96 protein-coding genes (1 of these 96 running past the window's edge) are annotated in these 115,059 nt (G+C 64.8%); 50 read left to right on the top strand and 46 right to left on the bottom strand.

Annotation, left to right across the window (positions count from 1 at the left end):
* Positions 1–331: 331 nt before the first annotated feature.
* The 4 genes from AC3WTO_RS24925 (at position 332) to AC3WTO_RS24910 (ending at position 4,094) form a co-directional block, all read left to right on the top strand.
* Positions 332–766, top strand: a complete 435-nt coding sequence (locus tag AC3WTO_RS24925) for a VOC family protein (protein ID WP_492463567.1) — start codon at positions 332–334, stop codon at positions 764–766.
* 279 nt (positions 767–1,045) lie between these two features.
* Positions 1,046–2,032, top strand: coding sequence for a methyltransferase (locus tag AC3WTO_RS24920; RefSeq protein WP_492463568.1), 987 nt, complete (start codon positions 1,046–1,048; stop codon positions 2,030–2,032).
* Positions 2,033–2,445: 413 nt separating this feature from the next.
* Positions 2,446–3,087 carry a DUF47 family protein gene (locus tag AC3WTO_RS24915; RefSeq protein ID WP_492463569.1) on the top strand — a complete coding sequence of 214 codons (642 nt, stop codon included), beginning with the start codon at positions 2,446–2,448 and terminating at the stop codon, positions 3,085–3,087.
* A 5-nt stretch (positions 3,088–3,092) separates the two neighbouring features.
* Entirely contained in the window at positions 3,093–4,094 is a 1,002-nt protein-coding gene (locus AC3WTO_RS24910) for an inorganic phosphate transporter (RefSeq protein ID WP_492463570.1), read from the top strand.
* Positions 4,095–4,545: 451 nt separating this feature from the next.
* Here AC3WTO_RS24910 and AC3WTO_RS24905 read toward each other — a convergent pair whose 3' ends face one another.
* The 3 genes from AC3WTO_RS24905 to AC3WTO_RS24895 form a co-directional block, all read right to left on the bottom strand.
* On the bottom strand, positions 4,546–4,953 hold the full coding sequence (locus AC3WTO_RS24905; RefSeq protein ID WP_492463571.1) for a DUF930 domain-containing protein: 408 nt from the start codon (positions 4,951–4,953) through the stop codon (positions 4,546–4,548).
* Positions 4,954–5,121: 168 nt separating this feature from the next.
* Positions 5,122–5,934 carry a PA3715 family protein gene (locus AC3WTO_RS24900; RefSeq protein ID WP_492463572.1) on the bottom strand — a complete coding sequence of 271 codons (813 nt, stop codon included), beginning with the start codon at positions 5,932–5,934 and terminating at the stop codon, positions 5,122–5,124.
* Between the two features lie 162 nt (positions 5,935–6,096).
* The gene (locus AC3WTO_RS24895; protein WP_492463573.1) at positions 6,097–6,885 is read right to left on the bottom strand and encodes a hypothetical protein; all 789 of its coding nucleotides are present in this window, start codon (positions 6,883–6,885) and stop codon (positions 6,097–6,099) included.
* Positions 6,886–7,126: 241 nt separating this feature from the next.
* Here AC3WTO_RS24895 and AC3WTO_RS24890 point away from each other — a divergent pair, with 241 nt between their 5' ends.
* The 6 genes from AC3WTO_RS24890 to AC3WTO_RS24865 are packed head-to-tail and all read left to right on the top strand — an operon-like array spanning position 7,127 to position 13,102.
* On the top strand, positions 7,127–7,762 hold the full coding sequence (locus AC3WTO_RS24890; RefSeq protein ID WP_492463574.1) for a DUF4129 domain-containing protein: 636 nt from the start codon (positions 7,127–7,129) through the stop codon (positions 7,760–7,762).
* The gene (locus AC3WTO_RS24885) at positions 7,759–8,970 is read left to right on the top strand and encodes a DUF4350 domain-containing protein (protein WP_492463575.1); all 1,212 of its coding nucleotides are present in this window, start codon (positions 7,759–7,761) and stop codon (positions 8,968–8,970) included. The genes AC3WTO_RS24890 and AC3WTO_RS24885 overlap by 4 nt, the downstream gene beginning before the upstream one ends.
* Positions 8,957–9,910, top strand: coding sequence for an AAA family ATPase (locus AC3WTO_RS24880; protein ID WP_492463576.1), 954 nt, complete (start codon positions 8,957–8,959; stop codon positions 9,908–9,910). Before AC3WTO_RS24885 ends, AC3WTO_RS24880 begins: the two co-directional genes overlap by 14 nt.
* Positions 9,907–11,220, top strand: coding sequence for a DUF58 domain-containing protein (locus AC3WTO_RS24875; protein WP_492463577.1), 1,314 nt, complete (start codon positions 9,907–9,909; stop codon positions 11,218–11,220). The genes AC3WTO_RS24880 and AC3WTO_RS24875 overlap by 4 nt, the downstream gene beginning before the upstream one ends.
* Positions 11,217–12,233, top strand: a complete 1,017-nt coding sequence (locus tag AC3WTO_RS24870; protein ID WP_492463578.1) for a stage II sporulation protein M — start codon at positions 11,217–11,219, stop codon at positions 12,231–12,233. Before AC3WTO_RS24875 ends, AC3WTO_RS24870 begins: the two co-directional genes overlap by 4 nt.
* Positions 12,233–13,102: an RDD family protein gene (locus AC3WTO_RS24865; RefSeq protein ID WP_492463579.1), complete on the top strand. Its 870-nt coding sequence runs from the start codon at positions 12,233–12,235 to the stop codon at positions 13,100–13,102. Before AC3WTO_RS24870 ends, AC3WTO_RS24865 begins: the two co-directional genes overlap by 1 nt.
* Before the next feature lie 144 nt (positions 13,103–13,246).
* On the opposite strand, the gene AC3WTO_RS24860 is transcribed toward AC3WTO_RS24865, so the two are convergent.
* On the bottom strand, positions 13,247–15,244 hold the full coding sequence (locus AC3WTO_RS24860; protein ID WP_492463580.1) for a putative bifunctional diguanylate cyclase/phosphodiesterase: 1,998 nt from the start codon (positions 15,242–15,244) through the stop codon (positions 13,247–13,249).
* Between the two features lie 283 nt (positions 15,245–15,527).
* On the opposite strand from AC3WTO_RS24860, the gene AC3WTO_RS24855 reads away from it, so the two are divergent.
* The 5 genes from AC3WTO_RS24855 (at position 15,528) to AC3WTO_RS24835 (ending at position 22,017) form a co-directional block, all read left to right on the top strand.
* Complete coding sequence (locus AC3WTO_RS24855) at positions 15,528–16,571, top strand: class I SAM-dependent methyltransferase (RefSeq protein ID WP_492463582.1); 1,044 nt, start codon at positions 15,528–15,530, stop codon at positions 16,569–16,571.
* A 334-nt stretch (positions 16,572–16,905) separates the two neighbouring features.
* Positions 16,906–18,705, top strand: coding sequence for a DNA helicase RecQ (gene recQ, locus AC3WTO_RS24850; RefSeq protein ID WP_492463583.1), 1,800 nt, complete (start codon positions 16,906–16,908; stop codon positions 18,703–18,705).
* A gap of 303 nt (positions 18,706–19,008) precedes the next feature.
* Positions 19,009–19,494, top strand: a complete 486-nt coding sequence (locus AC3WTO_RS24845; protein ID WP_492463584.1) for a GNAT family N-acetyltransferase — start codon at positions 19,009–19,011, stop codon at positions 19,492–19,494.
* The gene (locus AC3WTO_RS24840; RefSeq protein WP_492463585.1) at positions 19,488–19,994 is read left to right on the top strand and encodes an endonuclease domain-containing protein; all 507 of its coding nucleotides are present in this window, start codon (positions 19,488–19,490) and stop codon (positions 19,992–19,994) included. The genes AC3WTO_RS24845 and AC3WTO_RS24840 overlap by 7 nt, the downstream gene beginning before the upstream one ends.
* A 190-nt stretch (positions 19,995–20,184) precedes the next feature.
* On the top strand, positions 20,185–22,017 hold the full coding sequence (locus AC3WTO_RS24835; RefSeq protein ID WP_492463586.1) for a DEAD/DEAH box helicase: 1,833 nt from the start codon (positions 20,185–20,187) through the stop codon (positions 22,015–22,017).
* 49 nt (positions 22,018–22,066) lie between these two features.
* Here AC3WTO_RS24835 and greA read toward each other — a convergent pair whose 3' ends face one another.
* A complete protein-coding gene (greA, locus tag AC3WTO_RS24830) occupies positions 22,067–22,549 on the bottom strand; it encodes a transcription elongation factor GreA (RefSeq protein WP_492463587.1) in 483 nt (160 codons plus the stop codon).
* A gap of 258 nt (positions 22,550–22,807) precedes the next feature.
* Here greA and AC3WTO_RS24825 point away from each other — a divergent pair, with 258 nt between their 5' ends.
* Entirely contained in the window at positions 22,808–23,491 is a 684-nt protein-coding gene (locus tag AC3WTO_RS24825) for a class I SAM-dependent methyltransferase (RefSeq protein ID WP_492463588.1), read from the top strand.
* Here AC3WTO_RS24825 and AC3WTO_RS24820 read toward each other — a convergent pair.
* From AC3WTO_RS24820 to hutC, 8 genes are all read right to left on the bottom strand, one after another.
* Entirely contained in the window at positions 23,475–24,269 is a 795-nt protein-coding gene (locus AC3WTO_RS24820) for an ABC transporter ATP-binding protein (protein ID WP_492463589.1), read from the bottom strand. The two genes, AC3WTO_RS24825 and AC3WTO_RS24820, sit on opposite strands and share 17 nt — an antisense overlap.
* A gap of 9 nt (positions 24,270–24,278) precedes the next feature.
* Entirely contained in the window at positions 24,279–25,313 is a 1,035-nt protein-coding gene (locus AC3WTO_RS24815; RefSeq protein WP_492463590.1) for a FecCD family ABC transporter permease, read from the bottom strand.
* Positions 25,310–26,314 carry a FecCD family ABC transporter permease gene (locus tag AC3WTO_RS24810; RefSeq protein WP_492463591.1) on the bottom strand — a complete coding sequence of 335 codons (1,005 nt, stop codon included), beginning with the start codon at positions 26,312–26,314 and terminating at the stop codon, positions 25,310–25,312. The genes AC3WTO_RS24815 and AC3WTO_RS24810 overlap by 4 nt, the downstream gene beginning before the upstream one ends.
* 18 nt (positions 26,315–26,332) lie before the next feature.
* Positions 26,333–27,298, bottom strand: coding sequence for an ABC transporter substrate-binding protein (locus AC3WTO_RS24805; protein WP_492463592.1), 966 nt, complete (start codon positions 27,296–27,298; stop codon positions 26,333–26,335).
* Positions 27,299–27,474: 176 nt separating this feature from the next.
* Positions 27,475–27,960 carry a TIGR02444 family protein gene (locus AC3WTO_RS24800; protein WP_492558441.1) on the bottom strand — a complete coding sequence of 162 codons (486 nt, stop codon included), beginning with the start codon at positions 27,958–27,960 and terminating at the stop codon, positions 27,475–27,477.
* Positions 27,961–28,060: 100 nt separating this feature from the next.
* Positions 28,061–28,660, bottom strand: a complete 600-nt coding sequence (locus AC3WTO_RS24795) for a UbiX family flavin prenyltransferase (protein ID WP_492463593.1) — start codon at positions 28,658–28,660, stop codon at positions 28,061–28,063.
* A gap of 2 nt (positions 28,661–28,662) precedes the next feature.
* Positions 28,663–29,988, bottom strand: coding sequence for a UbiD family decarboxylase (locus AC3WTO_RS24790; RefSeq protein WP_492463594.1), 1,326 nt, complete (start codon positions 29,986–29,988; stop codon positions 28,663–28,665).
* A 14-nt stretch (positions 29,989–30,002) separates the two neighbouring features.
* Entirely contained in the window at positions 30,003–30,761 is a 759-nt protein-coding gene (hutC, locus tag AC3WTO_RS24785) for a histidine utilization transcriptional repressor HutC (protein ID WP_492463595.1), read from the bottom strand.
* A 294-nt stretch (positions 30,762–31,055) separates the two neighbouring features.
* On the opposite strand from hutC, the gene AC3WTO_RS24780 reads away from it, so the two are divergent.
* The 5 genes from AC3WTO_RS24780 to AC3WTO_RS24760 all read left to right on the top strand — a co-directional run bounded on the left by AC3WTO_RS24780 (position 31,056) and on the right by AC3WTO_RS24760 (position 36,555).
* Positions 31,056–32,546: an aldehyde dehydrogenase gene (locus AC3WTO_RS24780; protein WP_492463597.1), complete on the top strand. Its 1,491-nt coding sequence runs from the start codon at positions 31,056–31,058 to the stop codon at positions 32,544–32,546.
* A 98-nt stretch (positions 32,547–32,644) separates the two neighbouring features.
* Entirely contained in the window at positions 32,645–33,532 is an 888-nt protein-coding gene (locus tag AC3WTO_RS24775; protein ID WP_492463598.1) for an ABC transporter substrate-binding protein, read from the top strand.
* A gap of 117 nt (positions 33,533–33,649) precedes the next feature.
* On the top strand, positions 33,650–34,477 hold the full coding sequence (locus AC3WTO_RS24770; protein WP_492463599.1) for an amino acid ABC transporter permease: 828 nt from the start codon (positions 33,650–33,652) through the stop codon (positions 34,475–34,477).
* Positions 34,478–34,506: 29 nt separating this feature from the next.
* Positions 34,507–35,271 (top strand): amino acid ABC transporter ATP-binding protein, encoded by a 765-nt coding sequence (locus AC3WTO_RS24765; protein WP_492463600.1) that lies wholly within the window; start codon positions 34,507–34,509, stop codon positions 35,269–35,271.
* Positions 35,272–35,277: 6 nt separating this feature from the next.
* Positions 35,278–36,555 carry an NAD(P)/FAD-dependent oxidoreductase gene (locus tag AC3WTO_RS24760; protein ID WP_492558440.1) on the top strand — a complete coding sequence of 426 codons (1,278 nt, stop codon included), beginning with the start codon at positions 35,278–35,280 and terminating at the stop codon, positions 36,553–36,555.
* A 32-nt stretch (positions 36,556–36,587) separates the two neighbouring features.
* On the opposite strand, the gene AC3WTO_RS24755 is transcribed toward AC3WTO_RS24760, so the two are convergent.
* Positions 36,588–37,613 (bottom strand): LacI family DNA-binding transcriptional regulator, encoded by a 1,026-nt coding sequence (locus tag AC3WTO_RS24755; RefSeq protein ID WP_492463602.1) that lies wholly within the window; start codon positions 37,611–37,613, stop codon positions 36,588–36,590.
* A gap of 359 nt (positions 37,614–37,972) precedes the next feature.
* Here AC3WTO_RS24755 and AC3WTO_RS24750 point away from each other — a divergent pair, with 359 nt between their 5' ends.
* The 11 genes from AC3WTO_RS24750 (at position 37,973) to AC3WTO_RS24700 (ending at position 50,834) form a co-directional block, all read left to right on the top strand.
* A complete protein-coding gene (locus tag AC3WTO_RS24750; protein ID WP_492463603.1) occupies positions 37,973–38,875 on the top strand; it encodes a substrate-binding domain-containing protein in 903 nt (300 codons plus the stop codon).
* Positions 38,876–38,980: 105 nt separating this feature from the next.
* Complete coding sequence (locus tag AC3WTO_RS24745; RefSeq protein WP_492463713.1) at positions 38,981–40,540, top strand: sugar ABC transporter ATP-binding protein; 1,560 nt, start codon at positions 38,981–38,983, stop codon at positions 40,538–40,540.
* Complete coding sequence (locus AC3WTO_RS24740) at positions 40,537–41,532, top strand: ABC transporter permease (RefSeq protein WP_492463604.1); 996 nt, start codon at positions 40,537–40,539, stop codon at positions 41,530–41,532. The genes AC3WTO_RS24745 and AC3WTO_RS24740 overlap by 4 nt, the downstream gene beginning before the upstream one ends.
* Positions 41,533–41,615: 83 nt before the next feature.
* Complete coding sequence (locus tag AC3WTO_RS24735) at positions 41,616–42,563, top strand: tagatose kinase (protein WP_492463605.1); 948 nt, start codon at positions 41,616–41,618, stop codon at positions 42,561–42,563.
* Positions 42,560–43,855 (top strand): D-tagatose-bisphosphate aldolase, class II, non-catalytic subunit, encoded by a 1,296-nt coding sequence (locus AC3WTO_RS24730; RefSeq protein WP_492463606.1) that lies wholly within the window; start codon positions 42,560–42,562, stop codon positions 43,853–43,855. Before AC3WTO_RS24735 ends, AC3WTO_RS24730 begins: the two co-directional genes overlap by 4 nt.
* 120 nt (positions 43,856–43,975) lie before the next feature.
* A complete protein-coding gene (locus AC3WTO_RS24725) occupies positions 43,976–44,893 on the top strand; it encodes a LysR family transcriptional regulator (protein ID WP_492463607.1) in 918 nt (305 codons plus the stop codon).
* Positions 44,893–45,681, top strand: a complete 789-nt coding sequence (locus AC3WTO_RS24720) for a metallophosphoesterase family protein (RefSeq protein ID WP_492463608.1) — start codon at positions 44,893–44,895, stop codon at positions 45,679–45,681. The genes AC3WTO_RS24725 and AC3WTO_RS24720 overlap by 1 nt, the downstream gene beginning before the upstream one ends.
* A 202-nt stretch (positions 45,682–45,883) precedes the next feature.
* On the top strand, positions 45,884–47,227 hold the full coding sequence (locus AC3WTO_RS24715; RefSeq protein WP_492463609.1) for an APC family permease: 1,344 nt from the start codon (positions 45,884–45,886) through the stop codon (positions 47,225–47,227).
* A 43-nt stretch (positions 47,228–47,270) separates the two neighbouring features.
* Positions 47,271–48,524, top strand: coding sequence for a Tm-1-like ATP-binding domain-containing protein (locus tag AC3WTO_RS24710; protein WP_492463610.1), 1,254 nt, complete (start codon positions 47,271–47,273; stop codon positions 48,522–48,524).
* Between the two features lie 10 nt (positions 48,525–48,534).
* Positions 48,535–49,863, top strand: a complete 1,329-nt coding sequence (locus AC3WTO_RS24705) for an aminotransferase family protein (RefSeq protein WP_492463611.1) — start codon at positions 48,535–48,537, stop codon at positions 49,861–49,863.
* Entirely contained in the window at positions 49,860–50,834 is a 975-nt protein-coding gene (locus tag AC3WTO_RS24700; RefSeq protein ID WP_492463612.1) for an aminotransferase class IV, read from the top strand. Before AC3WTO_RS24705 ends, AC3WTO_RS24700 begins: the two co-directional genes overlap by 4 nt.
* Positions 50,835–50,874: 40 nt before the next feature.
* Here the strand turns inward: AC3WTO_RS24700 and AC3WTO_RS24695 are convergent, their stop codons facing one another.
* On the bottom strand, positions 50,875–56,745 hold the full coding sequence (locus AC3WTO_RS24695; RefSeq protein ID WP_492463613.1) for an autotransporter domain-containing protein: 5,871 nt from the start codon (positions 56,743–56,745) through the stop codon (positions 50,875–50,877).
* A gap of 335 nt (positions 56,746–57,080) precedes the next feature.
* Here AC3WTO_RS24695 and AC3WTO_RS24690 point away from each other — a divergent pair, with 335 nt between their 5' ends.
* Positions 57,081–58,529 (top strand): sensor histidine kinase, encoded by a 1,449-nt coding sequence (locus AC3WTO_RS24690; protein ID WP_492463614.1) that lies wholly within the window; start codon positions 57,081–57,083, stop codon positions 58,527–58,529.
* A complete protein-coding gene (locus AC3WTO_RS24685; RefSeq protein WP_492463615.1) occupies positions 58,526–59,221 on the top strand; it encodes a response regulator transcription factor in 696 nt (231 codons plus the stop codon). The genes AC3WTO_RS24690 and AC3WTO_RS24685 overlap by 4 nt, the downstream gene beginning before the upstream one ends.
* Positions 59,222–59,236: 15 nt before the next feature.
* Here the strand turns inward: AC3WTO_RS24685 and AC3WTO_RS24680 are convergent, their stop codons facing one another.
* From AC3WTO_RS24680 to AC3WTO_RS24670, 3 genes are read right to left on the bottom strand one after another with little or no spacing between them, the layout of a single operon-like run.
* The gene (locus AC3WTO_RS24680; protein WP_492463616.1) at positions 59,237–59,911 is read right to left on the bottom strand and encodes an ABC transporter ATP-binding protein; all 675 of its coding nucleotides are present in this window, start codon (positions 59,909–59,911) and stop codon (positions 59,237–59,239) included.
* Positions 59,908–61,149, bottom strand: coding sequence for an ABC transporter permease (locus tag AC3WTO_RS24675; protein WP_492463617.1), 1,242 nt, complete (start codon positions 61,147–61,149; stop codon positions 59,908–59,910). The genes AC3WTO_RS24680 and AC3WTO_RS24675 overlap by 4 nt, the downstream gene beginning before the upstream one ends.
* Before the next feature lie 7 nt (positions 61,150–61,156).
* Entirely contained in the window at positions 61,157–62,164 is a 1,008-nt protein-coding gene (locus AC3WTO_RS24670) for an efflux RND transporter periplasmic adaptor subunit (protein ID WP_492463618.1), read from the bottom strand.
* A 282-nt stretch (positions 62,165–62,446) separates the two neighbouring features.
* Between AC3WTO_RS24670 and AC3WTO_RS24665 the strand changes: the two genes are divergently transcribed.
* Positions 62,447–63,154 (top strand): TetR/AcrR family transcriptional regulator, encoded by a 708-nt coding sequence (locus AC3WTO_RS24665; protein ID WP_492463619.1) that lies wholly within the window; start codon positions 62,447–62,449, stop codon positions 63,152–63,154.
* A 54-nt stretch (positions 63,155–63,208) separates the two neighbouring features.
* Here AC3WTO_RS24665 and AC3WTO_RS24660 read toward each other — a convergent pair whose 3' ends face one another.
* On the bottom strand, positions 63,209–70,948 hold the full coding sequence (locus tag AC3WTO_RS24660; protein WP_492558439.1) for an autotransporter domain-containing protein: 7,740 nt from the start codon (positions 70,946–70,948) through the stop codon (positions 63,209–63,211).
* A 651-nt stretch (positions 70,949–71,599) separates the two neighbouring features.
* Here AC3WTO_RS24660 and AC3WTO_RS24655 point away from each other — a divergent pair.
* Positions 71,600–72,253 (top strand): alpha/beta fold hydrolase, encoded by a 654-nt coding sequence (locus AC3WTO_RS24655; RefSeq protein ID WP_492463621.1) that lies wholly within the window; start codon positions 71,600–71,602, stop codon positions 72,251–72,253.
* A gap of 107 nt (positions 72,254–72,360) precedes the next feature.
* On the opposite strand, the gene AC3WTO_RS24650 is transcribed toward AC3WTO_RS24655, so the two are convergent.
* Positions 72,361–72,870, bottom strand: a complete 510-nt coding sequence (locus AC3WTO_RS24650) for a hypothetical protein (RefSeq protein ID WP_492463622.1) — start codon at positions 72,868–72,870, stop codon at positions 72,361–72,363.
* A gap of 153 nt (positions 72,871–73,023) precedes the next feature.
* Between AC3WTO_RS24650 and AC3WTO_RS24645 the strand changes: the two genes are divergently transcribed.
* Entirely contained in the window at positions 73,024–74,076 is a 1,053-nt protein-coding gene (locus tag AC3WTO_RS24645; protein WP_492463623.1) for a LacI family DNA-binding transcriptional regulator, read from the top strand.
* An 87-nt stretch (positions 74,077–74,163) separates the two neighbouring features.
* Positions 74,164–75,309, top strand: coding sequence for a helix-turn-helix transcriptional regulator (locus tag AC3WTO_RS24640; RefSeq protein WP_492463624.1), 1,146 nt, complete (start codon positions 74,164–74,166; stop codon positions 75,307–75,309).
* Positions 75,310–75,398: 89 nt separating this feature from the next.
* Here AC3WTO_RS24640 and AC3WTO_RS24635 read toward each other — a convergent pair whose 3' ends face one another.
* Positions 75,399–76,277 carry a LysR substrate-binding domain-containing protein gene (locus tag AC3WTO_RS24635; RefSeq protein WP_492463625.1) on the bottom strand — a complete coding sequence of 293 codons (879 nt, stop codon included), beginning with the start codon at positions 76,275–76,277 and terminating at the stop codon, positions 75,399–75,401.
* 96 nt (positions 76,278–76,373) lie between these two features.
* Here AC3WTO_RS24635 and AC3WTO_RS24630 point away from each other — a divergent pair, with 96 nt between their 5' ends.
* The 4 genes from AC3WTO_RS24630 to AC3WTO_RS24615 all read left to right on the top strand — a co-directional run bounded on the left by AC3WTO_RS24630 (position 76,374) and on the right by AC3WTO_RS24615 (position 79,628).
* Positions 76,374–77,078, top strand: coding sequence for an SDR family oxidoreductase (locus tag AC3WTO_RS24630; RefSeq protein ID WP_492463626.1), 705 nt, complete (start codon positions 76,374–76,376; stop codon positions 77,076–77,078).
* Between the two features lie 415 nt (positions 77,079–77,493).
* Positions 77,494–79,023: a VOC family protein gene (locus tag AC3WTO_RS24625; protein ID WP_492463627.1), complete on the top strand. Its 1,530-nt coding sequence runs from the start codon at positions 77,494–77,496 to the stop codon at positions 79,021–79,023.
* A complete protein-coding gene (locus AC3WTO_RS24620) occupies positions 79,016–79,153 on the top strand; it encodes a hypothetical protein (RefSeq protein WP_492463628.1) in 138 nt (45 codons plus the stop codon). The genes AC3WTO_RS24625 and AC3WTO_RS24620 overlap by 8 nt, the downstream gene beginning before the upstream one ends.
* Before the next feature lie 22 nt (positions 79,154–79,175).
* The gene (locus AC3WTO_RS24615; protein ID WP_492463629.1) at positions 79,176–79,628 is read left to right on the top strand and encodes a hypothetical protein; all 453 of its coding nucleotides are present in this window, start codon (positions 79,176–79,178) and stop codon (positions 79,626–79,628) included.
* A gap of 51 nt (positions 79,629–79,679) precedes the next feature.
* Here AC3WTO_RS24615 and AC3WTO_RS24610 read toward each other — a convergent pair whose 3' ends face one another.
* Both AC3WTO_RS24610 and AC3WTO_RS24605 read right to left on the bottom strand, forming a co-directional pair.
* Positions 79,680–80,231 (bottom strand): NADPH-dependent FMN reductase, encoded by a 552-nt coding sequence (locus AC3WTO_RS24610; protein ID WP_492463630.1) that lies wholly within the window; start codon positions 80,229–80,231, stop codon positions 79,680–79,682.
* A gap of 59 nt (positions 80,232–80,290) precedes the next feature.
* Entirely contained in the window at positions 80,291–81,238 is a 948-nt protein-coding gene (locus AC3WTO_RS24605; protein WP_492463714.1) for a ring-cleaving dioxygenase, read from the bottom strand.
* A gap of 272 nt (positions 81,239–81,510) precedes the next feature.
* Between AC3WTO_RS24605 and AC3WTO_RS24600 the strand changes: the two genes are divergently transcribed.
* Positions 81,511–82,419 (top strand): LysR family transcriptional regulator, encoded by a 909-nt coding sequence (locus AC3WTO_RS24600; protein WP_492463631.1) that lies wholly within the window; start codon positions 81,511–81,513, stop codon positions 82,417–82,419.
* 12 nt (positions 82,420–82,431) lie between these two features.
* Here AC3WTO_RS24600 and AC3WTO_RS24595 read toward each other — a convergent pair whose 3' ends face one another.
* The 8 genes from AC3WTO_RS24595 to AC3WTO_RS24560 form a co-directional block, all read right to left on the bottom strand.
* Positions 82,432–83,751: an NtaA/DmoA family FMN-dependent monooxygenase gene (locus AC3WTO_RS24595; protein ID WP_492463632.1), complete on the bottom strand. Its 1,320-nt coding sequence runs from the start codon at positions 83,749–83,751 to the stop codon at positions 82,432–82,434.
* A gap of 1 nt (position 83,752) precedes the next feature.
* Positions 83,753–84,829 carry an LLM class flavin-dependent oxidoreductase gene (locus tag AC3WTO_RS24590; protein ID WP_492463633.1) on the bottom strand — a complete coding sequence of 359 codons (1,077 nt, stop codon included), beginning with the start codon at positions 84,827–84,829 and terminating at the stop codon, positions 83,753–83,755.
* A gap of 88 nt (positions 84,830–84,917) precedes the next feature.
* Positions 84,918–85,682 (bottom strand): amino acid ABC transporter ATP-binding protein, encoded by a 765-nt coding sequence (locus tag AC3WTO_RS24585; protein WP_492463634.1) that lies wholly within the window; start codon positions 85,680–85,682, stop codon positions 84,918–84,920.
* A gap of 2 nt (positions 85,683–85,684) precedes the next feature.
* Positions 85,685–86,620 (bottom strand): amino acid ABC transporter permease, encoded by a 936-nt coding sequence (locus AC3WTO_RS24580; protein WP_492463635.1) that lies wholly within the window; start codon positions 86,618–86,620, stop codon positions 85,685–85,687.
* Between the two features lie 84 nt (positions 86,621–86,704).
* On the bottom strand, positions 86,705–88,060 hold the full coding sequence (locus AC3WTO_RS24575) for an LLM class flavin-dependent oxidoreductase (protein ID WP_492463636.1): 1,356 nt from the start codon (positions 88,058–88,060) through the stop codon (positions 86,705–86,707).
* Between the two features lie 48 nt (positions 88,061–88,108).
* Positions 88,109–88,603, bottom strand: a complete 495-nt coding sequence (locus AC3WTO_RS24570) for a flavin reductase family protein (protein ID WP_492463637.1) — start codon at positions 88,601–88,603, stop codon at positions 88,109–88,111.
* A gap of 259 nt (positions 88,604–88,862) precedes the next feature.
* The gene (locus AC3WTO_RS24565) at positions 88,863–89,426 is read right to left on the bottom strand and encodes an NAD(P)H-dependent oxidoreductase (RefSeq protein WP_492463638.1); all 564 of its coding nucleotides are present in this window, start codon (positions 89,424–89,426) and stop codon (positions 88,863–88,865) included.
* A gap of 485 nt (positions 89,427–89,911) precedes the next feature.
* Positions 89,912–90,832 carry a LysR family transcriptional regulator gene (locus AC3WTO_RS24560; RefSeq protein ID WP_492463639.1) on the bottom strand — a complete coding sequence of 307 codons (921 nt, stop codon included), beginning with the start codon at positions 90,830–90,832 and terminating at the stop codon, positions 89,912–89,914.
* A gap of 455 nt (positions 90,833–91,287) precedes the next feature.
* On the opposite strand from AC3WTO_RS24560, the gene AC3WTO_RS24555 reads away from it, so the two are divergent.
* Positions 91,288–92,154 carry a transporter substrate-binding domain-containing protein gene (locus AC3WTO_RS24555; protein WP_492463640.1) on the top strand — a complete coding sequence of 289 codons (867 nt, stop codon included), beginning with the start codon at positions 91,288–91,290 and terminating at the stop codon, positions 92,152–92,154.
* A gap of 135 nt (positions 92,155–92,289) precedes the next feature.
* On the opposite strand, the gene AC3WTO_RS24550 is transcribed toward AC3WTO_RS24555, so the two are convergent.
* Positions 92,290–93,189: a DMT family transporter gene (locus AC3WTO_RS24550; protein WP_492463641.1), complete on the bottom strand. Its 900-nt coding sequence runs from the start codon at positions 93,187–93,189 to the stop codon at positions 92,290–92,292.
* A 102-nt stretch (positions 93,190–93,291) separates the two neighbouring features.
* Here AC3WTO_RS24550 and AC3WTO_RS24545 point away from each other — a divergent pair, with 102 nt between their 5' ends.
* Positions 93,292–94,596: an aminotransferase-like domain-containing protein gene (locus AC3WTO_RS24545; RefSeq protein WP_492463642.1), complete on the top strand. Its 1,305-nt coding sequence runs from the start codon at positions 93,292–93,294 to the stop codon at positions 94,594–94,596.
* Between the two features lie 74 nt (positions 94,597–94,670).
* Here AC3WTO_RS24545 and AC3WTO_RS24540 read toward each other — a convergent pair whose 3' ends face one another.
* Genes AC3WTO_RS24540 through AC3WTO_RS24530 form a run of 3 tightly spaced genes read right to left on the bottom strand, consistent with a single transcriptional unit; the run spans position 94,671 to position 97,716 of the window.
* The gene (locus AC3WTO_RS24540) at positions 94,671–95,516 is read right to left on the bottom strand and encodes an ABC transporter ATP-binding protein (RefSeq protein ID WP_492463644.1); all 846 of its coding nucleotides are present in this window, start codon (positions 95,514–95,516) and stop codon (positions 94,671–94,673) included.
* The gene (locus AC3WTO_RS24535) at positions 95,513–96,298 is read right to left on the bottom strand and encodes an ABC transporter permease (RefSeq protein WP_492463645.1); all 786 of its coding nucleotides are present in this window, start codon (positions 96,296–96,298) and stop codon (positions 95,513–95,515) included. Before AC3WTO_RS24535 ends, AC3WTO_RS24540 begins: the two co-directional genes overlap by 4 nt.
* Positions 96,299–96,303: 5 nt before the next feature.
* Complete coding sequence (locus AC3WTO_RS24530) at positions 96,304–97,716, bottom strand: ABC transporter substrate-binding protein (RefSeq protein WP_492463646.1); 1,413 nt, start codon at positions 97,714–97,716, stop codon at positions 96,304–96,306.
* A gap of 280 nt (positions 97,717–97,996) precedes the next feature.
* Here AC3WTO_RS24530 and AC3WTO_RS24525 point away from each other — a divergent pair, with 280 nt between their 5' ends.
* The gene (locus tag AC3WTO_RS24525) at positions 97,997–98,800 is read left to right on the top strand and encodes a Crp/Fnr family transcriptional regulator (protein ID WP_492463647.1); all 804 of its coding nucleotides are present in this window, start codon (positions 97,997–97,999) and stop codon (positions 98,798–98,800) included.
* 68 nt (positions 98,801–98,868) lie between these two features.
* Here the strand turns inward: AC3WTO_RS24525 and AC3WTO_RS24520 are convergent, their stop codons facing one another.
* The 6 genes from AC3WTO_RS24520 to AC3WTO_RS24495 form a co-directional block, all read right to left on the bottom strand.
* On the bottom strand, positions 98,869–99,825 hold the full coding sequence (locus AC3WTO_RS24520) for a HEAT repeat domain-containing protein (protein WP_492463648.1): 957 nt from the start codon (positions 99,823–99,825) through the stop codon (positions 98,869–98,871).
* Position 99,826: 1 nt separating this feature from the next.
* Positions 99,827–100,060: a 4Fe-4S dicluster domain-containing protein gene (locus AC3WTO_RS24515; protein WP_129411426.1), complete on the bottom strand. Its 234-nt coding sequence runs from the start codon at positions 100,058–100,060 to the stop codon at positions 99,827–99,829.
* 12 nt (positions 100,061–100,072) lie between these two features.
* A complete protein-coding gene (locus tag AC3WTO_RS24510) occupies positions 100,073–101,809 on the bottom strand; it encodes a fumarate reductase/succinate dehydrogenase flavoprotein subunit (protein ID WP_492463649.1) in 1,737 nt (578 codons plus the stop codon).
* Positions 101,810–101,813: 4 nt separating this feature from the next.
* On the bottom strand, positions 101,814–102,140 hold the full coding sequence (locus tag AC3WTO_RS24505; RefSeq protein WP_492463650.1) for a gamma-butyrobetaine hydroxylase-like domain-containing protein: 327 nt from the start codon (positions 102,138–102,140) through the stop codon (positions 101,814–101,816).
* Positions 102,141–102,282: 142 nt separating this feature from the next.
* Positions 102,283–103,056, bottom strand: coding sequence for a TIGR02186 family protein (locus AC3WTO_RS24500; RefSeq protein ID WP_492463715.1), 774 nt, complete (start codon positions 103,054–103,056; stop codon positions 102,283–102,285).
* 41 nt (positions 103,057–103,097) lie between these two features.
* Entirely contained in the window at positions 103,098–104,021 is a 924-nt protein-coding gene (locus tag AC3WTO_RS24495) for a sulfite exporter TauE/SafE family protein (protein ID WP_492463651.1), read from the bottom strand.
* A gap of 324 nt (positions 104,022–104,345) precedes the next feature.
* On the opposite strand from AC3WTO_RS24495, the gene AC3WTO_RS24490 reads away from it, so the two are divergent.
* Positions 104,346–105,500 carry a serine hydrolase domain-containing protein gene (locus tag AC3WTO_RS24490; protein ID WP_492463652.1) on the top strand — a complete coding sequence of 385 codons (1,155 nt, stop codon included), beginning with the start codon at positions 104,346–104,348 and terminating at the stop codon, positions 105,498–105,500.
* A gap of 40 nt (positions 105,501–105,540) precedes the next feature.
* On the opposite strand, the gene AC3WTO_RS24485 is transcribed toward AC3WTO_RS24490, so the two are convergent.
* The 4 genes from AC3WTO_RS24485 to AC3WTO_RS24470 form a co-directional block, all read right to left on the bottom strand.
* The gene (locus AC3WTO_RS24485; protein WP_492463653.1) at positions 105,541–107,226 is read right to left on the bottom strand and encodes a dipeptide ABC transporter ATP-binding protein; all 1,686 of its coding nucleotides are present in this window, start codon (positions 107,224–107,226) and stop codon (positions 105,541–105,543) included.
* The gene (locus AC3WTO_RS24480) at positions 107,223–108,137 is read right to left on the bottom strand and encodes an ABC transporter permease (RefSeq protein WP_492463654.1); all 915 of its coding nucleotides are present in this window, start codon (positions 108,135–108,137) and stop codon (positions 107,223–107,225) included. The genes AC3WTO_RS24485 and AC3WTO_RS24480 overlap by 4 nt, the downstream gene beginning before the upstream one ends.
* A 16-nt stretch (positions 108,138–108,153) precedes the next feature.
* Positions 108,154–109,125, bottom strand: a complete 972-nt coding sequence (locus tag AC3WTO_RS24475) for an ABC transporter permease (protein ID WP_492463655.1) — start codon at positions 109,123–109,125, stop codon at positions 108,154–108,156.
* Positions 109,126–109,258: 133 nt separating this feature from the next.
* Positions 109,259–109,960 carry a creatininase family protein gene (locus tag AC3WTO_RS24470; RefSeq protein WP_492463656.1) on the bottom strand — a complete coding sequence of 234 codons (702 nt, stop codon included), beginning with the start codon at positions 109,958–109,960 and terminating at the stop codon, positions 109,259–109,261.
* A 191-nt stretch (positions 109,961–110,151) separates the two neighbouring features.
* On the opposite strand from AC3WTO_RS24470, the gene AC3WTO_RS24465 reads away from it, so the two are divergent.
* The 3 genes from AC3WTO_RS24465 (at position 110,152) to AC3WTO_RS24455 (ending at position 113,399) form a co-directional block, all read left to right on the top strand.
* On the top strand, positions 110,152–110,724 hold the full coding sequence (locus AC3WTO_RS24465; protein WP_492463657.1) for a MarR family winged helix-turn-helix transcriptional regulator: 573 nt from the start codon (positions 110,152–110,154) through the stop codon (positions 110,722–110,724).
* Between the two features lie 68 nt (positions 110,725–110,792).
* Positions 110,793–112,373 carry an ABC transporter substrate-binding protein gene (locus tag AC3WTO_RS24460; protein WP_492463658.1) on the top strand — a complete coding sequence of 527 codons (1,581 nt, stop codon included), beginning with the start codon at positions 110,793–110,795 and terminating at the stop codon, positions 112,371–112,373.
* Between the two features lie 72 nt (positions 112,374–112,445).
* A complete protein-coding gene (locus AC3WTO_RS24455; RefSeq protein ID WP_492463659.1) occupies positions 112,446–113,399 on the top strand; it encodes an isoaspartyl peptidase/L-asparaginase family protein in 954 nt (317 codons plus the stop codon).
* A 348-nt stretch (positions 113,400–113,747) separates the two neighbouring features.
* Here the strand turns inward: AC3WTO_RS24455 and AC3WTO_RS24450 are convergent, their stop codons facing one another.
* Positions 113,748–115,059, bottom strand: the end of a protein-coding gene (locus AC3WTO_RS24450) for a peptidoglycan-binding protein (protein ID WP_492463660.1). Its footprint extends 2,459 nt past the window's final position; 1,312 of the gene's 3,771 nt are visible here — the last part of the coding sequence; its start codon lies beyond the right edge, outside the window; the stop codon is at positions 113,748–113,750.

Genomic DNA, 115,059 nt, shown 5'->3' with positions numbered 1-115,059 from the left:
CGACGTCAGCGCTGCCGTTGGAGATTGGCGGAGGCACCTTTTACCTTCGTCATCCTCGACCTCGCGGCGACCGTAGGGAGCGGAGAGTGTCGGGGATCCATTCCGGAACGCGGACGAAGACGCTGCGGTCCAGACCTGGCTTCAGCTCGCATTTCGAGTTTGCTCGCTGGAACGGACCCAGCTCTGTTCTCATCAGCGTTCCGGAATCGACCCCCGACCAGTCGCTTCGCTCCCTCCGAGGTCGAGGATGACGAGTGCTAGAGCTCAACTTGACAGGAACCCCATTCCCCCCTTCGCGTTCGACAAGCAGCACCTATAGAGGAACTGCACGATGAACATCGCACCACAACTGGCCTTTGCCGGCGAGTGCCGGCAGGCGTTCGAATTCTATGCCCGGCTGATGGGCGGGGTCATCACGGTGATGAACACGTTCGGCGCCAACGAAGACAAGACACTGCCGCCAGGCTCGGCCGCCGCCGCTCCCGATCAGGTCCGCTTCGCCGAACTCAGCCTCGGTCATTCGGTGTTGCGCGGCAACGACGTGCCGGCTGACCAGCACAGGCCGATGCAAGGCTTCAACGTCTCGCTGCACATCGAAGGTGCCAGCGAGGCCCGCCGCATCTTCGAAGCGCTCAGCGAAGGCGGCACGGTAACCACGCCGCTCACCGAGGTCGACTGGGCCGACCAGGTCGACTTGGTCGACCAGTTCGGCATGGTGACGGACAAGTTCGGCGTGCCCTGGCTGGTGCTGGCGATGAAGGCATAGGGAGCCTCTCGAACAAACACCGCGGAATTACGCTTCATGCGCCGGCGCCTCCTCATGGCAGGGCATGTCAGTTGAAAGGCGCTTCGGTTCCGTGACAGAGTTCCGGCAACAGTTAGAGCGTTTCCGCGTTTTCGGAAACGCGGGGCGCTCTAACCCTTTGTTTTCACGCAAGTGCTGGCGGAAAAGCGGCTCTCCTGGAATTGCCCTTGTGGCGCCCCGCCGCTCGGTCGGATCCATCTTCCAGGCTGCTCGAAGTCTGACCACGGAAACGGATGTGGCATGGTGGATTATGACCGGATCGAAAAACTGATTGCGGCGGTGCCGCCTGCCTTGGCGCTGCGTGCCGGGCTGGACCTGGGCATCTTCACGCGGCTCGGCGACGGCGCGCAGACTGCCGACAGCCTTGCGGCAGCGCTCGACGTCGATCCCGATCGCCTGTCGCGGCTGCTCTACGCGTTGGCCAGCATCGGTCTTCTCGAAGTCGCGGATGGCCGGTTTGGCAACGGAGCCGAAGCATCGGCCTTCCTCGACGCATCCAGCCCGACCTATCGCGGTGGCGACCATGCCCTGCTGCGCGAACTCTGGGGTGCCGACCTCTTGACCGCGGATTCGCTGCGTCAGAACCGGCCGGCCGCGCTGCACGACTTTTCCGAAGCAGGGCCCGAGGAGGCGGCCGCGTTCAGCCGCATGCTCGCCCCGGGTGGGGTGATCTTCGGCCGGCATCTGGCTGAGGCGATGGACCTCTCTGCGATCGGTTCGGTGATCGACATCGGCGGTGGCGCCGGCACCATTCTTGTCGGGCTGCGCGAGCGGTGGCCGCGGCTTTCGGCGACGCTGATGGAACTGCCGACGGTCGCGGCGGCAGCGCCGGATATCCTGTCGGAATACGGTGCCGGCGACGTGGTCGTCGAAGAGGGGGACATAACGCTCGCGCCATCGATCGGCCGGCACGACCTGGCAATCCTGAAGGCTGTCGTCCAGGTGCTTCCACCGGACAAGGCGCGCAGCGCGATTCTGAACGCGGCGCGTTGCCTCAACCCCGGCGGCGAGATCGCGGTCGCGGGATGGGGGGTGGTCGACGACGACCGCCTCGGCCCGACCGAGGGCGTCTTTCTCAACCTCACCTTCCTCAACCTCTATCGCCACGGCGAGGCCTACACGGAAGGCCAGTACCGCGCCTGGATGACCGAGGCCGGGTTCCGCGACATCTCCCGGTCGTCGCTGGCGGATGGCTGCACCTTGTTTCGCGCGCGCCTCGCGGGCTGAAGAATAGGGCGGAATACGCTCAGGTTCCGCTCCCGATTATGGTTCGTTGGCTTCGGTTCGCGACAGTGACGGAATGTCTTGTGCCGTCGGCAGAATCTGCCGCGTTCCGGAATGGATCCCCGACCAGTCGCTTCGCTCCCTCCGAGGTCGAGGATGACGGGACCGGGGCGTGCTCGCCAATCTCCTGCGTTGACGATCACTGTTGGTAGACGGTGCTGGGGCCAACGCTGAAAATGAGCGTCGGCGCGCCAAAGCGAAGGTGAACGAGAACTCCCCCTGCGCAGCGGTGCCGGTACCAGCATCGGATTCCGCATGCGCAAACCCTGGACTGTTCAAAAGCCGGCTATCTGTTTGCGTTATCCGGCATAAAGGCGTTATGGCTTTGCCGACTTGCAGACGTTGCGGAGAAAAACATGCTGGGCTGGTTCAGGCGGCTTTTGCCGCGCGAGGATCGTTTCTTCGATCTGTTCGAACAGCATTCCCGCACCGTCGTCGGCGGCGCCGAGGCCCTGCAGCAGATGCTGGCCGGCAGGGATGTCGAGCACTGGTGCAAGGAGATCATCGAACTCGAGAACCAGGCCGATGCGATCACGGCGGAAGTTCTGCTGGCGGTGCGGCGTTCCTTCATCACGCCGTTCGATCGCGGCGACATCAAGGACCTGATCCAGTCGATGGATGACGCCATCGACATGATGCACAAGACCGTCAAGACGGTGAAGCTGTTCGAGAAGCGCGAGTTCGATCCGCTCATGCAGGAGATGGGCGTCGTCATCGTCGAGGCGGCCAGGCTGGTGGCGGAGGCGATCCCGCTGCTCAACAAGATCGGCACGCATGCGACACGGCTCAACGCCATCGCCGAGCAGGTGATGCGCGTCGAAGGGCGCGCCGACGACCTGCACGAGCAGGGCCTCAGGGACCTCTTCCGCCGCCACGGCAAGTCCGACCCGATGGCCTACATGATCGGCTCCGAGATCTATGGCCAGCTCGAGAAGGTCGTCGACCGTTTCGAGGACGTCGCCAACGAGATCAGCGGCATCGTCATCGAGAACGTCTGACCGACATGGACCCGACGATTGCCTTTCCGATCCTGGTCGCGCTGATCGGCGTCGCGCTGTTCTTCGATTTCCTGAACGGCCTGCACGATGCCGCCAACTCCATCGCCACGATCGTTTCGACCCGGGTGCTGCGGCCGCAATATGCCGTTCTGTGGGCGGCTTTCTTCAATTTCATCGCCTTCACCATCTTCGGCCTGCATGTCGCCGAGACCATCGGCAAGGGCATCGTCGATGCCGACATCGTCACGCCCGGCGTCATCTTCGCGGCGCTGACCGGGGCGATTATCTGGAACATCGTCACCTGGCTCGCCGGCATCCCGTCCAGCTCCTCGCATGCGCTGATCGGCGGGCTGGTCGGCGCCGGTCTCGCCAAGACCGGCTTCAGCGCCATCGTCTGGAGTGGCCTTCTGAAGACGGTGGCGGCCATCGTGCTGTCGCCGCTCACCGGCTTCGTGCTGGCGCTGCTGCTGGTGCTGATCGTGTCCTGGGTGTGCGTGCGCCAGACGCCATTCGCCGTCGACAGCTCGTTTCGCGTGCTGCAGTTCTTCTCTGCCTCGCTCTATTCGCTCGGCCATGGCGGCAACGATGCGCAGAAGACCATGGGCATCATCGCCGTGCTGCTCTATTCACAGGGCATGCTCGGCGACACCTTCTACGTGCCGTTCTGGGTGGTCATCACCTGCCAGAGCGCGCTCGCCATCGGCACGCTGTTCGGCGGCTGGCGCATCGTGCACACGATGGGTTCCAAGATCACCAGGCTCAATCCGATGCAGGGTTTCTGTGCCGAAACCGGCGGCGCCATCACCCTGTTCGCGGCGACCTGGCTCGGCATTCCGGTCTCCACCACCCACACCATCACCGGCGCCATCATCGGCGTCGGCGCCGCCCGCCGCGTCTCGGCCGTGCGCTGGGGTATCGCCGGCAACATCGTCATCGCCTGGGTGGTGACCTTGCCCGCCACCGCCGCGATCGCTGCCCTGACCTATCTGGCGCTGGGGCTGTTTTAGTGGACGGGTTGCCGAATCGGTCGATCCGGCTTTACCCCTCGCCGTTTCCAATCCGGTTCGGGTAAAGCGGCCTGCGTTGCCTGCATCGATTTGGTGCGTCCTTCGAGGCTCGCCCGGCTGACCTGTTGATATGGTTTCCAACGTTCTGCGGGCTCGCTCCTCAGGATGAGGACCGTTGTGCGGCCACAGCCTCGTTCGAACGTGAAATTCTGCGCGTCTCAGAAGCTGGCGCGGTTGCGCAATAGTCCTCATCCTGAGGTGCTCGCCCGCAGGCGGCTGCGAGGCAAGCGCAACGATGATCAGGCGAGCCTCGAAGGACGCACTGCCAGCGAAGCGGCGATGAGGCGCTCCGTCCGACCGAGACGAAAGGGGTGCAGCGGAGAGGGATGACGGCGTTTCTATTGCCGCTGGCAAGCCGCCGCGGTGGCTTCCGATGCGGCTCTATCCGCACTCACGGATAGAGGTAATATTTCGACCAGTCGGCCTTCGCGATCCTGTCGCCGATGCGGTACTTGAAATTCAGCACTTCCATGTGGTCGGGCGCCGTCTCGCATTTGAACTTCAGCCGGTACCACTCGCCATGGCTGCGGAAGGCCGCGCCCCTGCTCTTGATCGAATCGTCCGTCATTTCCGGCTGGCCGAAAGCGTAGGCGACGACGCGATCGGCCTTGTAATGCGGGTCGTCATGACTGATCCGGTCCAGCACCTCGGCGTCGCAGCGCTGTTCCAGCCGCGTCTGCGGATCGAGCTTCAGGAGCCCGGCCTTCAGGCGGCTGTCGAGGGCGTGGGCGGTGGAACTCGCGGCCAGCATGGCGAGCGCGGTGAGCAAAGCGGTTCTCATGGGCCGGGAAGCCACCATACTTTGCCCGGCTAATCAACCCGTCATGGGGTCGCCGGGGCATGATCCCGAAAAGTGGGAACCGGTTTTCGGACAAGATCATGCTTCAACAAAGAGATAGAGCGGGATGCCGACTCGACGTAATCTCATCCCGCTTTCAAGCTGCGCGCCGGGTTTCGCCGCCCGGCTTCACTCCGCGCCGATCTCGATGCTGGAGAACAGCCCGTCACTGCTGGTCTTGGCTGGCAGGCGGTAGCGGCCCTTGTCGTAGCTGAGCTCGAACTGTGTGCTCTTGCCCGGCTCCTCCTTGGTCACGCAGTCGTCGGTCGTCGGCGTCGAGGTCGAAACGGTCACAGTCTGCTCCACCTGGAGCGAACGATAGCCTGAGCCGGTCTTCGGGCCGAGTGTGATGGTGCGCTTTGCCTCCGTGTATTCACCCTGGCAGTTGCCGTTGTTCTCGCCAACGCCTTGCTCGACCAGAAACCCGTCCAGCACGCGTTCGATGCGCCCCTTGTCGAAGGTGTAGAGCCACAGCGCCTGCTCTCCGAACGGATTGACGCGCGAACTGCCGGACTGCGTGGTGCGCAGGCCGAAGGCCCGCTGGCCTTCGCGAATGTCGTAGCGGGCGGTGTCGAGGCTCATGTCGCCGAAGCGGATGGCGTCGGAGAAGGCCATGCCCGGCTCCAGTCGCCGCGCCAGCGGCTTGCCGGCGCGGTCGGTGACGAGGATTTCGACATCGCCCTTGTTGACGCCTTCCTCGGCCGGCTTGGCCTCGAGCAGCGGCACGGCGGCCAGCGTCAGTTCCGGCCGCCACGGCCATGCCTTGCAGACCACGTCTTCAGGCTGCACCACGCGCTGAAAGCTGCCGCCATCGACCATCAGGCCGTTATCGCCCTGCTGCGCCTTCGGATAGGCCTGGGCGAGCAGGGCATCGGTCATGGCGCATTCGGCCAGCGCCGGGGCAGGCAGCAGGAAGACGAGGGCGGCGAAGGCGAGTCGCATAGGATTGTGTTCCGGGCGGGACGGTTCGGGTGCCGTTGCTTGGAACCGGCTCTGCAGAACAAGCGCCAGCGTTCCGGAGCCACAAATCGCAGACCCTGACGCCGACTTCAAGCACCGGTGTCAGGGTCGCAATCGCGATCCCATAAGGCGACTTGCGTCGCCTTATGAGAAGATCTTCGCGAGTTCGCTCACATCGGCGCCTTCCTTGATGTAGCGCAGTTCGACATAAGAAACCGCCAGGGCAATCGAAATGAGTACCGAAAAGATCGCCGACACACTGGTGGCCAGCGCTGTTGCGAGAACCGTTCCCAGGGCAGGCATGATCGCCATCAGCAAAACCCCCAGCACCAACTGCAGGATTATCAACGCCACTCCCAACACGATCAGGAGGCCGAATATGCGCCAGCGGCTTCCATCCGTCAGCTCGGAGCTGCGCTTCAGGCTTGCAAGGATGCCGAGCCGCTCCTGCACGAGCACCGGGACCGCAGCTGACCATCGTATGAGCAGATAGAGACCTGGAATGACCAGCAGAATGCTGGCGAGACCGATTCCGAGCGACATCACGATGGACAGCCCGACGACCGGCAGCAGCAACGCTATGCCACGGCTGAGTGCGTCGGCGAAGGTCGGCTGCTGCCCGTTCAGATCCTGGATCGTCGCTCGCACCAGGGCCGCCTGCAGCACCGACGAAAGCGCCATATAGATGAGGAAAAAGATGAGGGCACCGAACAAAGCCGTAATGACGAATGAGGGTGGTGGCGCTCCATTCGTCTGGACTGAAGCTTCGACCTGCGATCCGATCAGAAGCTGATAGAGGAAATTCGGTATGCCAGCGAAAATCAGGCTAAGCCCGATGTATAATCCAAAATTGCGGCCAAACACGTTGAATGTGTCGCCGAACACTCTGCCGATGCGGAATATCGCCGGCCGGTCGTAACTTGCCACGCTCATATTGTCCCCTCTCGATGTGCGGCGTTTCCACCACGCCGCATCTCTCGCATAGTTGCCAATATCTTTGTGTTTCGTCCAGAGCGTATTTGTCTTTCATGGAAATGACAAAAAACATTCATCTCTTTGTTTCTAAGTAATTCCGAATGGAAAACTACTGCGAATTTCTGCTGGAATTGTTCCGGCATGCGCTTGCATTTTTCATACGCTGTTGTCAGTGATTGTCGCTGAACGCGGGGGATGCATGGCAGGCAGCGACGCAGCGCTGGATGAGGTCGCGAACGGGCTGGCGCAAGCGCACCGCCAGTTGCTGACCGATGATTCCATCCAGTTCGCACTGCCGGCCTACCAGCCGCCGAAGCCGCCGGAGTGGCTGGTCCCGCTGGCCGAGGTGCTGCAGAAGCTCGCGCCCTACATGGTCTACATCTTCTGGACCATCGTCATCGCCGGGGTGGTGGTCATACTGGTCCTTGTCGGCCTCCTATTTAAGGACATCGCCTGGCGTTTCCCATTGAGAAGAAAGACCGGCGCCGACGAGCCCAGCGAGAGCTGGCGTCCCGACGCGGCGGCGGCACAGATCCTGCTGTCGGAGGCTGACGCGCTCGCCGCACGAGGCGACTACGACGAGGCGGTGCACCTGCTGCTGCGCCGCAGCGTCGAGGACATCTCCGACCGCATGCCCTCCTTCCTGCGCCCGTCGCTGACGGCGCGCGACATTGCTGGCGCGACGCTGCTGCCGGAGATGGCCCGCGCCGCCTTTGCCGAGATGGCCCGCATCGTCGAGACGGCGCTGTTCGCCAGGACACCGGTCGGCGCCGAAGGCTGGCGCAGGGCGCGCGGGGCCTATGAGCGTTTCGCCTTCAAGGGGGCGTGGGCATGAGCGAACCGGTTTCGCTGGCCATGGCCGGGTCGCCCTTCAACCGGCGCACCGTGTTCGGGATCATCCTGGCCAGCCTGCTCGCCGCGGCGGGTTTCGTGCTGTTGTCGACATACGCACCGGATCTCCGCATCGGCCGGGAAGGCGGTGCGTCGGTGCTGTCGAAAAGCGGCACCGGCTTCTCCGGCCTGTACCAACTCATGACGCTGCTCGGCGACGAACCGGAAACCGCGCGCAGCCTCGACGAACTCCACTCGAACGCCCTGGCGGTGATAACCATCGGTCCGCGCAGCGATCCCGACACGTTGAAGGAAATCATCGATGTCCGTCGCGGGCGGACGACGCTGTTCGTCCTGCCCAAATGGCAGACCATTCCCGACCCTGCCCATGAAGGCTGGGAGATCCACTTCGGCCGGCTGCCTGCCGGCGAGGTCGAACAGTGGCTCGCCCGCTTCGCGGAAACCACCATCGGTCGCGACAAGGCCGAGGCGAGCCGACTTCGGGTCCGTGACGGCGTTTTCCCCGCACCTGCGCCGCCTGACCTGCAATGGGCCGTTTCGCAGGAAGCCGTGGTTTCGGCCGGCAGCGATCGCGCCGTGCTGATCGAGGCCAAGCACGAGCCGTTCTTCGTGCTTACCGATCCCGACATGCTCGACAATGCCGCGCTGAAGGACCCCGAGCGCGCGGCCGCCGCCATCGGCCTGATCAAGATGGTGCGGCCCAACAGCGACCCGGTGATATTCGATCTCACCCTGCATGGTGCCAGCCGCAAGCACGACCTGATGAAGCTTCTGCTGGAGCCGCCGTTTCTGGCGCTTACCCTGGCGGTCCTCGCCGCCGCCGCGCTGGCGCTGGCGCATGGGCTCGGGCGCTTCGGACCGGCGCAGGCCGAGACGCGCGCCATTCCTTTCGGCAAGAAGGCTCTGGTCGAAACCACCGCAAGGCTGATGCGCCGTGCGGGCCGGCTCGACCTGCTGGGGCCGCGCTATGCGGCGCTGATGCGACGGCGGGCCGCCGCGATCCTCGGCGCTCCGCAAGGCCTGCGCGACGATGCGCTGGACGATTGGATCGCCGGCCGCGACAAGGATGGCAAGGGTGGCTACGCATCGCTCTCGCATGCGGTGCGCAATGCCGGCAGCGAAGCCGAGCTGGCGTCGTCCGCGCGCCGGCTGCACGATTGGATTGCAAGGAGGTTCCGTGAACGTCGATGATGTGAAGGCGGCCGCCGGCCGTATCAGGGCCGAGGTCGGCAAGGCGATTACCGGGCAGGCCGACATGGTCGACCTGATGCTGACGGCGCTGTTCGCAGGCGGCCACATCCTGCTCGAAGGCCCGCCCGGCACCGCCAAGACGATGGTCGCTCGCTGCTTCGCCCAGGCGCTCGGCGTCACCTATGGCCGCATCCAGTTCACCCCGGACCTGATGCCCGGCGACATCGTCGGCTCCAACATCTACAATTTCCAGACCGGCCAGTTCACCCTGACGCGCGGACCGATCTTCTGCGACCTGCTGCTTGCCGACGAGATCAACCGCACGCCGCCGAAAACCCAGGCCGCCCTGCTCGAGGCGATGCAGGAAAATGCGGTGACCTTCGACGGCACCACCCACGTGCTTGGCCCCAATTTCATGGTTGTCGCCACCCAGAACCCGATCGAACACCAGGGCGTCTATCCGCTGCCCGAGGCGCAGCTCGACCGCTTCCTGTTCAAGCACAGGGTTTCTTATCCAAGCGCCGAGGAAGAGCGTGCCATCATCGTCAATCACGGCGGTTCCGGCGCGCGCAAGATCGAGGATTTCGACATCATGCCGCAGCTTGACGGCAAGACCCTCCAGGCGGCGCTTGCGACCGTGAGTTCGGTGACGCTGGTCGACGAAGTGGTCGACTACATCGCCCGGCTGGTTCGCGGCACACGCGAAAGCGCCGAGCTGGAAGTCGGCGCCAGCCCGCGCGCCGGCGTCATGCTGGCCCGCGCCGCCCGTGCCCGTGCCGCACTCGACGGTCGCGGCTACGTTGTCCCGGACGACGTCAAGGCACTCGCCTTGCCGACGTTGCGCCATCGCGTGGTGTTGTCGCCGGCAGCCCAGATCGATGGCCGCGAGGTCGAGCAGATCGTGGCCGGGCTCGTCGACCTCACGGAGGCGCCGCGGTGATCTACCCGACCGGCCGTTGCGTCTGGGCGGCCGTCCTTGGCGTCGTCCCGGCCTTCCTGGTGGCGCTGGCGGTGCCATCGGCCTGGTATCTCGGTCTGCTGTGGGTCTGTATCCTTCTGGCGTTCGTCGCGGTCGACGCCTCCGTCGGCCCCGGCCGCGCGTCGTTGACCGCAGGCCTGCGCTCCGTTCCGCAGGTCGGTATCGGCGGCCAGTTCCCGGTCTTCGTCAGTGCTTATTTCGCCAATGGCTGGCCGAACCGCATCGAGGCGCGGATTGCCCATGACGAGCGGCTCGTCCCGCTCGGCGAGGCCGGCGGCGCCCTTTCTCCGACGCCCGAGGGTGGCGGGCTGGAACTGCGCTTCCGTGCCGTGCGGCGCGGCATGGCGAGCCTCGACAGGCTGTGGCTGCGCTGGCCGGGCCCGTTCGGGCTGGCCTGGAAACAGGTCGTCCTGCCCATGGACAATAAGGTGGCGGTGCTGCCCAACATTGCCAGCGTGCGCGACGATGCGATCGCGCTGCTGCAGCGCGACGCTCTGGCAGAGGGCAAGGAGCAGCGCAGCTCCGGCCAGGGCCGCGAATTCGAGGCGCTGCGGGATTATCAGCCCGGCATGGGCCGCCGCATGATCGACTGGAAGCGCAGCGCCCGCCACGGCAAGCTGCTGGCGCGCGAGTTCCGCCGCGAGCAGAACAACAACATCGTGCTCGCCATCGATTCCGGACGGCTGATGTGCGAACCGATCGACGGCGTCGCCAAGCTCGACCGCGCCGTGACGGCCGCGCTGCTGACCGCTTTCGTCGCGCTGAAGAGCGGCGACATGGTCGGCCTGTTCAGCTTTGACGCCCGGCCGCGCGTCATCGGCAGGGTCGTGCGCGGCAGCGCCGGCTTCGCGACAGTGCAGAAGCGTGCCGCCGAGATCGACTATTCCAACGAGGAGACCAACTTCACCCTGGCTTTGACCACCCTGTCGGGCCAGCTCGACCGGCGCTCGCTGGTCGTCATCTTCACCGATTTCGTCGATTCGATCAGTGCCGAACTGATGCTGCGCACCGTTGGCCGCATCACCGAGCGCCATCTCGTCCTGTTCATGCTGATGAAGGACGAGGAGCTGGAGACCCTGTCCGATACCGGACCTGCCAGCGGCGAAGATGTCGCGCGATCGGTCATTGCCGGCGGCCTGCTGCGCGAGCGCGAACTGGTCATCGCGAAGCTGCGGCGGCTGGGCGCGCATGTGGTGGAGGCCGATCACCGCCGCCTCGGCCCGGAACTGGTGCGGCATTTTCTCGAGCTCAAGCGGGAGAACCTGCTGTGAATGTCCCGGCCGCCGACGCTGTTCGCCAGTCGCTCGCCGGCTTTCGCGCGGAGCGCGAGCGGGACTGGAAGGCGTTCGAGGACCTGATCGACCGCGCCGAAAAACATTCGCCGAAAGCCCTGACCGACGAAGAATTGCTGTCGTTGCCGGTGCTTTACCGCTCGACGCTTTCGGCGCTGTCGGTCGCTCGCGCCACCTCGCTGGACAGCGCGCTGATCGCCTATCTCGAATCCCTTAGCCTGCGCGGCTATTTCTATCTTTACGGCGCCCGGCGCGGCGTGGTCGAGCGGGTCACGGATTTCTTCATCCGCGACTGGCCCGGTGCCATCCGTGACCTCTGGCGCGAAACGCTGGCATCGGTCCTGCTGATGACGGTCGGCTTCGTTGCCGGCTTCCGGCTCGTGGCTTCCGACAAGACCTGGTACGACGCCATCATTCCGGCCAGTCTTGCCGGCGGGCGAGGGCCGGACGCCACCGTGGAATGGCTGCGCCAGGGCCTGTATGACGGTGGCAACGGTTATCTTTCCACCTTCGCAGCCTATCTTTTCACCCACAACGTGCAGGTGTCGATCCTCGCCTTCGCGCTGGGTTTCATGCTCGCCGCGCCGACGATCCTGCTGGTCCTGATGAACGGCTGCATCCTCGGCGCGATGTTCCAGGTCTATTGGTCGAAGGGGCTGGGCTATGAATTCGGCGGCTGGCTGTTCATCCATGGCAGCACCGAGCTGTTCGCCATCTGCATCGCCGGTGCGGCCGGCATGCGCATCGGCACCCGGATCGCCTTTCCCGGATCGCTGTCGCGCATCAAGGCGGCCGCGAAGGCCGGCCGTGTCGCCGCCAGCGCCATGGTCGGTGTCGTCATGATGCTGCTTGCCGCCGGCCTGCTCGAAGGGTTCGGTCGCCAGCTTATCGTCAGCGACAGCTTGCGCTATTGGATCGGCGGTGGCTTCCTGGCGGTGTGGCTCGGCTATTTCTATCTGGTCCAGGCCGAAATCAGGGATGGGAAGTCCTGATGGCGCGGCGCGAGCGACGCCCTGCCGCGACCCACAGGCGGTCGCTGATCACACCGGAAGGTGTCGATCTCGGCGTCACGCTGGCCGACGCGGGCACGCGCGCCAGCGCCTTCCTGCTCGACGCCGTCTTCATCGCGACCGCCGGCATCATCATCACTCTTGTCGCGGCTCTCGGCCTGGGCCAGCTCGGACTGGACAGCATAGAACCGATCGCTGTCGTCTGGATCGTGCTCGTCTTCTTCCTGCGCAACGCTTACTTCCTCGTCTTCGAGGCCGGTCGCGCCGGCCGCACGCCCGGCAAGCGCATCATGGGCCTGCGGGTCGCTTCCCGCGATGGCACGGGGCTCGCCATCGACCAGGTGATTGCCCGCAACCTGATGCGCGAGATCGAGGTATTCCTGCCGCTGTCCATGCTTATGGCGCGCGCCGGAACCAGCCTTGCCGATACGCTGACGACGGTGTTCGGCGTAGCCTGGGCGCTGATCTTCGCGCTGTTTCCGCTGTTCAACCGCGACTGCATGCGCATCGGCGACCTGCTCGCGGGCACCTGGGTTATCGAGGTGCCGAACCGGGCGCGGGCCGAGGACCTGGCTCGACCGCAAGTCTCAAGGGAGCGCGACTTTCAGTTCACGACCGCTCAGCTGGACGTTTACGGCATCGCCGAGCTCCACAAGCTGGAGGAGGTCTTGCGCGCGGACAACGAAGCCGCGCAGATCACCGTTGCGGCGGCGATCGCAGAAAAGATCGGGGTTCGGCACCAGGATTATTTCCCGAAACCGTTCCTCACCGCCTATTACGGGCAATTGCGGACACATCTCGAGCGCAAGCTGCTTCTGGGCAAGCGCCGGCGCGACAAGCACGATGTCTAGAGCGTTTCCGTTTCTTACGGAAACGCTCTAAGTTTTGGCTGCAAAATGCTTTGAAGCAATTCCAAATTGCGCAGCGGTTTTCCATCCGGAATTGCGCAACAAGACAGATCGTTAGAGCGTTTCCGGCACGATGGCCGCCTGCGGCTAAGCCGTCCGCTGCCGTTTCGGCGCGTCGAACTGGGCCCGGATATGGTCGGCCGGGGCCGGCCGGCCGATGTGGTAGCCCTGGGCCTGGTCGATGTCGAGCCTGCGCAGGAGCTCCAGCTGCTCTTCGCTCTCAACGCCTTCGACCAGGATCTTCGGGCCGCGGTTCCTGAGCAGCCCGACAATATCCTTGAACATGGCGCGGCCGCGCGGGGTGCCGCAGTCATGCAGGAAGGAGCGGTCGATCTTGACCGTGTCGAAGTCGATCAGCCGGAGCCAGGACAAGCCGGCGAAGCCGGTGCCGAAGTCGTCGAGCCAGACCTTGATGCCGAGCAGCTTCAGGTCGCTGATGCAGCGCAGCACGTCGGAGTGCATCTCCATCTCCAGCCCTTCGGTGATCTCGAGCGCCAGGCGGTCGCCGGTCACGCCGGCTTCACCCAGTGCCGCGGCCACCGAGGCGGCGAAACCCGGCGCCTTGAGCTGCACCGGGGAGACGTTGACGCTGATGGTGCGGATTTGTTCGCTGGACATCAGCTCGCGGCAGGCCGTGCGGACTGCCCAGCGGCCGAGTTCGAGGATCAGTCCAGTGCGTTCCGCCACCGGGATGAACAGGCTGGGTGGAACTGCCGTGCCGTCCGGCATGGTCAGCCGCATCAGCGCTTCCATCGCTTCCACCTTGCCGGAGCGCATGTTGACGATGGGCTGGAAGACCAGCGAGACCAGGTCGCGCTCGACCGCGATCTTCAGAAGTGCTGCGACATTCTCGCTTTCGTCGCTGGTCTGCGGGTCGTTGGGGTCGAACAGATGCACGCAGTTGCGGCCGTCGGCCTTGGCCAGATACAGCGCCCGATCCGCTTCCTGGATGATCTTCTCGAGTTTCGTGCCGGCCTCGTCGCGGGTGAAGGCCGCGCCGATCGAGACCGTCACCACCTGGGTGCCGTCGCGGCGCTCATTGTGGGTGATCGCCAGCGCTTCCACTTCGCTGCGGATGTCCTCGGCAAGCGCGAGGACATCCTCGTGGCTTTTCGCCTGCGCCAGCACGATGAATTCCTCGCCGCCATAGCGGCCGATCGAGGCGCCGCGCTGCTCCACCAGGTGCCGCAGGCTGTCGGCGACCTCCATCAGGCAGCGATCGCCTTTCTGGTGCCCATAATAGTCGTTGAAGCGCTTGAAGAAGTCGACGTCGATCAAAAGCACCGCGAAGGTCGCGCCATGGCGCTGCCAGTTGCTCCACAGGTCGCGCAGCCTTTCGTCGACGGCGCGGCGGTTTTCCAGCCCGGTCAGCGGATCGGTGCGCGACAGTTTCAGCAGCGCCTTGCCGCGTTCGGTGGCTTCGCGATGCTGGTTGCGCGCCTCCAGCGCATTGAGGAAGACGTTGTAACGCTCCCGGTTCAGCTTCCAGTTGATATAGGAGGTGAAGACGAAGCAGGAGATGTAGAAGGCGCCGAAAACCAGCTTGTAGACCAGCGTCGACGGCACGAAATAGTTCACCGCGTAGAGGATCAGCAGGATGATCGTCGAGGTGATGACGGAAAAGTTGAACTGGAACGTGAAGAACAGGTTGGCGCTCATCATGAAGATGGTGCCGAACACCATGTAGTATGAGACGCTTTCATGATTGGCGCTGGCCGCCGTCGGCAGCAGCCAGCCGATATAGCCGAGGATGATCGCCCCGGCGCAGGTGACGTCCAGCCATTTGGTCGGCGCGTTGAAGCGCAGCAGCGTTTCCAGCGTGACAAGCGCGGTCACGCCGACCGCGAAGCGCGCGGCGATGGTGTAGGCCGCGACATCCGGCACCAGCAGAAGGTCGGTGGCGGAAAACATCAGGTAGATGATGACGGCGATGTAGAGCCCCGGCCGGGCCGCCATGCGGCGCGCGGCCTGCGATTCTTCATGGAACTGCGCGCGCAGTCCGGTGGCGTCGGGCTGAGCCTGCGCCTGGATGGCCGGCTCGACCGGCGCAAGTTCGCCAGCGACCGACATTGCATAATTGCTCATCGCCGAGAGACCTCTCAGGAAGGGCTTATGTAAGCCGTTTGTTGCTTCCGGCCTCAACGCAGAACAACTCCAACGTGCGCGGGCGATCCTGGCGCCTCGCAGACAATGCAGTCCGAGGCCACAAGGTTGGGTTAATCGTGCACGTATTTTGAAACGAAATGCCCTGGCGCAATCGAATTAGGTAAATTGTGCGTTAACGATAACATTAGAATGCCATTGAGCGCGCTTTGCAGGGTGTCTGCTTCGCGCTATTAACATGCCAGTTGTTAACGAGTTGTTAACCATGGGGGTTTTGGTGGCCACTGTCCTCGACGGCAAAAGTCTGATTACGGAAGAATCGATCGCGGCCAACCTCGGCAGAGGGCTGGACGATCGAAGCGAGGCTTTTGAGACGGCGCGTGCTGAGCTCGCGCTCATCCTGTCCGTCACCCAGCAGCAGATCGCCCTCAACAAGGGCCCGGCCGAAATCATCAAGCCGCTGATGGCACGTCTCGAAGCGATGCGGCTGCGGCTGCATGACGACACCTGGAATGCGCTGGCGCCGATCATCCAGAACCATCCGGTTCTCGACTATTTCCTGCAGGACCCGCTGACACGCTGGTCGTTCGAGAAGCCGCGCGGCTATTCCGGCGACGCCGAACTGCTCGACTACATCTATTGCGATCCGCATGTCGCCGACGCTGTCGCCGACGCGTCCGACGTCGGCAAGGCGCTCTACGCCTACACGCAGAACGTCCCGTCCTGCGTCGCCGCGCGCGAGCGTCGCGATCTGCTCGCCCGCTATGTCGACGAAATCGCCGAAAAGCGCGGGCCCGAGACCGAAGTGCTGGCGGTCGCCGCGGGCCATCTGCGCGAAGCCAACCTGTCGAAGGCGCTGCGCGAGAAACGGCTGAAGCGCTGGGTCGCGCTCGACCAGGATCCGCTCAGCGTCGGCCTGATCGCCCGGGACTTCGCCGGCACCGCGGTGGAAACGATCGACGGCTCCGTGCGCACCTTGCTCACCCGCGGCCACAAGCTCGGCAAATATGATCTCATCTATGCTTCGGGCCTCTACGACTACCTGCAGGACAAGGTGGCGGTGAAGCTCACCAAGACCTGCATGGACATGCTGAAGCCGGGCGGCACCTTCCTGTTCGCCAACTATGCCGAGGGCAACCCCGACGCCGGCTACCGCGAAACCTTCATGAACTGGGTGCTCCTGCTGCGCTCTGAAGCCGACATGTGGAACGTCGTCAACGCCAGCGTCGACCGCAACAAGGTCAATGTCGAGGTGTTCTTCGGTGAAAACCGCAACGTGCTCTACGCGGTGATCGAAAAGCACGATTGAGTTCGGCGGCGGCCGAACCGGGTGCTCTCGGGTTGTGCCGGGGCATCCAACTGCCCTGCGCCTACGCCGCCCCTCATCGCCCTGCCTGGCACTTCTCCCCGTATAGTGACAGGGAGAAGAAGCTGGCTGCGGGAAAGGCACTCATTCTGCAACGCTGGTGATTGGCAAAAGCCGCGACGACAGCCTCCTTCTCCCCGTTCACGGGGAGAAGTGCCGGCAGGGCGATGAGGGGCGGCGCCGGCATCGGCCGAAGGATCCCCTTCGGAATACCCACCCCGGCCCGTCGAAGCTGCTAAGAAGGATCTCCCCTGATTCTTCGTATCGCCTTCGCCCCATGAACGCCGCCGCCCTCGAAATCCTCAAGACCGTCTATGGCTATGATGCCTTCCGGGGCCCGCAGGCCGATATCGTCGGGCATGTGATTGCCGGCAACAACGCTTTCGTGCTGATGCCGACCGGCGGCGGCAAGTCGCTCTGCTACCAGATCCCGGCCATCGTGCGCCCCGGCATGGGGCTGGTTGTGTCGCCGCTGCTGGCGCTGATGGCCGACCAGGTGACGGCGCTGCGCCAGGCCGGTGTGCGTGCGGCGGCGCTCAATTCCGATCTGGAACTGGACCAGCGCCGTGCGCTTTGGCGCGATATCCGCACCGGTGCGCTCGACCTGCTCTATGTCGCGCCCGAAACCTTGGCCCGACCGGACGTGCTGGAACTGCTGGAAAGCGTGCAGCTGTCACTGATCGCCATCGACGAGGCGCACTGCCTGTCGCAATGGGGGCACGATTTCCGCCCGTCCTACCGCCAGCTTGACGCGGTGGTGGCGCGCTTTTCCGGCGTTCCGCGCATGGCGCTGACGGCCACCGCCGACGAGCCGACGCGTGAAGAGATCCTGTCGCATCTCGACATCGACGAGACCGACGCTTTCATCGCCGGTTTCGACCGTCCCAACATCCGCTACGCCATCGAGGAAAAGGACAATCCGCGCGCCCAGCTGAAGGAATTCCTCAAGCGCTACGAGGGCGAGAGCGGCATCGTCTACTGTCTGTCGAAACGTCGCACCGAGGAGATCGCTGCCTGGCTGCAGGGCCTTGGCTATGATGCGCTCGCCTATCATGCCGGCATGGACAAGGCGGCGCGCGAGGCCAACCAGCAGCGCTTCCAGCATGGCGAGGCGGTGATCATGGTCGCCACCGTCGCCTTCGGCATGGGCATCGACAAGCCAGACGTGCGCTTCGTCGCCCATGTCGACCTGCCGGGCAGCATCGAGGCCTATTACCAGGAGACCGGCCGCGCCGGCCGCGACGGCCTGCCGTCCGACACGCTGATGCTCTACGGCCATGAAGACATCGCGCTGCGCAGCCGCTTCATCGAGGAATCGGAGGCGCCCGACCAGCGCAAGCGCATGGAACGGCAGAAGCTCGATGCGCTGCTGGGGCTGGCCGAGACGGCACGCTGCCGCCGCCAGGTGCTGTTGTCCTATTTCGGCGACCATTGCGAGCCGTGCGGCAATTGCGACACCTGCGCCGAGCCGCCCGGCCTGTTCGACGGGGCGATTGCCGCGCAGAAGGTGCTGTCGTGCATCTATCGCACCGGCGAACGGTTCGGGCAGGCTTACATCGTCGACGTGCTTCTGGGCGCCGACAATGAGCGCATCGCCCAGTTCGGTCATGACCAGATCTCCACCTTCGGCATTGGCAAGGAGCACGACAACCGCACATGGCGGGCGATCCTGCGCCAGCTGATCGCGCTGCGTTTCATCGATGTCGATCTCGCCGGGCATGGCGGCCTGGCGATCGCGCCGGCCGGCCGCGACTTCCTGCGCGAGAAACCGTCCTTGATGCTGCGCATTCCCGCACCGTCGCGTGCCCGGCGCGGCAAGGTGGCACGTAGCAACGCGCAGTCCGCCGTCCCGCAAGCCGACAACGACCTGTTCCAGGCGCTGCGCCGCAAGCGCAGCGAAATCGCGCGCCTGCAGAACGTGCCGCCTTATGTGATTTTCCACGACAAGACCCTGATCGAACTCGCCGCCGCCCGCCCCGCCTCGCGCCGCGAGATGGCCGGCGTGCCCGGCATCGGCGAAGCCAAGCTCGACCGCTACGGCCCGGCGTTCCTGTCGGTGATTGCCGAGTTCGCGTGAGGGCGTGACGCGGCGCCTGTATCTCCCCCTTGCGGGGGGTGAGAGCCTGGTTCGCCGTAGGCGAATTGAAAGGTCCAGTGGACCTTTCAAAAGGCTCGAACGCCCAGGCCATAGCCGAGGGCCGGTAGCGATTTCAGCATCTTAGCGAGCACGCCCGCAGGGCGGCACAGCTAAATGCTAGAAATCGCAAGAGAGGGGATTTTCAGCCGCAACGCTGACAATCGCGCGAAAACTGGGCTTTGAGCTGCGATGAAGCAGAAAGCCTTCATAAGACCAACGCGCAGGTCGTGATATCGCGCCCTCATGAACGTCGTTATCAGACCCATCAGGCCCGAAGACGCGCGTGGTGCGCTCGAAGTGCACCACGCGGCTGTCCGTGTAACCGCAGCGAGCGATTATCCCGCCGAGGTTGTGGAGCATTGGGCGCAAATGCCAATAGCAGATGAGGCAATATCGAGATTTAATGCCAACCCCGAGGACGAACTGCGATTTGTGGCGGAGCTACATGGGAAAATCGCGGGCTTCGCCGCGATCGTTGTTCAGAAGGACGAGCTGCGGGCATGTTATGTCGCCCCGAGCGTGGCGCGTCAGGGAGTCGGCAGAGCCCTGGTCGAACGGCTTGAACAGGCTGCACGCGAAAGAGGGCTCAAGGAACTGCACTTGGATTCATCCGTCACGGCGCATGGCTTTTACACAGCCATGGGCTATGCGACCGTGGCCTGCGGCGAACACATGCTTGGCTCCGGCCTTCGCATGTCCTGCGTTTTCATGCGCAAGACGCTTTGCTGACGGCGATAAAAGCAGCCGGAATGGCGCGGCGCTTCTATCTCCCCCCTTGCGGGGGAGAAAGCGATTTCAGCATCTTAGACGAGCACGCCCTTTTAGGGCGGCGCAGGCTAAGTGCTAGAAATCGCAAGAGAGGGGATCTGCCCGCAATGCGTCAGCCAGTTGCACCTTCACACCGTGGTTTCGCCCGTTCGATGCGTGCCGATGCAACGAAGGCTGAGAACGTCCTTTGGCATGCCTTGCGTAATCGTCAGCTCCATGGATTGAAATTCAAGCGGCAAGTGCCGCTCGACGGCTACATTCTCGACTTCGTCTGTTTCGAGGCGAGGTTGATCGTGGAAGTCGACGGCAGCCAGCATGCGGATTCACAGCAGGACATCATTCGGGACCGGCATTTCGAAGAGCAGGGCTTTCACATCCTTCGGTTCTGGAATGATGAGGTGGAGAAAAGCACCGACGCTGTGTGCGCTGCGATCCTGCAGGCTGCGCAGCGTCGCGGCTGAATATCCCCTCTCTTGCGATTTCTAGCATTTAGCTGTGCTGCCCTACGGGCATGCTCGCTAAGATGCTGAAATCGCTTTCTCCCCCGCGAGGGGGGAGATAACGCCGCCAGCGCTTTCGACACTGCCGCGATAATTCCGTACAACTTGCGCAATACCGTGCTATGCGCGGCTTTGAACCGAGACCGCTGCCATGACCGACGAGACCATTCACCCCGCCCTTGCCTCCGCCCTGGAAGCCAAGGGTTACCACCAGCTCACCCCTGTACAGGCCGAGATGGCGGGCGGTGGCCATGGTGAGGCCGACCTTCTGGTTTCGGCGCAGACCGGCTCGGGCAAGACGGTCGCCTTCGGCATTGCCATCGCCTCGACACTGCTCGGCCGCGCCGAGCGCTTCCCGGCGGCCGGCCTGCCGCTTGGCCTGGTGATTGCGCCGACGCGCGAACTCGCCATCCAGGTGCAGCGCGAGCTCGACTGGCTCTACGCCGCCGCCGGCGTCAGGATCGCCACCTGCGTTGGCGGCATGGATATGCGCCGTGAACGCCGCGCGCTGGAAGGTGGTGCCCATATCGTCGTCGGCACGCCGGGACGCCTGCGCGACCACATCTCCAAGGGTGCGCTCGATCTCGGCGCGCTGCGCGCCGTGGTGCTCGACGAGGCCGACGAGATGCTCGACCTTGGCTTCCGCGAGGACCTCGAATTCATCCTCGGCGCCGCGCCCGAGGACCGGCGCACCTTGCTGTTTTCCGCCACAGTGCCGCGTGGCATCGCCGAACTCGCCCGCAACTTCCAGAAGGATGCGGTGCGCATTGCCGCCACCACCGCCACCGAGCAGCATGCCGACATCGAATACCAGCTGATGCTGGTGCGGCGCGACGAGCGCGAACATGCCGTCATCAACACGCTGCTCGATTCCGACAGCGCCAGCGCGCTGGTGTTCTGCCACACCCGCGAGGCGGTGCGGCACCTGACCGCGCGGCTCGCCAATCGCGGCTTCTCCGTCGTCTCGCTCTCCGGTGAAATGGCGCAGTCGGAGCGGTCCAACGCGCTGCAATCGATGCGCGACGGCCGTGCCCATGTCTGCGTGGCGACCGACGTCGCGGCGCGCGGCATCGACCTGCCCAACCTCGATCTCGTCATCCATGCCGACGTGCCGAGCAATCCGGCCACGCTGCTGCACCGCTCCGGCCGCACCGGGCGCGCCGGCCGCAAGGGCGTCTGCGTGCTCATTGTGCCGGAAACCCGGCGTGGCGCCGCCCAGCGCGTGCTGGCGCTGGCCAAGCTGTCGGCAACCCTGCGCGCCGCGCCGAGCATCGCCGAGATCGAGACCCGCTACCGCGCCCAGATCCTCGAAACCGTGCTGTCGGCGGCCGAACCGGACGAGGTCGAAGCCGCTTTCGTGACCGAACTTCTGGCCAAGGCCAGCCCCGAGCGCATCGCCGCCGCCTTCCTGCGCCAGCAGCTGTCTGCACGGCCGGTGCCCGAGGACCTGTTTCCGCTGCCGGTCCACGATATGCAGGCGAAGAAGCCGAAGCGTGACAAAGTCGATCGTGAAAGAAGCGGTGACCGTGACCGAGGGGGCGACGACCGGCGCGACGCCGAACCGCGTCGTCCGGACATGGAAGGCGGCGTCTGGTTCACGCTGTCGCTTGGGCGCAAGCAGCGCGCCGATCCCAAATGGCTGCTGCCGATGATCTGCCGCGCTGGTGGCGTCTCCAAGCGCGATGTCGGCTCGATCCGCATCGACGACACCGAAACCCGCTTCGAGATCTCCGCCGACAAGGCGGCTGGCTTCATCGAGCAGCTCAAGCAGCCCGGCAGCACCGAGCGCGGCATCGTCATCGCGCCCGCCGGAGAAGCGAGCGCTGCCGTGTGGCGACCCAAGCCGAAATTCGGCAAGGGCAAGCCGGATTTCGCCAAGGGCGCAAAGTTCGGCAAGGCCGGCAAGCCGGCCAAGAAACCCCACCGCGGCCAGGGCGCGCCGGGGGAATACAAGGGCAAGGGCAAGCCGAAGCGGCCGGGTTGAGGACTTGGTGCCTTATCTCTCCCCTTGTGGGGGAGATAACCGGCGCCCCTCACGAAATAGCCAGCACTTCCAGCTCGCTCTGCCCGAACGGGACAAAGTCGCCCACCGCCTTGCCCATCAGCGCAATCGCCACCGGCGAGCCATGCGAGATGGAGGCCTCGGCCGGGTCGGCCTCGTCGTCGCCGACGATGCGGAAGGTCTGGACGCGGTCATCGTCGCGCCGGAAGGTCACGGAATGGCCGAAGGCGACGACGTCGTTGGAAGCGGGTGCCGGCACGAGTTGCGCCGTGCGGACGCGCTCGGCAAAATAGCGCGCGTCGCGCAGCGGTACGGCGGATTGCCGGCGCTTTTCATTGACGTCTTCCAGCTTGCTGGCCGCCTCCAACGCTTCCTGCGCCTGCGCCAGGTCCTGCTGCAGCATCTTCAGGCCCGCTTCGGTGACCAGGTTGATCCGGTCAGGAATAGGGCGCGGCGGCAGGATGGTTTCCGACGCGGCCTCGGCGCTTTCCTCCTTGGCGAATGCGACGCTCAATGGCTTGGGCTCCCGATAGAACACTGTTGGCAACCGGATACTCCAGAGCGGACCGAAGCTGCAACAAGCTGGAGCAAAGCATCCGATGTTGTGATCCCCGCGGGAGCGACCATCCATAGAGGCACGGTCTCGCGCGATCGGGAGGCCAGGCGGTACGCGGCAAGCCGCCCCCGCGTGTTTGCGAGAGCAATTTTGCCTATCCACATCGTTCCAGCCACCCTATGAGACTGGAAGGTGAATCGATCGGAGAGACTGCGGATGGGCGTCCAGAAAACCATAACCACCTGGTATATCGACCCGGACGCGGAAGACCGCATGGCGGATGGCCACGCACCGATCTGGCGCCATCTCATCGACGTGATGGTCGAACGCGATCTTTCGCAAAAGAGCGTTCTCGACTTTGGCTGCAACCAGGGTGGGCTGCTGCGCCATCTCCATGCCATCAGGCCGTTCCGCAAGGCACTTGGCATCGACATCGCCGAACAGTCGATCGCCAGGGCCGAGACCCTGAAGGGAAACCTTCCCGTCCAGCACGCTGTCGGTGCCTCCCTGAAGGGCTGGGTCGAGGAGTTCGACCTGGCGATAAGCCACGAGGTCATCTACCTCGTCGAGGACATCGATGCGCATGCCGCTGATATCTTCAAGGCTTTGAAGCCAGGTGGTGTCTATTACGCCGTCACCGGCTGCCACACCGACAATCCGCTCTGGCCGAAATGGCGCGAGCTGGTGGCGAAACGAACCAACACCACCGTGCAGGACCGTTCGATTTCCGACTACGGCCGGACCTTCGCCAGGGCTGGCTTCGAGGTCTCCGGCCGGAAGCTCGAATATGACGGGTTCATTCCCTTCGTCGAGGATGGCTGGACGCCTGATTTCGCCGATGCTCTCGACTACTACACCCAGACCAAGATCGTCTTTCGGCTCGTCAAGCGTCTGGGATAATCCGGGCAAGTTCGACGTCGAAATGCGGCGGCTTGTCTTGAGCGACCTCGACGAACCGGCCCTTCACCCGAAACGTCTTTTCGATCAGGCCGCTATTGGCGAGCGCTCTTGGCTTGCCATCGAAGCGCAGCTCTCCCTTTTCGAGCAGCGAGATGCGGTCGCTGACGGCGATCGCCTGGTTGATGTCGTGGATCGCCATGACGACTGTCACGCCCTTCTCCCTGCTGAGGCGGTGGACGAGATCCAGCACCTCGACCTGATAGCCGATATCGAGGAACGATGTCGGTTCGTCGAGCAGAAGGATGCCGGCCTCTTGCGCGAGCGCTGCCGAGATCCAGGCCCGCTGCCGTTCGCCTCCGGAGAGCTCCTGCAGCGTCCTGTCGGCGAGACTGGTCAGGCCAGTGCTTTCAAGCGCCCATTCGATCGCCGCTTCGTCGCGGCGCGTGTAGGAGCGGAACAGGCCGACATGGGGAAAGCGGCCCTGCCGCACGAGTTGCGCGATCGTCATCTCGTCTGGTGCTGCGGGTTGCTGTGGCAGGAAGGCGAGCTTCCTGGCAATGGTGCGCCGCGACATCGACGTCACCGGGGTTCCTTCGATCGCCGCGTGTCCGCTGGCGGGCGTGATCAGGCCGGCGAGCGCCTGCAGGGCGGTGCTCTTGCCGGAGCCGTTGGGGCCGATCAGCGCCCGGATCTCGCCCTTCTCAAGGGACAGTTCGAAGCCGTCGAGTGCCTGACGCTGGCCATAACGAACCGACAGTTGCGAGCAGGTCAGAGGCATGCGTTTTTTTCAAGGCGTTTTGCGGAGGAGGGCGAGCAGCACCGGCACGCCGGTCAATGCGGTGACCACGCCGATCGGCACTTCCTCGGCGCCGCCGGCAAGGCGCCCGACGAGGTCGGCAAGCGTCACGACAATGGCGCCCAATGCGACTGTCATGGGAAGGACCAGCGGGAAATGCCGTCCGGCAAGGAACCGCGCCAGATGCGGCACGACCAGTCCGACGAAGACGATGGGGCCGACCACGCCGACGGCACTTGCGGCGAGCGCGCAGGATACCACGAGCAGGATGGAGAACTGCCGGCGATACGCCAGCCCGAACGAGCGGGCGACGGGCGCATCGAACTGTAGCAGCACCAGCGGCCGATAGATCAGGGGCAGGATGGCCAGGCCCACGACCGTAAACGGCAGCAGGAAGAGCGCGTGATCCCAGGTGCGCGCATAGAGACTTCCCGAAATCCATTCCAGGATGATCTCGATGCGCGCCGAGCCCCAGCCTGCGATCAGTCCGATGGCAATGGCGTGAAGCACTGCGCCGATGGCGATGCCGCACAGCGTGATGCGGAGTGGGCTGAGCTCGAGCCGGAAGGCAAGCAGGTAGATGATGGCCCCTGCCACAAGGCCGCCCGCCATTCCGGCCACCGGCAGCCAGGCGATGGGAAGCTCGGCCACGGTGTTCGAGCCCGGATTGAAGATGTAGACGGTGAAGAGCAGGAACAGCGTCACCGTCAACGTCGCGCCTTGCGATACCCCGATCAGCGATGGGTCCGCGAGCGGGTTGCGCGTGATCGTCTGCAGGATCAGGCCGGCGACCGCCAGCTGGATCCCGGCAAGCATGCCCGTGAAGATGCGCGGCAGCCTGATCTCGAAGATGATGGAATGTGCCTCTGGCGAGCCGCTCCCCGTCAGCGCCGCGATGACGTCGGTGGCGGGGATGTCCACCACACCGAGGAACACTGCGGCCACCAGCGACAGCAGCACCAATGCTGCGGTGGCCGGCAGCAGCCAGCGACCTGGTCGGTGGGGCATCCCGGAGACGGCCGTCATGGTCGCTGCGCCTTGAAGTCGAGCCGGCCACGCTGGATCAGGTAGATGAAGATCGGCCCGCCCAGCAGCGCCGTTATGATACCGACGGGCAGTTCCTTCGGAATGGCGATGGTGCGGCCGGCGAGATCGGCGCAGGTGACGACCAGCGCCCCGATCGCTGCGGTGAGCGCGATTTCCAGGACCGTTCCCTTCGGCTTGAGCAGCCGGGCGATATGCGGCGCGGCAAGGCCGACAAAGGCGACCGGTCCGGCGACCGGGGCGACGCCGGCGACAGGGCAGATCGCGAGGGTGAGCAGAACGGGCTTCCAGACATTGAGCTGCAGGCCCATGCCGGCGGCGGCATGGTCGCTCAGCGCAAACATGGCGATCACCCTGTGCGATGCCAGCGCGCCCGCCACGCCAAGCACGACCCATGGCGTCATATGGGCAAGCTGCGCCCAGGTCCGCCCCTGGAAACCGCCAGACAGCCAGAACAGCAGGGCGGTGGATTGCGGCCCGGCCAGAAGCAGCACGTAGATCGTGATCGCACCGAGGAACAGCGACACGCTGATGCCGCCGAGCGCCAGGTGCAGTGGACGGCCGTTGCCGCCGCGTGCCACCCAGAAGGTCACCGCCGCCGCGGCAAGGCCACCAGCCAGACCGATGAATGGGTAGGAAGCGGACGAAAGCCAGGGCAGGAAGACAAAACATGCCACGATCGGGGCAACGGCTCCCGCCGTGGCTCCCGTGATGCCGGGATCGGCGAGGGGATTGCGGGTCAGCGCCTGCAACAGATAGCCGGAAACGGCCAGGCCGGCACCCGCCACGGCAGCGGCGAGGCTTCGCGGCAGGCGCAGCGTCCAGACGAGGATGGATTCGACCTTGCCGTCGGGCGCCCACAGCACGCGCAGGGCATCGTGGAGGGACAAGGTCTTGGCACCGGGCATCAGGCCCAGGAAAGTGACCAGCAGGGTCGCGGCGACGATGAGACCTATGGTCAGAATGGATTTCCGGGCGTCCATCGTCGTGGGATCGGCGCTTTATTTCTGGGCCTCGGCCGGGATGATCCTGGCGGCTTCCGCCTTTACGTCGACGGCCGGGAACACGTCGGGATAGAGATAGTGGGCAGCTTCGCGCAGCACGATCTCGCGGGCGATCGGGCCGTTCGTCTCCACCCACTGGTCGCCGACATAGAAGACCCGCTTGTTCTTGACCGCCGAGAGCTCTTGCCAGATCGGATTGTTCTCATGTGGCCGGTCCGGACCGGAATCGTAGATGAACAGGACTTCCGGGTCCTTCTCGAGCATGGTCTCGAGGCTGAGGTCGATGCCGAATTCGCCGCCCGGCGTCATCTTGCCGGCGATGTTGTCACCGCCGATCGCCGCGACGATGGAGGCCGCCGTGTTCTCGGTGTGGAACGCGAAAGGCGTCTCGCCGCCCCACATGATCGCGAAGCGCGGGTGCACGTCCTTCGGCGCCCTGGCGGTGAACTCCGCCAGGTGGTCGCGGAATTCCTTGTTGAGCTGAGCCCCGCGCTCCGGATTGCCGAGGATCTTCGACAGCGCGGCGATCTCGCGGTCGCTGCCGTCCAGCAGTTCCATGTTGTAGGCGACGTAGGGCGCGATCTTTTCCAGCTGCGGCGCGTTGCCGACCGTGTAGCGCCGGATGGCGACGATCAGGTCGGGTTTCGCCTCCGAAAGCAGCTCGAGATTCGGCTTGGCGCGCTGGCCGATCTGCTTCACGTCCCTGGTCAGGCCGAGGAGGAAATCGGGCTGGCGGCCTGCCGTCATATAGGTGCTGGCGACTGGCTTGATGCCGAGGGCGAGCGCGACGTCGTCGGCGAAGTAGGAGATCGAGGCGATGCGCTTGGGCTGGGCGGGTACCACCACCGCGACGCCGCGATCATCCGTTACGGTGAGGGTCCCGGCATCCTGGGCACCGGCCGGTCCGGCCGTCAGCATGGCGGTCAGGCCGAAGAGAATTGCCATTCCACGTGCGTTCGCCATTGCGATGTCCTCCCAAGGATGCCGACATCGCTTTAGTCGTTAAAGAGGAGTGCTACAATCCACTTTCAAGCGAATGTGCCGTTAGCCCAGAAATTCGCCTACTCATGATCGGCTTCCACCGATATCGAAAGGGCCTCCGAGGCTCCGCTCCAGGATCGATCGGCGCGGCGATCATTTCACCCCTCCAGCACCGCGCTGGCGATCGTCTCGACGTTCATTGGCAGCCGTTCCGTTCGTCCGGGATCGTATAGATCAAGAACCGTCACCGTCAGCTCGATCAATCCGTCGAGATCGAGCGGCTCGGAACGCGGCGATATGTCGGCGAGCATTTGTTCGAGCACGCCGGTCTCGATCCGCTCTGCAGTCAGCTCTGTCTCTTTGACGCTCTCTCGCAGGCCGGACACAAGCGGCTGGGAGGCAAGCCAGTCATGGGACTTCATCGCCTGTCTCGCTTCCCGCAACGGCCGGATCACGGTCTGGCGCCAGGCGCGGCAGCCTTCGTCGAGGGCTTGGATCTGTTCCGGGCTCGGAACGCGTCCGGATGCGCCGCTATGCAGCACGGCCAGCATCATCGAAACGTCCAGCCCATGGGCATCCTGCAATCGAAGACATGCCGGGGCGACGCCCGGACGGGCATAGACGCGGAGCATGAATGCCCACAGGTCGAGCGGCGTTCTGTCGTTCTTGACCTTTTTCAGCGCTTAACTCCCTGGAGGTCGACAAACCGACCGCATTCGGCCGGATTGTCGAAACAGCCTCTTCTCACTCCATGAGCGCTATGTCGCGCATGCTCTCCTTGAGCCCGCCCCACCGCCTGATCGCGCCCGCATCGACGTCGAAGAGGTCCAGTGCTCGCGCGACGGAGTGGCTGACGATGTCGTCGACGCTCGCCGGCTTTGTGTAGAAGGCCGGGACGGGCGGCATGATGATCGCACCCATTTGCGTAAGGCGGACCATCGTTTCCAGATGGCCGAGATGAAGCGGGGTTTCACGGACCATCAGGACAAGGCGCCGGCGTTCTTTGAGCACGACATCGGCGGCGCGGCTCATCAGGCTGGAGGTGACTCCTGTGCTGATTTCCGACATGGTCTTCACCGAACACGGAGCGACGAGCATCCCCATGGTACGAAACGATCCAGAGGCGATCGTCGCGCCGACGTCGGCCACCGGGTGGATCACATCGGCGCGCCCCTCGAGACCGGCCTTGCTCAGGCCGAGCTCCTGATGAAGGGTCAGCATGGCCGAGCGGGAGACCACAAGATGTGTCTCGACCCCGACGGATCGTGCCATCTCCAGCGCGGCCAGGCCGTACGCTGCCCCCGATGCGCCGGAGATGCCGATGATGAGTCGCCGCGAGGTCATGGCTATCGGCCCGGGAACCAGTCTTCGGACCGCACCTTGTCGGCCAGCCGCAGGCGCTTGCGTTCAAACTCGGCCTCGCGACCCCAGGGCTTGGTTGCATCCACGAGCAGCCGGCCCCAATGGTCCTTCTGCTCGTCGCGGTAGAAGGAAGGTGTCTCGGGGATGATCATCATGTCCTTGTCGGGGCGGCAGCGGGTCAGGATGGCCCACTGCACGTCGTCCATGCTGTAGATATTCACATCGGTGTCGACGACGGTGATCTGCTTGGCCCAGATCGGTTCGGCCCCGATGGTCGCCAGCATGACTTGGCGGGCATGGCCCTCGAATTGCGGTTCGATCTGCACGATCGCGTGGTTGACGAAGGGCTGGCAGGTCACGTTGACGATCCCCGGTAGCGCGGCGCTGAGGCGCTGGTAGATGTTGGCAGACACCGAGAGTTCCAGCGTCAGCACTTCCTCAGGTGAGCCACAAAGGATCGAGTGGAACAGCGCGTCCTTGCGCACGGTGACGCCCAGCACTTCGAAGACAGCGTTGGGGCCGACCGGCACGTAGTAACCCATGAACTCGCCGAACGGGCCTTCCGGTCGGCGTTCGTTGGGCAGGAAACGGCCTTCGATCACGACTTCGGTCTCGGCAGGCACCTCGAGGTCGATGTGGTTACATTTGCGCATCGCGATCGAACGCCCGCGCAGACGCGCGGCCACTTCGAGTTCGTCCACATCGTAGGGCAGTGGTGCCGCCGCGGTCAGGAAGGCATGGGCGGGCGGACCGATGAGCATGGCAGCTTCGAGCGGCTTGCCCATCCTCTCGGCCTTCTCGTGGTAGATGGTCAGGTGATGACGTGGAGCGAGGCGGCAGCGCAGCTCGCCGTCGTTGATGTACATCGACCGGTGGTAGGACAGGTTGCCGACCCCGGTCTCGGGATCCTTGGCGATGAACATGGCCGAGGTGAAATAGGCAGCCCCGTCCTTGTCGGAATAGGTTATGAGCGGCAGATCCGAAAGCTTGACCTCTTCGTAAGAAGGAAGCTCTCTCGCCGGAACGAGCGGGTCCTTCAACTCCGAGGTGCCCAACGAAGCGAGCTTGCTCCATTGACGGCAAAAGTCACCGGCATCGATACCGATGACCTCGCCCAGCCGCTCGCGCGTGCTGTAGACATTGGTGACGACGGGAAACCGTGTTCCCTTCACATTGGTGAACAGCACCGGCTTGGCCCATTTTTTCTGGGCCAGTTGGGTGACTGCGGCAAGCTCATGAGCTGGATCGACCTCGCGATCGACCCGCAGGACATCCCCCCGCTCTTCAAGCTTGCGGACAAATTCTCTCATACCAACCTCCGAAATCAGCGGCCCTTGCCGGGCGCGCTAAGAATGCGATTTGTGCGCGCTTCATGGGTCGAACGCAGACGATAGCGGTCGCCCGGATAGATGAAGCGGCTGCGGGTGACCGGAATTCCGTCACGCCATGTCGAGCGATCGAGCAGCAGGCAGGGCTGGCTGGCATCGATCTGTAGGAAGTTGCGCACGTCTTCATCCGGACGAATTGCCCGGATGGTGTTGTCGATCGTCGTCACCGTGGTCTCGCGCAGCAGCCAGTTGTGCGGCGTGACGTTGGTGAAGTCCTGTTCGATGTAGCCGGGCGCTTCCGCCCCGTTGACATAGCGATCCTCGAGCTGGATCGGGGTCCCGTCTTCGAGGTGGATCAGCCGAGAAAAGAAGACCACGTCCTCGGGTGGCAGTTGCAGCATGTTGCGGCCGGGACTGTCCTTGCCGAGGATCGAGTGTTGCAGGACCCGGGAGCTGTGAGCTCCGCCGGATACCGAAATCTCCTCCGTGATATCCGGCAGGCTGAATATCGCGCATTGCATGCGCGGCCCGATGACGAAGGTGCCACGGCCCTGAATGCGTACGAGCAGGCCATCGGTCTGCAGCTCACGCAGCGCCCTTCGTACCGTCAGCCGGGAAGCGCCAAACTCCCCGGCGAGATCCCCTTCGGACGGGACCTGGAAGTTTGCGGGCCACTCCTCGGTTTCGATACGGCGGTCGATGGCGGTCTTGATCTGCTCGTAGAGAGGTTGGTCGTTGGTCACGCGTTTGTCCATAATGATATCATTATCCCGTCAATAACTCTCATATATATGCTGCCAACATCAAGCCCAATTTTCGATCGATTCCATCATCGGCAACCCGCAATAGCTCAAAGCCCGTCGCTTTCCATGCTTTTTTACGAATTTTCTGCTGAGTTGCGTTATTTTTCGGCATTCATAATTTCGCCAGTTGACATATAAAAAAATATCAGATCACTTTTAAAGTGATATCACTATCCGGCCAAATGTATCGAGAAATGGTGTCTTGAAGCAGGCCGCTCATGCAGAAGTTCGTATCAAGGAGGGGTCATGCCGACCGAGAGCCTGCCAAAACTATCCATGTATATCGGCGGTGAATGGGTGGCCCCGGCTTCAGGGGCGTATATCGAAACCGTGGATCCTTTCACCGCGAAGCCCTGGGCCCTGGTGCCGCGCGGCAATGCCGAGGATGCCGACCGGGCCGTACGCGCCGCTCACAAGGCCTTTACCGAAGGCCCCTGGCGCACGATGCATCCAAGCCTGAGGGGCCGCGTTATCCAGCGCTTCGCCGAGCTGATCGAGGAAAATGCCGATGCGCTCGCCGAGATCGAGGTGCGCGACAATGGCCGGCTGCTGGCCGAGATGCGACACCAGATCCGCTACATCCCGCGCTGGTATCATTATTACGCAGGCCTCGCCGACAAGATCGAGGGCGCGGTTCACCCTTGCGACAAGAACGCGTTGAGTTTCTCCCGACACGAACCGCTCGGCGTCTGCGTCGGCATCGTGCCGTGGAACGCGCCCTTGTTCCTCTTCTCGCTCAAGGCGGCGCCGGCTCTGGCTGCCGGCTGCACATTGGTGATGAAGCCGGCCGAGTATACGTCTGCGACCGCGATCAAGCTGATGGAACTGGTCGAGAAGGCAGGCTTTCCGGCGGGCGTGATCAACGTCGTCACCGGTTATGGTCCGGAGGTGGGTGAACCACTGGTGACCCACCCTCTCACGCGCCATGTCGGCTTCACCGGTTCCACCAGGACCGGCGCGTATCTCTATTCGCTGGCGGCAAAGGACATCAAACGCGTCAGCCTGGAGCTCGGCGGCAAGTCGCCGAACATCGTTTTCGACGATGCCAACCTCGACAATGCCGTTCGCGGTGTCGTCGGCGGCATCTTCGGCGCGGTGGGCCAGACCTGCATCGCCGGCTCGCGCCTTCTGCTGCATCGCAAGGTTCACGACCAGTTCCTCGAGAAACTCACGGCATTCACCAAGACCGCGCGGATCGGCGATCCCAGGCACGCCGACACGCGCATCGGGCCGATCGCCAATTCGATGCAGTATGAGAAGGTCCTCGGCTATATCGACATCGCCGTCCAGGAAGGCGCCGACCTGATCCTCGGAGGCAAGCGTCCCGACATCGCCGAATGCGAAGCGGGATATTTCGTGGAGCCGACGATCTTCGCCGGCGTCAACAACGACATGCGCATCGCGCGCGAGGAAGTCTTTGGTCCCGTCCTTGCGGCGATTCCGTTCGATGAGCCGGAAGAGGCTATCGCAATTGCGAACGACAGCGAGTTCGGCCTGGCGGCTGGCGTCTGGACCGCGGACATGCGCCGCGCGATCCTGATGTCCGAGCGGCTGGAAGCCGGCAGCGTGTGGGTCAACACTTATCGGGATGTGTCCTACACCACCCCCTTCGGGGGCTACAAAAAGAGCGGTATCGGCCGCGAGAACGGGATCGAGGGGATCCGCGAGTTCTTGCAGACCAAGGCCGTCTGGCTCTCGACCGCGGAAGAGATCGCCAACCCCTTCGTCATCGGCTGATGGCGACGGGTCCGGCAGCCGCAGGGGGCCGGACCGAATGAAGCAGGTCCCGGCTGCGAGTCGACAGGCGGGGTCATAACAACAATGGGAGACTGGTAATGAAGAAGAACAATGAATGCTGGCGCAGCAAAACCGCAGCCAGTTTCGCGATAGCCGTTTCGGGACTGATGTTGGCAGCCGGCGCCGCCAAGGCGGAGGGCGCGGCCGACCTCCTGCCCAAGAAATATCGCGACGCCGGCGTCATCAACCTGGTGACGGACGCCAAGTATCCGCCGTTCCAGTATATCGACGACACCGGCAAGATGGTCGGTTTCGAGGTCGATCTGTGGAACGCGATCGCGGAACGGCTGAAAGTGAAGATGAACGTGACGTCGGTGTCGTTCGACTCGATGATCCCGGGCGTTCAGTCCGGCCGCTGGGATGTCTCCATGGAAGGCATCACCGACAACGCGGAACGCCAGGCGGTCGTAAGCTTCGTCGACTACGGCTATACGACGTCGTCCGCCTATGTGCTCGAGACGAAGGGCGCGGACATCAATGACCATCTGGCACTGTGCGGCCTGAAGGGCGCGGCGCAGAGCGGAACCGAATGGGTCGGAATGATCACCGCGGAATTGGCGACGGCATGCACCGAAGCCGGAAAACCCGCGCCGACAGTCTCCGAATTCGGAACGTCGGACGCGACACTTCTCTCCGTCTATTCGGGGCGCACCGATTTCGTGCTGACCTCCGCGGCATCCGCACAGGAGATCAAGAAGGCGGCGCCGAACCCGGTGAAGGTCGTGCCGATGCCCATCCTGCCGCGCAAGCCGAGCGGAATCGCTTTCCGCAAGAATGAGGAAGACCTGGGCAAGGCATTGCTGGCCGCGCTCAAGGAGGTCCGCGCCGACGGCACCTATGACAAGATCTATTCTGCCTGGAGCGTCGATCCCATGAAGATGGATCACGAGCCCGGTATCAACCTTGAGACCGTACCGGCTAAATAGTGCCGGCGGGGGACGGGATTACCGTCCCCCCTTTCCCGCACAAGTGTTTGAGCGACCATGTCCATAGCCACGCAAGATGATCGAGCGTCCACCGGTTCCCCCCAGTCGGACGAGCCAATGTTGACTTACGTCCCAGCCCGCGCCTGGGGAACCCGGGCAGCCGCGGTGCTGCTGTCGTTGGCGGTAGTCTATTTCCTGGTTTCCATCGGAGGAAACGCCAACTTCGGCTGGCCAGTCGTTGGCGAATATCTCTTCGATGCCCGCATTCTTTCCGGGCTCTACCTCACCATCTGGCTCACCATCGTGACGATGGTGATCGGTGTTGTTCTGGGGACGGTCTTCGCGGTCATGGCGATGTCCAGGAACACCGTGATCTCGACCGTGGCCAACGCCTATATCTGGTTCTTCCGCGGCACGCCGGTCCTGGTCCAGCTGATCTTCTGGTACAATCTGGGAGCCCTGTTCCCCGAACTTTCCATCGGCGTGCCCTTCACGTCGTGGGGGGTATCGGTACCCACCAACACCCTCATCTCGCCGATCACTGCAGCCGTGCTGGGATTGGGCCTGAATGAGGGTGCCTACATGTCCGAGATCATCCGCAGCGGCCTGCTTTCGGTCGACCCCGGCCAGCGGCAGGCTGCGACCTCGCTGGGCATGACGGCGAGAAAGGCGCTGTGGCGCATCGTATTGCCGCAAGCCATGCCCGTGATCATCCCGCCGACGGGAAATCAGACGATCGGCATGCTGAAAACGTCGTCGCTGGTCAGCGTGATTTCGCTCTCGGACCTGCTCTATTCAGTGCAGACGATCTACTCTCGCAACTTCCAGACCATCCCGTTGCTGATCGTCGCCTGCCTTTGGTACCTGCTGGCAACGACCATCCTCAGCTGGGTGCAAAACCGGATCGAACGGCACTTCGCCCGTTCGCGAAACGCCTCGACATGATGCACTCTCCACCAGAAGACAGACCAGCCATGCGTGCTCCCATGATTGTGTTCGACCGGGTGTCCAAGAATTTCGGCGACCTGCCTGTTCTGCGCGATATCAACCTCACAGTGTCCTCAGGCGAAGTCATCAGCCTGATCGGGCCGTCAGGCTCGGGCAAGTCGACGCTTCTGCGCTGCGTCAATCACCTCGAGCGGATCGAACGTGGCAGCATAACGGTCGATGGGGACCTGATCGGCTACAGGCGCGCCGGCAATCTCGCCCACGAACTGCCTGAGAAACTGATCGCGCGGCAGCGCGCTCGCATCGCGATGGTCTTCCAGAATTTCAACCTGTTCGGCCACAAGACCGCACTCGAGAATGTGATGGAAGCGCCTGTCCATGTGCTGCGCATTCCGCGCAAGGAGGCCGAAGAGCAGGCGGTCAGGCTGCTCACCCGGGTCGGGCTGTCGGACAAGATGAACAACTATCCCCGCATGCTTTCCGGTGGGCAGCAGCAACGCGTTGCCATTGCCCGTGCCTTGGCCATGAAGCCGAAAGTCATCCTTTTCGACGAACCGACCAGCGCTCTCGATCCGGAACTGGTTGGAGAAGTGCTCGATGTGATGCGCGATCTCGCCTCGGAAGGCATGACGATGATGGTCGTAACGCACGAAATGTCGTTCGCGCGTGAGGTCTGCCACCGCATCGCCTTCATGGAAGGAGGCAAGATCGTCGAATGCGGCAAGCCTGCCGAGATTCTCGACAGTCCGGCTTTCGATCGCACCCGGGCGTTCCTTTCCAGGGTACAGTGACGCGGCATGTCGATGGCAACGCAATCCGGCCGTGACTGGGACGTGATCGTCATTGGCGGGGGTATCGTCGGATGCTCGGCGGCCTACTACGCTGCCAAGAAGGGCATGCGCGTTCTGCTCGTGGAACGCGACGCGCCGGGATCGGCGCAGTCGGGTCGTAATCTGGGTTTTGTTCGCCAACAGAACCGGGACTTCCGCGAGCTTTCGTTGATGATCGGCGCCTTGCGGATCTGGGAAGGGATCGAAGCAGAGCTGGGGCGCAGGGTAGGGTGGCAGCAAGGCGGCAACCTTTCGCTGGCGTTCAGCGAAGCTGATCTTGTTTCCCGGCGTGACTGGCAACGGCGCGCGGCAGCGGAGTTTGGCCTCGATACGCGTATGCTGTCGGCAGGTGAAACCCATGCCCTGGTGCCTCAATTGGCGAGCGGTCGCGGGGTCGTCGGCGCGATGTACACGCCGACCGACGGGAAAGCCGAGCCGACCCGCGCGACCCGTGCGTTTTTGGATGCCGCACTCGAACTGGGCGTGGCCGTCAGCTTCGGCGAACTGGTCAGTCGCATCGACGTGAGTGCCGGCAAAGTCTCCGGCATACAGATTGGTGATCAGCTCCACCGGGCAGGCACGGTCATCACCGCCGCAGGCGCTGGTAGCGCTGCGCTGTTGCGCAAAATTGGGTTGAACCTGCCGCAGGAATTCATACGGGCAACAGTCGCACGGACCGTCGCCCGGCCCGGCGAGCGAATTGCTGCCTGCGTATCAGGCCAGCAGACCGGTATCCGCCAGGACGTGAACGGGGCTTATGTGATCTCGGTCGCGGGCGGCGAATACGATCTGCGTCTGGATTCCTGGCGTCACATGCGCTGGTACGAGGCAACGCGAAAGTCCAATCCCGATGCGGCGCGCATAGACTATCTTGCTCCGATGAAGCGGCTGCTGCCGCGCGGGACAAACTCGCCGCTGGCGGATTTCCCGCCGAGCCGTGACCAGCCGCAACCGGAGGCTTTTCGCGTCGAACAGGCGCGTCGTGAATTTGCCGAACTCTTTCCGATGCTGGCCGATCTGGAGATCGAGACATGCTGGGCGGGGATCATCGACGTCCTGCCTGATGTCATTCCGGCACTCGGACCCGTCGATGGCGTGGCAGGCCTGCTCGTCGCAACCGGGTTCAGCGGTCACGGCTTTGGTCCGGGCCCGATGGCCGGAAAGGTCCTTTCGGAACTGGCTGCTGGACGACAATCGTCCGTCGACATCTCAAGCCTCTCGGCCATGCGCTTCCAGCGGAAATAAACCTGTCTGAACCAATGGCGGCGTGTCGCTGTCTACGCCGAACCGCGCATGATGAGCTTCGCCTCAAGTTGCTTGATCTCTGCCTTGCCGGCGTCCGGGCCGCCGGCGATGCGGGTGAACAGCATGTCGACGCCGGTGGCGGCGATGCCCTGGTAGTCCTGCGCCACCGTGGTCAGCGGCGGGCAGGTGAAGCGGCTGAGCGGATGGTCGTCATGGCCGGCGACGCGCAGTTCGCAGCCGTCGTCCCGCCCCACCTGCAGCTTGCGCTCGAAGGCAGCGGCGATCACGCCAAAGGCGAGGCGGTCATTGGCGCACAGCACGGTGCGGGTCGGAAAGCCGCCGCTGTCCAGGATGCGGCCGGCCTCGCGGTAGCCGAGCTCCTCGAACTCCCAGCCTTTGGCCGAGACCGGCAGCACGATCGGATCGATGCCGAGCCGCTCCATGGTGGCGATGTAGGCGGCGCGGCGCTCCAGCGCGTTCTGGTTGACCGCCGGCATTTCCAGGAAGCACGGGTGCTCGCCGGTGCGGCACAGATATTCGGTGATCATGCCCATGCTCTGCCGGTTGTCGGTGCCGACGAAGGACTGGTCGGGGTTGACCCGGTTGTCGAGGAAGACGATCGGCATGGTGTTGACCAGGCTGGCCAGAAGGGTTGCGTCGGTCTCGAAGCCGAGCGGCGCCATCAGCACCCCGGCGATGTTGAGCGACATCAGCGTGCGCATGGCGCGCGCCTCCAGCTTGCGCTCGCCATGCGAGGACAACACGATCGCCCAGTAGCCTTCGGCCAGGCAGCGCATCTCGATCTGGCGCACCACCTCGGCATAGAAGGGGTCGGAGATGTGCGGCACGATCACGCCGATGTTCTTTGGCTGCTTGCGGTTGAGGCTGGTGGCGAAGATGTTGGGCCGGTAGTCGTAGTCCTTGAGCGCCTTCTCGATGCGCGCCCGGGTCGACGGCTTCACATTGTCGGGATTGTCGAAGTATTTCGACACCGTCGGCCGCGACAGGCCGGTGGCCGCCGCGAACTCTTCCATGGTCCTGACCTTCTGTTCGCTCATGCTCGGCTTCCTCGCCTGTGGCCGTGCGCCTCGAACGGGATAAATCGATTTATTTTCATGCGTAAAATTATTTCTTGACCGAAGCAAGCCTCAGGCGGACCCGAAGCGGTTGTTTCCTGTGCGATGCGTTTTCAATTGCCAGGATAGTTGCCTTATTTGTTGTGTTCCGCAAGTTTTTATCGCGTGTAAAAAAATAAGTTGACACGTAGGAGGTAATGCCGCATCTGAAGGATGGCTCGATATCGGGCCCAATTCCTGCCTTGGAGGTAGCGGCCGATATTGGCCGGCAAGGCGGGAGGCGCATCTTTCGCGTTCAGATCAACAATGGGCTGGGCAGCGCCAGCCCCATGGAGGAACTCATGTTTCGCAAAACGCTTGGCCGTATTCTTCTTTCGGGCGCCGCCCTCGCCATGATGGCCGGCATCGCATCCGCCGAAGGCATCGGCGCATCGCTGCTCACGCAGCAGCATCCGTTCTACATTTCGCTCGCCGACGCGATGAAGAAGGAAGCCGAAGCCGAGAAGGTGCCGCTCGAAGTCGCCATCGCCAACCAGGACCTGTCCAAGCAGCTCGCCGATGTCGAGGACTTCATCACCAAGGGCGTCAGCGTCATCATCATCTCGCCGGTGGACTCCAAGGGCGTGAAGGCGGCCATCACCAAGGCCGAGAAGGCCGGCATCAAGGTCATCACCGTCGATGTGCCGGCCAACAATGTCGACGTCACTTCCTTCGTCGGAACCGACAATTTCGCCGGTGGCGAGAAGGCGGCCGAGCTGATGGCCAAGTCGATCGGCGGCAAGGGCAATGTCGCGGTCATCGACTATCCGACCGTGCAGTCCGTGGTCGACCGCGTCGAAGGCTTCAAGAAGGGCCTGGAGAAGCATCCGGACGTCAAGATCGTCGCGATCCAGCCGGGCATCACCCGTCCCGAGGCGCTGGCCACCGCGCAGAACATCCTGCAGGCCAATCCCGACATCGTCGGCATCTTCGGCTTCGGCGATGACGCAGCACTGGCCGCCGCTGCCGCGGTCAAGGCCGCCAAGCTCGACGCGCAGGTCAAGGTGATCGGCTTCGACGGCATGGAAGAAGCCCGCAACGCCGTGAAGAACGATCCGGTCATGGTGGGCGTCATCGCCCAATATCCGGACCAGATGGGCAAGGTCGCGGTCCAGACCGCGGCCAAGGTCATCAAGGGCGAGACGGTCGAGGCCAAGCAGCCGATCGTTCCGGGCGTCGTCACCAAGGACGGCGAAACCAAGTAAGATAAGGCAAAGGACGGTGGCGGAACGCGCCGCCGTCCTTTCTCCGGCGATGCCGGCCGACGCTCGCGCATGCCGCGGAATGCCGTCTTGATCGCATTCCGCCCTATGGAGGAGCAATCCGTGACAGCCACCAGCCAGAACGCCGCAAATGCAGGAGATGCAACCGGCGACGTGGTGCTCGAGATCCACGACATCGCCAAGTCTTTCGGCCCGGTCGCGGCGCTGAAGCGCATGAACCTCACGGTGCGGCGCGGGCGCGTGCACACGCTGCTCGGCGAGAACGGCGCCGGCAAGTCCACCCTGATGAAGATCCTCGCCGGCGTCTTCACGCCGACGGCCGGCCGCATCGTGCTCGACGGCAAGGCCTACACGCCGCGCAATCCGCGTGACGCGCGTGCACACGGCATTTCCATCGTCTTCCAGGAACTCAGCCTTAGCCGCAACCTGTCGGTGGCCGAGAACATCTTCGCCAGCCACGAGCCGAGCCGCTTCGGCTTCATCCGCGACCGCGCGCTCAATGAAGCGGCCGCGCAACTCATCCGCGGTCTCGGACTGCCGGTGGATGTGCGCGCCAAGGTCGGCGACCTGTCGATCGCCCAGCGCCAGCTGGTCGAGATCGCCAAGGGTCTCAGCCTGCCGGCCGACGTCGTTATCCTCGACGAGCCGACCTCGTCGCTGTCCGACAGCGAGGCGGAAATCCTGTTCGCCATCATCGAGCGGCTGAAAAGCCAGGGCAAGGCGGTGATCTACATCTCCCACCGCATGGAAGAGATAATGCGGCTCTCCGACGACATCACCGTGATGCGCGACGGCGAATACGTGACGACGACCGAGAAGAGCCAGACCAGCATCGACAGGCTGATCACGCTGATGGTCGGCCGCGCCATGAACGACATCTATCCGCCGCGCGAAGCGCCACGCCCGTCGCCCGAGACGCCGCCGGTGCTGGCGACGAAGAACCTTTCCTGCGCCGGCAAGTTCCGCGACGTCTCCATCGACGTGAAGCCCGGCGAGGTCGTCGGCCTGTTCGGCCTCGTCGGTTCGGGACGTTCGGACGTCATGAAGGCGCTGTTCGGCATGCTTGCGCCGCAGGGCGAAATCCAGCTCGACGGCAAGCCGGTGGCGTTGCGTTCGCCCGCGCAGGCGATCCGCAAGGGCATCGCCTTTGTCACCGAGAACCGCAAGGAAGAAGGCCTGGTGCTGCTGCACAGCGTCGAGCGCAACATCAACATGGTCGGGCTCGGCCAGCTGACCGGGCCGCTCGGCCTGATGCGGGGGGCGGCCGAGCGCGAAGCGGCGAGGGGCGAGGTCAAGCGTCTTTCTATCAAGACGGCTTCGATCGACACCACCACCGGGTCCTTGAGCGGCGGCAACCAGCAGAAGATCGTGCTGGCCAAATGGCTGCAGATCAAGCCGCGCGTGCTGATCCTCGACGAGCCGACCCGCGGCGTCGATGTCGGCGCCAAATTCGAGATCTACCGCATCATCCGCGAACTCGCCGCCAGCGGCACCGCGATCCTGATGGTCTCCTCCGAGCTTCCGGAGGTGCTGGGCCTCAGCGACCGCGTCGTGGTGATGCACAACAAATCCGTCGCCGCCGTGCTCGATGCCGATGGCCTCACACCCGAAACCGTCATGACCTATGCAGCGGGGATACACGCATGAGCAATGTTCAGGACATCCAGAAAAAAGCCGCCGACGCCGAGGTTCGCCGCTCGTTTCTGGCCTCGCCGACGGTGCGCCAGTATGGCGGCATCATCATTTCGCTGGCCGTGCTGTGCGTCGTGTTCTCGGTGATGAGCCCGCGCTTCCTGGCCTTCAACAATTTCATGAACATCATGCAGCAGGTCGCGGTCATCGCGGTCGCAGCCTACGGCATGACCTATGTCATCCTGCTCGGCGACATCGACCTGTCGATCGGCTCCATCATCGCGGTTTCCGGCATGGTGGCGGCGCAGGCTTTCGCCATGGGCTTCGGCTTCGTACCGGCGGTGGCGCTGACGCTGGCCGCCGGTGCGCTGATGGGCGCGCTCAACGGTGCGCTGTCGGCCAAGCTGATGCTGCCTTCCTTCATCGTCACGGTGGCGACGATGGGCATCTATCGCGGCATGGTCAGCCTGCCGACCAACGGCGCGCCCGCCATGATCGAGAACGACACCTGGCTCGCCATCGGCGGCGAAAGTTTCCTCGGCATCCCGATCATCATCTGGATCATGGCGGTGCTGTTCGTGGTCAACCACATCATCCTGTCGAAGACGATCTTCGGGCGCCAGGTCTATCTCACCGGTGGCAACCGCGAAGCGGCGATCTATTCCGGCATCCGCGTCGACCGCATCAAGATTATCGTCTTCACCATTTCGGGCATGATGGCGGCGATCAGCGGCATGCTGCTGTCCTCGCGGCTGTCGTCGGCGCAGACCAATGCCGGCACGGGCTACGAGCTCGACGCCATCGCCGCGGTGGTTCTGGGCGGTACCTCGCTCGCCGGCGGCGTCGGCACCATTGTCGGCACCATTCTCGGCGCGCTGATCATCGGCGTCATCAACAACGGCATGAACATGCTGTCGGTGCCGTACTTCTACCAGCTCATCGTCAAGGGCGCCGTCATCCTCGTTGCCGTCTGGCTCGACGTGCGCAGCAAATCGGCGCGGGCTTGAGCGGGGCCATTGCATATGAGGCTCCCTTTTAGCGCGATCGCGGCGCTGCCCCTCATCGGCTTCATCCCCACCGGAATGCAATCATGAAAAAGATCATCACCATCGGCGAGATCGTCGTCGAGATCATGGCCGTCGAGCCGGGGCACGGCTTCACCACCGCCATCCCGCTCATTGGTCCGTTCGCTTCCGGCGCACCGGCGATCTTCATCGACCAGACGGCCAAGCTCGGCCAGCCCTGTGGCATCGTCAGCGCCGTCGGCGATGACGATTTCGGCGTGCTCAATGTCGAGCGGCTGCGCCGCGACGGCGCCGACGTTTCGGCCATCGGCGTGCACCCGACGGCGGCCACCGGCAGCGCTTTCGTGCGTTATCGGCCGGATGGCAACCGCGATTTCATCTACAACATCCGCCACAGCGCCTGCAGCGCCATCGGCCTGACGCCGGAGGCCGAAGCGCTCATCGATAGCGCCGACCACCTGCACATCATGGGCTCGGCGCTGTTCTTCGACGGCATCGTGTCGGCGATCTTCGCGGCGACGCAGCGCATCAAGGCCAAGGGCGGCACCGTCTCCTTCGACCCCAACATCCGCAAGGAGATGCTGGACCTGCCCGGCATGCGCGAAGCCCTCGTCCACGCGCTCGAAAACACCGACCTGTTCATGCCGAGTGGCCCGGAGATGTTCCTGTTCACCAAGGCGACCAAGGAGGCGGCGGCGATCGACGAACTGCTCGAGCGCGGCATCCAGGCCATCGTCGTCAAGCGCGGCGCCGAGGGCGCCAGCTATTTCGACCGCGACGGGGAAGTCTCCGCCCCGGCCTTCCGGGTCGAGGAGGTCGATCCGACCGGCGCCGGCGACAGCTTCGGCGCGGCCTTCGTCACTTGCTGGTTGCGCGGCATGGCGCCGGGCAAGGCGCTGACCATCGCCAATGCCACCGGTGCGCGCGCCGTCAGTGTCAAGGGGCCGATGGAGGGCACCTCCACCATGGCCGAAATCGAGACCTTCCTGAACAGCCAAGGAGTTGCGGCATGAGCGCGACAAGCAGACTCGCCGGCCTTCCCGCCCGTTACGCAAGGGGCGAGCGCGGCGGCATCACTTCGATCTGCTCGGCCCATCCGCTGGTCATCGAGGCCGCCCTTCTGGAAGGCATCGCCACCGCAACGGATGTGCTGATCGAAGCCACCTGCAACCAGGTCAACCAGGAAGGCGGTTATACCGGCATGACGCCGGCGGATTTCCGCGGCTTCGTCGAGGACATCGCTGCGCGTCTCGGCTTCGACACCAGCCGCCTGATCCTCGGCGGCGATCATCTCGGCCCCAATCCGTGGAAACATCTGCCCGCCGACGAGGCGATGCAGCGCGCCGACGTCATGATGGACGCATTCGTCCGCGCCGGCTTCACCAAGATCCACCTGGACACCTCGATGGGCTGTCTTGGCGAGCCGGTGGCACTGCCGGACGCGGTGACGGCCGAACGCGCAGCACGGCTTGCCAAGGTCGCGGAAACGGCGGCGGCCGAGGCCGGCTATGACCTGCCGGTCTACATCATCGGCACCGAGGTGCCGATCCCGGGCGGTGCGATGGAAGCGCTCGATCATCTGGAACTGACCACGCCGGCGGCCGCCATCGAGACGGTCGAGATCCATCGCCGCGCCTTCGCGGCACTCGGGCTTCAGGATGCGTTCGCCCGCGCCATCGGTGTGGTGGTGCAGCCCGGCGTTGAATTCGGCAACGAGAATGTCGTCGTCTATGACAGCGCCAAGGCTACAGTGCTGAGCGGCGTGCTCAGGCAGATGCCGCAATTCGTCTTCGAGGCGCACTCGACCGACTACCAGCCGCAGGACGCGCTGGCGGCGCTGGTCCATGACGGCTTCGCCATCCTCAAGGTCGGCCCCGGCCTCACCTTCGCCCTACGCGAAGCGCTGTTCGGCCTCGACCAGATTGCTGCCTTCCTCGACCGCCTGCCGGAAGAGGAGACCCTGCGCGGCAAGATGGAAAAGCTGCTTTTGGCCGAGCCGAAGAACTGGGAGAAATATTATCATGGCGACGCCGACGACCTGCGCCTGCAGCGCCATTTCTCCTACAGCGACCGCATCCGTTATTACTGGCCGCACCCGCAGGCTTCGGCCGCCGTCGATGCTCTGCTCAAGCGCCTGGAAGGCCGCGTCATTCCGGAAACCCTGATCAGCCAGAACCTGGCGACGTTGTATCCCGCCGTCGCCGCCGGCAAGGTCGAGGTGACGCCGCACGCGCTGATGGTCGAGGCGGTGCGCAACGTCGTGCGCAGCTACAACCGTGCGGCGCTGTCGCTGCAGCCGGCCTGATCTCCCGCGGCAGGGTCCGATCGAAGCCTGATACCGGGTTGTCGTGCAGCATAGGCTGCAACAGTGCCGCGCGACTGGCCCATCGACAGTGCGAAAAAACGCTGTACGAATATTCGCGAGATGAATTTATCGCGCTTCGACCTGAACCTGCTCGTTGTCTTCGACGCTCTTATCCAGGAGCGGAGCGTCACCAGGGTTGGCGCGCGCATCGGGCTGAGCCAGCCGGCGGTCAGCCATGCTCTCAACAAGCTGCGGCATCTGCTCAAGGACGAGTTGTTCGAACGGGGTGATGGCGGTATGCGGCCAACGCCGCGCGCGCTGGCACTGGCAGGGCCGGTTCGGCAGATGTTGAGCCAGCTTCAGGCGGCGCTGGCGCCTCAGGTGTTCGAGCCGGCGACGGCCACCGACGCCTTCAATGTCGCGATCTACAATTATGCCTCGACCATGATCATGGCGCCGCTGGCCCAGCGCCTGCGTTCGGCGGCGCCGTCGGTCAGCCTGCATATGCACACCAACGACGATCTCGGCTTCTTCGACCAGCTTGAAACAGGCGCGCTCGACCTGGTGATCGGCCCGGTGCGCGAACTGCCGCCCGGCTACCTGACGGAAGAGCTGCTCGTCGACACCTATTGCGGGCTGGCGCGCGAAGACCACCCGCTCTTCGACGCGCCGCTGACGCCACAGGTGCTGCGCAGTTTGCCCTGCGTCGGCATCGGGCCACGCAGGGCCGCGGCCAGCGCCGTCGGCGAAGCGCTCGCCCGCAAGGGCGTCGAGCTGCAGACGGTCATGACGGTACAGCATCTGTTTGCCGCGAGCGCGGTGCTGCGCAACACCGACCTGGTGACCTTCGTGCTGCGGCGGGTCGCGACCCGCCACGCCGACATCTATTCCGGCCTCGAAGGTCTGCGGCCCTTCGAATTGCCTTTTGCGCTCGATCCGGTGCCATGCCTGATGATCTGGCACCGCTACCTCACCAACCAACCGGCGCATGCATGGCTTCGCCGCCAGATCGCCGAATGCTTCAGCGAGACCGTGTGATGGCTGAAACCGCACTCAGATCGGACTTCGATGCCACGCCGGATTGGCGCATGACGGGACGACCACGGCTGCAGCCCGGCCGGCGTGTCTATGCGGTTGGCGATGTTCATGGTCGCGCCGACCTGCTCGACGTGCTCATCGCGCGCATCGTGGCAGACCTTGCGCGCTTTCCCGTCGAGAAACCGGAACTGGTGCTGCTCGGTGATTACATCAGCCGTGGCCCGGGCTCGGTCGCGGTGCTGGATTTTGCGATCGATGGCGCAGCGCAGCTGCCGCTCGCCACGGTCTGCCTCAAGGGCAATCATGAAGACCTGTTGCTGCGCTTCGTGGATGGCGCCGATCTGTGGGCAGGTTCCGTCTGGCTGCGCTTCGGCGGCAAGGCCGTGCTCGCCGCATACGGCGTTGAACCGCCACAGGAGACGCCTGACGAGCGGCAGCTTCCCGCACTTGCCGACGCGCTGCGCGCAGCGATGCCGCCGCGCCACCTCGATTTCCTGCGCGGCCTTCCAGCCTCGTTCGAGCGCGACGACTATCTGTTCGTGCATGGTGGGCTGCGGCCCGGCGTGCCGCTCGGCGAGCAGACACCGCACGACATGATGTGGATCCGCGACGAATTCCTGACGCATGCCGGGCTGTTCGAGCGTTTTGTCGTGCATGGGCATACGCCCGTCGATCTGCCGCAGGTCCACTGCAACCGGATCAATGTCGACACCAGGGCCTATGAAAGCAACGTGCTGACGGCTGCCGTGCTCGAGGGAGGCGAACGCCGCTTCCTGGCTTCGCTGTGACCATATAATTTTCTAATCTGAGCGAAGCCTGTATTCGCCTCGCGAATATGGGCATTCGACCTTTTCATTTCTGCCGCAGGGTCTGGCGTCCTACAAAAATCATCACGGCGTCCGCTGATCGGGAGGATCGGCAGGGCGGACGTGCTGCGGCAGGCGTTTGCCTCGATCGCGGCCATTCGGCGCCAAAGGGGAGGGAGCGGCCGTGAGCATCCAATACAAGCAGGAACTGCGCCGTACGTTACGGCTGATCGACCTCGTGCTTTACGGCATCGTCTTCATGAGCCCGATCGCGATCTTCGCGGTTTATGGTTTCGTCCGCGAGGCCTCGCAAGGCATGGTCGTGCTGGCCTATCTGATCGGCTGCCTGGCAATGATCCTGACCGGCCTGAGCTACGCCGCCATGGCCAATGCCGTGCCGGTCGCGGGCTCCGTCTACCATTACGCGCGCAGCTCGATGGGCCAGGCGTTTGGCTTCATCGCCGGCTGGGCGATCCTGCTCGACTATGTGCTGTTGCCGGCGCTGATGATCCTGCTGGGCGGGGTGGTGCTGAATTCGGCCATACCGGCCGTGCCTGTCGAGGCCTGGGTCGTGATCTTCCTGGCAATCTCCACGACGGTCAATCTTCTCGGCATCAAGATCACCACCCGGGCAGACATGATCATCGCCGCGATCCTGGTCGCGGTGGTGGCGCTGTTCGTCATATCGGGACTGGCGGTGCTCTATGGCGGCGCCGGTGCCGGCGGGTTGACGCTCGCGCCGCTGTTGCCGCCCGAAGGCGTCAGCATGAGCCTTGCCGTAGCGGGTGCTTCGGTGGCGGTGCTGACCTTCCTCGGCTTCGACGCGATCTCGACGCTGGCCGAGGAGGTGAGCGGCGGCGACAGCCGGGTGGTCGGTCGCGCCACCATCATCTGCCTGCTCATCATGGGTGGCCTCTATATCGCTGTCGGCTGGCTGCTGACCGACCTCTCCGTGGGCATGACGATCGAGGATGCCAGTGCGGCGGCCTTCAAGATCGTCGAAACGCGGGTGCCGTGGCTGGCGTTGCCAGTGACGATCGCCGTCGGGCTCGGCACCGGTATCGGCTCGTCGATCCCGCCACAGGCTGCTGTATCGCGCGTGCTTTACGCCATGGCCCGCGACCGCCAGCTTCCCGCGCCGCTGGCACTCATCCACAAGCGTTACCAGACACCCTATGTTGCGGTGCTGTTCATGGCGGTGGTGATGGCGGTGATTGCGCTCGGCTTCGTCTCGCATCTCGACACGCTGCTGTCGCTGGTGAATTTCGGCGCGCTGGTCGCCTTCCTGTTCGTCAACGCCGCGGTGATTGTTTTCTACGGTGTACAGCGCAAATCCAGGCAGATGGTGCGACACTGGCTGCTGCCGGCACTGGGTTTCTGCGTCATCGCCTACGTGTTGTCGGGGCTGAGCAGCGCGGCGATGACGCTCGGCGTCGTCTGGCTGGCGATCGGCATCGCCTACTATCTGGTGCTGCGCTTCGCGCTCGGCCGCTCCGGCGACCTGGCGCTTGACAGCAATACTGAATAACGCGCGTTGAGATCATAAACGCATGCCGGGACAGGACGATCATTTGCAACCGACAGTCACTATTCTTCTGATAGGCACGGCCGACACCAAGGCCGAGGAACTGGCCTTCCTGCGCAGGGAGATCGAGGCTCTCGGACAGGCGACGCGCATCATGGATGTCGGCGTGCTGGGCGAGCCCGGCATTGCCCCCGACATCGATCATGATGCGGTGGCCGCAGCGGCCGGCATGACTCTTGCCGACATCGCAGCGCTCGGCGAGGAGAACCTCGCCCTGCAGAAAATGGCGACGGGCGCGGCCGCACTCGCCGCCGACATGTCCAGCCGCGGCGAGATCGACGGCGTGCTGATCATCGGCGGCACCATGGGCACCGATCTCGGCCTCGAGGTGGCCAAGGCACTGCCGCTCGGCGTCGCCAAGCTGATCGTCTCCTCGGTGTCATTCTCGCACATCATTCCGGCCGAACGCATCGCGCCTGACCTGATGATGATCCTGTGGGCCGGTGGGCTGTGGGGGTTGAACACGGCCTGCAGCTCGGTGCTGCGCCAGGCTGCAGGTGCTGCGGTGGGCGCCGCGCTCGCCAACCGCGGCAAGGTGCGCTGGGAGCGGCCGGCCGTGGGCATTTCCTCGCTCGGCTCCTCCTGCCTGAAATATCTCGGCGCGCTGAAGCCGGCGCTGGAAGCGCGCGGCTATGAGGTGATCGTCTTCCATACGGTCGGTCTGGGTGGGCAGGCGCTGGAAGCGCTGGCCGAACAGGGACGGCTGGTCGCCGTGCTCGACCTGTCGCTGATCGAAGTCTCCAACCATGCACTGGGCAGCGCCGTCTCGGCAGGGCCAACCAGGCTGGAGACGGCGGGCAGGCTCGGCATTCCGCAGATCGTCGCGCCGGGCGCCATCGACAGCGTCGACCATCGCCCCTGGGCGCCGATGTCGGCCGAAAACGCGGAAAGATTCTACGCCCACAACCGGCTGATCGGCGGCGCTCCGACAAGCAGGGCCGACAAGCTGGCGATTGCCGAAGTGATCGCCGGAAAGCTCAACCAGGCAAAGGGCCGGACGGCCTTCGTGCTGCCGCTGCAGGGTGTCAACGAATGGGACCGGCCGGGAAATCCCATGCACGATCCGGAAGGCCATGCGTCCTTCTGCGAAGCGATCGCCGGCCAGCTCGGGCCGAATGTCGAACTCGCCACGGTGAACGCCCACATCAACGACCGCGCCTTCAGCGACGCGGTGATGGAGACGTTCGACCGCTGGACGGCCGCGGGACTGATTGCGCCCGGCCGTAGCGCAGCTGCCTGAGGAGCCAGCCATGGATCAGCCGCTTCTCAACGACCTCTTCGCACTCGACCGCGCCCATGTGCTGCACCCCAACCATCCGGTGCACCAGGACATCGACTTCATCGTCAGCCGTGGCGAAGGCGTGCGGCTCTACGATACGACCGGGCGCAGCTTCATCGACGGCCGCTCGCAGCTCAACTGCGTCAATCTCGGCTATGGCTACCGGCGGCTGGTCGACGCCATCAAGGCGCAGGCCGAGGAGCTGTCCTATCTCTCGATCTTCTACCAGTTCAGCCACCCGCAGGTGATCACCTGCGCGGCGCGGCTGGCGGCAAGCGCGCCCGGCGATCTCGACCATGTCCTGTTCACCTCCGGCGGCTCGGAGGCGATGGAGGCAGCCCTTGCCATGGTGCGGCTCTACTGGTCGCGGCTCGGGCGTGCAAAGACCAAGATCATCTCGCGCTACAAGGGCTATCACGGCGGCACGGCGAGCGCGATGGCCGCGACCGGCATGGCGATGGGCGGCCAGACCTCGATCCAGCGGCTGATCCCGGGGCATGTCCACATCCCGGCTCCGAACCTCTACCGCTCAGGCGCCGGCATCGACCCGGAAGCCTATGCGAAACTGGCAGCCGACCAGCTTGCCGAGGCGATCGAGCTTGAAGGCCCGGACAGCGTGGCGGCGTTTCTCGCCGAACCCATCATCGGTGTCGGTGGTTACGTGCCACCGCCGCCCGGCTACTGGCCGCTGGTGCGCGAGATCTGCGACCGCTACGGCGTGCTGCTCATCCTCGACGAGGTGATGACCGGTTTCCACCGCACCGGGCCGCGTTTCGCCGCCGACAATTGGGGTCTGGTGCCGGACCTGCTGGTGACCGGCAAGGGCATCAATTCCTGCTACGTGCCGTGCGGCGCGGCGATCGTCAGCCGTCGCATCGTCGACGTGCTGACCGGCGCGCGGCTGTCCGGCTTTACGCACAGCGGTCACCCGCTCGCCATGGCGGCGGCCAACGCGGCCTTCGACGCCTACGACCATGACGGCATCGAAGACAATGTCGGCCGCATCCATCGCCTGATGTTGGGCCGGCTGCAGGGTGAATTCCTGGCTCTGCCGCATGTCGGCACGGTCGAAGGGCTCGGCCTGATGATCGGCCTGGAACTGGTCGCCGACAAGAAGGAGCGCACGCGCCTGCCCGACACGGTGACGCAAGGTGTCGTCGGCAAGGCGCTCGACAAGGGCCTGATCATCCGTGCCCGCGACGGCCGCCTGGCGCTCTGCCCACCGCTGGTCATCAGCGAAACCGAGGCCAACGAGATGCTCGACATCCTCTTCCCGCTGATCAGGGATATGCACGCATGAAGCCGGAGATTGCCGAAGCCTTCGCCGAGGCGCTGAAAGAAAAGGACCGTTTTATTGGCGGCGCGGCCTATATTGACGGCCGTTTCATGCCGCTGGCCGAGGCGGCCATCCCGATCGGCGACTGGGCCTATCGCCGCTCCGACGTGACCTATGACGTGGCGAGCGTCTGGAAGGGCAATTTCTTCCGGCTCGATGACCATATCGACCGCTTCCGGCGCTCGATGACGACCTGGCGCTTCATGCCGCAGGAGAGCGACGGCGACATCCGCGACATCGCGCTTGCCGTCGTGGCGCTGTCGCAACTGCGCGACGCCTATGTCGGCATGGACTGCCTGCGCGGCAAGGCCAAGCCAGGCCTGCCCAGCCATCCGGCCAATGCGCGCAACTACATCGCCGTGTTCGCCCGGCCGTTCGGCTGGCTGATCGCGCCGGAAGTGCAACTGCGCGGCGCGCATCTGATCATTGCCGCGACGCCGCGCATTCCCGACGGCTCCGTCGACCCGCGGGTGAAGAACTTCCATTGGGGTGATCTGACCCAAGCGCTGTTCGAAGCACATGATCGCGGTGCGGACGGCGCCATCCTGCTCGACCATCAGGGTTTCGTCACCGAGGGGCCGGGTTACAACGTCTTCGCGGTGCTGGACGGCACGGTGGTGGTTTCCGATCACGGCGCGCTGGAAGGAATCACGCGCCGCACCGTCATCGAACTCTGCGAGGAAATGGCTATCCCGGTCGAGGTGCGCCCTTTCTCCGGCGACGAATTGCGCGCGGCCGACGAGGTCTTCCTCTCCACCACCGCCGGCGGCATCATGCCGGCGGCCCGCCTCGACGATCGCATCCTCGGCAACGATCGGCCCGGGCCGATCGCGTCTCGCCTGCGCGAAATCTTCTGGCAGCGCCGCGAGGCCGGCTGGCATGGCCTGCCGGTGAACTATCAGTTGTCGGCCTTCGCTGGTGTCGAGCCGGGTTAGCGCAATCCGTCTGCGATGAGATCGGCCGTTGCCATCCCGATCAGAACCTCACCGCAAACCTTGCGGTGAGGCCGTTCTGCGCGACGCCGGATCCGAACTGGCCCTGATAGGCGATGCCGATCGTCGCGCTGTCGCTTAGCCTGACGTCGAGCCCGGCCTCGATGAGCGCGGAATCCCTGGCGATCGGCACACCGGCTATGGTGAAGGCGTCGCCCGTCGCGAAGGCATGTGTGCCGGTCGGCACGACGCTGCCATAAGCATGGCGCCAGCCCAGCATGCCGCGCGCCGTTGCCTCCGTCGCACCCAGCGCGAAGGCGGCCGAGGCCCTCAGTCCCAGTGTGGTGAAGGTGGTGTCGCTCGTCTCGCTTTGACCGGCAAGTGCCGCCGCGCCACCTGTTTCCGTGAAGGCGTCGCTGCGCAGGTTGACATAAGCGAGGTTGGCGAAGGGCTCGAAGGCGGCGACCGGCGTCTCGATACGATAGCCGAGTTCGCCGAAGGCCTGGAAGGTGCTGGCGTCCCTGTCGCTGCTCAGGCCGTCGGCAAATCCGGGAAGTGAAACCCGCCGCGATGTCTCGATGTCATGCCACGTATAGGCAAGCCCCGAGTGGAAGCCGAGATTGCCCTGCTGCGCGCCGGCATAGAGGCCGAGATGGTAGTTGTCGATCGAGCCCGAGCCGCGTTCGGTGCTGAAGCTGGTGTGGCCATAGCCCGCCACGATGCCGAGGCGGATGCCGTCGGTGATCGATCCGTCGAAGCCGGTGAGGAAACCGCCGCTGGACGTATCCAGGCCGGCGGCATTGCCGTCGCCGTCGAAACTTCCCCAGGAGCCGAAGGCCGTTCCCCAGGCAGCGAAACGGTCGGTGGCGGCGGAAGCCAGCGTTGGTCCGCCCTCGCCATAGGCCAGCACCGGGGTCACAGGAGCTCCCGCGCCGTCGAAGGCCGCGCGCAGGCGATCGTTGACGGCGTCACGCACGAAACGGCTGTCCTCGATCAGCGCCGATTTGGCCGACGCATGGATTTCGCCCGACAATGCATCGAGCGCCTGGCGTGCGCTGTCTTCATCCGGGAGCGCGGCAACGGCATCGTAGACGGGATTGCCGCCGCCGCTGCTTTCGACGCCGCCGCCGGTGGCGCACTGGTTGTGCGTCCGGGCGACGTCACAGAACGCCACCGCGTTGCGCGTGGCGTCGATGGTGATCTTGTTGGCGTCGTAGGCGAGCGCGAGGTCCACGAAGGGCATGTCCTGGGTGAGGCGGTCGAATGTGCCGGTGACGCCGCCATCCGCGCTGATGATCGTCCAGCGACTGCCCGGCGTGTAGACACCGCCGGCCTTGACCGCATGCACCGTGCCGCCCTGGATCGTGGCGGTGCCACTGGCATGGATCAGGTCGCTTTGCCGCGCCGGATTGATCTCTGCTTCATAGGTCGAGCCGGCCGCAAAGGTGAGATTGCCGTCAACCGTGAGCGTGCCGATCGAATTGCCCGGCGCGATCGTGCCGCCGGCAGCGATCTTCACCATCGAGCCCGTGCCGGAGCCGACGATGCCGTGGCCACCCAGCGTGCCGCCGGCCCGCACGTCGAACGAGCCCCCCAGAACCGCATTGCCATGCCTTGCCTCGGAACCGACGATCAGACTGCCGCCGGCAACCGTCGTGTTGCCGGTGAAGTTTGAACCATCGCCGTCATAAAGCAGCGCTCCGGTTCCGGTCTTGATCAACGCGCCGCTTCCTGCGAGCGCACCGTCATAGGTAGCATTCGCCGTCTGTTCGAAGGTGAGTGATGCGCCGGTGGCGATATCGGCGTTGCCGTCAAAGCGTCCGGTGGTGGTAAGGCCGCCCGCTTCTAGCGACCAGTCGAGACCTGAGTGACCGGTCAGCACAAGGTTGCCCGCACCTTGCTTGACCATGACGCCGGCAGTGCCGTTGAAGCTGCCGATATTGCCGGCAAAGCTGCCGTCGGTTGCCTGATCGAACACCACTGTGCCGCCATTGCCGATATGGCCGGCGATCGATCTGGTATCGCCAACCAGTATGCCCTCGGCGACCAGCGTGTTGCCGTAGGCATTGTTGCCGCCAAGCCGCAAGGTCCCTGCGCCACGCTTGATCAAATCGCCGTCGCCGACGATGTCCTGGCCGAGCGTGAAGGTGTTGCCCCGATCGGCGATGTCGAACCCGCCGCCGGCCCAGGCAATGTCGCGATCCGTGCCGGTAAAGCTGGTGCCGGTGATTTGAAGGGCGCCGCCATTGAACGTCAGTTTGCCGGACCCCGCACCGAGATAGGCATCGGAGGAAACAGAAAGCGTGCCGCCGCTGATCGTTGTGCCGCCCTGGTAGCTGTTGCTGCCTTGCAGCACGAGCGTGCCGCCTTGGGTCTTGGTCAAGCCACCGGCACCGGCAATGGTCGTGGCGATGGTGGCTGTCGCACCGGCCAGCACGCGGACTTCGCTGCCTGCACTGTCGACGGCGATAGAGCCCGCGCCTTCCAGCCGATAGCCGTTGTCGACGAATTGCAGGCCCTTGAAGTTCTGCGTGCCATCGACCGTGATGGTGCCACCGGAAAAGCCGCCCGGCTGGTTCTTGAACACCGCATGGTTGCCCGCCCAGTCGTCGGGCACGATGCTGCCCTGGTTGAGCCATTTCAGGTTGCTGGCGTTCCAGGTGCCGTCGCCGCCTTGCCAGTGCTGCAACGTGTCGTCGCCATTGGCGCTGATGAGCAGGTCGATAGTGCCGCCGCCTGTCTGGATTGCGTAGAGGGCGGGATCGGCAAGCGCCGGCGTCGTTCCCAATGTCAGGCCGCCGCCGGAAAGGGTGCCGCCATAGGTTATCAGCCGGTAGTAGCCGAAGCCGGCGGCGCCATCGACGGGGTTGCCGCTCTGCGCCAGGTTCAGCGTGCCGTTGAGCGTCAGATTGCCGGTGACGGCAATGCCGTCGCTCATGCCGGGCGAGGCGGTGGAGGCGCCCGGGCCGCCAAGCTCGTAATCGAGGACCGACCCGGTCGCGAGGGCGAGGTCGCCCTTGACTGTCAGCGTGCCGATCGAGTTGCCGGGCGCGATATGCCCGCCGGTGGCCACGGTCGTCGTGCCGACCGTACCGGAGCCGCCCAGCGTGCCGCCGGCATGCACGGCCATCGTCCCGCCGAGGATGCCGTTGGCGCGCAGTGTTCCGCCTTCCACATTCGTCTTGCCCGAGAAGCCGGTGCTGTCGCCCGTCAGGCTGGTGACGCCATTATAGTGGTTGACCGTCCCTTTTCCTGCGCCCTGGCTTGCCAATGCGGCGGCGAATTCGTGGTTGGCATCGGTATGGTTGAAGTTGAGGCTGGCGCCGTTTTCTCCGAACTGCACCGTCGGGGTGATGACTTGGCCAGCGGCGACGGCATCGGCGGGATCGGTGCTGGCGGCACCGATATTCAGCGAGGCGGTGCCTGTTGGATTACTGGTTGCCAGATTGACAAAAAAGGTCGCAGTCAGGGATGCGCCATTCATGATCGTCAACGAGCCGTTTGCTCCGTAGCCGTAACCAGCGACCTGCGTTATCTCGGAAACAACTGTCGATCCCAGGCCCGAAACCGTGGCTTTGCTGTTCGTGCTGGTGGTGTCGTATTCGCTTGAGGCGATATACAAATATTGGGCGTCGACCTTCCCCTGATCCTCTACGATCAATTCGCCATCGCCATATCGGCCGATGCCCATCATATACGCCTCTATGACGGAACCGCTTCCGGTGACCTTGAGGGTGCCGGTTTCGCCGGCATTTCTGGCGACATAAAGCGAGGTGGAGAACTCGAGTTCGCTCGCACCGCTGACGATCACTGCTGCGCCGGAAGTGCCGCCGATGATGTTTTCGGGACCGAATGCGCGCACCGGTTCTCGCAATGTTGCGCCATTCTCCAGTTTCAGCGTTCCTGCCGTCACATCCATGACGGCGGTCTCGACATCGCCCCCCAGAACCAGCGTGCCGTTGCCCCGTTTGGAGAAATGTCCGTTCGCGTTGCTCCAGTCCTGCGTCAGCGTGAAGCTGTTGCCGGCATCGGCGATATCGAAACCGCCGCCGCCATTGCCCCAGATGATGGCGCGTGCCGTGTTGGTGAAACTGGTGCCGGTGACCTGCAGCAAACCGCCGTCGAAAGTCAGGCTGCCGCCTCCGCCGCCGAGATTGACGTCGGATGCGACGGAAAGCGTGCCCTGTTTCAGAACCCAGGGTGTCGAGGTCGCTGTAGTACCGAGCAGCGTCCAGGTGCCGCTGCCGGTCTTTTCGAAATGTTCGAAGCCGCGGTATTGTCCTGTCGGCGACAGGCCGGAGATGTCGAAACTGCCGTTGGCGGTGCCACCCAGCGCCAGCAGATCGTTCGCGCCGATCGTGGCAACGACAGCGCCGTTGATGGTCGATGTGTTCCACAGTTCCAGCCGGTTGCTGCCGCCGGTGAAAGCGATGGCGGCGGCCTGCGCGCCGTCGCCGGCCAGGCCGCCGGAAATCGTGCCGGAATTGGTAACGGTAAGGTTTGCGCCGGAAATGCCCACGCCGCCGGCGCCGTCGAGGTTGGTCCCGTCGGGGCCGGCGCCACGATCGCCGCCGGTGCCGCCGGCGATCGTGCCGTTGTTGATGATGGTGGTGCCGTTTGCGTCCACGCCCGCGCCGCCCGCGGCGCCGTTGCCGGCTGTCCAGCTCGGCGCGGAGGCACCCCGGCCGCCATTGCCGCCGACGATGCTGTTGGTGTTCGTCAAGATGCCGGCACCCATGGTCATACCGGTGCCGCCGAGGCCGCCATGGACCACATTGTCGACGAACATCCGGCTGTCGCCGTCGCCGCCGGCGCCACCCCGGATCGCTCCATCATTGGTGACATCGCCGTTGGCATCGACGCCGTGGCCGCCGCCACCGCCACCGCCGCCAGCCGTCGCACTGCCGAGGCCGCCGCTGATCGTGCCGGTGTTGGTCAGCACGATGCCGGAGAAGGAAAGGCCGGCGCCACCGTCTCCGGCTCGATGAAAGACAGTGGGCAGCCCGCCATTGCCGCCGCTGATTGCACCGGCGTTGGTCAGCGTCTCTCCGGAAAAGACAAGGCCGGCACCGCCTGCACCGCTCTCGTCAAAACCGCCATTGCCGTTTCCGCCCGTGATGATGCCGGTCGCGGTATTGGTCAGCGTGGTGCCGGAAAAATTGATGCCATAACCGCCATTGCCGCTGAAAGTGTTGAAACCCATTCCGCCATTGCCGCCACCGATCGTGCCGGCATTGCTCAGGGTGCTGCCGGAAAACAGCAGGCCGCCGCCGCCGGCGCCACCCTTGTAACCCCGCTCGCCATTGCCGCCGCCGATGGTGCCGGCATTCGTCAGCGTGTCTCCGGTAAAGGAGAGCCCGAGGCCGCCGTCGCCACCGTCGCCGTTATAGGCACTGCCGGTGCTGTCGCCATACCCGCCCTTGCCGCCGTCGCCGCCCTGGAGTGTCTGTCCGCTTGTGACCTCGGCCGTTCCGCCGCCGCTGATGAGGGCGCCATAGCCGCCCGCGCCGCCGCCGCCGCCGCTGCCGGCAATGGCGGTGTTGCCGAACAAACCAGCGCCGCCGTCGCCGCCATTGGCGCCGGTGAGATCGGATGTCGACAGGGTCGAACCGCTGGCGCCGTGGACGCCGCCGTCGCCGCCCTTGCCGCCGATACTGCCGTCCGCCTCGGTCGCGCCGCCGCTGCCACCGCTGCCGGCGCCGCCACCGGCACCGCCGCCACCACCACCACTGTTTCCGGTTGCGTCGGTGCCTTGCGGGGTGCCGAGGGTGCCGCCCACGCCGGGCGTGCCCGTGGAGCCCTGTCCGCCGTTGCCGCCACCGGCAAAGGCAATCGATCCAGACAAAGCGAGCGTCAGGACGAAGGGCGCCGCGGAGCACAAAAGCGCGAACGAGCGGCGTTGGCCTGATGTCATGGAATTTCCCCTCGCATGGCGCGGCCGGCGGTCGGCCTCGCCATCAATCCGATCACGCAGCGGTCGCGGAAACCCTGCGCCCCGCGCTGCAGCGGTGGCGGGCGTGTCCACCCCACGCCCGCGGTCGCCCCACGGCAGTCCCTCTCAATTCGCCGGCAAACCTCCGGGCAGTCGCGATGGAGGATAAAGCCTGCCTTCGCGGCAATTCCACCGATCAATTCTCCTGAATTCTGACCAATTCTTGCAGCGGCGGATCGTGCTTGCCTGCCCGTCCAACACCTGCAAAGTTCCGGCACAGCCGATTGCGGCCGGGAAGTGCGTGCGAATGTTTTACGATGCTTGATCTGAAGACCGTCCTGGTCGTCACATTCGCCACGGCAAGCCTGCAGGCCGCGACCTGGCTGTTCGTCTGGCTGGCCTGGCGCCGTTTCTACGAGCTCAAATTCCTCGGGGCGGGTTTTGCGGCGATCGCGGTCGGCGTGCTGCTGATGATCGTGCGCGGTGTGGAGCCGGCGCCCTGGGCGATCGTGCTGCACAACATGATCATCAAGCTCGGCCTCGTGCTGCTGGCCGAGGGGCTGGCACGGTTCCTGGGACAGCCGCGTTATACCTGGATCGGCGTTTCGCTGCTCGTGCTCCAGCTGGTGGTCTGGAGCGTGGCGCTGGCGGTCGATCCGGACAACATCGCCATCCGCATCCATTCATCGACCGTTTTCACCGTGGTGGTGATGTCGACGATGTGCCTCGGCCTGCTGCGTGACCGCACGCAGCCGGCGTTGCTGCGCTGGATCACCATCGGCGTGCTTGCCGAATACATGGTCTCCAGCATCGCCCAGAGCGTCATCGAATACCGGCTGCCTGCCGACTTCGAAAGCGCGTCGTTGCTGGCCGACCGCAACGCCTGGTATCTGCTGCAGGGCACGCTGTTCCTCATCGCCTTCTTTGCCTGCCTGCTGTTCATGGTCAATGCGCGGCTCTCCGCCGACCTGCGCGAGAAGAATGCGGCGCTGTCGCGCGAGGTGCGCGAACGGCGGCGGCTGGAGAGCCGGCTGACCGCCAGTCTCGAGGCCGAGAGGGCGTTGCGCGACGAGCAGACCGACTTCATGCGTGTGGTCAGCCACGAATTCCGCACGCCGCTCGCCATCATCCGCAACGCCACCGACATGATCGGCCTTGTCGGCGACAAGTCACCCGAAGCGACGAAGGAACGCATCGCCGGCATCGGCGAGGCGCTGGACCGGCTGTTTTCGCTGATCGACCGTTTCATGGCCAATGACCGCGACAGCGGGTTCCAGCCGGAGATGATCCGCCTGGGCTCGCTGATCGGCGATGTGCGGCTGCATTTTGACATGACGGGACGCGGCGAGCGGCTGGTCTTTATCGTGCATGACGACAGCTTGCCGCTTCTTGCCGATCCCGAAATGTTGGCCACCATTCTGATCAACCTGATCGACAACGCACTCAAATATTCACCAGGCGATGCGCTGGTCGAAATCGAGGCGCGCGAAGAGGAGCAACATCTGGTCATTCGGGTGCGCGATCGCGGCATCGGCATTCCGCCGGCCGAACTTCACAAGATCGGCCGGCGCTTCTTCAGGGCTTCCAACGCCATGGCCGGCACCGGCACCGGGCTCGGTCTCTATTCTTCGCGCAAACTGCTCGCCTATCACGGCGGCAAGCTGCAACTGCTTGCCAATGACGGCCGCGGCGTCACCGCGATCGTGCGGCTGCCGCTGGTTGGCCAGGCGCCGGAGCAATCGCGGCTGCAGGAGCTGACGGCATGACGCATATCCTGATCGTCGAGGACGAGGCGCGGCTGCGCAAGGACCTGGCCGACTTCCTGGAGTTGACCGGCTTCACGGCGCAAGGCGTGGCGACCGCGCAGGAACTGCGCCAGGAGCTGGCGGAGGGCAGTGCGCCCGCCGTCATCATCCTGGATGTCGGCTTGCCCGATGGCAACGGCTTCGAGCTGGCGGCGGAAATCCGCAAGTCGCATGGCTGCGGCATCATCATGCTGACCGCGCTGAGCGACAGCGACGACCGCATCCGTGGCTTCGAAAGCGGCGCCGACATCTACCTGGTCAAGCACAGCACCTTGCGCGAGATCGAAGCCGCCATTCGCAGCCTGCTAAGGCGAACCGGAGAGCAGCCTGCCTCCGCTGGTGCCGCTGCCGACCGCTGGGTGCTCGACGGTACGTCCTGGATGCTGACGGCGCCCAACCTTCGCTCGCTCAAGCTGACCGCGACCGAGTTCGCTTTCCTGAACATATTGTGCCGGCGCCATGGCGAGATCTGCCAGCGCGAGAGCCTGATGGAGACGGTTGCGCGCCCGCGGTCGAATTTCGACAACCGGCATCTCGATGCTGTCGTTAGCCGGCTGCGGCGCAAGCTGGAGGAGCACACCAGCCTGCCTGCACCCATCAAGGTCGTCTATGGCGTCGGCTACACCTTCACTGCTGCCGCAACGGTGCAGTGAGCGGCGCCGCGATGGCTATGCGGCCACGCTTCCGTCGACGATATGGATGCGGCGGTCCATGCGCTCGGCCATTTCGAGATCGTGTGTCACCGCGACCACGCTCTTGCCGCGCTCATGCACCAGCCGCTGCAAGATGTCGAAAACCTGCTCGGAGCTTTTCGAATCCAGGCTGCCGGTCGGCTCGTCGGCAAGGATCAGCGGCGGATCGTTGGCAAGCGAGCGCGCCAGGGCGACACGCTGCCTTTGCCCGCCTGAAAGCTGGTCGGGCCGCTTGTCCAAATGGTCGCTTAGCCCGAGGGATGAGAGCAATTCATCGGCGCGCTCGCGCATCTCGGAACGTGCCAGCCGGCCAAGCTTGCGCATCGGTATTTCGACGTTTTCCCGCGCCGTGAATTCGGGAAGCAGGAAATGGAACTGGAACACGAAACCGAGCATCGCAAGCCGGGTCCTGGCGCGCTCGCGCTCGTTCATCGGGCCGGCATCGCGGCCGCCAATGCGGATCGTTCCCGCCGTCGGCTGGTCGAGCAGCCCCAGAAGATAGAGCAGCGAGGACTTGCCGGAGCCGGACGGCCCGGTGATGGCGACGAACTCCTTCTCCGCGATGGTCAGCGTCACATCCTTGACCAGCGTCACCGGCACCGTCTCCGGCAGCACCCGCGTCAGCTTTTCCGTTTCGAGAAGCGCACTCATGTCGCGCCCCGGATGATGTCGACGGGATTGAGGCGCGCGGCGCGCCTGGCCGGCAGGTAGCCGGCCACCGCTGCCGATCCCAGCGCGAAAGCCGAAGCGATGATGTAGTGGAGCAGGCTCCAGGCGATCGGCAGATGCGTCATCTCCTGGCCGGTGGCGGCAATCTCGAAACGCAGCTGCGACAGCGCATAGATCATCGAGAAGCCGAGCAGCCAGCCGAATGCCGAGCCGGCGCCGCCGATCGCCAGGCCCTCCAGCAGGAACAGCCGGCGCATGTCGGCCTCCGGAAAGCCGAGCGACTTCATGATGGCGATGTCGCGCGCCTTCTCATGGGTGATGGTGGAGATGATGTTGAAGATGCCGAAGCCGGCGACAAGCATGATCGCGCCGACCACGGTGTACATGATGACGTTGCGGACGACGAGGGCCTGCAGGATCGACTCGTTCGCCTCCTGCCAGGCGACGGCCTTGTAGCCGAGCTCGGCCTCCGCCCTGTGCGCGACGGCGGGAGCGCGGTTCGGGTCGTCGAGCTTGATGCGGATCTCGTTGATGGCATTCGGCCGGGCTGAAAGGATCTGCGCATTCTTCAAAAGAATGTAGGCCTCTCCTTCGTCCCGCGCCGTCGTGCCGGTGTGGAACAGGCCGGCGATCTTGAAATCGCGGGTCAGCCCTTCCGAGGAAACGGCAGTGATGGTGTCGCCGAGCCCGGCGCCGAGGCGCGCCGCCATGATGTCGCCGACCAGCACATTGTTGCCGCCGGCATTGAGCGCCGCGAAGCTGCCTTTGACGAAATCCCCGACGATGGGCGACACGCCGGGCTCCCGCTCGGGCTCAATGCCGATGATCGCCGCGCCGACCTCGCGGCTGGAATAGCGGATCACGCCCTGCGTCTTCAGGCTCTCGGCGAAGCGGCCGGGGATCCAGCTCTGCAGCCGGGCGGTCGCCGCCGTCGGGTTGATGATGCCGCGGCGATCGTCGCGCGGCCGTAAGCCGGATATGGCGACAGTGGAAAAGCTGTCATCGGCCGGCTGGCGGCGCGCCGTGCGCTGCTCGTCGGTGATGTCGACATGCGGCATGGTGTCGACCAGTTGTTTGACGAAATCGTCCTGGCCGCCCTGCATCAATGCCGCCATCGCGATCGAGAAGCCGACGCCGACCGCGACGCCGAGCACGGCCACGAGCGTCTGCCGGCCACGGCCGGCGATATGGGTGACGGCGATGTCGAGGATAAGCGGCATTGTCGGCTCACTTTCTGCCGGCCGCTGTCGCGACGTGGGCGCCATCGGCGAGACCGGTAGGGTAGGGCGAGACGACGCTGGTCCTGTCGTCGATGCCGGACAGGATCTCGACGCCGTTGACGCCGCGGATGCCGGTGCGGACGTCGCGCTGCCGTGCGGTTTCTCCCTCGACGACGAAGAGCTTGTCTCCTTCGAGCGCCACGGAGGGGAGCTGAAGCGCATTCTCGGAAACGCGCACGATGATGTTCACATCCGTCGACATGCCGATCCTGAGCGGGGTGTCGTCGGGAAGGCGGAAGCGCACGCGATAGGTCTTGGTCACCGGATCGCCTTTCGGCGTGACGCTGTCGACGATCGCTTCGAGGTTCTGCCCGGGGAATGCATCCGACCTGAGCAACGCGCGTTGTCCCACCGCGACACGCGGGATGTCCTCTTCGTTGACTTCCGCCACCACGAGCAGCGGGCGCGGCTCGCCGACCCAGAACAGCACGCTGCCGAGCTCGGCCACTTCGCCGACCTCGCCGTCCTGCCGCAGCACCACGCCGGGGCTGGGTGCCCGCAGCACATAGGTTTCGAGCCGCGCCTTCTGCGCAGCATGCAGCGCCTCGGCCTGGGACAGCTCGGCGCGGGCACGGTCGAGCGCGTGCTGGCTGGCCACATTCCGTTCGGCCAGCACGGATGCGAGCTGGAATTCCTGTGCGGCGAGGGCCCGGCGGGCTTCCAGTTCGTCGAGGGCAGCCTTTGCTTCGCTGTCGTCGAGACGGGCAAGCACATCGCCCTGCGCGACCCGTTCTCCTTCGCAATTGCATTGCTCGACGATGCGCTCGCGCACCACGGGGGCCACTTTCGCCCAGATGCGCGGCTCGACCGATCCGCTCGCGTAGACGATTTCCGCGGCATCGCCACGCGACGGCAGCACGACGGAAACCACGCTCGGCCGCCACAGATACCAGGCCATCGCCCCTGCCACGGCCGTCACGATCGCGATGCCGGCAATCCAGCGCATCAGCCGCATGAGAAACGCTCCGTCTCCTTGTCTGTCGCAATTCCGGACGCAGAACCGCTGCGCGCTTTGGCTGGAATTGCTCCAGAGGACTTCAAGCGGCGTGTTCTATATCATCAGACCGACCGTCGGTCTATAGAATTGCATGGCATCGCCGTTCGTGCTCCTCTATGCCACTACAAAGCCAGAGCAATTCCAGCAAAAGTGCGTAGCGGTTTTGCGTCCGGAATGCTCAAAACAAGGAGATAGAGCATTGCAGGCGATTTTCGCCGGAAATGCTCTGGCGAGGTCCGTTTGTCGAAGCCAGTCAAGCAGCGGGTGATCAAGCAGCCTGAGGTACGGCTGGCCGAGTTCCTGGACAGCGCCCAGCGCCTTTTCTTCGAACGCGGTTACGACGACACCACGGTCAATGACATCATCCGCGAGGCCGGTCTCTCGAAAGGCGCGTTCTATCACTACTTCGCCTCAAAGGAGGCGCTGCTCGAAGCGCTGGCCGAGCGGGTGGCAATCGCCAGCTTGGTCGAACTCAGGCTGATCATCGACGATCCGTCGCTCGACGCGATCGGCCGGATCAACGCGCTCTTCTCGGGCGCGGGGCGGCTGAAGGCTGAACTGGCGCCGCAGATGCGCAAGACGTTTTCGGTGCTGTTCCGGCCAGAAAACATGATCCTGTTCCACCGCATCGAACATTCGACGCGCGAACTGGTGCGGCCAATGTTCACCGATCTTCTCAGACAAGGCGTCGAGGAGAAGGTGCTGGACGTTCCGGACCCGGAGATATTCGCCGACATGCTGCTGCAGCTCCGGATGATCTTCCGGGATGTCATGTACCAGGCCATGTGCAAGGCCGAGCAGGGAGACATCGACGAGGCGGTATCGATGCTGGAACAGCAGCTGGAACTCTATGGCGTTGCCTTCGAGCGGCTGCTGATGCTCCCGCCCGGAACGATCGAAACCGCGCAGCCGGGCTTCGCCCGCGCGTTCCTCACGACCACTCCCTGAAAACACATCGGCCGGGCTCGCCGCGCACGACGAGCCCGGCCGATGGCCCCCGTTTCAGAACTTGACGCTCAGCGTGCCCTTGAAGCCGTGCTCGCGAGAGCCGGTGGCGAACTGGCCGCTGTAGCTCACGCCGAGCGTCACATTGTCGGCAGGCCGCCAGCTGGCACCGGCTTCGAGCAGGAATGCATCCCTCGCGATCGGCACGCCGCTGATGTTGAACAGGTCGCTGCCTTTGAAGGCGAAGCCCTGGCTCGGCACCACGCTGTCATAGGCGTGTTGCCAGCCGACCATGCCGTCGAGGCGCAGCGTCGTGCTGCCCAGCATCGCGTCGGTCCCGGCGCGCAGGCCGAGCGTGGTGTAGGGGATGTTGCGCGTCACGCCGTCGCTGGTCAGCGCCGCCGGCCCGCCACTCTCGGTGAAGCCGTCGCTGTCGAGATGCACGAAGGCGACGTTGGCGAAGGGCTCCAGCGTGACCCTGTCCATCACCATCGCGTAGCCGACTTCGCCGAACGCGTAGGTGGTCGAGGCATCGTAGCTGGCCGACAGCCTGTCGGCGAAACCGCCGAAGGCGATGGTGCGGTCGGTCTTCACGTCGTGCCAGCTGTGGCCGACACCGAAGCGCAGGCCGATCTGGTCGAGCTGGGTGCCGGCATAGGCCATCAGGTGATAGCTGTTGGCCGAGCCGGAGGACTTGCGGGCGTCGACGTCGAACGAGGTGCGCGAGTAGCCGCCCGCCACGCCGACACGCCAGTTGTCGCCCATGCCGCCGTCGAGGCCGAACAGCACGCCGCCGAGCGAATGTTCGAGCCGGGCGGCATTGCCGTCGCCGGAAGTGTCGCCCCAGCCGCCGATTGCCTGTGACCACGCCGCGAAACGTTCGCTCTTCGGCGCTTCGTAGCGGGTGAGCAGCGGATCCTTGAGATCGACCGCGCCGCCCTTGGTGGCCGGGTCCATCGCTGCCGGCGCCGACGACTGGTCGGCGAAGCCCGACATGATGCGCCCGACCATGGTGCGGCGGATCAGCTGGCTTTCGTCGACCAGCGCCGAGGTCATGCTCGGATGGATCTCGCCCGACAGCTGGTCGAAGGCATCGCGTGCCTGCGCAACCGAGCCGTTGAGGATCTCGGCGGCGATCGGATTGGCCGGATCGAGCGTTTCCACCGCGGCGCCGACGCTGCGCTGGTTGGCGCTCTGGGCTACGCTCGGCAGCGTCACCCCGTTGCGCTGCACCTGCATTTGCACCGCCGTCGGCTGGTAGGCCAGGCTGGCCGTCAGGAAGCCCGAATTGACGGCGGCGCTGAGGCCGCTGAAGGTTCCGGTGACGCCGCCGCCGGAGGTCAGGATGGTGTAGACCTGGTTGGGGTTCAGCAATCCGGCGACGTTGACCTGGCCGCCGCCGATCGTGGTCGTGCCGCTGGTGACGAGCTGGTCGCTGGCGCCGGCGACATTGGCGTCGATCGCCAGGATCGAGCCGCCGGCGAAGCCGGTGTTGCCGGTGACCGTCAGGTTGCCGATCGGGTTGGTTCCGGGACCGGTGCCGCCGGGCGCAACCGTCGCGCCCGATCCGGCATTGATGCCGCCGACGGTTCCGGTGCCGGCGAGCGTTCCACCCGCGGCGATGGTGACGATCGAGTTGCCGATCGAGCCGGTGACGTTGAGCGTGCCGCCGTTCACCGTGGTCGGCCCGGTGTAGGTGCTGGTGCCCGAAAGGGTCAGCGTGCCGGTGCCGGTCTTGTCGATGGCGATGCCGCCGGTACCATCGACGATGGTTCCGCCGAAAGTGCCGGCGCCGATGCCGATGGTGGCGAGCGCGCCGCCGCCATTGGTGATGGTGCCTCCCGCAGCGCCGGTGAGGTTGGCGACGGTTGCGTTGAAGCCGTTGACGTCGACCGCGCCCTGCGCGCCGACATTGAGTGTTGCCCCGGTACCCGCCAGCAACGATCCGGCCGCTGCATCGGCCAGCTGCAGCGTGCCGAAATCGGCCGAGATGGTGGCGCCGGATCCTATCGACGCACCGGCCCCGCCGAGCGCGACTGTTCCCGTATTGCCGGTGGAGCCGATATGGAGGTCCGCCCCGGCGCCGAGCGCCAGCGGCCCGGCCAGACCGGCAGTGATGCCGGTGCCGGCCGAAACCGTCGCATCCACCCCGGCGCCGAGTCCAAGCGCGTTGTTGAAAGTGCCATTGGCGCCAAGCACCAGCTGCGTGCCGGTCGCCAGTGTCGCCGGGCCGGTGCCGAGGGCGCCGACATTGCCGGCAACCACGGTGCCGGCATCGATGGCGAGCCCGCCGGTGAAGCTGTTGGCGCCGTTGAGCGCCAGCGTTCCGGCTCCGGTCTTGGTCAGCTCGAAACCACCCGAGACGACCCCGCCCAGCGTGCCGGTGCCGGCTGCCACGTCGAGCGCGGCGTTGCCGGTCAGCGCGATGTTGTTGGCGAGCGTCACCCCGCTGCCGAGCCCCAGCGTGGTGCCGTTGGCCAGCGAGACCGGGTTGGCCGCGGCACCGAGCGCGGTGTTGCTGCCGGCCACCAGCGTGCCGCCATTGACGGCAACAGTGCCGGTGAAGCTGTTGTTGCCGCTCAGCGCCAGGATGCCGGTGCCGGTCTTGTCCAGGCTGATAGTGCCGGTGATGGCGCCGGCGAAGTTGCCCGCGCCGACGCCGAGCGTCGCTGCCGCGCCGGCATTGGCGATGACGCCGCCGGCCGCACCCGTGAGCGTGCCGACGGTCGCGCCGAAGCCGTTGAGGTCGACCTGGCCGGCGGCGCCGACATTCAGCGTCGCATTGCCGAGCCCGGCGCCGATCGAGGCGTCGGCCAGCCGCAGGATGCCATTGTTGGCCGACAGCGTCGCGCCGGCGCCGATGGTGGCGGCGCCGCCCAGCGCCACGGTGCCGTTGTTGGTGGGAGTGCCGATGCCGAGCGTGGCGCCTGCGCCGAGGTTGAGGCCGCCGCCGAGCGTTGCCGTCACGCCGCCGACTGCCGACACCGTGCCGCCTGTTCCGGCACCGACGCTGAGCGCGTTGTTGAAGGTGCCGTTGACCCCCAGCGTCAGCTCGCCGCCGCCGCCAAGGTTCACCGGACCCGTCCCGAGCGCCGCGATGTTCGTGGCCAGCACCGAGCCGGCGCCGTTGATCGCCAGGCCGCCGTTGAATGTGGAGGCGCCGCCCAGCGCGAGCTGGCCGGTGCCGGTCTTGTTCAGGGCGATGTTGCCGTTGATGGCGCCATTGTAGGTGCCGGCGCCGCCGACACCGAGCGTGGCTGCCGCTCCGGCATTGGCGATGACGCCGCCGGCGGCACCGGTGAGCGCGCCGACCGTTGCGCCGAAGCCGTTGAGGTCGACCTGTCCGGCGGCGCCGACATTCAGCGTGGCGTTGCCGAGACCCGTGCCGATGGTGGCATCGGCCAGCCGCAGGATGCCGTTGTTGGCCGATAGTGTCGCGCCGGCGCCGATGGCAGCAGTGCCGCCGAGCGCGACGGTGCCGTTGTTGGCGGGCGTGCCGATGCCGAGCGTTGTGCCGGCGCCGAGGTTCAACCCGCCGCCAAGTGTTGCCGTCAGGCCGCCACCTGCCGATACCGTGCCGGTTCCGGAGGTGACGCCGACTGCGTTGTTGAAGGTGCCGCTGACGCCAAGCGCCAGTTCGCCGCCGCCGCTGAGGTTGACGGCGCCGGTGCCGAGCGCGCCGGTGTTGGTGGCCAGCACCGTGCCACCGCCAATGGCGAGACCGCCATTGAACGTGCTGGCGCCACCCAGCGCGAGCGTTCCGGCACCGGTCTTGCCGAGCGCGATGTTGCCGTTGATGGCGCCATTGTAGGTACCGGCGCCGACATTCAGCGCTGCCGCCGCACCGGCATTGGCGATGACGCCGCCGGCGACACCGTCGAGGGTGCCGACGGTCGCACCGAAGCCGTTGAGGTCGACCGCGCCGGTGGCGCCGACCTGCAGCCTTGCGTTGCCGAGCCCGGCGCCGAAGGTCGCATCGGCCAGCCGCAGCGTGCCGAAATTGGCCGCCAATGTCGCGCCGGCACCGATGGTGGCCGCGCCGCCAAGCGCGACGATGCCGTTGTTGGTGGCGGTGCCGATGCCGAGCGTGGCACCGGCGCCGAGATTGAGCCCGCCGCCAAGCGTCGCGGCAACGCCGCCGAGTGCCGATACCGTGCCGGTTCCGGCAGCGGCGACGCCGAGCGCATTGTTGAAGGTGCCGTTGGCGCCGAGCGTCAGCTCGCCGCCTGTGCTCAGGCTCACCGCGCCGGTGCCGAGTGCGCCGGTATTGGTGGCCAGCACGGAGCCGCCACTGATGGCGAGACCGCCGTTGAAGTTGCTGGCGCCGCCCAGCGTAAGCTGTCCGGCTCCGGTCTTGCTCAGCGCGATGTTGCCGTTGATGGCACCGCCGAAACTGCCGGCGCCGACGCCGAGCGTCGCCAGGGCGCCGGCGTTCAGGATCTCGCCGCCGGCGAGGCCGGTGAGGGTGCCGACCGTGGCGCCGAAGCCGTTGAGGTCGACCTTGCCGGCAGCGCCGACATTGAGCGTTGCGTTGCCGAGGCCGGCGCCGATGGTGGCGTCGGCCAGCCGCAGCGTGCCGAAGTCGGCCGACAGCGTAGCACCCGCGCCGATGGTGGCGGCGCCGCCAAGCGCGACGATGCCGGTGTTGGAGGCGGTGCCAATGCCCAATGTGAGGCCGGCGCCGAGGTTGAGCCCGCCGGCCATCGTGGCCGTGATGCCGGTCCCGGCCGACAGCGTGCCGTTGCTGGTGACGGTCAGCGCATTGGCGAAGGTGCCGTTGGCGCCGAGCGTCAGCCCACCGCCATTGAGGTTGACCGCAGCCGTTCCCAGCGCATTGACGTTGGTGGCCAGCACCGTGCCGCCGCCGATGGTCAGGCCGCCGTTGAAGGTGCTGGCGCCGCCGAGCGTGAGCAGGCCGGCCCCGGTCTTGGTCAGGGCGATGTTGCCGTTGATGGCGCCGCTGTAGTCGCCCGCACCGACGCCGAGCGTCGCAAGGGCGCCGGCGTTCAGGATCTCGCCGCCGGCAAGGCCGGTCAGGTTGCCGACCGTTGCGCCGAAGCCGTTGAGGTCGACCTTGCCGGCCGCGCCGACATTCAGCGTCGCGTTGGTCAGGTTCGCGCCGATCGTGGCGTTGCCGAGTTGCAGGATGCCGTTGTTGGCCGAAACCGTCGCACCGGCGCCGATCGCGGCGGTGCCGCCCCAGGTCACGGTGCCATTGTTGGTGCCGGTGCCGATGCCGAGCGTCGCGCCGGCGGCGAGGTTGAGCGCGCCGCCGAACGTCGCGGTGACGCCGCCAGCCGCCGACAGCGTGCCGCCGGCGCTGACATCGAGCGCATTGGTGAAGGTGCCGTTGACACCCAGCGCCAGCTCGCCGCCGCCGAGGCTCACCGCGCCGGTCCCAAGCGCGTTGACATTCGTCGCCAGCACGGTGCCGCCGCCGATGGTCAGGCCGCCATTGAAGGTGCTGGCGCCGCCCAGCGTCAGCAGTCCGGCGCCTGTCTTGCTCAGCGCGATGTTGCCGTTGATGGCGCCGCTGTAGTTGCCGGCGCCGATGTCGAGCGTGGCCGTCGTGCCGGCATTGGCAATGACGCCGCCGGCTGCGCCGGTGAGGGTGCCGATGGTGGCGCCGAAGCCGTTCAGGTCGACATTGCCGGTCGCGCCGACGTTGAGCGTGGCGTTGCCGAGCGCTGCACCGATCGCCGCATCACCGAATTGCAGCGTTCCGAAATTGGCCGACAGCGTCGCGCCCGGGCCGATGTTGGCGCCGCCGCTGAGGGCGACGGTGCCGGTGTTGCCGGCGCTGCCGATGCCCAATGTGACGCCGGCGCCGAGGTTGAGCCCACCGCCCATGGTCGCCGTGATGCCGGCGCCTGCCGACAGCGTGCCGCCGCCGGCGCCGACCGTGAGCGCATTGGCGAAGGTGCCGTTGGCGCCGAGCGTCAGTTCGCCACCGGTCAGGTTCACCGCGCCGGTGCCGAGTGCGTTGAGGTTGGTTGCCAGCACCGAGCCGGCGCCGATGTTGAGATTGCCGCTGAAGCCGGTGTTGACCCCGCCGAGCGTCAGCTGCCCGGCGCCGGTCTTGGTGACGTCGAAGGCGCCGTTGATCGTCCCGGTCAGCGTGCCGATGCCGGCCGCGACATCGAGGGAAGCCGCCCCGCCGAGATTGAGGTTCTTGGAGATCGTTCCGCCGGGACTGATGCCGAAGGAGGCGCCGGCGCCGAGATTGAGCGCCAGGCCGGCGCCGAGCGCAGCATCGCCGTTGGCGGTCAGGGCGCCGCCGCTCAGGATGGTGACGTCGCCGGTGAAGGTGTTGGTGCCCGACAAGGTGAGCGCGCCGCCGACCTGCAGGCCGAGATTGCCGGTGATGTTGCCGGCGAAGTTGCCGCCATTCACGGTGAGGTTGGCTGCCGCGCCGGCATTGGTCAGGATGCCGCCGGCCGCGCCGGTGAGGTTGCCGATGATGGCGGCGCCGCCGTTGAGGTCGACCGAGCCGGCGGCGCCGATGTTGAGCGTGGTGTTGCCGAGCTGCGCACCGAACCCGGCGCCGAATTTGACCGGCGCCAGATCGGCCGACAGGGTGGCGCCGGCGCCGAAGGTGGATGGCCCGGACAAGGTCAGGCCGCCGGTGGCGCCGACCGCGCCGAGACCGAGCGTCGCACCGGCGGCGACGTTGAGCCCGCCGGTCACGTCGAGATTGCCCGCGACCACGGACAGCTTGTTGCCGGCCCCGGTGCCGACAGTGATCTGGTTGCTCAGCGTTCCGCCCGTGCCGAGCGACAGGCCGCCGCCGTCGAGCATGATGCCGCCGGCGCCGACCGCGCCGACGGTGCCAGCCAGCACGCCGCCGCCATTGATGGTCAGCCCGCCGGTCGAGGTGTTGGGGCCGGAAAGGGTGAGCAGGCCGGTGCCGGTCTTGACCAGCGAGCCGCCGGCGCCGCTGATCGCGCCGCTGAAGGTCGAATTGGCGTTGCCGCCGCCGAGCGTCAGCGCCTTGGCGCCGAGATCGACCGAGCCATTGCCGGACAGCGAGCCGAGGCTCACGCCGGCGCCGGTCAGGCCGCCGATGCCGAGGCTGCCGGTGCCGGTGAGGGTGACCTGCGCATTGTTGCCGCCGGTCGCGTTGCCGGAAAAGGCGATGCTGCCGCCGGCATTGGCCGTGATGTTGGCGGAACCTGCGGTGCTGGAGCCGCCGAAATTGACTGAACCGCCGGCCGCCGCGGTGATGGTCGACGTTCCCGCCGTGCTCGTGCCCGAGAAATTGACGCTGCCGCCGGTGGCGATGATGCCGGACGTTGCGGCCGTGCTTGATCCGGAGAAATTGACGGCGCCGCCCAGGTTGGAGTTGATCGTCGCGTTGGCTGCGCTGGTGCCGGTGCCGCTGAACGACAAGGTGCCGGTCCCGCCCGCGCTGCCGGACACGTTGAAGGTCGGGGCGAGCACCGCGTTGTTCTGGATCCCGGCTCCGTTGACGTCGAGGGAAACATTCGCGCCGGTGCCGGCGAGCCCGAACACATAGCCCGGGGCCGTCACGCCGAAGTTGATGCCGCCGACGGTGTTTGTGCTTCCCGGTGCGAACAGGACGACGGGCGAAATGGAGGCGTTGAAAGTGGCGGTGCCGGTCGGAACTGTCCCGCCGATCCAGGACGTCCCGGCATTCCAGGGCGCCGCGACGACGCCGCCGAGCCAGGTCGCGTCCTGTGCGGCGGCTGGCGGAGACGCGACCGCAAGCGCCAAAGTCGATGCACTGAGAAGGAGAGTAGAACAACCGAAACGATGAGAAAGGCTGTAGTGCCGCATAAGACCCCTCTTCGTGGAAGTATCTGGATTACCTTTTCAAGTCCTCGCCCCAGCCCGTTGATGATGACGCAGCCTCCCCATCAGGCGCGCCAAACCTCGTTCCCTCAACAGAAAGTTGAGGGTTGAAATGAAATGCCGAAAAATGATTTACGCGTTAAGCAAGACTACACGAATCACATTGCCACATAATATGATTCGTTTCGACTGTAAGAATGTACTAAAGGATAAATGGGATTTACTTTATACATCGACGAATTCATAATTAACTGAGTTAATGAGCTTATAGTTTATGGCGAATATCAAAATTCTCGCTGGATGAATCCAATGTCTGTCACGAATTCGTGTTTGAAGTTTTGTGACAAAACAACCGATGCGAATTGATTGATATGAATCTCAGTTCGCCGCGAGTTTTGACGATTTAAACATGGTCATAGCGGCAATAAACTCCCTGTCTGGAGGGAGAAATTGTCGATTTTCTTCTGCCTGTCGCTTCGATTTTCCGGCAAGATTGCGTCATGTTTCGCCCCTGCAGAGGGCGGAAACCGTGCCTGCTCCGGTGCGGGCAATTCGCGCCGCGCCATCTGCCACGGCCTTGATTTCGGCCACGGAGCCGTTGAAGCTCCGTCCGCATCGAACTTCGGGGAGGACACCATGGCCACCTTTATCCTGATTGCCGGCGGCTGGCAGGGCGGCTGGGTCTACCAGGCGGTGGCCGGGCTGCTGGCCTCGCAGGGCTATCGGGCCTTGCCGCTGACGCTGTCGGGGCTGGGCGATGTTCGCGCGCCGCTGGCCAATCTGCAGACACATATCGGCGAGGTCGTCGACGTCGTGAAGGCTCAGCGCGACGACGTCGTCCTTGTCGGCCAGTCCTATGCCGGCATGGTGGTCAGCGGCGTTGCCGATGCGGAACCGTCGCGGCTGCGGGCCCTGGTCTATGTCGACGCCTATGTACCGGAGAGCGGCGATTCCGTCTGGTCGCTGACGACGCCGCGTTTCCGCGACATGTTCATCGCCGGCGCCAGTACCGACGGGCTGAACTGCATGCCGCCGCCCAATCTCGACCCGCGCTGCCGGCCGCAGCCGATGGCAACGTTTCTCCAGGCCATCACGCTGAGCGGCCGCTGGCGCGCGGTGCCGTTGAAGACCTATGTCGGCGCGCATGGCTGGGACGGCAGTCCGTTCCTCGCACTCTATCAGCGCCTTGCCAGCGATCCGCAATGGTCGACCCATTCGCTCGATTGCGGCCACAATGTCGCGCGGCTGATGCCCGAGAAACTCGCCGAGATCCTGCTGGCGCAGGTCTAGAGCGTTTCCGTTCTTACGGAAACGCGGAAAAACTCCAAGCTTTTGTTTTAGAAGTATTTTTGTAACGCCAAGTGATTGGCTGCAAAATGCTACAGGGTTACCCCGCCTCAGCCACTCACCCGCCGCGCGAAATGCTCATAGGTCATGCGCCAGGGCGCATCGTCCGAAGCCCGTTCCTCGCCGATCCAGTGGAAGCTGCCGGCGGTGATCTCGGTGAAGCGCCATCGCGCCTTGAGGCCGCGCGAGTCCTCACCGATCTGGACGATGTCGTTGCCTTCGGCCCGCCCGATCTGGCGTGAATAGTCCTGATTGAGCGGATCGCTCCAGATGATGTGCCAGCCGCCGATGCCGGCGTCGAAGACACGCAAGGTGGTGCCATACATGGTCGGCGGTGCGGGGCGTCTCGGCCGGATCCAGACATCCTGGATGGCGCGGCCCTCGAGCACCCAGCCGAAATGGATCTCTCCCGGCGACGTTTCGACCGTGCCGTCTTCATGATGGTACAGCGTCTCCATCTCCCAGCTGCCGATCAGCCAGCCATAGAGCGCCATCACCTGCGCGCGCTCGGGCGGCGGCGCATCGGACGCGAGTGTTGTGAGGAACGGGGACGTCGTCATAGTCGTAAACCTCCAGGCATTGCTTGCTGGCAAGCCTCGCACAACCGTGCTGACACCCCTCCTTCAGGAGCGTCGGGCCTCACGACTTTTTGACATTTACTAAATTACAGGGATTTCCGTAAAATCCCGGCGCGCGAAATCACGGAGTGTCAATTGGCTACGATCAAAGAGATCGCCGACAAGGTCGGCGTATCCCAGGCCGCAGTCTCCCGCGTGCTGAGCAACGACACGACGCTCTCACTGTCGTTGAGCAAACGCAGGGCGATCCTGGAGACCGCCGCCGCGCTCAACTACGTCAGCCCCAGCGCACGCCGCGAGCAGAGCTCGACGCAAAAGAGCGTCAAGCGGCCGAGGATCGGGCTGATCGAAGGGCGAGGGCCGGAGGAGGAACTCGCCGATCCGTTCTTCCTGATGCTTCGCCTCGGCGCGGAACGGCGACTGCGTGAATTCGGTTTCGAGCCTGTCGGCATACTCCAGGGCAGCGCCCAGCATCATCCGTCCCTGTTCGCGCGTCTGTCCGGTTTGATCACGCTCGCAATCTATGCTCCGAACCAGATCGAGGCCCTGCGCGCGCACAGCGACAACATCGTGGTGACGGATTTCGCGGTCCGTACTGCGGACAGGGTGGATCGCGTCGGCAACGACCTTGCCCAGGCGGTGACTGATTTGATGAACGCCCTGCATCGCTTGGGTTATCGTCGCATGGGCTTTATCGGCTGGCCCTCTGGAACAGATAGGAGCATGGGTGACGTCGGCGACGAACGCAGCAGATCCTACATAGCCTGGATGCGGGACGCGGGGCTTTTCGATCCGGGCCTGTACGCTGTCAGCGACTTTGCCGTCAGCACCGGATACGAACTGGCGCAGTCATTGCTGAGCAGGTCTCGCCCCGATGTCCTGATCGCGGGCAATGACAGCATCGCGCTGAGCGCATACAGGGCGATCGCCGACGCGGGCCTTTCGATCCCGGGCGACATCGCGGTGGTCAGCTTCAACGACATCCAGGCCGCGCGGTTTCTCGCGCCTGCACTCTCAACCGTAAGATTATTCCCGGAAAACATCGGTGCCGCGGCTGCAGATCTCATTCGCGAACGTATCGAAGGTCGCGATTACGTCAAACGCGTCGGCATTCCGTCGGAAATAATCTGGCGCGAAAGCTGCCCGGCATCACCAGCAAGAGGTCGCGTGACGTTGGGGGATGGCTGATGTTTACTAATGTTTGTTGATTTTAGTAAAATTTAGTAATATGCAACATTGCATCAATCTTCCAGTTGCCCCCGCAGGCTCCGCAAAATGGTTGAACTTGGTGCAATCCCGGAAAGACTTTATGAGGCGGCGTTCTTTCCGGAGCTGTGGGTATCGGTGCTCGACGACCTCGCCTTGGCCACGGGATCGGGTGACGGGTCGATCGGCATCTATTGGCCACACCAACGCGGCATCACCACGAGTTTCGAGATATCGCCGGGCCGTCAGCCCTGGGAGCTGACAGCTGAGGAGCTGGAGCGTTGGCTGGCTCAGGTTCGGGCCGGCCAATACGCCAACCGTGGCTTTTTCCAGCTTGATCTGTTTCGGGGAGACTGGTCGGGCCTGCCGGATTTCGCGGAACGGCTTGAAAGCCATCGCAGGCGTGGTTTCGGCGCCCAGACCGCAACGATCATTGAACTCTTCAACGGTGAGATCATCAAGCTGGGGTTGACACGGCGCCTGGGTGAGCCGCGGTACGACGACAGCCTGCTGGCAAGCCTGCAACCCATCCATCTCGCGTTCAAACAATCCGCCTTCTTCGCATCGCGCCTGCAATTCGAGCGTGCGCGTTGCAGCGTCGACACCTTGGACGATTTCGGTCTGCCGGCCGCGCTGGTCAACGGCAATGGACAAATCCTGCTGGCCAACGAACTGTTTGACAGCGTCGACCACTACGTCTCGAGGAACGCGTCAGGTCGCGTGGCCATCCGTGGCGGCGATAGCCTGCGAAAGACCTTTGCCAAGGCGCTCGAGCAGTCGGTCTCAAGAAGCGTCAGCGTGCCGATACCACCCTCGGACGCTCACAACGCCGCAGTCATCCAGCTGATGCCGCTTTGCGGCGATGCCGAGGCCATTTTTTCGATGTCCTGTACGATCATGGTTCTGTCGCCGGTTGCAACGACGGTCGGAGTGCCGTCCCGCGAGCTCGTTTCCAAACTCTTTGGATTGACGCCGGCGGAGGCACGGCTGGCAGTCGCGCTGGCCTCGGGCCTTTCCTTGCGGGACAGCGCCGCCAGCCAGGGCATTTCCTTCGGAACGGCACGCGCCTATCTCGTCCGCATCTTTTCGAAGACTGCGACAAACCAGCAAAGCGAACTCGTCAGTCTGCTCAAAGGCATTTCTTCAGCGGGTTCCCGGCGGCACGAGATCGACATGGCGAGGCTCGCCAAACGGAATTGGAATGCCGCCGCCTAAGAAAGGGCGTGAGGGAGTGGTCGCGAACCTGTGCATTTCCTTTTGTGGCGTCGCGCGAGACCCTTCTTCGCATTCTCCAGGCGTGGGTATTACACAACCGGGTTCGACAGCAGCCATGTCCTCACCGCCGCCACCGGCGACGGGAAGCGTGGCTTGCGCGGCGTGACGACGTAATAGGCGCGGTCGCTGTGCAGCATGACTCCGAACGCATCGATCAGCCGGCCGGCGGCAAGGTCGGCCTCGACGAAAGCGCGGCTGGCCAGCGCGATGCCCTGGCCGCCGAGAGCGGCGTCGATGGCGAGCGCGGTCTGGTTGAAGTGCAGGCCCCTGTTGGTTCCCGGTTCGGCGTGCTGCAGCGCTTTTTCGATGAATTCGGGCCAGCGGCTGTGCGCGTCGTGCAGCAGCACATAGCCGTCGATCGCCCGCAACGGCACCTTCGTGCCGGCCAGCAACGCCGGGCTGCAGACGCCGACCAGCTCTTCGCCGAAGAGCAGCTCCGCTTCCAGTTGCGGGCTGGCGGGTGCGGGCCCATAACGCACGGCAATGTCGATGCCTTCCGCCTGGAAGCCGGAGATGCGGTCGGTGGCAACGATGCCGAGACTGAGTTCCGGATGCAGCGCCGAAAAGCCGGGCAGGCGCGGCAGCAGCCATTTGGCGGCGAAGGTCGGCGTGACGCTGATGGAGAGGCGCACCGGCTGCGGCCGCAGCGCCGCCGTGCCCTCGACGATGAGCTCGAAAGCGCGCCGGATGGTTCCCGCATAGCTACGGCCCTGGTCGGTCAGGGCAAGAGCACGCGGCAGCCGATGGAACAGTTTCAGGCCTAGCGAATCCTCCAGTCCGCGTACATGCTGGGCGACGGCGCCTTGCGTCACGCCCAGCTCCTCGGCCGCAAGCCGGAAGTTGAGGTGGCGCGCCGACGCCTCGAAGGCGCGCACGGCATTCAGTGAAGGAAGTTGGCCTGATCGCATCCAGTAGTTTTTCTATCGTGAAATCACAAGGAAACTGGCTCGAACCATCGAAATGAAAGGCGTATCAGAAGCGATCGGGCTTCGGAAGGAAACAAAATGACTGTAGAAAAAGTAGCAATCGTCACCGCCGGTGGCAGCGGCATGGGCGCGGCTGCGGCCAAGCGCCTGGCCAAGGACGGATACAAGGTCGCCATCCTGTCGTCTTCCGGCAAGGGCGAAGCACTCGCGGACGAGCTCGGCGGCATCGGGGTGACCGGCTCCAACCAGTCGAACGACGATCTCAAGCGCCTCGTCGATGCCACGGTCGCCAAATGGGGCCGCGTCGACGTGCTGGTCAACAGCGCCGGCCATGGCCCGCGCGCACCGATCCTCGAGATCACCGACGAGCAGTGGCACCAGGGCATCGATGTCTATTTCCTGAACGTCGTGCGCCCGGTCCGTCTGGTCGCGCCGATCATGCAGGCTCAGCGCAAGGGCTCGATCGTCAACATCTCGACCGCCTGGGTCAGCCAGCCGTCGGCGATGTTCCCGACCTCCGCGGTCGCCCGCGCCGGCCTTGCCGTCTACACCAAGATCTTCACCGACACTTTCGCCGCAGACAACGTCCGCATGAACAACGTGCTGCCCGGCTGGATCGACAGCTTGCCGGCGACCGAGGAGCGCCGCGACAGCGTTCCCATGCAGCGCTACGGCACCAGCGACGAGATCGCCGCGGCGATCGCCTTCCTGGCATCGGACGAGGCTTCCTACATCACGGGCCAGAGCCTGAGGGTCGACGGCGGCCTGATCCGCTCGGTGTGATTGGCCGTAGATGCCGATTGTTGCTGCTGCCCCTCACCTGCCTGCCGGCATCTGTACCGGGGCGAGCCACGGGTCTCGCCCGTCCTTCGGACCCCCGTAAAGGGGGCGAGGGAGGCTGTCGCCGAGGATTTCGCCAATTATCGGCGTTGCAGAACAGGCGCCGGCGCAGCGGCCAGCCTTCTTCTCCCCGTTCACGGGGAGAAGTGCCCGGCAAGGCGATGAGGGGGGGCTCCACGCCTTTGCCAGAAGAACTCCCACGCGCCCGTTCGTGATCGGTGAACGCCGTGTTCGTCGCCTCACGCTTGGCGCTGGTCGCCGGTGCGTGCGAAAGTCGCCGCATCACCGGGAGTTGCCCATGTCGATTCACGACCTTTGGATTTGTCTTCCCTCGGCACACGGCATCGGGAGCTGAGGCATGGAACTCTCCAATGGCATCCACCACGTCACGCTGATCACGCGCGACGTGCAGGCCAATGTGGATTTTTATGTCGGGTTCCTCGGTCTTCATCTGGTCAAACGCACCGGCGGTTACGAGGACGGCCAGCAACTGCACCTGTTTTATGGCGACGCAGAGGGGGCGCCCGGCTCGCTGGTCACCTTCCTGGTCTGGCAGGACGGTGCGCCCGGCCGCGCCGGCCTCGGCCAGGTTTCGGAGATCGCCTTCGCCGTGCCGGCGACCGATATCGGCAACTGGCTGGTGCGGGCGCTCGACAAGGGCGTGCCGGTGCAGGGGCCGCTGCGCGAATTCGGTGAGCCGGTGCTGAGGCTGAAAGACCCGGACGGCATCATCGTCAAGCTGGTCGGCGTCGCCGAGGGTGGTTCCGAAGGCGCCGTCGGCAGGCTGCGCGCGGTCACCATCCTCACTGGCGATGCCGAAGAGACGGCCGCCTTCGTGCGCCGCTTCGGCTACGCGCCGGGGCCGGTCGAAGAGAACATCCAGCGCCTGCTGTCCGCGAACGACGCGATCGATGTACGCAACGCCGCCGGTTACGTGCCCGGCCTGCCGGGCACCGGCACCGCCGACCATGTCGCCTTCCGTGCCGCCGATGTGGCGGCCCTGCGCGACGTCGAGGCCTCCCTGTCGCGGCTGAATTCGTCACCGACGACGGTGCATGACCGCCACTATTTCACCTCGCTTTATGTGCGCGAGCCGGGCGGGACGCTGTTCGAACTGGCCACAGACGGGCCGGGCTTCGCCATCGACGAACCGGCCGGGCGTCTCGGTGAGAGCCTGTTCATCCCGCCGCACGATGCCGCGCTGGCCGAGGACCTGCGGGTGATGCTGCCGCAGTTCGCCATGCCCGGCGAACCGCGCCTGCCGAAGCGCGACCTGCCTTTCGTGCATCGCTTCTTCACGCCTGAAAACGCCGACGGCAGCGCCCTTGTGCTGTTGCATGGCACCGGCGGGACGGAAGCCGACCTGATGCCGCTGGCGCACCGCATCGCACCGCGCGCCACGCTGCTTGGCGTGCGCGGCCGCAGTCATGAGGAAGGCATCGCCCGCTTCTTCCGGCGCCTGTCGCCGAAGGTTTTCGATCAGGCCGACATCCGCTCCGAAGCCGAGGCCTTCGAGGCGTTCATGGCTGGCGCGATCTCGGGTTATGGGCTGGACCCGGCGCGTCTCACCTTCCTTGGCTATTCGAACGGCGCGAATTTCGCCGCCGCCGTCATGGGCCTGCATCCGGCGGTGATCCGCCACGCCATCCTGCTCAGGGCCGTGCCAGTGCTCGACCCGTTGCCCGAGGCCGATCTGGCCGGCAGCGAGGCGCTGGTCATCAGCGGCGAGCAGGACCCGTTTGGCGACGGCGCGCCGGCGCTTGCCGCATGGCTCGAAACGCACGGCGCCGCCACCGAACACCGCACTGTCGCCGCCGGCCATCAGCTGACCGCCGACGACGAGACGATCGCACGTGGCTGGCTGGACGAAAGGGATAGCCATGGCTGATATCGAGATCGGCGAAGGGCGGCGGGGCAACCGCCGTCAGCCTTCGCACTGCTGGCCGGAAGGCCAGATACGCGTCTCGCAGAGAAAGCTCCGCGCAAGCGATCTGTTCTACAAAAGCGACACGTCGTGATTGAGCCGCAAAGGGATCACAGATGACGAGCGCGATTGGCCCCGCAGACCTGCTCAAATATCACTCCGGTCTGAAGAATACCGATGTCAAAAATTGGCACCGAATCCCTGCTTCGGCAGCAATTCCGATGCCGCCTGAGGTGAAAGCTCAGTTGGCAGAGGCAGAGGCTCGCATGAAGCAGCAGAAAGCGGACTACGATGCCGAGACTGCTGCCCATCCTGAACGCTATAGCGGGGCGGCCGAAAGCAATGTGATGTCACTGAGGAATGTCGCAACGCTGTCCAATGATGAGCTTCAACCCAAGATCGGCTACATCACGCATCTGATCCAGAGCGGTGAAGCCGACAAATACGTCTTCTCTTCCGCAAACGGCGACCAGCCGACGACGTCGATTCATCAATACCTGTTCTGGCTGCAGCAGCGAGCGCAGGGTCTCGATGATGACGGCACCTACGCACCGGACATGGCCAGGTAACCGGTTTCTCGACCAGATACGAGCGGTCGCGTCTCACATGAAATAGGACCCTCAGCTTTCGATGAATGCCGCGAAGCCGGCCATGAAATCATTGAGCCTTGCCAGTGTCGCCTCGTCGGTCAGGTTGCCGTCGCGGTCGAACACCGTTCCGGCGCGGGCCACCAGCATCCTGCCCGCCGCCCAGTGGCGTGTCCCCAGCGTGCGCAGCACCGGCAGCCAGTCGTTCTGCGACAGCACCGTGCCGAAGCCGCCGGGCGAAGCGCCGAGCAAGGCCACAGGCTTGCCGCCGAAATGGCGTGGGATGTCGTTGGCCGGCCGGCTCATCCAGTCGATGGCGTTCTTGAACACGCCGGGAATGCCGTTGTTGTATTCCGGCGTCACCAGAAGCAGCCCGTCGGCGGCAAGCAACTGGTCCTTGAGCGCCTGCACTGCGGGCGGAATGCCGTTGGCTGCCTCATCGTCGGCATTGTAGAGCGGCACGTCATGGATCGAGCCGATGATGACGGTCGCGGCCGGCTCAGCCGCTTTCGCAGCCGCCCGAAGCAGCCCCGCATTGAAGGAAGCCTGACGCAGGCTGCCGGACAGGCCGAGGATGGTGGTCATATCGCTGTTCTCCCCAAGACAGGTCTCGCAGCGTCGCTGCGAGACCTGTTCCATCAAGGTTAGTCCAAAGGTTTCAGGTTTGCCTCGATCGCGCTGCGCTTGCCTTCCAGGAAGGGCGGCAGCGACAGCCGTTCGCCGAGGCTTTCCAGCGGCTCGTCGGCGGTGAAGCCGGGGCCGTCGGTGGCGATCTCGAACAGATTGCCGCCGGGTTCGCGGAAATAGAGCGAGCGGAAATAATAGCGCTCGACCTCGCCGGAACTCGGGATGCGGAATTCCGAAAGCCGTGCCGCCCAGTCGCGGATCGCCGCGACATCGGGCGTGCGGAACGCGACGTGGTGGACGGCGCCAGCGCCCTGCCGTGCGATCGGCAGGTCGGGCTGCACGGCGACATGCAGTTCGGCTGCCGGCCCGCCTTCGCCCATGGCGTAGACGTGGACCTCGCCCTGTCCGTCCGGCGAGGCGTACACCCGTTCCTGCTTCATGTTCAGCACCGTAGTCAGCACCGCATCGGTGGCCCCAAGCGTCGGCACCGAGATGGTGATCGGGCCTAGGCCGCGGATCTGGTTTGCGGCGGGCACCGGGCTGCGCTCCCAGGCATGGGCTTCGCCGTGGCTGCCGTCGTCGATCAGGCGGAAGCGCTGGCCTTCGGCATCCTCGAACTCGATTGCGGCGCGACCGTCGATCGTGGTGATGGCGCCGGCATTCACGCCGCTGTCCTTGAAGCGGGCGGCCCAGTAATTCAGGCTTTCCGCGCCGGCCACGCGCAGGCCGGTGCGGCTGATCGAATGCGTGCCGCGCCGCTCCGGCGAAACCGGCCAGTCGAAGAAGGTGAGGTCAGTGCCCGGCGTTGCTTCGCCGTCGGCATAGAACAGGTGATAGGCGCTGGTGTCGTCCTGGTTGACGGTCTTCTTGACCAGCCGCAGGCCGAGCGTCTCCGTATAGAAACGTTTGTTGGCGGGCGCGTTTGCGGTGATCGCCGTCAGATGGTGGATGCCGGTCAGATTCATCTCGGTCACTCCTGTGAGCAACTCCGGGAAAAGTGCGTAGCGGTTTTCCGTCCGGAATTGCGTTAAGACAAAGAATTAGAGCGTTTCCGCGTTTCCGTGTTTCCGTGAAAAACAGAAACGCTCTGGTTGCTGCGACCACGATGATCGCTTTGTTGCAGCGAATATGAGCGCCTCTTCCGGTGTTGTTTAGCCGCCATCTGGTGAATCCGGCGTTCGCGATTCACGAACGGTTTTCCGATGCCGGGTCAGTTCAAATGCGATAGAACCGGGCCATGAAATGGACGGTCGAGGAAATCAGAACGTTTCTGGATGTGATGGAGGCAGGCACCGTCTCCGGCGCCGCCGCGCGCTCCAACCTGTCGAAGTCGGTCATCAGCAAGCGCATCTCCGATCTCGAGGCGGCACTCGGCACCGCGCTGTTCAGGCGCCATGCCGGACGCATCACGCCGACGGAGAGTGCCGGGGAACTGGCGCTCAGGCTTCGCCCGGCGCTGGCGGAAATGAACGATGCCGTCGAAAGCGCAGCCTGGGGCATGGCCGGCCTCAGGGGATCGTTGGCGATTGCGGCGCCGATGAGCTTCGGCATCAGCCATCTCAGCCCCGTCGTCGCCGATTTCGCGCGCCAGCATCCCGAGCTTGCCATCACGCTCGACTATGACGACAGGACGGTCGATCTCGTGCGCGGCCGGTTCGACCTTGCCGTCAGGATCGGCCAGCTGCGCGATTCCGGACTGATCGTGCGCAAGCTTTGCGAAGACCCCAGGGTCGTCGTCGCCAGCCCCGATTATGTGGCCCGGCGCGGCATGCCGGAAAGCCTCGACGACCTGCAGGCGCATGCCAGCATCGGCTATCTCAATGTCCATGCTGCCAGTGTCTGGCAATTCCAGGGTGAGGACGGAACGCCGACCGGGCTTGCGATGCAGAGCCGCGTCACGGCGAACAATGGCGAGGCGATGCGCGACCTAGCCATTGCCGGCCTCGGCGTCGCGCTGCTGCCGCTGTTCATCGCGCATGAGGCGCTGCGGCAGGGCCGGCTGGTCAGGATCGCACAGGCGTTGAAGCCGGTGCCGCTGCCGATCTCGCTGGTCTGGCCGCCGGTCAAGCCTCTGCCGATGAAACTGCGCGCCATCGTCGATCATCTGGCCAAAGCCTTCACCGAGCGTCCGCCCTGGTTGGATTAAGCCTGTTTCCGTCTACGATGCAGGCCGCGACAGGCCGAGATGGTCGCGCAGCGTTGCGCCTTCATAGTCCTGGCGGAAGGCGCCGCGTTTCTGCAGCACCGGCACCACCTCCTCGATGAAGGTCTTCAGCTCGCCCGGAATGTGCGATGGCGCCAGCACGAAACCGTCGCAGCCGCCGCCGTCGACGAAGCCCTGCATGAAGTCGGCGACCTGCTCCGGCGTGCCGACGATGTATTGATGGCCGAGGCTGCGCATATAGCGCCTGCAATAGGTGGCCATGCTTTCCTGTCCGCGGATCGCCTTCAGATAGTGCGGCACCTGGGTGCGGCCGTTGGTGTAGCCGTCGCTGGCCATGATCGTCTCGATCGGGAACGGATCGTCGAGCGAATGCTGCGAGAAGTCGAGGTGGAACTGCTCGCGCAGCAGGTTGAGCATGGCGCGCGGATGCACCAGGCTGTCGAAATAGGCCTCCTTGCGGCGCGCTTCCTCTTCGGTCGAGCCGACGATCGGCACGAAGCCCGGAAAGATCTTGATGCCGTCGGGATCACGGCCCTTGTCGGCAACCTTCTGCTTGAGCGCGGTGCGGTAATCGCGCGCCAGTTCCAGGCTCTTGGCGGAGGCAAACACGGCTTCGGCGAAGGAAGCGGCGAAGTCGAGACCCCATTCCGACATGCCGGCCTGGATGAACACCGGATGGCCCTGCGGCGAACGCGGCACACCAAGCGCATCCTGCACGCGCACGAACTCGCCATTGTGGGCAACGGGCCGTACCTTGTCCGGGTCGTAGAAACGCCCGCCGGCCTGGTCGAAGATCAGCGCGTCGTCGCGCCAGCTATCGAACAGCGCCTTGATCGCCGCGATGGTGTCGGCAGCCTTGCGGTAGCGCAGCTCCTTGTCGGGATGCAGCGTGGCGCCGAAATTGCGTGCCACGCGGGGGTCGGAGGTGACGACGTTCCAGGCAAGCCGGCCCTTGCTCAGATGGTCGAGCGTGGCGAACTTGCGCGCCAGCACCTCCGGCTCGTGGTAGGTCGTCGAATAAGTGGCGGCGAGCCCGATCTTCTCGGTGACCGAAGACAGCGCCGCGATGATGATCGACGGGTCCATCGAGTTGATCGACACTTCGCCGAAATAGCGGCCGCCGCTTTCGCGCGTGAACATCACGTCCTCGATGAACACCATGTCGAGCTTGCCGGACTCCGCCAGCCTGCCGACATCGCGCAGATAGTCGACGGTGAGGAAATCCTGCGTGCGCGAGTCCGGGTGGCGCCAGGCGGCGAGGTTGTGACCGAGATTCTGCAGCCAGAGCAGGATGTGCATCTTCCGCGTTGCCATGTCAGCTCCTCCGTCCCGCGGGGCGGGGCAGTCCCAGCCTGTCGCGCAATGTCGTGTTGGTGACCGGCTTGCGCGGCAGGGCCGCGAGAGGCGCCAGCCCGGTCGGCAGCACCGACGGCATCAGGTTGAAGCCGTCGCAGTCGAAGGTCTCCAGATAGGTGGCGAGACCGTTTGCCGTGCCGACGAAATGCTCAACGCCGCTGATCGGTGATCCCAGCCCGTCGAGCTGCCGGGCCAGTGCCCGTGCCTCGTCATCGGTCTCGGCCAGCGTGGTGGCGAGATTGGCGAGCACCTTGAGATGACTGCGACCACCGGCGGCGGCCACCTGCTTCAGCGCGGCACCGCGCGCCGAAATCTCCTCGCGGCCGCCGGACAAAAGCACGACATCGGCCTTGGTCACGGCGGTGGCCTCGTCGGCACGCGTCCGCGGCGACATCATCACCACCGGATGGCCCTGAGGCGGGCGCGGCGCGTTCATCGAGGTGTTGATGGAAAAATGCGGGCCCTTGTGGTCGATGACATGCACCTTGCCGGGATGCGCGAAGATCGACTCTTCCTTGTCCAGCGCCAGTGCCGCGTCTTCCCAACTGTCGAACAGCTCCAGCACCACGTCGGCGAACTCCGCCGAGCGGGCATCGTGGAAGGTGCTGTCGGTGCCGTCGAGGCGGTTGAAATTGGGGCGGTCGGCCTCGTCGAGCCCCGGCACCAGCAGCCAGCCGGAACGGCCTTTCGACAGATGGTCGAAGGCGGTGAACTGGCGCGCGATGTTGAAGGGTTCGTTGTAGACGGCCGAAACCGGCGCGACCAAACCGATCGTCTCGGTCACGCCGGCAAGCGATGCGGCGACGGACAGCGCCTCGAAATGCACCGCCTCCTGTCGGTCGGGCGCCGGCGTCGCCGTCGGGCGCGGCGGATATTCGACGATGAGCAGATCGAAGCCGGCCGCGTCGGCCTGCCTGGCCAGGTCGCGTGTGAAATCGGGTGCGACGGCGCGCTCCGGCGTGGCGCCGGGCAGCCGCCACGCGCCGGGGTGGTGGCCCTGTCCGTTCAGCGACAGACTAAACAGCTTCTGGTGCATCGTGGTGGTTCCGTTTGTTGTCACGGGGCAGGGGGCGGAATGCCTTCAGGCGCGCCGTCACCTCGGGCCGCTCAGGGTTGCGGTGCGCTCAGTTGCGCCGTCGCACGAAGGCTTCCGCGCGCGCCGAGCTCGGCCGGTCGAGCACGTCGGCGGCCGGCCCGCATTCGATGATCTGGCCGTCGGCCATGATGGCGATGCGGTCGGCGACCTCGCGCGCGAAGTTCAGCTCATGGGTGACGATCACCATGGTCATGCCGGACCGGGCGAGGTTGCGGATGGCGTCGAGCACTTCGCCGACCCATTCCGGATCGAGCGCGCTGGTCGGCTCGTCGAACAGCAGAATGTCCGGCTCCATGGCCATTGCACGCGCGATCGCCACGCGCTGCTGCTGGCCGCCCGACAGCTGGCTCGGATATTTGTGCGCGTGGCGGGTGAGACCCACCGATGCCAAAAGGTCCCGCGCACGCTTCTCGGCGGCGGCGCGGTTCTGCCCCAGCACCTTGACCGGGCCCTCTGTGACATTCTGCAGCGCGGTCAGGTGCAGGAAGAGATTATACTGCTGGAACACCATGCCGATGCGGCGGCGCTGGCCGGCCATGTGCCGCTCGCTCGCTTCCACCAGCTCGCCATTCGCCCGCCTGGCATAGCCGACCGGGTCGTCATGCACGGTTATGAAGCCGGCTTCGAAGGTCTCGAGCTGGTTGATACAGCGCAGCATCGTGCTCTTGCCGCCACCGGAAGGGCCGAGGATGCAGACGACTTCGCCGGGCGCGACGTCGAGCGAAACGCCGCGCAGCACCTCGACGCCCTTGAAGGATTTGCGCAGTCCGTGAATGCGGATGGCCGGTTCCATGCTCAAACCTCCGTGTCGGCGGCGGGAGCGCCCGCGCCATTGCGTTCGGAGCGGCTCAGCCGCTTTTCGAGATAGTGCTGGCCGACGCTGGTGATGGAGATGATGACCATGTACCAGGCCGAGGCGACGAGCAGCAGCGCGATGACCTCGTAATTGACGGCGTAGAGGTTCTGCGCCGCGGTCAGGAGGTCACCGCCGCCGATCACCGACACCAGCGCGCTTGCCTTCAGCACCATGATGAACTGGTTGCCGATCGGCGGGATGATGACGCGCAGCGCCTGCGGCAGCACGATGCGGCGCAGCGCCTCGCCGCGTGTCATGCCGATGGTCAATGCCGCTTCCGTCTGACCCTGTGGCACCGAAAGGATGCCGGAGCGCACGATCTCGGCCATGTAGGCGGCCTCGTGCATGGCCAGTGCCAGGATCGCGGCGGTGAAGGGCGTGATGACGTGGTTGGTGTTCCAGCCGACATAGAGCGAGGTGCCGGGGATGCCGATGCCGAGTTCGGGAAACAGCAGCGCCAGGTTGAACCACAGCACGATCTGCACCAGCAGCGGCAGGGCGCGGAACAGCCAGATGTAGAAAGCGGCGAAGGTCGACAGCACCGGGTTGCGCGATTGTCCCATCGCTGCCAGCACCACGCCGGTGACGAAGGCCAGCAGCACCGCCAGCATGGTCAGCTGCAGCGTCGAGACCACCCCCTTCAGGATCAGCGGGTGGAACAGATAGGTCCCGACAACGTCCCAATGCATGTTCTTGTTGACCGCCACCGTCCAGACGAAGGCGGCCAGCAGCGCCAGCAGCACGATACTGGCGGCGATCTGGCCGAGGCGCGGGCGCCGTGCGGCGGTGACGACGCCATTCTGGTCGAGCGGTGGCAGATAGGCCGGCACGCCGTCGGCGCCGCGCATCGGTTTGATCGGTATCACTGCGCTCATGTTCTCCTCCTCCACGCGCGCACCCCTATCGGTCCGATCGTCTTCGCGGCGATCGAAACCGGGTGGGGTCGATGTTCATTGTCGTTATTGTCCGGCCAGCCGCGCCGCGTTCCGGTCGGATGCCGGATGCTGCGGCGATGCCAGGCCGAGATGGTCGCGGAAGGTCGAGCCTTCATAGTCCTTGCGGAAGATGCCGCGCCGCTGCAGTTCGGGCACGACGAGCTGGCCGAAATCATGGGCGTTGCCAGGCAAATAGTGCGGGAACAGCGTGAAGCCGTCGCAGGCGCGCTCCTTCAGCCAGGTCTCCATGGTGTCGGCGACCTGCTCGACGGCGCCGATGCAGGTGATGTGGCCGTAGCAGGAGGTGATCTGGTCACCGAGCTCGCGCGCCGTCATGCGGCGGCCGTCGATCTCGAAGGTGACGCGGCGGCGCAGGCGGGCCGCGCCTTCCTCGGCGGTTGTCGGGATCGGCTTGTCGAGGTCCCATTCCAGCGCGCCGACGCCGCCGAGATAGCGGTCGATGCTCTGCAGCTTGAAGCTGTCGGGCGTCGCGGCCTGCGCGTCGGCATATTTGCGGCGCGCCTCTTCCTCGGTGCCGCCGGCAACGACGAACAGGCCGGGCATGATCGCCACTTCGTCCGGGCCGCGGCCATATTTCACCATGCGCTCGCGGATGTTGACCGAGAAGGCCTTGCCGCGTTCGAGCGAGCCGGGGGCGCAGAACATGACGTCGGCGGTGCGCGCAGCGAGCTCGAAGCCGGCTTCGGACGAACCGGCCTGCGAGATCACCGGCCGGCCCTGTGGCGGCCTTGGCACGTTGAGTGCGCCGCGCACCTTGAAATGTTTGCCGTGGTGGTCGACGGGATGCACTTTCGACGGGTCGAAATAGCGCGTGGAAGCCTTGTCGCGCAGGAAGGCGTCCCCCTCCCAGCTGTTCCACAGGTCGAAGACGAGGTCGACGAATTCGCTGGCGCGGTCGTAGCGGAAATTGGGGTCGAGCTGCGCGTCGAGGCCGAAGGCGGCAGCCTCCGATTCCCCTTGCGAGGTGACGACGTTCCAGCCGATGCGGCCCTTCGACAGATGGTCGAGGCTGCCGATCATGCGCGCGATGTGGAAGGGCTGGTGGTAGGTCGTCGAAGCGGTGGCGACGAGGCCGATCTTCTCGGTCACCGCCGACAGCGCGCCGAGCATGGTCAGCGGTTCGTAGACGACGGCATTGCCCATGTGGCCGGCGGCTTCGAGGCCGCGATTGCGGTCGTTGACGGCGACGATGTCGGCCAGGAAGACGGCATCGAACCTGGCGCGCTCGGCCATCTGCGCGAGGTCGCGGTAGAAGGCGAAGTCGAACTCGCTTTCCGAACGCGCCTTCTCGTAGAGCCAGGCATATTCGGTGGTGTTCATGAAGAGCGCCAGCTTGAGCTGGCGCGGCGCGGCGGTCATCGGTCGTCCTCCCGTCTCGGTCCTGTCAGCCGGCTTGTGCCGCCGGCTTCACATCGAATTCACGTAGCGTCCCTTGAAGAAGATCAGCGGCTCGTGATCCTCGTCGGCGTTGATCGAGGCCATCTCGCGGACCTGACCGATGACGATGGTGTGGTCGCCGGCCGGGTATTCCTCGAACAGCGTGCAATCGAGCCAGGTCAGCGAGCCGGCGATGATCGGGTTGCCGAAGCCGCTATGGGCCCAGTCGACGCCGCTCCATTTGTCGGTGCCGGAGCGGGCGAAGGCGTTCGAAACCTCGCGCTGCCGCGCCGACAGGATGTTGACGGAGAAGGCGCCGCTGGCGCGGATCTTCGGCCAGCTGCTGGAGGTGCGCATGACGCTGAACGACACCAGCGGCGGTTCCAGCGAGACGCTGTAGAAGGACTGGCAGGTGAAGCCGACGGGCTGGCCGTCGGCGACACCGGCGATCACCGTGATGCCCGACGCATAATGGCCGAGCGCCTGGCGAAACAGATGCGGTTCGGGCGCGGTCATAGCCTGCATTTCTCACACTCCATGTGGCCTGCGTTGCCCTTTGGGCGAGGCGGATACGGCGTCGAGGGGCGAGAAGCGTATAAGGACATACGGTTGAGCCGCTCGACGCCGTAGGCGCCCGCCCAAAGGCAACCCGAAGGGCCGGTTGAAGAAGCCGACAGTGTGCGTCACCGCACTTGCGCGATGCCCCGCATCGCGTCTGCGCGCGGCTCCTGCCCTGTCGGCTTCTTGAACCGGCGCAGGCCGCATCGAATGTGAGAAATGCAGGCTAGCGACCATCGACGGCATTTCCAGCATGCTTGCCTCCCCAGGGCGCCTTGAGCAGCGCGAGCTGCGATCGCTGCCTGGCGATCGCGGCGTTGACGGCTGCCTCGAGGTCTTCGGTTTCGTTGACGATGAAATAGACGCCGCCGGTCGGCACGGTCGCGCCGAGCTCCCTGAGCAGCGGGGCGAGATGGAAATCGACGGCCAGCGAATGTGCCGCACTTGCCCCGGTCATCAGCGGGATGGCGATCACGCCTTGCAGCGCATTGGGCCGCATCTGGTCGAAGAACAGCTTGGTGAGCCCGGTATAGCTCGCCTTGTAAGTCGGCGAGGCGACCACCAGCAGGTCGCTGCGGCTCAGCCGTTCGTAGAAGGGCGCCAGCAATTCGGCCCTGGGCGGCAACAGCGCTTCGGCCTGCTCGGCCAGGTCGATCACGACCTGATCGCGACCGGCCTGTTCGACCAGCCCGTCGGTGAACCGTTCGGCGAGCGTGCGGGTGCGCGACATCGGCTTGGGATTGCCGATGACTAGCGAGACCCTGGGTGCCGTGGTTGGAAGAATATCCATGTCGCAAAGCCGAAAGCGTTGGCCGGTCAGTGCGCACCGTGCGCACCCGTCAGCCGTGATCTGGTCTTACGAGTATTTCCAAAAGAGATTTATTGCAAGAATGATTGTGGAAAAAAAAGAATGAATTGATTGTGCTTGGATGTGGGGTGGTCTGGACCGTGGTGCGGGTGTTTGTGTTCCGGAATGGATCCCCGACACTCTGCGGTCGCTACGCTCCCTGCGAGGTCGAGGATGACGGGCTTCATTTGGCGTCAGCGCAGATTGTCACCGTTGGCATCAGCTTCAACGCTGACAGGAACATCGGCGTCGTCATCAACGTCGGTGATTGACCGAGGCGCCCACCACCGCCGTCATCCTCGACCTCGAAGTGACCGAAGGGAGCGGAGAGTGTCGGGGATCCATTCCGGAACGCGGACACAGGCACCTCGGTCCAGACCGAGCGGGCGGTCGTGCTGCCGGATTGTGCATGGAGATGTAGGCGGCGGTCAGCTCGGCTCGACCGCAACGTCCCGCGGCTGGTAGGCCTTGGAGAAATCGCAGGTCTGCTTGAGCAGCGTGACGACGGACGCCAGGATCGGGCTGGAATCGGAGGCCGGGAAGACCGCGAGATATTGCAGGTCCGGCACCGGCTCGACCGTGTCGATGCGGGCGAGCGCAGCGCCGGCGAAGCCGTGGTCGAAGACGAAGGTTGGCATGGCGGCGACGCCGAGACCGCCGACCGTCAGGCTGACCAGCGACAGGAAGTCGGGAACGGCGATGATCCTGGTGGTGGCAAGCCCGGCCGAGCGCAGCGTCGTGCCGACCAGCATCTCGGACGCCGAGTCGGGGCGCAGCAGGATCGCATGTTCGGCGAGGTCCTTGAGGTGATGCTTCCTGCCCGTTTCGACCAGGCCGGGCGCGCAGCCCCAGCACCATTGCGAGGAACCGACCGGAACCGCCTGGAAACGCGGATCGGTGAGCCCGTCGGGAAGCACGGCGAGATCGAGCTGGCTCTCGGCCAGCTTCTGGGCAAGCGTGGTTGCCGAATCCACCACAATCTCCAGCGAGACCTTTGGGAAGGCTTGGTGCAGGCTGCCGACGAAACGGCCGAGCCAGGTTAGGGCGGAAGCCTCGGTCGCGCCGATGCGCAGCCGGCGCTCGATCAGGTCGGGCGCGCTGAAGCGCTCGGCAAAACGCGTGCGCTGTTCGAGCAGGCCGGCGGCAAGCTCCAGCATCTCGACGCCCTTCGGCGTCAGATGGGCGGCGCGGCGGCTGCGGTCGAACACCGAGACACCGAAGCTCGCCTCGAGTTCCTGGATGCGCTTGGAGATTGCCGACTGCGTCGTGTCGAGGTGCTGCGCGGCCGCTTCGAAGCTGCCGAGCGTGCCGATCCAGTACAAGGCTTCGAGCTGTTTAAACGTCACCATGAAAGCGCCCGCCGATCCGTCACAATCGTTTCATTCTTTTTTTTCAACAATGCACGTTGCAAACAATCACTTTTTGATGTTAGCAATGTGCCACTAGAGCATTTTGTAGCCAAGTGGGATCACCTGGCGTTACAAAAATGCCTCGAAAACAAAAACTTAGAGCGTTTCCGCGTTTCCGTGAAAAACGGAAACGCTCTATGCAAACGCATAAGCTATGGGGGCGCGGAATTCGATAGGTCCGCAAGGGTTGTCAACGTGATGGTGTGGCTCGAAAGGTCTCTGCATTGGAGGGCAGGGCTTCCGGACGCTTCATCGCAACGCCCCTCATTCGCTGCCTGCGTCTGAACGCATAGGCAATTCGGCAGATTATGGAAACGATTCCGACCCTCGTCGTGGCGGGGCGGCGGAGCTTTGCCGGGTTGTTGGGGTTTCATCGTCTACCTGGGAGGAAATTGATGAAGACTGCGAGCTGCCTGACCAAATTCATGAGGACGACCATGTTGTCGGCGGCGATCATCGCCGGCACCGCCGTCTGCGCCTTTGCCGAAAGCGCCAAGGATCTGCTGCCCGAGCCCTACAAGTCCAAGGGCGAGATCACGGTGGCGATGGTGCTCGACTATCCGCCCTATTCCTGGATCGACGAGGCCGGCAAGACCACCGGCCTGGAAGTCGACGTCTTCAATGCCGTGGCCGAAAAACTTGGGCTCAAGGCCAACATCGTCAATGCCAAGTGGGAAGGCCTGATCACCGGTGTCGGCGGCGGCCGCTTCGACGCCGGCGCCGGCGGCACCAGCGATCTGCTGGAGCGTCAGAAGCTGGTCACCTTCGCCGACTACGCGACCTCGTCCAACGCCATCATCATCCAGGCCGCGAACAAGGACAAATATCCCGACATCGACGCCCTGTGCGGCGGCAGCATCGGCGTTCTCAAGGGCACCGATACGGTGAAGGTCGGCGAATATGCGGTCAAGAACTGCGCCGACAAGGGCAAGCCGGCGCTGACCATCAGCTATTACAGCTCGGTGCCGGATGCCGATCTCGCGCTGAAGTCGGGCCGGGACGCCGCCGAGGTTGTCTCGACCGAACAGGCCGCCTTTATCCTCAGCAAAGGCCATCAGGACTGGATGATTCTGCAGGCCGGCGTCGGCGACAAGGTTCCGATGGGCCCCTACACCTCGGTCGACAAGCCGGAGCTGGCAAAGGCCTTCGTCGCGGCGCTCACCGAACTCAAGGCCGACGGCACGCTGGAGACCATCGCCAAGAAATACGGTCTCGAAGCCTCCCTGATGGACAAGCCCGAGATCAACGCCACCAAGAACTGATCATGGCCTGGGGCGTTTCCGTCTTTCACGGAAACCTGGAAACGCTCTCCCTGGCGACAAAATGCTCTACGGCCGGGCCTGCTTCTGGCAGGCCCGGCCGCCGGTTGGGCGCGCGGAGGCTCGCCGGGGCGGAAGTTATGTCGACGCTTTCCGGGCCATCCAGGCGCCGGCGACGACGAGCATGCCCGCGATGATCGTTGAAAGGAAAATCGTCTCCCCGAGCAGCAGGGCCGCAAGCACCACGCCGACAACAGGCTGCAGGAATTGCAGCGGTGCCACTTTGGCTGCACCTGCCCCGGCCAAGGCGCAGAACCATAACGCGTAGCCGATGATCGTCACCATCAGCACGAGGAAAAGAAGAGCAGTCAGTTCGGCCGGGCCGACACCCGACCAGTCGAACACGGCGGTCGACGGCAGTGCCAGCGGCGCAAAGGCCAAAGCGCCAATGCCGATTGACCAGGCCGTGGCCGGCCATTGGCCGATAAGGGCGGAACTGCGCCCGCCAAAGACATAGCCCGCGCTGGCGAACATCACCGACAGCAGCACAAGGCCATCGCCCCACAGCGTCGCCGGCGTTCCCGTGACATTTGCCGAGCCGCGTGCCGCCATGAGCAGCCCGATGCCGGCGAGCGATATCATGCCGCCAAGCCACCAAAGTGGCTTTGGCCATCTGCCCGTCATCAGGAAGCTGAGCAGCCCGGTGAAGATTGGCGCGGCCGCCAGGATCACGGATGCGTGCGTGACCGAGGTCTTCAGCACCCCGGTGCTCAGCGTGAGCGGGTAGGCGACAAAGCCGAAAATTGCACCGGCGACAAGTTCAAGCCGTCCGGATCGTCCCGTAGGGAAACGATCGCGAAAGTGCAGAAGCAGCGGCAGCAGGATCACGCCACCGAGCACTGTGCGCAGACCGGCGATCAATTCGGCAGGGATGGATCGCCCGGCGATCGCGGTGGCAGCGGGCGACGCACCCCATATCGCCACCGCTGCGAGCGCGGCGAGCAAAGGTCTGACTGACTGTGAAGCAATGGTGTTCAAGCGGATCCCCCCACCAGCGCCGGGCCATTCACCGCGGCCCTGTTTTGCGCTATAGGACGCGGGATTGTCTGGCTCAAATCACACATTGTCTGGCATACAATATTGACCTGGCTTCCGACATTGGCGCCGAGCGGCCCGCGTTACAAAGCGCTGGCGGATGCGATCGAGGATGCGATCGAGACCGGGACACTGCGTGTCGGCGACCGCTTGCCGCCGCACCGCGACATCGCCTGGCGGCTTGGCCTCGACACGTCGACGATAACAAAGGCCTATCGCGAAGCATCGCGCCGCCATCTCATTCACGGCGAGGTCGGCCGCGGTACATTCGTGCTCGGCCGCAGTCGCGCCGCCGAGATGTTCACGTCCCGCAACGCGGACGACGCCGTCCTCGATCTGTCGTTGAACGTGCCGGCGACCATGCCGGGCGATGACTTCAAGGCAAGCATCATGCGAGCGCTCGACACGCCTGGTATCGACTGGCAGACCTACGCGTCGCAAGAACTGATCCACCGCCTTCGCCTGGCGGGTGTCAAATGGCTCGCGTCGCGGTCCATCCAGGCGCGCCCGGAAGACGTCGTGCCGGTCGCCGGCGGGCAGGCTGCGCTGGCTGCGATCCTGAACGTTCTCGACATCAGGTCTCTTGGCATTGAGGAGCAGACATATTCGGGCATCATCGCGTCGGCGCAGGGGCGCTCGCTGATTGCCGTCGATATGGAGATGGATCAGGCCGGCGTGCTGCCGAATGCGCTCGGCGATGCCAGGGTCGACGCGGCGATTTTGGTGCCGACGCTGCACAACCCGACCGGACGGATCTGGCCGGAAGCCCGGCGCAGCGAACTGTTGTCGGTCGCAGCCCGCACCGGAACCATCCTCATCGAAGACGATGCCTACGGCCCGCTTGCGGATGTTCAACCCCTCGCTGCCGCCAATTCGGACGCGTCGGTGCTGCTGATCTCGACCCTTTCCAAGTCGGTCGCAGCCGGGCTTCGCATCGGCTTCATCTGGGGCAGGGGGCCGCTGATCGAAAAACTGAATGCCGCCATCTATGCAACGAGCTGGTCGATCTCTCCGCTGATGATGGAGGTCGCCATCCAGTGGATCGAGAGCGGCGTCATCTGGCAGCGGATCGCATGGCAAAGACAGGAGATCGAGGCGCGGCATCGACTGGCCGTCACCATCTTTCCCAGGCTTCGGGGAAATCCCGTATCGCCGCACATCTTTCTTGAAACCAATGCTCCGGCAAGCCTGTTCGAACTCTCGGGCATACGCGTTGCCCCATCGTCGGCGTTCTCGAGACGGGCCGAAGCCAGCTCGGGTATTCGTGCAAGCCTGAGCGCCGCGCCCTCGCGAAGCGTCATCACCGCAGCCTTGAGCAAATGCGCCGACATTATCGACGGGTACAGATAGCGGCGACCGCCACCGCCCCGACCTCACGGGAGACGAAACAAGCCGCCGCTCGGCAGATGCGGCTCCTGGGATGCTCAAGACCTCGCGGCGCGGACTCCGAGCGGAGAAAGCCGGGTCAGCGTGTCCTGCCGCCGGTCACCATGCAGCAGGGCAAGGCAATGCTGTTTCAGCTGCATGAACGCGACCGAGGTTATGATGTCGGTCGAGCGCGGCCGCTCGAAAGGCACGCGGATCTCTTCATGGATGCGGCCGGGCTGTGCCTGCATGACGATGATGCGGTCGGCGAGCAGCAGCGCCTCATCGATGTCATGGGTGACGAAGACGATGGTCTTGCGGAACTGCTCCCAGATATCGAGCAGCAATTCCTGCATGCGCAGCCTGGTCAGCGCGTCGAGCGCCCCGAACGGCTCGTCCATCAGCAGCAGCTTCGGCTGGTTTATCAGCACGCGGGCAATCTCGACGCGCTGCTGCATGCCGCCCGAAAGCTGACCCGGATAGCGGTCGGCGCTGCCGGCCAGCCCGACAAGCTCCAGCATCCTGTCCGCTTCGAGCCGGCGCGGGCCGCGTTTCACGCCACGCATTTTCAGGCCGAAGGCGACATTGTCGCGGACGTTCTTCCACGGAAACAGCGTGTGCTGCTGGAAGACGATGCCGCGTTCCGGATGCGGGCCGTCGATGGTGCGGCCATCGACGGAAAGTGTGCCCGAGGCTGGTTTGATGTGGCCGGCCATGGCGCCGAGCAATGTCGACTTGCCGCAGCCGGACGGTCCGAGCAGGCAGACGAACTCGCCGGGGCGGACTTCGAAACTCGCCTCGCTCACCGCCTCGAAGGCGCCGGCGCCTTCGCCGAGCCGGATCGTGACGCGATCGGCGCGGATATGACCATTGGCTACGCCGACATCGCGCGAATGGGCGTTCATCGCGAACCTTCCTGTCTGTGCCATGGCAGTGCCGCCTTGCCCGCGGCGCGCAGCAGCAGGCTGCTGCCCAGGCCGAGCAGCCCGATCAGGATCATGCCGACGATGATCTCGGGATAGTTCTGCAAGGTGTAGGATTCCCAGGTGTAGTAGCCGATGCCGAACTGGCCGGAGATCATTTCCGCCGTCACCAGGCAGAACCAGCAGGTGCCCATGCCGATGACCAGGCCGGTGACAATGTTCGGCGCCGCCGCCGGCAGGATGACCTCGAACAGCATCGCCGCCCTGGTGCTGCCCAGACTGCGCGCCGAGGCGATCAGGCGCGGATCGACATGCTCGACGCCGTGGACCGTGTTGAGCACGATCGGAAACAGCGCGCCGGTGAAGGTTATGTAGATCATCGAGAGTTCCGAGGACGGGAACATCAGCACCGCCAGCGGGATCCAGGCGACCGCCGGGATCGGACGCAGGATCTCCAGCGGCGTCTGCAGGACGTCGCGCAGACGCCGCGACCGGCCGATGACGAGCCCCAGCGCGATGCCGATCAGCGCGGCGAGCACGAAACCTGCCAGCACCCGCTTCAGGCTGCTCGCCACATGCGTCGCGAAACGCGGCGATTGCAGGAAATCCAGGCCGGCTCGCGCCACGTCGACCGGCGATGGCACGTTCTGGAACGTCACGATGCCGAGATCGAGCTTGAACCGCGACGCCACCTGCCAGAACGCCAGGCAGATGGCGAGCGATGCGGCGCGGCGCAGCCAGCGCCCGGTGCTTGCGCGCTCCATGCCGGTCAGTTGCTGGCCACGACGGCCGCCTTGGCCGTCGCGAAATCCTGCACGCTGCCGCCATGCGCCTTGGCCCAGGCTTCCGCACGGTCCTTAAGCAGGAAGGCGTCGACCTCGCCATTGTCGCCGCGTACGAACCAGGCCTGCGCGCCCAGCAGCTTGATGCCGCTCTCGCGATCCTGGGCGTAGAAGACGCGCGCCGTCTTGCCTTCGCCTTCGACCGATTTCAGCGCCTTCAAGGCGTTCTGCGCGGAAGCGTAGTGGCGCACGAGCGGCTCACCCGCAACCCAGACCTCGGCCACGCGCTTCGGGTCGGTGATGGCTTCGCCGGTGGCGGCGTCCCTGGCGTCGAGCGGCAGCTGCGCATAGTTCCTGAGCGCCGCTTCATAATCCAGCCCCGACTGCTTGAAGGCCTCCTTGATGAAGCGGTCGTCGATGAAGCTGTTGACGTCATAGGTCTGGTCGGCCTTCTTCAACAGCACCAGCGTGTCGATCGCGGTGGCGACGGCCTGCCGGTATTCCGGTTTCCAGGTCAGGTCGCGCGTCTGCAGCCCGAGCGGTCCATGGAAGAGATAGTCCACCTCGGCATCGACGCCGGTGACCTTGGCGATCAGCTCGCTGTATTTTTCCGGCTCCTTGCCGATCAGCTGGTCGGCCTCGATCGCGGCGCGCAGATAGGCCACGACGATCTCGGGGTATCTGGCCGCATAGTCGGCATCGACCAGCGCGCCGTGGAAAGTCGGCGTCTTCGCCTGCGAGCCGTCATAGATCTTGCGGGCAATGCCGCGCCAGGGGAACAGCTCCGCGAACGGCACGAAATCGGCATGCGCCTCGATCTGGTTGGCCTTGAGGGCAGCGCCCGCGACTTCCGGCGCCTGGGTGATGATCGTGACGTCCTTCTCGAGGTCCCAGCCCTGTTCCTTCACCGCGCGCAACAGCATTCCGTGCGAGGTCGAGGCGAAAGGTACCGATATCGTCTTGCCCTTGAGCTCGGAGAAGGACTGGATCGGCGATTGCACCGGCACGACGATGCCGTTGCCGCTGCCGCCGACGCTGCCTTGCAGGGCGGTGATGAAGATGCTCTTGCGCCCTGCCTTGATGTGGGCGAGACCGTTGAACGAGCCTGGGAAGTCCGCCATCACGCCGAAATCCAGCTTGCCGGCGATCTGTTCGTTGGTGATCGGCGCGCCGCTGGTGAAGTTCTTCCACTGGATGTCGTAGCTGACGCCGGCGTATTTCCCGTCATGCGGAAGATATTTGTCGAGCAGCTTCAGTTCGCGGATCAGCAGTCCGCCGGTCGCCGTGTTGATGGTGGTGTCCTGTGTGCCGATCGCGATCCGGATCGTCTCGGCCTCGGCCGTCGAAACCAGCGCGGACGTGGCGAGCACCAGCGCGGCAAGATGTAAGCGCAATGTCATAGGCTGTACCCCCGATTGATGGCCGACGATGCGGCCGTTGTCGGGTCGGATTATTGGAGAGCGTCGTCGCCCGGCGAAGCAATTAGTTGCGCGGCACAGGCCGGCCATCCGGAGCCTGCGGCCGATTTCCGGGCCTTGCCGGAAGCTTCCTCGTGCCGGAACCACCCCTTGCGTCAGGTTCCATCTACGGGAGGCGGCAAAGCCGCAAATATATTTCTTCTAAGTCTATCGCATTTATCTAATTTGCTGGCGATCAAAGGCCACCCGCTGGAGCTGCCTCATGAGCCTCGACCTGCAAGTGACCACGCTTGGCGCCAAACGCGCCGCTTCGAGGCCGGCCGTTCCTCTACCGGATCCTGCGGTGCTGCCCGGTGATGGCTCGCTGTTCCTGAGCGACAGTGTCGAGGGTCTCAACGAGGGCGCGCACTTTCTCGACGCCTTGAAACCGGACGAGCTGGAGCGGCTTCGAGCCAATTGCCGGCAGTTGGCATTCGCCGCCGGCCAGCCGATCTTCACGCAGGGCGAGGAGCATGGCGGCATCTTCATCATCGACGGCGGCCGGGTCCGTGTCTTCTACACCGCCCCTTCCGGGCGCGAGATCACGCTGGCCTACTGGACCACGGGGCATTTCATCGGCGGGCCCGAACTGACCGGTGGCGGCGTCCACATCTGGTCCGGCGAAGCCTTGAGTGACTGCCGCATCCTGTTCCTGCCTGCCGCCGCCCTGCGCACGCTCATCGTCGAGATGCCAAACTTTGCCGTCTGCCTGCTGCAGGGGCTTGCGGCGAAGGGACGGTGCTACTCGGCCATGGCGCAGATGCTGGGCACACGCTCGGTCATCGAGCGGCTGGCGCAGTTCCTGTCCAACCTCGGCCAACTGCACGGCGTGCGCGACGGCCGCGCCATCATCATCAATGCCAAGGTGACGCATGACCAGATCGCGGCCATGGTCGGGTCGACGCGCCAGTGGGTGACGATGATGATGAAGCGTTTCCAGCGCGACGGGCTGGTGACGGTGACGCCACGCCACATCCGTATCGAACGCCCGCATCTGCTGCTCGAGATGGTTTCGAAGGGCGGTTGACTGTGAGGCGATAGGCGCGGCGTTGGCTGATCCTTCTCCCGCAGGGGGAGAAGGGGTTGCCGCATCTGTCAGCCGATCCGCGTCAGTGCCCAGCGCACGGTCTTGCGCACGTCGGGGTCGCCGTCGGAGACATGCTGCAGCAGGGCTTCACGCGCGGCCGGATGGGCGATCTCGCCGAGTGCCGCCGCTGCCTCCTTGCGCAGCAGCGCGATCTCGCTCGACAGTTGCTCGACGATCTGCGGCACCGCCGTCTGCGCTTTCAGCTTGCCGAGTGCGTTGAGGCATTTCTGCCTGACCTGCCAGAAATCTTCCGAAAGCCCGGCGAGCAGTCCGTCGAGGCTCGGCGCGAAGCCGAGATGGCCGAGCGTCTCCGCCGCGGTCGCCCGCACCTGCCAGTCGACATCCTTCAGGGCGGCGTTGACGGCTGCCGCCGCCGCGGGCTGGCTGGTGAAGGACAGCGAGCTGATGGCGGTCGCCCTGACGCCGGCATCGGCATCATGTGTCGCGGCGATGAGCGAAGGCAGGGTCTCGTCTAGCTTCAGATAGGCGACCACAGCGAGCGCCTGCATGCGCACGGCGGCCTCCGGGTCCTTGAGCGCGGCAAGTGCGGCACCGAGCGCGGCAGGCGAGCGCAGCGCTTTCAATCCGCGAAACGCCTCGGCCCGGACGAAGGCCGTCTCGTGATCCGTCAGCGGCAGGATGGCGACCGCAGCCGCCGGGTCCTTCAATTCGGCCAGGCTGTCGGCCGCCGCCTGCGCGACGGCCCGATCCTCGTCGGTCAGCAGGCGTGCAAGCCCCACCGCCGTTTCCGCGCCGTCGAAACCGGACAAGGCAAGCGCGATCTCCAGCCTCACGCCGGCATCTGCGTCGTCGGCGGCGGCGACGAGATGGGAAACCACCTCGGGCTCGGCCGTCTCGGCGAGGTCGATGACCGCCAGCCGCCGCACGGCGGGGTCCGCGTTGTGCAGCCGCTGCGCGATTTCAGCGACGTCTCCGAAATCCTCAAAGGGGTCGGGCTGGGTCATGTCAGCGCAGCAGATAGGGGATGTTGACGGTGACTGCTCCGGTCGGGCAGTCGGTTTCGCAAGGCATGCAGTACCAGCATTCGTCGAATTTCATATAGGCCTTGCCGGTCAGCTCGCTGATGCGCAGCACATCGAGCGGACAGACTTCGACACAGACGGTGCAGCCTTTGTCGGCGATGCATTTCGCTTCGTCGACGACGACCGGAACCGTTGAGGGGGAATGGGCGAGCGGCATGGCTTTCCTCGATCAGGCTTTGCTTGAAACCCGCAGGCGGTCGTAGGCGGTGCGCTCCGCGTCCTCGACAGGCACGACATAGGGCTGGATCGGCTGCTTGCGCGAGACCATGCGGCCGCCGACCTTTTCGACGAGCGTGTGGCAGAACCAGTTGTCGTCATCCTTGTCGGGATGGTCGACGCGGTTGTGATAAAGGCCCCAGCGGCTTTCGGTGCGGTACAGCGAGGCATGGGCGGCCATGTCGGCGCAGTCGAGGATGGACGACACTTCCAGCGCCCGCATCAGCTCATGCGCGTTGCGGGCGACCAGCCCCGTCTCGAGATCGTCGCGAACCTCGGCCAGCCGCGCCTGGCCCAGCCGCATCTTGGCCGTCACCTTCGGCGGCTGCAGATAGTCGTTGACCAGCCGGCGCGCCTTGTATTCGAGCTGGTTCGGCGGAATGCCGTCCTCGCGCCGCGTCGGGGCAAGCACGCGCTCGCGTTCGCGGCGCACCGCCTCGCCGTCGAACTCCGGCAAGTCGATCGCGGACGCGACGTCGGCGGCGTGCTCACCGGCGACAGCGCCGTTGGTGAAGGCACCCAGCATGTAGTTGTGCGGCACGCTGGCCATGTCGCCTGCCGCATAGAGGCCGGGCACCGTGGTGCGCGCATGCTCGTCGACAAACACGCCGGAAGCGCTGTGGCCGGAGCAGAAGCCGATCTCCGAGATGTGCATCTCGATCATGCTCTCCCGGTAGTCGGTGCCGCGCGCTTCATGGAAGCGGCCGCGCGAGGGGCGTTCCACCTTGTGCAGGATGCGCTCGATCTCGCCGACCGTATCGGAATGCAGATGGGTGAGCTTGAGGAAGACCGGTCCCTTGCCCGATTGCAGTTCGTTGTAGAACTCCTGCATCATCTGGCCGGACCAGTAGTCGCTCTCAATGAAACGCCTGCCTTCATTGTTGGCGGTGTAGCCGCCGAACGGGCCAGCGACATAGGCGCATGCCGGGCCGTTATAGTCCTTGATCAGTGGGTTGATCTGGTAGCATTCGAGATTGGCCAGCGCCGCACCCGCATGATAGGCCATGGCATAGCCGTCGCCCGAATTGGTCGGGTTCTCATAGGTGCCGTACAGGTAGCCGGAATGCGGCAGCCCGAGCCTGCCCGCCGCACCCATGCACAGGATGACCGTCTTGGCGCGCAGCACCAGGAATTCGGCCGAGCGCGTGTTGACCGCGATTGCGCCGGCGATGCGGCCGTCGCTGGCCGTCAGCAGGCGGGTGGCCATGTAGCGGTTGGAGATCAGCACCCGTTCCCGCTTGAGCTGGCGATAGAGCGCCTTCTTGACGGTATCGCCATTCGGCATCGGCAGCACATAGGTGCCGAGATGGTGGACCTTCTTCAGGTCGTACTCGCCATTGGCGTTCTTCTGGAAGCGGATGCCGAAGCGATCGAGTTCCTGGATGATGTCGTAGCAGCGTGTCGCGTATTTCAGCACCGCCGCCTGATCGACGATGCCGTCATTGGCGATGGTGATTTCCTTGGTGTACTGCTCGGGCGTGGCATAGCCGGGCACGACGGCATTGTTCAGCCCGTCCATGCCCATGGCGATCGCGCCGGACCGCTTCACATTCGCCTTTTCGAGCAGCACGACGTTGAGGGCCGGGTTCTTCTGCTTGGCCTTCAGCGCGGCCATCGGTCCGGCGGTGCCGCCGCCGATCACCAGCACGTCGCAGCTGACTTCCGACAGGCCCTCGACAAAATCATCCATGTCGTTACTCCCGCCCGCCACTGGTCGTGCGGGGCTGATGTGCCATTGCGTCCCGGATGGCGAGCTCGCGCAGGTAACCCCACGGGTAGATGCCCCTGTCGTGGCCATCCGAGAAAGCGAGCCGGATGGCGTAGGTGCCGACAGCCTCGGCGCCGGTGATCACCACGCCCTCGAATGCGCCGTTTCGCCCTTCCAGCCTGGCGCGAACCTGGCCGGCCGCCCGGCTGGTGGCGCGCAGCGTTGCCGCCGCCAGAGCAGCGCTGGTGCCGTCATCCCATCGGACGACGAGTTCGGTGCGCGCGGCATTTATCCTGAGTTCGAGCGGTTGCATGGCGTCCTGGACAAATTGGTCGCCATGTTGGCTGTCCTGGCCCGCAGGACACGCAATAAATTGCCGTCACCTGAAATTTTGGCTGTTACCGGCAACACAAGCCCGGTGCGACGGCCAGGCAGATTGAGGCGATGCCGCCCGATCAATCCTTGCGAAAGATGATGCGACCGAGCCAGCCGGTGATCATGGCCAGGCTGATGGCGAAGAAGCCGTAGAGGAAGGAATAGTCGTGCGCGGCGCGGAAGATCGACTGTTCGAAACCGGATTTGCGGATTTCGAGCTGGGCCGAGCTCTCCTTCACGAAGAGGCCGTTCTTGAACAAATAGGCGCGCGCCTTGTGGGTGCCAACGGGCACGCTGGGCGCCAGCCTGACCGTGGCGCGGAACAGGTTCTGCGACAGGAACTGCACGCCGCCGACATTCTCGCTGTATTGCCCGGTCGCGGCCTTGCGTTCGCGCAGCGCGGCGGTGAATTCCGCGATGGTGGCCGGGTTCTGGCTCTCGTCGGCCGGCTGCATGAAGATGTTGTTGGCGCCGAGTGAGAGCTGCTTGTAGCTGCCCGGCTCGGTGATGTCCTGGAACGGCCGCGTGGTGGCGACCGAATAGGACACCGGCACGTTCTCGAAGGTTTCCGATTCCAGGTTGATCCAGATGCCGAGCACGCGGTCCTTGCGGCGCACCACCACCGGCCGCGCCGGACCTTCCAGCACCACGATGACGTCGTAGCGGCCCTGGCGCGCGACCTGCGGATCGACGTCCTCCAGCGCGCCGAAGATGGTGAGGTCGGCGCCGGTGAAGCCGGCGGTGATCATCACCTTGTCGGTGGAGAGGCCGATCTGGATGTTCTCCTGGTGCGGTGACTGCGCGGCAGCCGGCATGGCGGCGAGCGCGAGGAGCAGCAGCAAGCCCAGGATCATGCCAAACTGGCGGGACGAGACCGGCAGGGGCGCAACTGCCATCAGCTCAGCCCCAGCGCCGAAAGCGAATAGAGGTTGGGCGGGGTGAGGAACAGGTCGATGGCGAGGCGGATGGCCACCGCCAGCACAAGTGCCGCCAGCAGCGCGCGCAGCTGTTCGCCGCGCAGCTTCTGTCCGGCCCTGGCGCCATATTGCGCGCCGGCAACACCACCGACCATCAGGATGAAGGCCAGCATCACATCCACCGTCTGGTTGGTGGTGGCGTGCACCAGCGTGGTGTAGGCCGAGGTGAAGATGATCTGGAACAGCGAGGTGCCGATGACGACATTGGTCGGCACTTTCAGCAGGTAGATCAGCGCCGGCACCATGATGAAGCCGCCGCCGACACCCATGATCGACGACAGGAAGCCGATCGCCACACCAAGGCCGATCACCGGGATGACGCTGACGAACAGCTTGGAAGCGCGGAAGCGCATCTTGAGCGGCAGGCGATGGATCCAGTTGTGCTGGCCGGATTTCTTCAGCACCGGCGCCGCGCCGCTGCGCGTGGCGCGCAGCGCGTTGACGCTTTCGACCATCATCAGCCCGCCGACCGTGCCGAGCAGCACCACGTAGAGCAGGGAGATGAACAGGTCGAGCTGGCCGATGTCGCGCAGCAGCCCGAACACATAGATGCCGACCGTCGAGCCGACGACGCCGCCGGCCAACAACACCCCGCCCAGCTTGAAATCAAGCGTACCTCGCTTCATGTGCGACAGCGCGCCGGAGAAGGACGAGGCGATGACCTGGTTGGCGCCGGTAGCAACGGCGATCGCCGGTGGAATGTTGTAGAAGATCAAGAGCGGCGTGATCAGGAAACCGCCGCCGACGCCGAACATGCCCGACAGGAAACCCACCGCCGCGCCCATGGCGAGCAGCACAAGAATGTTGACGGAAATTTCCGCGATCGGGAGATAAATGCTCACCCGTCAGTCTCGATCAATCCAGCCTCTCGGCAACAGAACCTGTGTTGCTATAACACCGAAAAGCTAATTCGTTCTTGCGCCGGCATCGTGACAGGGAAGACCCTGGTCGCCGTTACCGAAACAAAAACCGGTTCAATCAGTTAACAGGCATTTTGATGGCAAGGCGTCGCGAAGGCGACGCCTTTGGCGCTATTTGCGCGGCATGATGCGGATCGATCCCGACCTGGACGCTGGGCGATGGTCGGAACCCGTGCCCCAGTGCAATCGCCTGCGAGACTGATATGGTGTCGCGCAGCGTGCTGGCGGATGGAAAACGGATAGCAGATGATTGTCGCGACAAGCCGCAGGCAGGTCCTCAAATATATGGGAGCAACGATCGTGGCGAGCACGACACCAGCCATGGCGAGCGGCAAGGATGACGGCTGGCGGATCGCTGCCCCGGGTGAGGCCGGCTTCAAGTCCGATCCTGCCAGGGGCTTCGACGATCTGATGAAAAGCGGCAGGCTCGCCGGCCTGCATAGTGTCGTCGCCCTTCGCGGCGGCCGCATCGTCTTCGAGCGCTACATCGACGGTGACGACATGAAGTGGGGCGTGTCGCTGCCGGCCGTGAAATTCGGACCGGACACGCTGCATGACATCAGATCCGTCACCAAAAGCATCGTCGGTCTGCTCTACGGCATCGCGCTCGCCGGCGGCCACGTGCCGGGGCTGGATCAGCCGATCGTCGCGCAGTTTCCCGAATATGCCGACCTGGCCGGGGATCCGGAGCGCAGGCGCCTGACCATCCGGCACGCCCTGACCATGACGCTCGCCATGGCGTGGGACGAGAACCTTCCTTACACCGATCCGGCCAACAGCGAGATCGCCATGGAGCAGGCATCGGATCGCTATCGGTTCATCCTCGATCGGCCGATCCTTGGCCAGCCCGGAAAGGGATGGATCTACAGCGGCGGCGCGGTCGCATTGCTTGGCAAGATCATCGAGCGAGGCACAGGCCAGCGCTTGCCGGATTTTGCGAAGCAGGCGTTGTTCTCGCCGCTCGGCATCGACGCGATGGAATGGATCCATGGCCAGGACGGCGAAGCCTCGGCGGCATCGGGCTTGCGGCTTTCGCCACGCGCGCTGGCCCGCATCGGGCAGATGATCCTGCAAGGCGGCGCGTGGGAAGGACGTTCCATCGTGCCCAGATCGTGGCTCGACGAGAGCTTCCAGCCTGCCGCCATGGTCGATATCGGCTGGCCGGGCATGCGCTACGGCTACCTCTGGTATGTCGGCGAGGAAGCCATAACGCAAAAGACCGGGACCTATGGCGAGCGCTTCATCACGGCGATCGGCAATGGCGGGCAGCGGCTGTTCGTCTTTCCCGGCTTCGACTTCGTCCTTGCAATCACCGCCGGCAACTACAATTCGCCGGAGCAGTGGCGGGCACCGTCGGCCGTGCTGTATGAGGTGTTCTTGCCCAGCCTGACGGTCGGCTAGCGCATCCGGCCGAACGTCCCCCAGACATCTCGCCGTTTTTCTACACCACCAGCCTCGGCACCGCGTCGAGCAGCATCCTGGTGTAGGCCTGCTGCGGCGCTTCGAAAAGCTGGCTGACTTCCGCCTCTTCGACGATCCGGCCGTGATGCATGACGACGACGCGGTCGCACAGATGGCGTACCACCGACAGGTCGTGGCTGATGAACAGCAGCGTCAGGTTCAGCGTGCGGCGCAATTCGATCAGAAGGTTGATCACCTGCGCCTGGATCGAGACGTCGAGCGAAGCCACCGGCTCGTCGCAGACGATCAGTTCCGGCTGCATGGCGAGCGCGCGTGCAATCGCGATGCGCTGGCGCTGGCCACCGGAAAACTGGTGCGGGTAGCGGTCGGCGAGCGCCGGGTCGAAGGCGACCGCCTTCAGCCAGCGGTTGACATAGGCGCGGGCGTCGCGGCGCGTGGTGAGGCCATGCGCCAGCGGTCCTTCGGCGACGGACTGGAAGATGGTGCGGCGCGGATCGAGCGAGGCATAAGGATCCTGGAAGATCATCTGCACGCCGGTGCCGAGCTTGCGCTGGCCTTCACGCACCTTCCTGCCGGCCACGGTCACCGTGCCCGCCGTCGGCGTGTAGATACCGCAGACGATGCGCCCGAGCGTCGACTTGCCGGAGCCGCTTTCGCCGACCAACCCGAGCACTTCGCCCTGGGCGATGGTCAGGTTGGCGCCCTTGACGGCGTGGACGGCGTGGGGCGGCTGGCTGATGCCGAGTTTCTGGGCAAAACGGCCAGCGCGGCCGACGGAACGCTCGAACACCATGTCGACATCGTCGACCTGGACGAACGCACCGTCGGCAGCCTTGGGAGCGGCTTTGGCGAGATCGTCGAGCACGATCGGGCCGGAATTCTCGGTCGCCGCCGAGGCCAGCAATTCGCCGGGCCGGGCGCGCGAGGGCAGGGCGTCGAGCAGCCCTTGCGTATAGGAATGCTGCGGCGTGCCGAGCACTTGCGTGACGCTGCCAGTTTCCACGATCTTGCCGCGCCGCATCACCGCGATGCGCTGCGAGATCTGGCTGACGGTGGCCAGATCGTGGCTGATCCAGATCATCGAGACGCCGAGTTCCGCCACCAGCGCCTTCATCTCCTTGAGGATGTCGGCCTGCACGGAAACGTCGAGCGCCGTCGTCGGCTCGTCGGCGATCACCAGCTTCGGCTTGTGCAGCAGCGCGATCGCGATGGCGACGCGCTGGCGCATGCCGCCCGAGAACTGGTGCGGATACTGATCGATCTTCTTTTCCGGCTCGACGATGCGCACGCGCGCCAGCGCCTCGATGGCGCGGCGGCGCACGTCCTGGTCGCTGGCCTTCTCATGGGCACGGATGGCCATGGCGATCTGGTCGACGATCTTCAGCACCGGGTTCAGCGTCATCATCGGGTCCTGGAAGACCATCGCGATCTCGCGGCCGCGGATCTTGCGCAGTTCCGGATCCGGCAGGCCGACGATTTCACGGCCCTCGAGCTTGATGGAACTGCCCGGCTGCACCTTGCCATTGGCATCGAGCAGGCCGATCAGCGAGAAGCCGGTGATCGACTTGCCCGAACCGGATTCGCCGACCAGACCGAAGATCTCGCCCTTGCCCACTTCGAAGGAAATGCCGTCGACCGATTTGACGGCGCCGCGCTCGGTCTCGAAATAGGTGCGCAGGTTCTCGACTTTGAGAAGTTCGGTCATTTGCGCAGCCGTGGATTGAGTTGATCGCGGACCTGATCGCCGACCAGATTGATCGCCATGATCAGGATGATGAGGGCGACGCCCGGATAGATCGAGATCCAGTAGCGGCCGGACAAAAGATACTGGAAGCCGTTCGCGATCAGCATGCCGAGCGACGGTTCGGTGGGTGGCAGGCCGACGCCGAGGAAGGACAGCGTCGCTTCCAGCGAGATCGCCGAGGCAACCTGCACGGTGGCGACCACGATCAATGGCGGCAGCGAGTTCGGCAGGATGTGCCGGGTGATCACGAACCAGCCGCTCATCGGGATGGAGAGTGCTGCCTGCACATAGTCCTTCTGCCGTTCGGCCGAGGCGGCGCCATGGGCGGTACGCACGAAATAGGCATATTGCGCGAAGACCAGCGCCAGGATCAGCTGCCCCTTGCCCTGTCCCAGCAGGGCGGCGACGACGAAGGCGAGCAGGATGGCGGGGAAGGACAGCTGCACGTCCACCAGGCGCATGATGAACGTTTCAAAACGGCCGCCGGTGTAAGCCGCGAAACAGCCGACGATGGCGCCGATGGTGAAGGCGACTGCACCGGCGATCAGGCCCATCTCCAGCGAGATGCGCAGGCCGTAGATGATCGCCGAGAGCAGGTCGCGGCCCTGGCTGTCGGTGCCGAGCAGATAGTGCATGCCGTTGGCGCCGACGAAGCCCGGTGGGCGGCGCGCGTCGCGCAGCACCAGCGAGCGCAGGTCGTAGGGGTCCTGCGGCGTGATGAACGGCGCGAAGATGGCGGCCAGCGCAATCACCAGCACGACGGCCAGCGCGACCACCGCGACCTTGTTGCGCAGGAAGATGCGCCAGAAGTCGCGCCAGGCGGAAGCCGGCGGTGTGGCGTCGAAATTGTCCTTGATGATGATGTCGCTCATGTCAGCGCCCCCATTGTCAGCGAGCTTTGAGCCGAAGGCGCGGATCGAGCGCGGCATAGGCCAGATCGACGCTGAGATTGATGACGACGAAGAGCACCGAGACCATCATCAGATAGGCCACCATGACGGGGCGGTCGAGCGAGGCGATCGAATCGATGATCAGCTTGCCGAGGCCCGGCCAGTTGAAGATCGTCTCCGTCACCAGCGCGAAGGCCAGCGTCGAACCGAGCTCGAGGCCGAACACCGTGACCAGCGGGATCGAGATCAGCTTCAGCACGTGCCTGCGCAGGATGGTGGCCTCGGGAATGCCGGCGGCGCGCGCGAACTTGATGGCGTCGGTGGTCATCACCTCGCGGGTGCCGGCTGCGGCCAGCCGGCACATCATCGACATCTTGAACAGCGACAGGTTGAGAACGGGCAGCAGCAGGTGCTTCCAGCCGTCCAGCGTGAGGAAGGAGAAGGGGACGCCGAACAGGCTGGCCGTCTGGCCGCGACCGCCCGCCGGCAGCACGCCGAACTGCACGGCAAAGAGCATGATCAACATCAGGCCGATCCAGAAGGTCGGCACCGAGAAGCCGAGGATCGAGCCCGCCATGATGATCCGTGAGGCGAGGCTGTTGGGCTTATAGCCGGCATAGATGCCGAGCGGAACGCCGATCAGCGAAGCCAGGATCACCGCGATCACCGCAAGCTCCAGCGTCGCCGGCAGGCGCTGCGAGATCAGCTCGCCGACCGGCATGTTGAAGACGAAAGAGCGGCCGAAATCGCCGGTCGACATCGAGCCGATGAAGTCGAGATATTGTTTCCACAGCGGCTGGTCGAGGCCGTATTCGGCGATCACCTGCTCGCGGATCGCCTGGGTGGCGTCGGGCGAGATCAGCACGTCCACGGGGTTGCCGATCACGTAGACCCCGACGAAGACCAGCATCGACATGACGATCAGCACGACGACCGCCTGGCTGAGCCGCTTGAACACGAAGGAGGTCATGTGCCGACCTCGGACCGGTGCCTGCTGTCTGTCATCTGCCCCTCCTCGAGAGCATGTCCGTCTTTGACGCCACGGAAATGCTCGAACCCTTTGTCGTCACGCAGCTCCGGGCTCGCCGGAGGGTGTTTGTCGATCAATGCCAGCCGTTCTCGATCTCGTCGCGGGTCTCCGCCACGCCGACCTCCCAGATCGCGAACATGTCCGCGTCCGGGCGCTGGAACACGCCGTGGTAGTTGCCCTCGGCGATGCGCTCGCGCTTGCGGCCTGCGTCGACGCGCCCGGTGGCGGCGAAGTCGATGCGGTCCTTCTTGAAGTTCGGCACCGGCGCGCCTTCGAGCCGCGTCCACGGGAAATTCTCCATCCAGCTCGCATGGCTGGCGGCCGGGTCGATCTCCATCACCTTGGCCATGGTGTTCGGCGCCCGCCACCAGTCATGCAGTTTCACCGAGGTGTCGCGATGGCTGTTCATCCATTCCGACAAAAGCGGGGCGATCGGCGTGTTGCCGCCGTGGCCGTTGACGATGAGGATGCGGCGGAAGCCGGAGCGGTAGACGCTGTCGAGCATGTCCTCGATGACGCTGATGTAGGTGCGCAGCGACAGCGTGATGGTGCCCGGGAAATCGGCGAAGCCCGAGGCCATGCCGTAGGGCAGGCACGGGAAGACCGGTACGCCGAGCGGCTCGGCTGCCTCCACCGAAATGCGCTCGGCCAGGATCATGTCGGTCGCGAGGCTGAGATAGGCATGCTGCTCGACCGAGCCGATCGGCAGGACGCAGCGGTCGTCGACCTTGGCGCGTTCTTCCACCTGAGCCCAGTGCATGTCCTGAATGCGCATTCCCGAAAACTCCATTGCCTGCGATCTACCGCGATTGGTGCCGTACGCCAGCCTGCCGGAATGCGGCATAGGCCAGCAACAAAACTGCGAGATATCTCCAATTAAGTTCCATTAGGAACAAAATTATTGGGTTGACGCAACAAAAATTTCAATTACCGTTCCGTTTGGGACTAATTCAGGGGCGAGGTTCGATGGATCGATTGCTGAGCACGGCGCTGCATGAAGCGCGTGCAGGCCGGGAAGCGCCGGGCCCGCAGCACGTTCCGCAGGACGATCCGCTGTTCCCGAAACTGTGGGACAATCCCTGCTGGCTGTCTTTCCGGCTGAACTTCCTGGCCCTGCAGTTCAACAATCCCGTCTATGGTCGAATCCAGCAGCAGCTCGGCCTGCTGCGTCCGGAATTCGTCGTCTTGTGGTCGCTCTATCTCGGCGACGGCCTGACGCTGACCGAAGTGGTGCGTTCGTCCAATTTTCCCAAGAACACGCTGAGCCGCGCCGTCAACAAGGTGGCGACGCTTGGCCTGATCGACCGCGAGATCGACCCGTCCGACCAGCGCCGCGTCACCCTGACCCTGACGGAAAAGGGACGTGCCGCCGTGGTCTCGGTCAAGGAGCTGATGCTCGAGCATGAACGCGCCATGCTCGACTGCCTGTCGCCCGCCGAACGGCTGACCTTGTCGGACCTGCTGACCAAGATGGTCGTCGCTTCAGGCAACTGGCCCCGCGACCTGGATATGAATGCCGAGGCGGCCAGCACCGATTGATCCTGGGTCAGAAAGCCGGCCCGGCGCCAAGAAGACACTCCACAACAAAACAAGAAGAGGAAACCCCGATGAGAACCAGTTCCTTCCTGCGCTCGGCGCTGCTTGTGTCGACGCTGCTCGTGTCGCTGCCGGCGCTCGCTGCCGACCTGACCATCGCCACCAAGTCCGGTCCGGCCTCCATGGATCCGCATTTCACGGCCACTTCCGCCAATGCCGAGGCCACCAAGCACATTTTCGACACGTTGCTGAAGTCGGGCAACAAGCTCGAGGTCGAGCCCAACCTGGCGGTGAGCTGGACGCCGGTCGATGCCACGACCTGGGAGTTCAAGCTGCGCGAGGGCGTGAAGTTCCATGACGGCTCGGACTTCACCGCCGAGGACGTGAGGTTCTCGATCGAACGCATCCCCAATGTCACCGGGCCGAACCCGTCGACCATCTATGTGCGCCGCGTCGCCGGCGTCGAAGTCGTCGACCCGCTGACGGTGCGCGTCAAGACGCATGGTTCGGCACCGACCCTGCCCAATGATTTCGTGCGTCTCTTCATTGTCTCGCACAAGGCGGCAGCGGCCTACTCCACCAAGGAGACGGCCTCCGAAGGCTTCAACACCGGCAAGGCCACCATCGGCACAGGTCCGTACAAGTTCGTCAGCTGGGCGCCGACGCAGGATCTCGTGCTGGAGAAGTTCGACGGTTACTGGGGCGGTGCGCAGCCATGGGACAAGGTGGTCCGCAAGGAAATCCCGAATGACGCCGCCCGCGTCGCGCAGCTCAAGGCAGGTCAGGTCGACCTGATCTCCAAGGTGCCGGCGACCGACCTCGCCAATCTGGAAGCCGATCCGGCCATCGATGTCGTCAAGGACGAGTCGGTCTACATCCCCTATCTCGAATTCGACTTCCGCGAGAATTCGCCGATGGTCTGGGACAAGGCAGGCAAGAAACTCGACAAGAACCCTTTCCTCGACCCGCGCGTGCGTGAGGCCTTCGATCTCGTCATCGACCGCCAGACCATTGCAGATGTCGCGCTGGAAGGCATGGGCGTCGTGCCGACCCAGCTCGTGAGCGGCAACATCTTCGGCTACAACAAGGACATTGCGCCAGCGGCTTATGACGTCGACAAGGCCAAGCAGCTGATGACCGAGGCCGGCTTCGCGGATGGTTTCAAGGTGTCGCTGAACTATGCCAACGACCGCATGCCGACCGAGCTCGGGCCGACGGTGGCGCAACTGCTGGCAGCGATCAATGTCCAGGCCGATGTGAGCGGCGTGCCGGCGGCGGTGTTCAATCCTGCCAAGACGCGCGGCGAATATTCGCTCTACATGGCATCCTGGGGCACGCTGACCGGCGAGGCGAACTACATGCTGTCCTCGCTGATGCACACCAACGACAAGGAAAAGTCGCTGGGCGCCTTCAACACCCGCGGCTATTCCAACCCCGAGATGGACAAGCTGATCGAGGATGCCGGCGTCGAGATGGACGAGGCCAAGCGCCGCGAACTGCTCGAAAAGGCGAACCTGCTGGTCGCCACCGATCGTCCCGACCTGCCGCTGGCTGTCAACGTCTCGGCCTGGGGCGTGAAGGCGGACAAGATCACCTACACACCGCGCTCCGACGAAGACACGCTGGCGATGGACGCCAAGCCGAAGCAGTAGGTTTTCCAGCCATACAACAAGGGAAGCGGACGCGTTCCAGCACCGCTTCCCTCTCTTTTGAAGGTACGGACGATGACGAAATTCGCATTGGCGATCCATGGCGGCTGCGGGGTGATGGCCAAGCTCGATCTCAACGAGGAAGAATGGATCGCCGCGCGCCGTGATCTCGGACGCGCGCTGGAAGCCGGCTACGCAATCCTGAAATCCGGTGGCCGGGCGCTCGACGCCGTGCAGGCCGCCGTCATCGTCATGGAAGACAGCCCGCATTTCAACGCCGGCCATGGCGCTGCGCTCAACGAAAACGGCGTGCATGAACTCGACGCCTCCATCATGGACGGGCGCTCGCTGGCAGCCGGCGCCGTCAGTGCCGCCCGGCATGTGCGCAACCCGGTCAAGGCCGCGCGGGCGCTGCTGGAGCAGGGCGATCCGCTGCTGCTGACCGGCCCCGCCGCCGACCGCTTCGCCGAGGACAAAGGCCTGGCCGTCGAGCCGCAGAGCTATTTCACCACCGAGCGTCGCAAGGCGGCGCTGACTGCAATGAAGGCGCATGTCGTGGCCGGTACCGCGGCCAAGGCCAGCGAATCCGAAAAGCACGGCACGGTCGGCGCGGTGGCGCTCGACAGCCATGGCGATCTCGCCGCCGCCACCTCGACCGGCGGCTACAACAACAAGCCGGACGGCCGGGTCGGTGACAGCCCGATCATCGGCGCCGGCACCTATGCCCGCAACGGCGTCTGCGCCGTGTCAGGCACCGGCAAGGGCGAGTACTTCATCCGTCATGTCGCCGCGCATGAGGTTGCGTCTCGTGTCGATTACCGCGGCGAAAGCCTGGAAGCGGCGACGCGCAAGGTCATCATGGACGACCTGAAAGAGGTCGGCGCCGGCCTGGTGGCGGTGGACGCAAAGGGCGCCATTGCTGCCCCCTACAACACGGACGGCATGTTCCGTGGCTGGGTGAATGACAACGGCGCGTTCTTCGTCGCCTCGCATGCGGACGTCTATCGATATCCAGAAGATCTGCAGTAAATCGCAGACACGTCTCGGCGCCTGGAGCGTTTTCCGCTGTTCTTGGAATAGCGGAAAACGCTCCGATTCTTTTTGATGGGATGTGGTGCTTTGGTGTGGCTTCAGCGCGATGCCAGCCCCTTCTCCCCTTGCGGGAGAAGGTGGATCGGCGCGTAGCGCCGAGACGGATGAGGGGTGTTGGAAGAAACGAAGCCGAGGGAAATTATATCTATATAACAGCAGCTTAATCAGGAAGGTCGTGATCCGTCCAGCACCCCTCATCCGACCTCGCCCAAAACGGCGGCAAAGCCGCCGGGCGAGGCCACCTTCTCCCACAAGGGGAGAAGGGGACGTGAACGCCGAGTCGCCCTACTTCTTTGCCAGCAGGGCCTTGACCAGCTTGTCGTCGACCGAGCCGGTTGCCTCCAGGCCATTGTCGCTCTGGAAGGCCATGATCGCCTTCTTGGTGCGGTCGCCCATGACACCGTCGGTGCCGCCGGCGTCATAGCCGTTCTTGGCCAGGATGCGCTGGATGTTCTGCACCGCCTTCTTCATGTCGATGCCGGCGATGGTGGTCGGTGCATCCTGCCAGGAACCCGGGATGTCGATGGAGTTGGCGGCTTCGTCGAGCGGCTTCGGCTTCCACAGGTCCGTTGCCTGCTTGGCGCGTTCGAGCTGTTCGGGGCGCAGCGCCCTGGCAATCTCGTCGCGCTTGGTGGCGGCATCCTTGTCGCCGGCTTTCGCCACCAGGGCGAACCACTTGTAGGACTCTTCCAGGTTCTGCGGCATGCCGGCGCCCTTGGCGGCGAGGATGCCGAGGTTGAACTGGCTATCCTTCACGCCGAGGTCGGCGGCCTGCTGGAACCAGCGGGTGGCGGCGTCGTTGTCGGCCGCACCATCGGCGCCCATGGCAAACAGCACCGCCAGATTGTGCATGGCGCTGGCGTTGCCCTTCTCGGCGGCGCGGCGATACCACTCCTTCGACTTGGCGATGTCGCGTTCGACGCCGATGCCCTTCTCGTAGAAATTGCCGATGCGGTATTCGGCCGGCGCGAAGCCGCGTTCGGCGGACTCGCCGTACCATTTGGCGGCGGTGGCCATGTCTTCCCTGACACCGCGTGCCTCGGCGTAGCGCGAGCCGATCTCGAACAGCGCCTTGGCATCGCCGGCGGCTGCGGCATCGCGCAACGCAACCGGGCCAACCGTCTGCGGGATTTCGATTCCGTTCGCCGATGCATTGGCCGAATCCGGGGTCGAAACCGAAGCCGGTTGCACGGCGCCGGTCTTGTCTTCCGTCGCGACGTTGGACTTCGGCATGCCCGGCACGTCGACCGTCGGCAATGTCACCGGCGCGGCGATCAAGGCGTGCGTCGCGGCCTTGGCTTCCGGAGCGGCCTCGGTGGGCTGCGCCGAGACCATGTCGTCCTTGGCCTTCGGCTCGGAGGCTTTCGGTTCCGGTGCCTGGACTTCGGGCGAACCCAGTCCGGCGGACGAAGGTTCGATGGCATCCTTGTCGTCGACGCTGCGCACCGGCGGCGCATCGGCAGGGATCGGCAGCGCCGGAGTCGCGGCCGACACCGGAGCCTGGCTGAGCGGTGTCTGCAGGGCAGGCGCCCTGGTTGCGACGTCGGTGTTTTCTTCGATGGGGGCGCTCTGGTTGAGCGCCACCTGGTCCGGATCG

It is taken from the genome of Mesorhizobium sp. EU05-FHT14A09 (assembly GCF_058790995.1).
This window is presented reverse-complemented; position numbering and strand designations above follow the sequence as displayed.

Excerpts from the sequence above, each read along its gene's own strand:
- AC3WTO_RS24670 (WP_492463618.1), bottom strand. The coding sequence starts at position 62,164 with ATGCGGCTGATGCGCTGGATTGCCGGCATCGCGATCGTGACGGCCGTG.
- AC3WTO_RS24635 (WP_492463625.1), bottom strand. The coding sequence starts at position 76,277 with ATGCGATCAGGCCAACTTCCTTCACTGAATGCCGTGCGCGCCTTCGAG.
- AC3WTO_RS24590 (WP_492463633.1), bottom strand. The coding sequence starts at position 84,829 with ATGCACCAGAAGCTGTTTAGTCTGTCGCTGAACGGACAGGGCCACCAC.
- AC3WTO_RS24925 (WP_492463567.1), top strand. The coding sequence starts at position 332 with ATGAACATCGCACCACAACTGGCCTTTGCCGGCGAGTGCCGGCAGGCG.
- AC3WTO_RS24675 (WP_492463617.1), bottom strand. The coding sequence starts at position 61,149 with ATGCCGCTTATCCTCGACATCGCCGTCACCCATATCGCCGGCCGTGGC.
- AC3WTO_RS24510 (WP_492463649.1), bottom strand. The coding sequence starts at position 101,809 with ATGGATGATTTTGTCGAGGGCCTGTCGGAAGTCAGCTGCGACGTGCTG.
- AC3WTO_RS24845 (WP_492463584.1), top strand. The coding sequence starts at position 19,009 with ATGAACGTCGTTATCAGACCCATCAGGCCCGAAGACGCGCGTGGTGCG.
- AC3WTO_RS24660 (WP_492558439.1), bottom strand. The coding sequence starts at position 70,948 with ATGCGGCACTACAGCCTTTCTCATCGTTTCGGTTGTTCTACTCTCCTT.
- AC3WTO_RS24570 (WP_492463637.1), bottom strand. The coding sequence starts at position 88,603 with ATGCAGGCTATGACCGCGCCCGAACCGCATCTGTTTCGCCAGGCGCTC.
- AC3WTO_RS24475 (WP_492463655.1), bottom strand. The coding sequence starts at position 109,125 with ATGACCTCCTTCGTGTTCAAGCGGCTCAGCCAGGCGGTCGTCGTGCTG.
- AC3WTO_RS24885 (WP_492463575.1), top strand. The coding sequence starts at position 7,759 with ATGAGCGAACCGGTTTCGCTGGCCATGGCCGGGTCGCCCTTCAACCGG.
- hutC (WP_492463595.1), bottom strand. The coding sequence starts at position 30,761 with ATGGACAAACGCGTGACCAACGACCAACCTCTCTACGAGCAGATCAAG.
- AC3WTO_RS24585 (WP_492463634.1), bottom strand. The coding sequence starts at position 85,682 with ATGGAACCGGCCATCCGCATTCACGGACTGCGCAAATCCTTCAAGGGC.
- AC3WTO_RS24465 (WP_492463657.1), top strand. The coding sequence starts at position 110,152 with ATGGATCGATTGCTGAGCACGGCGCTGCATGAAGCGCGTGCAGGCCGG.
- AC3WTO_RS24825 (WP_492463588.1), top strand. The coding sequence starts at position 22,808 with ATGGGCGTCCAGAAAACCATAACCACCTGGTATATCGACCCGGACGCG.
- AC3WTO_RS24695 (WP_492463613.1), bottom strand. The coding sequence starts at position 56,745 with ATGACATCAGGCCAACGCCGCTCGTTCGCGCTTTTGTGCTCCGCGGCG.
- AC3WTO_RS24745 (WP_492463713.1), top strand. The coding sequence starts at position 38,981 with ATGGAGGAGCAATCCGTGACAGCCACCAGCCAGAACGCCGCAAATGCA.
- AC3WTO_RS24630 (WP_492463626.1), top strand. The coding sequence starts at position 76,374 with ATGACTGTAGAAAAAGTAGCAATCGTCACCGCCGGTGGCAGCGGCATG.
- AC3WTO_RS24775 (WP_492463598.1), top strand. The coding sequence starts at position 32,645 with ATGAAGAAGAACAATGAATGCTGGCGCAGCAAAACCGCAGCCAGTTTC.
- AC3WTO_RS24620 (WP_492463628.1), top strand. The coding sequence starts at position 79,016 with ATGGCTGATATCGAGATCGGCGAAGGGCGGCGGGGCAACCGCCGTCAG.
- AC3WTO_RS24480 (WP_492463654.1), bottom strand. The coding sequence starts at position 108,137 with ATGAGCGACATCATCATCAAGGACAATTTCGACGCCACACCGCCGGCT.
- AC3WTO_RS24610 (WP_492463630.1), bottom strand. The coding sequence starts at position 80,231 with ATGACCACCATCCTCGGCCTGTCCGGCAGCCTGCGTCAGGCTTCCTTC.
- AC3WTO_RS24625 (WP_492463627.1), top strand. The coding sequence starts at position 77,494 with ATGGAACTCTCCAATGGCATCCACCACGTCACGCTGATCACGCGCGAC.
- AC3WTO_RS24720 (WP_492463608.1), top strand. The coding sequence starts at position 44,893 with ATGGCTGAAACCGCACTCAGATCGGACTTCGATGCCACGCCGGATTGG.
- AC3WTO_RS24815 (WP_492463590.1), bottom strand. The coding sequence starts at position 25,313 with ATGACGGCCGTCTCCGGGATGCCCCACCGACCAGGTCGCTGGCTGCTG.
- AC3WTO_RS24470 (WP_492463656.1), bottom strand. The coding sequence starts at position 109,960 with ATGCGCATTCAGGACATGCACTGGGCTCAGGTGGAAGAACGCGCCAAG.
- AC3WTO_RS24765 (WP_492463600.1), top strand. The coding sequence starts at position 34,507 with ATGCGTGCTCCCATGATTGTGTTCGACCGGGTGTCCAAGAATTTCGGC.
- AC3WTO_RS24740 (WP_492463604.1), top strand. The coding sequence starts at position 40,537 with ATGAGCAATGTTCAGGACATCCAGAAAAAAGCCGCCGACGCCGAGGTT.
- AC3WTO_RS24530 (WP_492463646.1), bottom strand. The coding sequence starts at position 97,716 with ATGACATTGCGCTTACATCTTGCCGCGCTGGTGCTCGCCACGTCCGCG.
- recQ (WP_492463583.1), top strand. The coding sequence starts at position 16,906 with ATGAACGCCGCCGCCCTCGAAATCCTCAAGACCGTCTATGGCTATGAT.
- AC3WTO_RS24780 (WP_492463597.1), top strand. The coding sequence starts at position 31,056 with ATGCCGACCGAGAGCCTGCCAAAACTATCCATGTATATCGGCGGTGAA.
- AC3WTO_RS24895 (WP_492463573.1), bottom strand. The coding sequence starts at position 6,885 with ATGAGCGTGGCAAGTTACGACCGGCCGGCGATATTCCGCATCGGCAGA.
- AC3WTO_RS24580 (WP_492463635.1), bottom strand. The coding sequence starts at position 86,620 with ATGAGCGCAGTGATACCGATCAAACCGATGCGCGGCGCCGACGGCGTG.
- AC3WTO_RS24735 (WP_492463605.1), top strand. The coding sequence starts at position 41,616 with ATGAAAAAGATCATCACCATCGGCGAGATCGTCGTCGAGATCATGGCC.
- AC3WTO_RS24790 (WP_492463594.1), bottom strand. The coding sequence starts at position 29,988 with ATGAGAGAATTTGTCCGCAAGCTTGAAGAGCGGGGGGATGTCCTGCGG.
- AC3WTO_RS24915 (WP_492463569.1), top strand. The coding sequence starts at position 2,446 with ATGCTGGGCTGGTTCAGGCGGCTTTTGCCGCGCGAGGATCGTTTCTTC.
- AC3WTO_RS24865 (WP_492463579.1), top strand. The coding sequence starts at position 12,233 with ATGGCGCGGCGCGAGCGACGCCCTGCCGCGACCCACAGGCGGTCGCTG.
- AC3WTO_RS24535 (WP_492463645.1), bottom strand. The coding sequence starts at position 96,298 with ATGGAGCGCGCAAGCACCGGGCGCTGGCTGCGCCGCGCCGCATCGCTC.
- AC3WTO_RS24525 (WP_492463647.1), top strand. The coding sequence starts at position 97,997 with ATGAGCCTCGACCTGCAAGTGACCACGCTTGGCGCCAAACGCGCCGCT.
- AC3WTO_RS24750 (WP_492463603.1), top strand. The coding sequence starts at position 37,973 with ATGTTTCGCAAAACGCTTGGCCGTATTCTTCTTTCGGGCGCCGCCCTC.
- AC3WTO_RS24890 (WP_492463574.1), top strand. The coding sequence starts at position 7,127 with ATGGCAGGCAGCGACGCAGCGCTGGATGAGGTCGCGAACGGGCTGGCG.
- AC3WTO_RS24725 (WP_492463607.1), top strand. The coding sequence starts at position 43,976 with ATGAATTTATCGCGCTTCGACCTGAACCTGCTCGTTGTCTTCGACGCT.
- AC3WTO_RS24760 (WP_492558440.1), top strand. The coding sequence starts at position 35,278 with ATGTCGATGGCAACGCAATCCGGCCGTGACTGGGACGTGATCGTCATT.
- AC3WTO_RS24755 (WP_492463602.1), bottom strand. The coding sequence starts at position 37,613 with ATGAGCGAACAGAAGGTCAGGACCATGGAAGAGTTCGCGGCGGCCACC.
- AC3WTO_RS24515 (WP_129411426.1), bottom strand. The coding sequence starts at position 100,060 with ATGCCGCTCGCCCATTCCCCCTCAACGGTTCCGGTCGTCGTCGACGAA.
- AC3WTO_RS24810 (WP_492463591.1), bottom strand. The coding sequence starts at position 26,314 with ATGGACGCCCGGAAATCCATTCTGACCATAGGTCTCATCGTCGCCGCG.
- AC3WTO_RS24855 (WP_492463582.1), top strand. The coding sequence starts at position 15,528 with ATGGGGGTTTTGGTGGCCACTGTCCTCGACGGCAAAAGTCTGATTACG.
- AC3WTO_RS24910 (WP_492463570.1), top strand. The coding sequence starts at position 3,093 with ATGGACCCGACGATTGCCTTTCCGATCCTGGTCGCGCTGATCGGCGTC.
- AC3WTO_RS24595 (WP_492463632.1), bottom strand. The coding sequence starts at position 83,751 with ATGGCAACGCGGAAGATGCACATCCTGCTCTGGCTGCAGAATCTCGGT.
- AC3WTO_RS24860 (WP_492463580.1), bottom strand. The coding sequence starts at position 15,244 with ATGAGCAATTATGCAATGTCGGTCGCTGGCGAACTTGCGCCGGTCGAG.
- AC3WTO_RS24565 (WP_492463638.1), bottom strand. The coding sequence starts at position 89,426 with ATGGATATTCTTCCAACCACGGCACCCAGGGTCTCGCTAGTCATCGGC.
- AC3WTO_RS24920 (WP_492463568.1), top strand. The coding sequence starts at position 1,046 with ATGGTGGATTATGACCGGATCGAAAAACTGATTGCGGCGGTGCCGCCT.
- AC3WTO_RS24500 (WP_492463715.1), bottom strand. The coding sequence starts at position 103,056 with ATGATCCTGGGCTTGCTGCTGCTCCTCGCGCTCGCCGCCATGCCGGCT.
- AC3WTO_RS24650 (WP_492463622.1), bottom strand. The coding sequence starts at position 72,870 with ATGACGACGTCCCCGTTCCTCACAACACTCGCGTCCGATGCGCCGCCG.
- AC3WTO_RS24730 (WP_492463606.1), top strand. The coding sequence starts at position 42,560 with ATGAGCGCGACAAGCAGACTCGCCGGCCTTCCCGCCCGTTACGCAAGG.
- AC3WTO_RS24490 (WP_492463652.1), top strand. The coding sequence starts at position 104,346 with ATGATTGTCGCGACAAGCCGCAGGCAGGTCCTCAAATATATGGGAGCA.
- AC3WTO_RS24540 (WP_492463644.1), bottom strand. The coding sequence starts at position 95,516 with ATGAACGCCCATTCGCGCGATGTCGGCGTAGCCAATGGTCATATCCGC.
- AC3WTO_RS24600 (WP_492463631.1), top strand. The coding sequence starts at position 81,511 with ATGAAATGGACGGTCGAGGAAATCAGAACGTTTCTGGATGTGATGGAG.
- AC3WTO_RS24805 (WP_492463592.1), bottom strand. The coding sequence starts at position 27,298 with ATGGCGAACGCACGTGGAATGGCAATTCTCTTCGGCCTGACCGCCATG.
- AC3WTO_RS24655 (WP_492463621.1), top strand. The coding sequence starts at position 71,600 with ATGGCCACCTTTATCCTGATTGCCGGCGGCTGGCAGGGCGGCTGGGTC.
- AC3WTO_RS24680 (WP_492463616.1), bottom strand. The coding sequence starts at position 59,911 with ATGAGTGCGCTTCTCGAAACGGAAAAGCTGACGCGGGTGCTGCCGGAG.
- AC3WTO_RS24455 (WP_492463659.1), top strand. The coding sequence starts at position 112,446 with ATGACGAAATTCGCATTGGCGATCCATGGCGGCTGCGGGGTGATGGCC.
- AC3WTO_RS24615 (WP_492463629.1), top strand. The coding sequence starts at position 79,176 with ATGACGAGCGCGATTGGCCCCGCAGACCTGCTCAAATATCACTCCGGT.
- AC3WTO_RS24460 (WP_492463658.1), top strand. The coding sequence starts at position 110,793 with ATGAGAACCAGTTCCTTCCTGCGCTCGGCGCTGCTTGTGTCGACGCTG.
- AC3WTO_RS24820 (WP_492463589.1), bottom strand. The coding sequence starts at position 24,269 with ATGCCTCTGACCTGCTCGCAACTGTCGGTTCGTTATGGCCAGCGTCAG.
- AC3WTO_RS24705 (WP_492463611.1), top strand. The coding sequence starts at position 48,535 with ATGGATCAGCCGCTTCTCAACGACCTCTTCGCACTCGACCGCGCCCAT.
- AC3WTO_RS24770 (WP_492463599.1), top strand. The coding sequence starts at position 33,650 with ATGTTGACTTACGTCCCAGCCCGCGCCTGGGGAACCCGGGCAGCCGCG.
- AC3WTO_RS24485 (WP_492463653.1), bottom strand. The coding sequence starts at position 107,226 with ATGACCGAACTTCTCAAAGTCGAGAACCTGCGCACCTATTTCGAGACC.
- AC3WTO_RS24685 (WP_492463615.1), top strand. The coding sequence starts at position 58,526 with ATGACGCATATCCTGATCGTCGAGGACGAGGCGCGGCTGCGCAAGGAC.
- AC3WTO_RS24605 (WP_492463714.1), bottom strand. The coding sequence starts at position 81,238 with ATGAATCTGACCGGCATCCACCATCTGACGGCGATCACCGCAAACGCG.
- AC3WTO_RS24575 (WP_492463636.1), bottom strand. The coding sequence starts at position 88,060 with ATGACCGCCGCGCCGCGCCAGCTCAAGCTGGCGCTCTTCATGAACACC.
- AC3WTO_RS24555 (WP_492463640.1), top strand. The coding sequence starts at position 91,288 with ATGAAGACTGCGAGCTGCCTGACCAAATTCATGAGGACGACCATGTTG.
- AC3WTO_RS24835 (WP_492463586.1), top strand. The coding sequence starts at position 20,185 with ATGACCGACGAGACCATTCACCCCGCCCTTGCCTCCGCCCTGGAAGCC.
- AC3WTO_RS24560 (WP_492463639.1), bottom strand. The coding sequence starts at position 90,832 with ATGGTGACGTTTAAACAGCTCGAAGCCTTGTACTGGATCGGCACGCTC.
- AC3WTO_RS24700 (WP_492463612.1), top strand. The coding sequence starts at position 49,860 with ATGAAGCCGGAGATTGCCGAAGCCTTCGCCGAGGCGCTGAAAGAAAAG.
- AC3WTO_RS24520 (WP_492463648.1), bottom strand. The coding sequence starts at position 99,825 with ATGACCCAGCCCGACCCCTTTGAGGATTTCGGAGACGTCGCTGAAATC.
- AC3WTO_RS24690 (WP_492463614.1), top strand. The coding sequence starts at position 57,081 with ATGCTTGATCTGAAGACCGTCCTGGTCGTCACATTCGCCACGGCAAGC.
- AC3WTO_RS24900 (WP_492463572.1), bottom strand. The coding sequence starts at position 5,934 with ATGCGACTCGCCTTCGCCGCCCTCGTCTTCCTGCTGCCTGCCCCGGCG.
- AC3WTO_RS24505 (WP_492463650.1), bottom strand. The coding sequence starts at position 102,140 with ATGCAACCGCTCGAACTCAGGATAAATGCCGCGCGCACCGAACTCGTC.
- AC3WTO_RS24640 (WP_492463624.1), top strand. The coding sequence starts at position 74,164 with ATGGTTGAACTTGGTGCAATCCCGGAAAGACTTTATGAGGCGGCGTTC.
- AC3WTO_RS24905 (WP_492463571.1), bottom strand. The coding sequence starts at position 4,953 with ATGGTGGCTTCCCGGCCCATGAGAACCGCTTTGCTCACCGCGCTCGCC.
- AC3WTO_RS24795 (WP_492463593.1), bottom strand. The coding sequence starts at position 28,660 with ATGACCTCGCGGCGACTCATCATCGGCATCTCCGGCGCATCGGGGGCA.